This is a genomic window from Pseudoalteromonas sp. Angola-30, assembly GCF_028599215.1.
GTDB classification, from domain to species: Bacteria; Pseudomonadota; Gammaproteobacteria; order Enterobacterales; family Alteromonadaceae; genus Pseudoalteromonas; species Pseudoalteromonas atlantica.
In genome coordinates, this window is record NZ_JAQREI010000014.1 from 1 (window position 1) to 115,040 (window position 115,040).

116 protein-coding genes and 2 pseudogenes are annotated in these 115,040 nt (G+C 42.2%); 41 read left to right on the forward strand and 77 right to left on the reverse strand.

The window, feature by feature from the left end; translation table 11 throughout:
- Positions 1–606 precede the first annotated feature (606 nt).
- The 18 genes from rplQ to PSH54_RS15400 form a co-directional block, all read right to left on the reverse strand.
- Positions 607–1,008, reverse strand: a complete 402-nt coding sequence (gene rplQ / locus PSH54_RS15315; RefSeq protein WP_004589197.1) for a 50S ribosomal protein L17 — start codon at positions 1,006–1,008, stop codon at positions 607–609.
- 39 nt (positions 1,009–1,047) lie between these two features.
- A complete protein-coding gene (locus PSH54_RS15320) occupies positions 1,048–2,034 on the reverse strand; it encodes a DNA-directed RNA polymerase subunit alpha (RefSeq protein WP_004589198.1) in 987 nt (328 codons plus the stop codon).
- 24 nt (positions 2,035–2,058) lie between these two features.
- A complete protein-coding gene (gene rpsD / locus PSH54_RS15325; protein ID WP_004589199.1) occupies positions 2,059–2,679 on the reverse strand; it encodes a 30S ribosomal protein S4 in 621 nt (206 codons plus the stop codon).
- A gap of 21 nt (positions 2,680–2,700) precedes the next feature.
- On the reverse strand, positions 2,701–3,087 hold the full coding sequence (rpsK, locus tag PSH54_RS15330; protein ID WP_002959471.1) for a 30S ribosomal protein S11: 387 nt from the start codon (positions 3,085–3,087) through the stop codon (positions 2,701–2,703).
- 12 nt (positions 3,088–3,099) lie between these two features.
- On the reverse strand, positions 3,100–3,456 hold the full coding sequence (gene rpsM, locus PSH54_RS15335; RefSeq protein WP_004589200.1) for a 30S ribosomal protein S13: 357 nt from the start codon (positions 3,454–3,456) through the stop codon (positions 3,100–3,102).
- A 125-nt stretch (positions 3,457–3,581) separates the two neighbouring features.
- Positions 3,582–3,695, reverse strand: coding sequence for a 50S ribosomal protein L36 (gene rpmJ, locus PSH54_RS15340; RefSeq protein WP_002959476.1), 114 nt, complete (start codon positions 3,693–3,695; stop codon positions 3,582–3,584).
- A gap of 22 nt (positions 3,696–3,717) precedes the next feature.
- A complete protein-coding gene (secY, locus tag PSH54_RS15345; protein ID WP_004589201.1) occupies positions 3,718–5,046 on the reverse strand; it encodes a preprotein translocase subunit SecY in 1,329 nt (442 codons plus the stop codon).
- Between the two features lie 10 nt (positions 5,047–5,056).
- A complete protein-coding gene (gene rplO / locus PSH54_RS15350) occupies positions 5,057–5,491 on the reverse strand; it encodes a 50S ribosomal protein L15 (RefSeq protein ID WP_004589202.1) in 435 nt (144 codons plus the stop codon).
- A gap of 4 nt (positions 5,492–5,495) precedes the next feature.
- Positions 5,496–5,678 (reverse strand): 50S ribosomal protein L30, encoded by a 183-nt coding sequence (rpmD, locus tag PSH54_RS15355; protein WP_004589203.1) that lies wholly within the window; start codon positions 5,676–5,678, stop codon positions 5,496–5,498.
- Positions 5,679–5,680: 2 nt separating this feature from the next.
- Positions 5,681–6,187, reverse strand: coding sequence for a 30S ribosomal protein S5 (gene rpsE, locus PSH54_RS15360; protein ID WP_004589204.1), 507 nt, complete (start codon positions 6,185–6,187; stop codon positions 5,681–5,683).
- 9 nt (positions 6,188–6,196) lie between these two features.
- The gene (gene rplR / locus PSH54_RS15365) at positions 6,197–6,547 is read right to left on the reverse strand and encodes a 50S ribosomal protein L18 (RefSeq protein ID WP_004589205.1); all 351 of its coding nucleotides are present in this window, start codon (positions 6,545–6,547) and stop codon (positions 6,197–6,199) included.
- A gap of 9 nt (positions 6,548–6,556) precedes the next feature.
- A complete protein-coding gene (gene rplF / locus PSH54_RS15370; protein WP_004589206.1) occupies positions 6,557–7,090 on the reverse strand; it encodes a 50S ribosomal protein L6 in 534 nt (177 codons plus the stop codon).
- 13 nt (positions 7,091–7,103) lie between these two features.
- Positions 7,104–7,496 carry a 30S ribosomal protein S8 gene (rpsH, locus tag PSH54_RS15375; protein WP_004589207.1) on the reverse strand — a complete coding sequence of 131 codons (393 nt, stop codon included), beginning with the start codon at positions 7,494–7,496 and terminating at the stop codon, positions 7,104–7,106.
- A 21-nt stretch (positions 7,497–7,517) separates the two neighbouring features.
- The gene (gene rpsN, locus PSH54_RS15380) at positions 7,518–7,823 is read right to left on the reverse strand and encodes a 30S ribosomal protein S14 (protein ID WP_004589208.1); all 306 of its coding nucleotides are present in this window, start codon (positions 7,821–7,823) and stop codon (positions 7,518–7,520) included.
- A gap of 10 nt (positions 7,824–7,833) precedes the next feature.
- Entirely contained in the window at positions 7,834–8,373 is a 540-nt protein-coding gene (rplE, locus tag PSH54_RS15385) for a 50S ribosomal protein L5 (protein ID WP_004589209.1), read from the reverse strand.
- A gap of 16 nt (positions 8,374–8,389) precedes the next feature.
- Entirely contained in the window at positions 8,390–8,704 is a 315-nt protein-coding gene (gene rplX / locus PSH54_RS15390) for a 50S ribosomal protein L24 (RefSeq protein ID WP_004589210.1), read from the reverse strand.
- 10 nt (positions 8,705–8,714) lie between these two features.
- Positions 8,715–9,083 carry a 50S ribosomal protein L14 gene (rplN, locus tag PSH54_RS15395; protein ID WP_004589211.1) on the reverse strand — a complete coding sequence of 123 codons (369 nt, stop codon included), beginning with the start codon at positions 9,081–9,083 and terminating at the stop codon, positions 8,715–8,717.
- 278 nt (positions 9,084–9,361) lie between these two features.
- Positions 9,362–11,332 carry an AsmA family protein gene (locus tag PSH54_RS15400; protein WP_273606530.1) on the reverse strand — a complete coding sequence of 657 codons (1,971 nt, stop codon included), beginning with the start codon at positions 11,330–11,332 and terminating at the stop codon, positions 9,362–9,364.
- 311 nt (positions 11,333–11,643) lie between these two features.
- Here PSH54_RS15400 and PSH54_RS15405 point away from each other — a divergent pair, with 311 nt between their 5' ends.
- Positions 11,644–12,807 (forward strand): hypothetical protein, encoded by a 1,164-nt coding sequence (locus tag PSH54_RS15405; RefSeq protein WP_273606531.1) that lies wholly within the window; start codon positions 11,644–11,646, stop codon positions 12,805–12,807.
- 277 nt (positions 12,808–13,084) lie between these two features.
- On the forward strand, positions 13,085–13,771 hold the full coding sequence (locus tag PSH54_RS15410; protein ID WP_004589216.1) for a TorF family putative porin: 687 nt from the start codon (positions 13,085–13,087) through the stop codon (positions 13,769–13,771).
- 278 nt (positions 13,772–14,049) lie between these two features.
- Here the strand turns inward: PSH54_RS15410 and PSH54_RS15415 are convergent, their stop codons facing one another.
- Together PSH54_RS15415 and PSH54_RS15420 are read right to left on the reverse strand one after the other, a co-directional pair.
- On the reverse strand, positions 14,050–17,628 hold the full coding sequence (locus PSH54_RS15415; protein WP_273606532.1) for an ABC transporter permease/M1 family aminopeptidase: 3,579 nt from the start codon (positions 17,626–17,628) through the stop codon (positions 14,050–14,052).
- Between the two features lie 9 nt (positions 17,629–17,637).
- The gene (locus tag PSH54_RS15420) at positions 17,638–18,519 is read right to left on the reverse strand and encodes an ABC transporter ATP-binding protein (RefSeq protein ID WP_029773142.1); all 882 of its coding nucleotides are present in this window, start codon (positions 18,517–18,519) and stop codon (positions 17,638–17,640) included.
- 185 nt (positions 18,520–18,704) lie between these two features.
- Between PSH54_RS15420 and PSH54_RS15425 the strand changes: the two genes are divergently transcribed.
- Complete coding sequence (locus PSH54_RS15425; RefSeq protein ID WP_029773143.1) at positions 18,705–19,382, forward strand: nitroreductase family protein; 678 nt, start codon at positions 18,705–18,707, stop codon at positions 19,380–19,382.
- Between the two features lie 6 nt (positions 19,383–19,388).
- Here the strand turns inward: PSH54_RS15425 and PSH54_RS15430 are convergent, their stop codons facing one another.
- Positions 19,389–19,697, reverse strand: a complete 309-nt coding sequence (locus PSH54_RS15430) for an ArsR/SmtB family transcription factor (RefSeq protein ID WP_024033876.1) — start codon at positions 19,695–19,697, stop codon at positions 19,389–19,391.
- Between the two features lie 99 nt (positions 19,698–19,796).
- On the opposite strand from PSH54_RS15430, the gene PSH54_RS15435 reads away from it, so the two are divergent.
- From PSH54_RS15435 to PSH54_RS15445, 3 genes are all read left to right on the forward strand, one after another.
- On the forward strand, positions 19,797–19,985 hold the full coding sequence (locus PSH54_RS15435) for a YgaP family membrane protein (RefSeq protein WP_004589221.1): 189 nt from the start codon (positions 19,797–19,799) through the stop codon (positions 19,983–19,985).
- Complete coding sequence (locus PSH54_RS15440; protein WP_004589222.1) at positions 19,985–20,329, forward strand: rhodanese-like domain-containing protein; 345 nt, start codon at positions 19,985–19,987, stop codon at positions 20,327–20,329. The genes PSH54_RS15435 and PSH54_RS15440 overlap by 1 nt, the downstream gene beginning before the upstream one ends.
- 66 nt (positions 20,330–20,395) lie before the next feature.
- A complete protein-coding gene (locus PSH54_RS15445; RefSeq protein ID WP_273606533.1) occupies positions 20,396–22,165 on the forward strand; it encodes an alkaline phosphatase D family protein in 1,770 nt (589 codons plus the stop codon).
- A gap of 5 nt (positions 22,166–22,170) precedes the next feature.
- On the opposite strand, the gene PSH54_RS15450 is transcribed toward PSH54_RS15445, so the two are convergent.
- Positions 22,171–22,710, reverse strand: coding sequence for a PH domain-containing protein (locus PSH54_RS15450; protein ID WP_273606534.1), 540 nt, complete (start codon positions 22,708–22,710; stop codon positions 22,171–22,173).
- 227 nt (positions 22,711–22,937) lie between these two features.
- Here PSH54_RS15450 and PSH54_RS15455 point away from each other — a divergent pair, with 227 nt between their 5' ends.
- Positions 22,938–23,687: a MipA/OmpV family protein gene (locus PSH54_RS15455; RefSeq protein WP_273606535.1), complete on the forward strand. Its 750-nt coding sequence runs from the start codon at positions 22,938–22,940 to the stop codon at positions 23,685–23,687.
- A gap of 86 nt (positions 23,688–23,773) precedes the next feature.
- Here the strand turns inward: PSH54_RS15455 and PSH54_RS15460 are convergent, their stop codons facing one another.
- The 5 genes from PSH54_RS15460 to PSH54_RS15480 all read right to left on the reverse strand — a co-directional run bounded on the left by PSH54_RS15460 (position 23,774) and on the right by PSH54_RS15480 (position 32,520).
- Complete coding sequence (locus PSH54_RS15460) at positions 23,774–28,078, reverse strand: alpha-1,6-glucosidase domain-containing protein (protein WP_273606536.1); 4,305 nt, start codon at positions 28,076–28,078, stop codon at positions 23,774–23,776.
- A 22-nt stretch (positions 28,079–28,100) separates the two neighbouring features.
- Positions 28,101–30,974: a TonB-dependent receptor gene (locus tag PSH54_RS15465; RefSeq protein WP_273606537.1), complete on the reverse strand. Its 2,874-nt coding sequence runs from the start codon at positions 30,972–30,974 to the stop codon at positions 28,101–28,103.
- Between the two features lie 166 nt (positions 30,975–31,140).
- A complete protein-coding gene (locus PSH54_RS15470; protein ID WP_273606538.1) occupies positions 31,141–31,758 on the reverse strand; it encodes a LysE family translocator in 618 nt (205 codons plus the stop codon).
- On the reverse strand, positions 31,759–31,941 hold the full coding sequence (locus PSH54_RS15475; protein ID WP_008168146.1) for a hypothetical protein: 183 nt from the start codon (positions 31,939–31,941) through the stop codon (positions 31,759–31,761). It abuts the gene before it with no gap.
- Between the two features lie 180 nt (positions 31,942–32,121).
- Positions 32,122–32,520: a DUF3224 domain-containing protein gene (locus tag PSH54_RS15480; protein WP_004587550.1), complete on the reverse strand. Its 399-nt coding sequence runs from the start codon at positions 32,518–32,520 to the stop codon at positions 32,122–32,124.
- A 91-nt stretch (positions 32,521–32,611) separates the two neighbouring features.
- On the opposite strand from PSH54_RS15480, the gene PSH54_RS15485 reads away from it, so the two are divergent.
- Positions 32,612–34,390 (forward strand): ABC transporter transmembrane domain-containing protein, encoded by a 1,779-nt coding sequence (locus tag PSH54_RS15485; protein ID WP_273606539.1) that lies wholly within the window; start codon positions 32,612–32,614, stop codon positions 34,388–34,390.
- On the opposite strand, the gene PSH54_RS15490 is transcribed toward PSH54_RS15485, so the two are convergent.
- Positions 34,387–35,019 carry an OmpA family protein gene (locus PSH54_RS15490; RefSeq protein ID WP_004587548.1) on the reverse strand — a complete coding sequence of 211 codons (633 nt, stop codon included), beginning with the start codon at positions 35,017–35,019 and terminating at the stop codon, positions 34,387–34,389. The genes PSH54_RS15485 and PSH54_RS15490 overlap by 4 nt on opposite strands.
- Positions 35,020–35,234: 215 nt before the next feature.
- On the opposite strand from PSH54_RS15490, the gene chrA reads away from it, so the two are divergent.
- A complete protein-coding gene (chrA, locus tag PSH54_RS15495) occupies positions 35,235–36,389 on the forward strand; it encodes a chromate efflux transporter (protein ID WP_096042429.1) in 1,155 nt (384 codons plus the stop codon).
- On the opposite strand, the gene PSH54_RS15500 is transcribed toward chrA, so the two are convergent.
- The 4 genes from PSH54_RS15500 to speA all read right to left on the reverse strand — a co-directional run bounded on the left by PSH54_RS15500 (position 36,349) and on the right by speA (position 41,374).
- The gene (locus PSH54_RS15500) at positions 36,349–37,605 is read right to left on the reverse strand and encodes a mechanosensitive ion channel family protein (protein WP_029773670.1); all 1,257 of its coding nucleotides are present in this window, start codon (positions 37,603–37,605) and stop codon (positions 36,349–36,351) included. The genes chrA and PSH54_RS15500 overlap by 41 nt on opposite strands.
- Positions 37,602–38,522: an acetyltransferase gene (locus tag PSH54_RS15505; protein ID WP_138578639.1), complete on the reverse strand. Its 921-nt coding sequence runs from the start codon at positions 38,520–38,522 to the stop codon at positions 37,602–37,604. Before PSH54_RS15505 ends, PSH54_RS15500 begins: the two co-directional genes overlap by 4 nt.
- A 28-nt stretch (positions 38,523–38,550) precedes the next feature.
- On the reverse strand, positions 38,551–39,429 hold the full coding sequence (locus tag PSH54_RS15510) for an acyltransferase (RefSeq protein ID WP_004587544.1): 879 nt from the start codon (positions 39,427–39,429) through the stop codon (positions 38,551–38,553).
- Positions 39,430–39,493: 64 nt separating this feature from the next.
- Complete coding sequence (speA, locus tag PSH54_RS15515) at positions 39,494–41,374, reverse strand: biosynthetic arginine decarboxylase (protein WP_029773672.1); 1,881 nt, start codon at positions 41,372–41,374, stop codon at positions 39,494–39,496.
- A 197-nt stretch (positions 41,375–41,571) separates the two neighbouring features.
- Here speA and speE point away from each other — a divergent pair, with 197 nt between their 5' ends.
- Complete coding sequence (speE, locus tag PSH54_RS15520) at positions 41,572–42,435, forward strand: polyamine aminopropyltransferase (RefSeq protein WP_054983340.1); 864 nt, start codon at positions 41,572–41,574, stop codon at positions 42,433–42,435.
- 54 nt (positions 42,436–42,489) lie between these two features.
- Here the strand turns inward: speE and PSH54_RS15525 are convergent, their stop codons facing one another.
- Positions 42,490–43,716: a hypothetical protein gene (locus PSH54_RS15525; RefSeq protein WP_273606540.1), complete on the reverse strand. Its 1,227-nt coding sequence runs from the start codon at positions 43,714–43,716 to the stop codon at positions 42,490–42,492.
- Positions 43,706–44,329 carry a methylamine utilization protein gene (locus PSH54_RS15530; RefSeq protein WP_273606541.1) on the reverse strand — a complete coding sequence of 208 codons (624 nt, stop codon included), beginning with the start codon at positions 44,327–44,329 and terminating at the stop codon, positions 43,706–43,708. The genes PSH54_RS15525 and PSH54_RS15530 overlap by 11 nt, the downstream gene beginning before the upstream one ends.
- A 159-nt stretch (positions 44,330–44,488) precedes the next feature.
- On the opposite strand from PSH54_RS15530, the gene PSH54_RS15535 reads away from it, so the two are divergent.
- Complete coding sequence (locus PSH54_RS15535) at positions 44,489–46,531, forward strand: glycoside hydrolase family 97 protein (RefSeq protein ID WP_273606542.1); 2,043 nt, start codon at positions 44,489–44,491, stop codon at positions 46,529–46,531.
- 45 nt (positions 46,532–46,576) lie between these two features.
- Here the strand turns inward: PSH54_RS15535 and envZ are convergent, their stop codons facing one another.
- Positions 46,577–47,893: a two-component system sensor histidine kinase EnvZ gene (envZ, locus tag PSH54_RS15540; protein ID WP_273606543.1), complete on the reverse strand. Its 1,317-nt coding sequence runs from the start codon at positions 47,891–47,893 to the stop codon at positions 46,577–46,579.
- A 5-nt stretch (positions 47,894–47,898) separates the two neighbouring features.
- Entirely contained in the window at positions 47,899–48,618 is a 720-nt protein-coding gene (gene ompR / locus PSH54_RS15545) for an osmolarity response regulator transcription factor OmpR (RefSeq protein WP_004587537.1), read from the reverse strand.
- Positions 48,619–49,068: 450 nt separating this feature from the next.
- Here ompR and greB point away from each other — a divergent pair, with 450 nt between their 5' ends.
- The 4 genes from greB to PSH54_RS15565 all read left to right on the forward strand — a co-directional run bounded on the left by greB (position 49,069) and on the right by PSH54_RS15565 (position 53,151).
- A complete protein-coding gene (gene greB / locus PSH54_RS15550; protein ID WP_004588245.1) occupies positions 49,069–49,542 on the forward strand; it encodes a transcription elongation factor GreB in 474 nt (157 codons plus the stop codon).
- A gap of 132 nt (positions 49,543–49,674) precedes the next feature.
- The gene (locus tag PSH54_RS15555) at positions 49,675–49,986 is read left to right on the forward strand and encodes a hypothetical protein (RefSeq protein ID WP_273606544.1); all 312 of its coding nucleotides are present in this window, start codon (positions 49,675–49,677) and stop codon (positions 49,984–49,986) included.
- Between the two features lie 50 nt (positions 49,987–50,036).
- Positions 50,037–50,618 (forward strand): CBS domain-containing protein, encoded by a 582-nt coding sequence (locus tag PSH54_RS15560; protein WP_004588243.1) that lies wholly within the window; start codon positions 50,037–50,039, stop codon positions 50,616–50,618.
- A 211-nt stretch (positions 50,619–50,829) separates the two neighbouring features.
- Positions 50,830–53,151, forward strand: coding sequence for a Tex family protein (locus tag PSH54_RS15565; RefSeq protein ID WP_273606545.1), 2,322 nt, complete (start codon positions 50,830–50,832; stop codon positions 53,149–53,151).
- An 83-nt stretch (positions 53,152–53,234) separates the two neighbouring features.
- Here PSH54_RS15565 and PSH54_RS15570 read toward each other — a convergent pair whose 3' ends face one another.
- The 3 genes from PSH54_RS15570 to bioH form a co-directional block, all read right to left on the reverse strand.
- Positions 53,235–54,095 carry a putative metalloprotease CJM1_0395 family protein gene (locus tag PSH54_RS15570; RefSeq protein WP_054983334.1) on the reverse strand — a complete coding sequence of 287 codons (861 nt, stop codon included), beginning with the start codon at positions 54,093–54,095 and terminating at the stop codon, positions 53,235–53,237.
- 5 nt (positions 54,096–54,100) lie between these two features.
- Positions 54,101–54,409 (reverse strand): hypothetical protein, encoded by a 309-nt coding sequence (locus PSH54_RS15575; protein ID WP_004588240.1) that lies wholly within the window; start codon positions 54,407–54,409, stop codon positions 54,101–54,103.
- 90 nt (positions 54,410–54,499) lie between these two features.
- Positions 54,500–55,237 carry a pimeloyl-ACP methyl ester esterase BioH gene (gene bioH, locus PSH54_RS15580; RefSeq protein ID WP_273606546.1) on the reverse strand — a complete coding sequence of 246 codons (738 nt, stop codon included), beginning with the start codon at positions 55,235–55,237 and terminating at the stop codon, positions 54,500–54,502.
- Positions 55,238–55,310: 73 nt separating this feature from the next.
- Between bioH and PSH54_RS15585 the strand changes: the two genes are divergently transcribed.
- Positions 55,311–55,988: a ComF family protein gene (locus PSH54_RS15585; RefSeq protein ID WP_273606547.1), complete on the forward strand. Its 678-nt coding sequence runs from the start codon at positions 55,311–55,313 to the stop codon at positions 55,986–55,988.
- Positions 55,989–55,996: 8 nt separating this feature from the next.
- Here PSH54_RS15585 and PSH54_RS15590 read toward each other — a convergent pair whose 3' ends face one another.
- Positions 55,997–58,552 (reverse strand): M14 metallopeptidase family protein, encoded by a 2,556-nt coding sequence (locus PSH54_RS15590; RefSeq protein ID WP_273606548.1) that lies wholly within the window; start codon positions 58,550–58,552, stop codon positions 55,997–55,999.
- Positions 58,553–58,698: 146 nt separating this feature from the next.
- Between PSH54_RS15590 and nfuA the strand changes: the two genes are divergently transcribed.
- Entirely contained in the window at positions 58,699–59,274 is a 576-nt protein-coding gene (gene nfuA, locus PSH54_RS15595; protein WP_096042447.1) for a Fe-S biogenesis protein NfuA, read from the forward strand.
- 6 nt (positions 59,275–59,280) lie between these two features.
- The gene (locus PSH54_RS15600) at positions 59,281–59,550 is read left to right on the forward strand and encodes a hypothetical protein (RefSeq protein ID WP_029774191.1); all 270 of its coding nucleotides are present in this window, start codon (positions 59,281–59,283) and stop codon (positions 59,548–59,550) included.
- Positions 59,551–59,559: 9 nt separating this feature from the next.
- Here PSH54_RS15600 and PSH54_RS15605 read toward each other — a convergent pair whose 3' ends face one another.
- Complete coding sequence (locus tag PSH54_RS15605) at positions 59,560–60,831, reverse strand: MATE family efflux transporter (RefSeq protein ID WP_054983329.1); 1,272 nt, start codon at positions 60,829–60,831, stop codon at positions 59,560–59,562.
- 42 nt (positions 60,832–60,873) lie between these two features.
- On the opposite strand from PSH54_RS15605, the gene PSH54_RS15610 reads away from it, so the two are divergent.
- The gene (locus PSH54_RS15610) at positions 60,874–61,899 is read left to right on the forward strand and encodes a polysaccharide deacetylase family protein (protein ID WP_273606549.1); all 1,026 of its coding nucleotides are present in this window, start codon (positions 60,874–60,876) and stop codon (positions 61,897–61,899) included.
- A gap of 3 nt (positions 61,900–61,902) precedes the next feature.
- On the opposite strand, the gene PSH54_RS15615 is transcribed toward PSH54_RS15610, so the two are convergent.
- From PSH54_RS15615 to PSH54_RS15675, 13 genes are all read right to left on the reverse strand, one after another.
- Positions 61,903–62,934, reverse strand: a complete 1,032-nt coding sequence (locus PSH54_RS15615; protein WP_273606550.1) for a protein-glutamate methylesterase/protein-glutamine glutaminase — start codon at positions 62,932–62,934, stop codon at positions 61,903–61,905.
- Positions 62,935–62,942: 8 nt separating this feature from the next.
- Positions 62,943–63,566 (reverse strand): chemoreceptor glutamine deamidase CheD, encoded by a 624-nt coding sequence (cheD, locus tag PSH54_RS15620; protein WP_029774194.1) that lies wholly within the window; start codon positions 63,564–63,566, stop codon positions 62,943–62,945.
- Positions 63,550–64,380: a CheR family methyltransferase gene (locus PSH54_RS15625; RefSeq protein WP_054983326.1), complete on the reverse strand. Its 831-nt coding sequence runs from the start codon at positions 64,378–64,380 to the stop codon at positions 63,550–63,552. Before PSH54_RS15625 ends, cheD begins: the two co-directional genes overlap by 17 nt.
- Positions 64,381–64,440: 60 nt before the next feature.
- Positions 64,441–67,146, reverse strand: coding sequence for a methyl-accepting chemotaxis protein (locus PSH54_RS15630; protein ID WP_121638242.1), 2,706 nt, complete (start codon positions 67,144–67,146; stop codon positions 64,441–64,443).
- Between the two features lie 48 nt (positions 67,147–67,194).
- Entirely contained in the window at positions 67,195–67,680 is a 486-nt protein-coding gene (locus PSH54_RS15635; RefSeq protein ID WP_004588228.1) for a chemotaxis protein CheW, read from the reverse strand.
- The gene (locus tag PSH54_RS15640; protein ID WP_273606551.1) at positions 67,677–69,773 is read right to left on the reverse strand and encodes a chemotaxis protein CheA; all 2,097 of its coding nucleotides are present in this window, start codon (positions 69,771–69,773) and stop codon (positions 67,677–67,679) included. The genes PSH54_RS15635 and PSH54_RS15640 overlap by 4 nt, the downstream gene beginning before the upstream one ends.
- A gap of 14 nt (positions 69,774–69,787) precedes the next feature.
- The gene (locus PSH54_RS15645; protein WP_029773320.1) at positions 69,788–70,150 is read right to left on the reverse strand and encodes a response regulator; all 363 of its coding nucleotides are present in this window, start codon (positions 70,148–70,150) and stop codon (positions 69,788–69,790) included.
- An 8-nt stretch (positions 70,151–70,158) separates the two neighbouring features.
- Positions 70,159–70,431, reverse strand: coding sequence for an STAS domain-containing protein (locus PSH54_RS15650; protein ID WP_004588224.1), 273 nt, complete (start codon positions 70,429–70,431; stop codon positions 70,159–70,161).
- 163 nt (positions 70,432–70,594) lie between these two features.
- The gene (locus tag PSH54_RS15655) at positions 70,595–71,212 is read right to left on the reverse strand and encodes an SCO family protein (RefSeq protein WP_248443682.1); all 618 of its coding nucleotides are present in this window, start codon (positions 71,210–71,212) and stop codon (positions 70,595–70,597) included.
- Complete coding sequence (cyoE, locus tag PSH54_RS15660; RefSeq protein WP_024033912.1) at positions 71,209–72,138, reverse strand: heme o synthase; 930 nt, start codon at positions 72,136–72,138, stop codon at positions 71,209–71,211. The genes PSH54_RS15655 and cyoE overlap by 4 nt, the downstream gene beginning before the upstream one ends.
- A 12-nt stretch (positions 72,139–72,150) precedes the next feature.
- Positions 72,151–73,140, reverse strand: coding sequence for a COX15/CtaA family protein (locus tag PSH54_RS15665; protein WP_273606552.1), 990 nt, complete (start codon positions 73,138–73,140; stop codon positions 72,151–72,153).
- A gap of 30 nt (positions 73,141–73,170) precedes the next feature.
- The gene (locus tag PSH54_RS15670; RefSeq protein ID WP_273606553.1) at positions 73,171–73,665 is read right to left on the reverse strand and encodes a transmembrane cytochrome oxidase associated protein; all 495 of its coding nucleotides are present in this window, start codon (positions 73,663–73,665) and stop codon (positions 73,171–73,173) included.
- Positions 73,655–74,395 carry an SURF1 family protein gene (locus PSH54_RS15675; RefSeq protein WP_273606554.1) on the reverse strand — a complete coding sequence of 247 codons (741 nt, stop codon included), beginning with the start codon at positions 74,393–74,395 and terminating at the stop codon, positions 73,655–73,657. The genes PSH54_RS15670 and PSH54_RS15675 overlap by 11 nt, the downstream gene beginning before the upstream one ends.
- A 14-nt stretch (positions 74,396–74,409) precedes the next feature.
- Between PSH54_RS15675 and PSH54_RS20780 the strand changes: the two genes are divergently transcribed.
- A complete protein-coding gene (locus tag PSH54_RS20780; RefSeq protein WP_337939369.1) occupies positions 74,410–74,721 on the forward strand; it encodes a DUF2909 domain-containing protein in 312 nt (103 codons plus the stop codon).
- Here PSH54_RS20780 and PSH54_RS15685 read toward each other — a convergent pair.
- The 5 genes from PSH54_RS15685 to lexA form a co-directional block, all read right to left on the reverse strand.
- Entirely contained in the window at positions 74,621–75,496 is an 876-nt protein-coding gene (locus PSH54_RS15685; protein WP_004588217.1) for a cytochrome c oxidase subunit 3, read from the reverse strand. The genes PSH54_RS20780 and PSH54_RS15685 overlap by 101 nt on opposite strands.
- 35 nt (positions 75,497–75,531) lie before the next feature.
- On the reverse strand, positions 75,532–76,062 hold the full coding sequence (locus PSH54_RS15690; RefSeq protein ID WP_273606555.1) for a cytochrome c oxidase assembly protein: 531 nt from the start codon (positions 76,060–76,062) through the stop codon (positions 75,532–75,534).
- Entirely contained in the window at positions 76,062–77,654 is a 1,593-nt protein-coding gene (gene ctaD, locus PSH54_RS15695) for a cytochrome c oxidase subunit I (protein WP_004588215.1), read from the reverse strand. The genes PSH54_RS15690 and ctaD overlap by 1 nt, the downstream gene beginning before the upstream one ends.
- Positions 77,654–78,790: a cytochrome c oxidase subunit II gene (gene coxB / locus PSH54_RS15700; RefSeq protein WP_248451805.1), complete on the reverse strand. Its 1,137-nt coding sequence runs from the start codon at positions 78,788–78,790 to the stop codon at positions 77,654–77,656. Before coxB ends, ctaD begins: the two co-directional genes overlap by 1 nt.
- A gap of 472 nt (positions 78,791–79,262) precedes the next feature.
- Positions 79,263–79,880, reverse strand: coding sequence for a transcriptional repressor LexA (gene lexA / locus PSH54_RS15705; RefSeq protein ID WP_004588213.1), 618 nt, complete (start codon positions 79,878–79,880; stop codon positions 79,263–79,265).
- 177 nt (positions 79,881–80,057) lie between these two features.
- Between lexA and PSH54_RS15710 the strand changes: the two genes are divergently transcribed.
- On the forward strand, positions 80,058–80,498 hold the full coding sequence (locus tag PSH54_RS15710; protein ID WP_273606556.1) for a PaaI family thioesterase: 441 nt from the start codon (positions 80,058–80,060) through the stop codon (positions 80,496–80,498).
- 10 nt (positions 80,499–80,508) lie between these two features.
- Here PSH54_RS15710 and PSH54_RS15715 read toward each other — a convergent pair whose 3' ends face one another.
- Positions 80,509–80,889: a hypothetical protein gene (locus PSH54_RS15715; RefSeq protein WP_004589368.1), complete on the reverse strand. Its 381-nt coding sequence runs from the start codon at positions 80,887–80,889 to the stop codon at positions 80,509–80,511.
- 231 nt (positions 80,890–81,120) lie between these two features.
- Between PSH54_RS15715 and PSH54_RS15720 the strand changes: the two genes are divergently transcribed.
- Positions 81,121–81,372, forward strand: a complete 252-nt coding sequence (locus PSH54_RS15720; RefSeq protein WP_273606557.1) for a DUF7218 family protein — start codon at positions 81,121–81,123, stop codon at positions 81,370–81,372.
- A gap of 143 nt (positions 81,373–81,515) precedes the next feature.
- The gene (locus PSH54_RS15725) at positions 81,516–82,232 is read left to right on the forward strand and encodes a hypothetical protein (RefSeq protein ID WP_273606558.1); all 717 of its coding nucleotides are present in this window, start codon (positions 81,516–81,518) and stop codon (positions 82,230–82,232) included.
- On the opposite strand, the gene PSH54_RS15730 is transcribed toward PSH54_RS15725, so the two are convergent.
- A complete protein-coding gene (locus tag PSH54_RS15730) occupies positions 82,207–82,557 on the reverse strand; it encodes a VOC family protein (RefSeq protein WP_273606559.1) in 351 nt (116 codons plus the stop codon). The genes PSH54_RS15725 and PSH54_RS15730 overlap by 26 nt on opposite strands.
- Positions 82,558–82,683: 126 nt before the next feature.
- Between PSH54_RS15730 and PSH54_RS15735 the strand changes: the two genes are divergently transcribed.
- The 3 genes from PSH54_RS15735 to PSH54_RS15745 all read left to right on the forward strand — a co-directional run bounded on the left by PSH54_RS15735 (position 82,684) and on the right by PSH54_RS15745 (position 85,439).
- The gene (locus PSH54_RS15735) at positions 82,684–83,343 is read left to right on the forward strand and encodes an endonuclease (RefSeq protein WP_096042458.1); all 660 of its coding nucleotides are present in this window, start codon (positions 82,684–82,686) and stop codon (positions 83,341–83,343) included.
- 108 nt (positions 83,344–83,451) lie between these two features.
- Positions 83,452–85,071, forward strand: coding sequence for a S41 family peptidase (locus tag PSH54_RS15740; protein WP_273606560.1), 1,620 nt, complete (start codon positions 83,452–83,454; stop codon positions 85,069–85,071).
- A complete protein-coding gene (locus PSH54_RS15745) occupies positions 85,071–85,439 on the forward strand; it encodes a hypothetical protein (protein ID WP_004589374.1) in 369 nt (122 codons plus the stop codon). The genes PSH54_RS15740 and PSH54_RS15745 overlap by 1 nt, the downstream gene beginning before the upstream one ends.
- A gap of 60 nt (positions 85,440–85,499) precedes the next feature.
- Here the strand turns inward: PSH54_RS15745 and hmpA are convergent.
- The 3 genes and pseudogenes from hmpA to PSH54_RS15760 all read right to left on the reverse strand — a co-directional run.
- Positions 85,500–86,690, reverse strand: a pseudogene (hmpA, locus tag PSH54_RS15750) (NO-inducible flavohemoprotein); the annotation flags it as partial.
- Positions 86,691–86,701: 11 nt separating this feature from the next.
- The gene (locus tag PSH54_RS15755; RefSeq protein WP_273606561.1) at positions 86,702–87,934 is read right to left on the reverse strand and encodes an NnrS family protein; all 1,233 of its coding nucleotides are present in this window, start codon (positions 87,932–87,934) and stop codon (positions 86,702–86,704) included.
- The gene (locus tag PSH54_RS15760) at positions 87,934–88,203 is read right to left on the reverse strand and encodes a hypothetical protein (RefSeq protein WP_096042597.1); all 270 of its coding nucleotides are present in this window, start codon (positions 88,201–88,203) and stop codon (positions 87,934–87,936) included. The genes PSH54_RS15755 and PSH54_RS15760 overlap by 1 nt, the downstream gene beginning before the upstream one ends.
- Positions 88,204–88,363: 160 nt before the next feature.
- On the opposite strand from PSH54_RS15760, the gene norR reads away from it, so the two are divergent.
- Positions 88,364–89,920, forward strand: coding sequence for a nitric oxide reductase transcriptional regulator NorR (gene norR, locus PSH54_RS15765; protein WP_273606562.1), 1,557 nt, complete (start codon positions 88,364–88,366; stop codon positions 89,918–89,920).
- Here norR and PSH54_RS15770 read toward each other — a convergent pair.
- Entirely contained in the window at positions 89,913–90,812 is a 900-nt protein-coding gene (locus tag PSH54_RS15770) for a LysR family transcriptional regulator (protein ID WP_273606563.1), read from the reverse strand. The genes norR and PSH54_RS15770 overlap by 8 nt on opposite strands.
- 117 nt (positions 90,813–90,929) lie before the next feature.
- On the opposite strand from PSH54_RS15770, the gene PSH54_RS15775 reads away from it, so the two are divergent.
- Positions 90,930–91,496 carry an NADPH-dependent FMN reductase gene (locus PSH54_RS15775; protein WP_029773331.1) on the forward strand — a complete coding sequence of 189 codons (567 nt, stop codon included), beginning with the start codon at positions 90,930–90,932 and terminating at the stop codon, positions 91,494–91,496.
- Positions 91,497–91,499: 3 nt separating this feature from the next.
- Here PSH54_RS15775 and PSH54_RS15780 read toward each other — a convergent pair whose 3' ends face one another.
- A complete protein-coding gene (locus tag PSH54_RS15780; protein ID WP_273606564.1) occupies positions 91,500–91,943 on the reverse strand; it encodes a tellurite resistance TerB family protein in 444 nt (147 codons plus the stop codon).
- Between the two features lie 98 nt (positions 91,944–92,041).
- Here PSH54_RS15780 and PSH54_RS15785 point away from each other — a divergent pair, with 98 nt between their 5' ends.
- A complete protein-coding gene (locus tag PSH54_RS15785; protein ID WP_004589382.1) occupies positions 92,042–92,416 on the forward strand; it encodes a hypothetical protein in 375 nt (124 codons plus the stop codon).
- A gap of 1 nt (position 92,417) precedes the next feature.
- On the opposite strand, the gene PSH54_RS15790 is transcribed toward PSH54_RS15785, so the two are convergent.
- Both PSH54_RS15790 and PSH54_RS15795 read right to left on the reverse strand, forming a co-directional pair.
- The gene (locus PSH54_RS15790) at positions 92,418–93,011 is read right to left on the reverse strand and encodes a hypothetical protein (RefSeq protein ID WP_248451796.1); all 594 of its coding nucleotides are present in this window, start codon (positions 93,009–93,011) and stop codon (positions 92,418–92,420) included.
- A 43-nt stretch (positions 93,012–93,054) separates the two neighbouring features.
- Entirely contained in the window at positions 93,055–94,041 is a 987-nt protein-coding gene (locus PSH54_RS15795) for a hypothetical protein (protein ID WP_273606565.1), read from the reverse strand.
- Between the two features lie 341 nt (positions 94,042–94,382).
- Between PSH54_RS15795 and PSH54_RS15800 the strand changes: the two genes are divergently transcribed.
- Positions 94,383–95,894: a DUF3360 family protein gene (locus tag PSH54_RS15800; protein WP_273606566.1), complete on the forward strand. Its 1,512-nt coding sequence runs from the start codon at positions 94,383–94,385 to the stop codon at positions 95,892–95,894.
- Between the two features lie 83 nt (positions 95,895–95,977).
- Here the strand turns inward: PSH54_RS15800 and leuD are convergent, their stop codons facing one another.
- From leuD to fabR, 5 genes are all read right to left on the reverse strand, one after another.
- Positions 95,978–96,577, reverse strand: a complete 600-nt coding sequence (gene leuD, locus PSH54_RS15805; RefSeq protein ID WP_004589386.1) for a 3-isopropylmalate dehydratase small subunit — start codon at positions 96,575–96,577, stop codon at positions 95,978–95,980.
- Entirely contained in the window at positions 96,577–97,977 is a 1,401-nt protein-coding gene (gene leuC / locus PSH54_RS15810) for a 3-isopropylmalate dehydratase large subunit (RefSeq protein WP_138611203.1), read from the reverse strand. Before leuC ends, leuD begins: the two co-directional genes overlap by 1 nt.
- A gap of 54 nt (positions 97,978–98,031) precedes the next feature.
- Entirely contained in the window at positions 98,032–99,108 is a 1,077-nt protein-coding gene (leuB, locus tag PSH54_RS15815; protein ID WP_004589388.1) for a 3-isopropylmalate dehydrogenase, read from the reverse strand.
- Complete coding sequence (leuA, locus tag PSH54_RS15820; protein WP_273606567.1) at positions 99,105–100,658, reverse strand: 2-isopropylmalate synthase; 1,554 nt, start codon at positions 100,656–100,658, stop codon at positions 99,105–99,107. The genes leuB and leuA overlap by 4 nt, the downstream gene beginning before the upstream one ends.
- Positions 100,659–101,063: 405 nt before the next feature.
- Positions 101,064–101,684, reverse strand: coding sequence for an HTH-type transcriptional repressor FabR (gene fabR / locus PSH54_RS15825; protein WP_004589390.1), 621 nt, complete (start codon positions 101,682–101,684; stop codon positions 101,064–101,066).
- A gap of 127 nt (positions 101,685–101,811) precedes the next feature.
- Between fabR and PSH54_RS15830 the strand changes: the two genes are divergently transcribed.
- Both PSH54_RS15830 and sthA read left to right on the forward strand, forming a co-directional pair.
- Positions 101,812–102,945, forward strand: a complete 1,134-nt coding sequence (locus PSH54_RS15830; protein WP_054983308.1) for an acyl-CoA desaturase — start codon at positions 101,812–101,814, stop codon at positions 102,943–102,945.
- 13 nt (positions 102,946–102,958) lie between these two features.
- The gene (gene sthA / locus PSH54_RS15835) at positions 102,959–104,389 is read left to right on the forward strand and encodes a Si-specific NAD(P)(+) transhydrogenase (RefSeq protein ID WP_256846424.1); all 1,431 of its coding nucleotides are present in this window, start codon (positions 102,959–102,961) and stop codon (positions 104,387–104,389) included.
- 68 nt (positions 104,390–104,457) lie between these two features.
- Here sthA and hemE read toward each other — a convergent pair whose 3' ends face one another.
- Positions 104,458–105,522, reverse strand: a complete 1,065-nt coding sequence (gene hemE / locus PSH54_RS15840; RefSeq protein WP_024033935.1) for a uroporphyrinogen decarboxylase — start codon at positions 105,520–105,522, stop codon at positions 104,458–104,460.
- Positions 105,523–106,046: 524 nt separating this feature from the next.
- On the opposite strand from hemE, the gene rsd reads away from it, so the two are divergent.
- Positions 106,047–106,517 (forward strand): sigma D regulator, encoded by a 471-nt coding sequence (gene rsd, locus PSH54_RS15845; RefSeq protein WP_273606568.1) that lies wholly within the window; start codon positions 106,047–106,049, stop codon positions 106,515–106,517.
- A 58-nt stretch (positions 106,518–106,575) separates the two neighbouring features.
- Here rsd and fkpA read toward each other — a convergent pair whose 3' ends face one another.
- Positions 106,576–107,322: an FKBP-type peptidyl-prolyl cis-trans isomerase gene (gene fkpA / locus PSH54_RS15850; protein WP_004589617.1), complete on the reverse strand. Its 747-nt coding sequence runs from the start codon at positions 107,320–107,322 to the stop codon at positions 106,576–106,578.
- 204 nt (positions 107,323–107,526) lie between these two features.
- Here fkpA and PSH54_RS15855 point away from each other — a divergent pair, with 204 nt between their 5' ends.
- Both PSH54_RS15855 and PSH54_RS15860 read left to right on the forward strand, forming a co-directional pair.
- Positions 107,527–108,525, forward strand: coding sequence for a WD40 repeat domain-containing protein (locus PSH54_RS15855; RefSeq protein WP_004589618.1), 999 nt, complete (start codon positions 107,527–107,529; stop codon positions 108,523–108,525).
- Positions 108,512–108,724, forward strand: a complete 213-nt coding sequence (locus PSH54_RS15860; protein WP_138611200.1) for a SlyX family protein — start codon at positions 108,512–108,514, stop codon at positions 108,722–108,724. Before PSH54_RS15855 ends, PSH54_RS15860 begins: the two co-directional genes overlap by 14 nt.
- 22 nt (positions 108,725–108,746) lie before the next feature.
- On the opposite strand, the gene PSH54_RS15865 is transcribed toward PSH54_RS15860, so the two are convergent.
- Entirely contained in the window at positions 108,747–108,950 is a 204-nt protein-coding gene (locus PSH54_RS15865) for a YheV family putative zinc ribbon protein (protein WP_004589620.1), read from the reverse strand.
- A gap of 132 nt (positions 108,951–109,082) precedes the next feature.
- On the opposite strand from PSH54_RS15865, the gene PSH54_RS15870 reads away from it, so the two are divergent.
- The 6 genes from PSH54_RS15870 (at position 109,083) to PSH54_RS15895 (ending at position 114,553) form a co-directional block, all read left to right on the forward strand.
- Positions 109,083–111,005 carry an ATP-binding cassette domain-containing protein gene (locus PSH54_RS15870; RefSeq protein ID WP_273606569.1) on the forward strand — a complete coding sequence of 641 codons (1,923 nt, stop codon included), beginning with the start codon at positions 109,083–109,085 and terminating at the stop codon, positions 111,003–111,005.
- Positions 110,989–111,411, forward strand: a complete 423-nt coding sequence (locus PSH54_RS15875; protein ID WP_273606570.1) for a TIGR02444 family protein — start codon at positions 110,989–110,991, stop codon at positions 111,409–111,411. Before PSH54_RS15870 ends, PSH54_RS15875 begins: the two co-directional genes overlap by 17 nt.
- 379 nt (positions 111,412–111,790) lie before the next feature.
- Positions 111,791–111,937, forward strand: a complete 147-nt coding sequence (locus tag PSH54_RS15880; RefSeq protein ID WP_004589623.1) for a hypothetical protein — start codon at positions 111,791–111,793, stop codon at positions 111,935–111,937.
- A gap of 111 nt (positions 111,938–112,048) precedes the next feature.
- Positions 112,049–113,041, forward strand: coding sequence for a hydrolase (locus PSH54_RS15885; RefSeq protein WP_024033940.1), 993 nt, complete (start codon positions 112,049–112,051; stop codon positions 113,039–113,041).
- Entirely contained in the window at positions 113,038–113,292 is a 255-nt protein-coding gene (locus PSH54_RS15890) for a YheU family protein (protein WP_004589625.1), read from the forward strand. The genes PSH54_RS15885 and PSH54_RS15890 overlap by 4 nt, the downstream gene beginning before the upstream one ends.
- Positions 113,293–113,356: 64 nt before the next feature.
- Positions 113,357–114,553, forward strand: coding sequence for a dipeptidase (locus PSH54_RS15895; RefSeq protein WP_273606571.1), 1,197 nt, complete (start codon positions 113,357–113,359; stop codon positions 114,551–114,553).
- A gap of 362 nt (positions 114,554–114,915) precedes the next feature.
- On the opposite strand, the pseudogene PSH54_RS15900 reads toward PSH54_RS15895, so the two are convergent.
- A pseudogene (locus tag PSH54_RS15900) lies at positions 114,916–115,040 on the reverse strand (elongation factor Tu); the annotation flags it as partial.

Genomic DNA, 115,040 nt, shown 5'->3' on the forward strand with positions numbered 1-115,040 from the left:
GTTAAAGAACGTTGCGATTAAAGCGTTAAACTTTATCTCGCTAGGGCTGCGCATCTTACGCTTTCCTATTTTTTTGTCAACACTTAATTTTGTTAAACTTGAAAGTTTTTAAAACTAAGTTTTACTCGACTCACTAAGTGGTTTGCTTGCCTCGCTAAGCGTTGCCTGCTCTGCCGTCTCAGTGGGGTCGCATTATAGGGAGATCCGAAAACAGATCAACCCTTTTTTGAAGAAAACTTGAAATAAATGACTGCTCGCTGAGTATTTGAGCTAAACGCTCAAAAACCCTACTAAAAGTAGCCTTAAGCCCACTAAATTAACGAGTAAAAATTATATATCTCTGTTTGATTGGCCGATTTGCTTTATCATTATCCAAATTACATTGTACATCTACAGCCTGGGGTATGTTTTACAAACCTTATACACTCGACTTATAGGGTTACCGCTTAATTAAGCTTTTTGAGAGTGCAGGCTTTATAACTACATTGGTTTAACAGAATGAAGGTAATAGGTAATAGGTAATAGGTAATTATTTGGAGGGATGTCAAATTTTAGGCATTAAAAAGCCGAGCATTAAGCTCGGCTTTTTGGTGTCTCTTTAAAGACTTACTCTGCAGACTGCGCGTCTTCTTGAACTTCTTCGTTAGTCGCTGGGCGACCTACTAGTTCAATATAAGCCATTGGTGCATTATCACCAGCACGGAAGCCACACTTAAGAATACGAGTGTAACCACCTGGACGGTCTGTATTACGAGGACCGATTTCGCTGAACAATTTACCAACTACTTCATTATCACGCGTGCGAGCAAACGCTAAACGGCGATTTGCTACACTGTCAGTCTTAGCCAGTGTGATTAAAGGTTCAATTACACGGCGTAACTCTTTCGCTTTAGGCAAAGTAGTTTTGATGATTTCATGTTTCACCAAAGAACCTGCCATATTGCTGAACATCGCTTTACGATGGCTACTGTTACGGTTTAATTGACGACCACTCTTACGATGGCGCATGACCCTATCCTTCTAACTAAACTAATATAGTGATTTAGATTATTCAGCTAGGCTTGCAGGCGGCCAATTTTCTAGGCGCATGCCTAGAGAAAGACCACGTGAAGCTAGCACGTCTTTTATTTCAGTTAGAGACTTCTTGCCTAGGTTAGGCGTTTTAAGAAGCTCAACTTCAGTGCGCTGAACTAAATCACCGATATATTGAATTTGCTCGGCTTTCAAACAGTTTGCTGAACGTACTGTTAGTTCAAGATCATCAACTGGACGAAGTAGAATAGGATCGAATTCTGGCTTCTCTTCTTTCTCTTCTGGCTCAGTTACATCACGTAAATCTACGAATGCATCTAATTGCTCAGCTAAGATAGTAGACGCACGGCGGATCGCTTCTTCAGGATCTAAGGTGCCGTTTGTTTCCATATCAATGATTAACTTGTCTAAGTCTGTACGTTGCTCAACACGGGCTGATTCAACCGAGTACGCAATACGTTCAACTGGGCTGAATGATGCATCAAGCAGCAATCGACCAATTGGACGCTCATCGTCATCAGAGGATAAACGACTAGATGCCGGCACATAACCACGACCACGCTCAACACGAATACGCATGCTGATCTCGCTGCTATCTGTCGTTAAATGACAAATAACGTGATCTGGATTAGCAATTGTTACATCGCCATCGTGCTGAATATCAGCCGCAGTCACAGGGCCTACACCAGATTTAGTCAGGGTCAGAAAAACTTCATCTTTGCCTTCTAACGTTACTGCTAGACCTTTTAGGTTTAGTAGTATTTCAATGATGTCTTCTTGTACGCCTTCTTTCGCGCTGTACTCATGCAATACACCGTCGATTTCAACTTCAGTTACTGCACATCCAGGCATAGATGATAACAGTATACGGCGTAAGGCATTACCCAGAGTATGGCCAAAGCCACGCTCTAGTGGTTCTAAAACTACTTTAGAACGCGTTGGGTTGATAGCGTCGATATCGACTAACCTTGGTTTTAGAAATTCTGTAACAGAACCCTGCATTTTATCCTCTCTTAACTCTTAACTTTACTTAGAGTAAAGTTCGACGATTAGTTGTTCATTAATGTCCGCAGACAGATCTGAACGCTCAGGTAGGCGCTTAAAGCTACCTTCCAATTTCTTACCGTCAACTTCAACCCAAGTCGGCTTTTCACGTTGCTCAGCCAACTCTAGAGCAGCGATGATACGTGCTTGTGTTTTAGACTTCTCACGGATTACTACAGTATCTTCTGGAGCAATTACGTATGAAGGAATGTTCACAACACGACCATTAACTAAAATCGCTTTGTGGCTTACTAACTGACGTGCTTCAGCGCGTGTGCTAGCAAAACCCATGCGATATACAACATTGTCTAAACGTTGCTCTAAAAGCTGTAACAAGTTTTCACCTGTATTACCTTTAAGGCGAGCAGCTTCTTTGTAGTAATTACGGAATTGCTTTTCTAATACACCGTAGATACGACGTACTTTTTGCTTTTCACGTAATTGTAAACCGTAATCAGATAAGCGACCTTTACGAGCGCCGTGCTGACCAGGTGCAGTCTCAAGTTTACACTTAGAGTCGATAGCTCTTACGCCGCTCTTAAGGAACAGGTCAGTACCTTCACGACGACTCAGCTTGAGCTTAGGGCCCAAATATCTTGCCATGTTATTTCTCCTAACCTATTGTTAAACGCGACGTTTCTTCGGTGGACGACAACCATTGTGTGGTATTGGCGTCACGTCAGTAATGTTGGTGATACGGTAACCAGCAGCATTCAAAGCACGTACAGCAGATTCACGACCTGGACCTGGACCTTTAATGAAAACTTCTAGATTTTTTAAACCGTATTCTTGAGCAGCAGTACCTGCACGCTCTGCAGCAACCTGAGCAGCAAATGGTGTAGATTTACGTGAACCACGGAAACCTGAACCACCGGCAGTAGCCCATGATAGTGCATTACCTTGACGGTCGGTAATTGTTACAATAGTGTTGTTGAAAGACGCATGAACATGAGCCATACCATCAGCAACTTGCTTTTTAACCTTTTTACGACGAATTGGTGTCTTAGCCATAATACTATCCCCTTATCGCTTAATAGGCTTACGAGGACCCTTACGGGTACGCGCGTTAGTCTTTGTTCTTTGACCACGTAGTGGTAAAGAGCGACGGTGACGTAGGCCACGGAAACAACCAAGGTCCATAAGGCGCTTGATATTTAGAGTAACTTCACGACGAAGGTCACCTTCTACAGTGTACTTGCCAACTGCATCACGCAGTACGTCAAGAGTTTCGTCTGAAAGTTCACCGATTTTTGTGGTCTCGGCGATACCAGTCGCTTCTAAGATAGCCTTAGAGCGAGTCTTACCTATGCCATAAATAGCTGTTAAACCAATAACTGCATGTTTATGATCAGGGACGTTAATGCCAGCGATACGGGCCACTAACACATCTCCTATATTTGAATTTGGTAATCAAAAGTTTGAAAAGCCCGTAAGGATACTCAAACGAAGACCAAATCACAACTAAAAACACAGGCCGAGAAATCTCAGCCTGCACGACTGTTTACTTAGCCTTGCCTTTGCTTATGCTTAGGCTCACTGCAAATTACGCGTACTACACCAGCACGTTTAATAACTTTACAGTTACGGCATATTTTCTTAACGGAAGCACGTACTTTCATTGCTCAACTCCGTAAACTGACCTTATCGGCCGTAGCCTTTAAGGTTCGCTTTTTTCAGCACAGAATCATACTGATGTGACATCAGGTGAGTCTGTACTTGTGCCATAAAGTCCATGATTACTACAACGATAATCAAAATTGATGTACCGCCGAAATAGAATGGCGTTTGCCATGCCATAGTCATGAATTCGGGCACCAGACAGATAAAGGTTATATACAAAGCACCTGCCAATGTCAGGCGTGTCATCACTTTATCAATGTATTTAGATGTCTGCTCACCTGGACGAATACCTGGGATAAATGCGCCAGATTTCTTCAGGTTGTCTGCTGTCTCACGCGGGTTAAAAACCAACGCTGTGTAGAAAAAGCAGAAGAAGATGATAGCTGCTGCTAGCACCATCGCATACAAAGGCTGACCTGGAGTCAACGTTGTTGCAATAGCTTGTAGCACATCAGCGACCGGACCTTCACCCTGGCCGAACCAGCTTGCAATTGTACCAGGGAACAGAATTATACTGCTAGCGAAGATTGGTGGAATAACACCCGCCATATTTACTTTTAGTGGTAAATGCGTGCTTTGAGCAGCAAATACTTGACGACCTTGTTGGCGTTTAGCGTAGTTAACAACGATACGACGTTGTCCACGTTCGAAAAACACTACAAGATAAGTAACAGCGAATACTATAACCGCAACCATCAACAGTACAAAAACATTCAAATCACCTTGGCGCGCCATTTCGGCTGTCGAACCAATAGCAGACGGCAGGTTAGCTACAATACCAACAAATATTAGAACTGAGATACCGTTACCGATACCGCGTTCTGTTATTTGTTCGCCCAACCACATTAGGAACATAGTACCAGTTACTAAACTCACCACTGCGGTGAAATAGAAACCGAGACCCGGGTTAACAACTAACCCTTCCATCATGCCCGGTAAGCTAGTTGCAATACCGATTGATTGGATAGTAGCAAGCACAAGCGTGCCGTAGCGTGTGTACTGGCTAATTTTTTTACGCCCTTGCTCACCTTCTTTCTTAAGCTCTATAAACGGAGGATACATATGCGTTAATAGTTGCGTAATAATCGAAGCCGAGATATACGGCATAATACCCAGTGCTAACACTGAAGCTCGCTCAAGCGCACCACCGCTAAACATGTTGAACATCTCAACAATGGTGCCCTTTTGTTGCTCGAAGAAATCGGCAAGTACAGCGGCGTCAATCCCAGGGATTGGCACAAATGAACCTAGACGGTAAATAATGATAGCACCTAAAACGAATAGTAATCGACGCTTCAATTCCGAAAGTCCACTTTGTGCACTTTGTGTATCTTGACCTGGTTTAGCCATTAGTACTTCCTTAGTCTTCTACCTTGCCTCCGGCAGCTTCAATAGCTTCGCGAGCACCTTTAGAAGCCTTAAGGCCTTTAACGGTAACAGCGCGTGAAACTTCGCCAGATTTAACAACTTTAACGAACAGAACGTTCTTTTTAACTAGACCAGCTGCTTGTAACGCGTTTAGGTCTACCACATCGCCTTCAACTTTAGCGATTTCAAAAAGGTTTACTTCTGCAGATACTAACGATTTGCGTGAAGTGAAACCAAATTTAGGTAGACGACGTTGCATAGGCATTTGACCGCCTTCAAAACCAACGCGTACTTTACCGCCAGAACGTGATTTTTGACCTTTGTGACCACGGCCACCAGTCTTACCAAGACCAGAACCGATACCACGACCAACACGTTTTGGAGCAGTTTTAGAACCTGCAGCAGGTGAAAGTGTATTCAAATGCATGAAATTAACCCTCTACCTTAACCATGTAAGAAACTCGGTTGATCATACCACGTACACATGCTGTGTCTTCTAACTCAACAGTGTGGTTGATACGACGTAAACCAAGACCGCGTAATGTAGCTTTATGCTTCGGTAAACGACCGATAGAGCTCTTTACTTGTGTTACTTTTACAGTTTTATTTGCCATGGTTACCCCAGAATTTCGTCTACGCGCAGACCACGTTTAGCAGCGATTGACTCAGGAGAGTTCATGTTCTCTAGAGCTTGAATCGTTGCACGTACTACGTTGATCGGGTTGGTAGAACCGTAACATTTAGAAAGTACGTTCTGCACACCAGTAACTTCTAGTACTGCACGCATAGCACCACCTGCGATGATACCAGTACCTTCAGATGCTGGTTTCATGAACACTTGTGAGCCAGCATGACGTCCTTTAACAGGATGCTGTAATGTGTTGCCATTTAGGTCTACATTGATCATGTTGCGACGTGCTTTTTCCATTGCTTTTTGAATAGCAGCTGGAACTTCACGAGCTTTACCATAACCAAAACCTACTTTACCTGCGCCATCACCAACTACAGTTAGTGCAGTGAAGCTAAAGATACGACCACCTTTAACTACTTTAGACACACGGTTTACCGCGATTAGCTTTTCAGCTAAATCAGGCTGTTGTTGCTTTGCTTCTACGTTAGCCATTGTCTACTCCTAGAATTGCAAACCGGCTTCACGCGCAGCATCAGCTAGCGCCTTCACACGGCCGTGATATTTAAAGCCACTGCGATCAAAAGCAATCTTTTCGATGCCTTTGTCAGCCGCACGTTCTGCAACCGCTTTACCAACTGCTTGTGCAGCTGAAACGTTGCCTGTGCCTTTAACTGTTTCGCTAATAGCTTTCTCAACAGTAGAAGCAGCAGCCAGTACAGTACCCTCAGCATTAACTACTTGAGCGTAAATGTGACGTGGCGTGCGGTGGATAACAAGACGCGTTGTGCCTTGTTCAATATAATTTCTACGAGTGCGTTTAGCACGACGTAGACGAGCTGTTTTTTTATCCATCGTCTTACCTTACTTCTTCTTAGCCTCTTTACGGCGTACATTCTCATCTGAATAACGAACACCTTTACCTTTATAAGGCTCAGGTTTACGGTATGCACGAATGTTAGCAGCTGTTTGACCAACTAACTGCTTATCTACGCCCTTAACTAGAACTTCTGTTTGGCTTGGAGTTTCAATCGTAATTCCCTCAGGAACTTCGAAATTAACTGGGTGCGAGAAACCAAGTGTTAAGTCTAAAACTTTACCCTTAGCTGCAGCACGGTAACCAACACCTACTAACTGAAGTTTCTTCTCGTAACCTTCATGCGTACCAACAACCATGTTGTTGATTAGAGCGCGAGCAGTACCTGCTTGAGCCCATGCATTAGCTACGCCTTCACGAGGTAAAGTTGTAATAACGTTGTCGTTAACTTGTACTTCAACAGCGTTGTTGATAGTACGAGTAAGTTCACCGTTTTTGCCTTTAACTGTGATGTCCTGGCCTTTTAATGTAACTTCTACACCGGCAGGAACATTGATTGGTGCCTTTGCTATGCGAGACATAGTTCCCCTCCGATTAAGCTACAAAGCCAATGATTTCACCACCAACACCAGCACTACGTGCTGCGCGGTCTGTCATTAGGCCTTTAGAAGTTGATACGATAGCGATACCAAGACCACCCATTACCTTCGGTAATTCGTCACGTTTCTTATAGATACGTAGACCAGGGCGGCTAACACGCTGGATATTTTCAATTACAGCTTTGCCTTCGAAGTATTTCAACTCGATAGAAAGCTCAGGTTTCGCTTCGCTGTTTACAGCGAAATCTGCGATGTAACCTTCGTCTTTTAATACTTTAGCTACTGCTACTTTCAGCTTTGAAGTTGGCATCGTTACAGATACTTTCTTCGCTGATTGACCGTTACGGATACGTGTAAACAAATCCGCGATAGGATCTTGCAAGCTCATAGTCTTACTCCCGTGATACTATTACCAGCTAGCCTTTTTAAGGCCAGGAATTTCACCGCGCATAGCTGCTTCGCGAACTTTAATACGGCTCATGCCGAATTTGCGAAGGAAACCATGTGGGCGGCCCGTAATGTTACAACGATTACGTTGACGTGCAGGGCTAGAATCACGTGGTAAAGCTTGAAGCTTAAGTACCGCGTCCCAACGATCATCTTCAGATGCGTTAACATCGCTGATGATAGCTTTTAGTGCTGCACGCTTTTCAGCGTACTGAGCAACTAGTTTAGTGCGCTTTGCTTCGCGCGCTTTCATAGAATTCTTTGCCATAACCCTACCCTTATTTCTTGAATGGGAAGTTAAACGCTTCTAACAACGCACGGCCTTCCTCATCAGATTTCGCAGAAGTTGTGATTGTGATATCCATACCGCGTACACGGTCTACTTTATCGTAATCAATTTCTGGGAAGATGATTTGTTCACGTACGCCCATGCTGTAGTTACCACGTCCATCAAAAGACTTAGCACTCACACCACGGAAGTCACGGATACGTGGGATAGCGATTGATACCAAACGCTCAAAAAAGTCCCACATACGCTCGCCGCGTAAGGTTACTTTACAGCCTATTGGGTAGCCTTCACGCACTTTGAAGCCAGCAACAGATTTGCGTGCTTTAGTGATTAAAGGTTTCTGACCAGCGATAGCTTCTAGATCCGCAACAGCGTTATCTAAAATCTTCTTGTCAGCTAGGGCTTCGCCCACGCCCATATTTAATGTGATCTTTTCGATCTGAGGGACTTGCATGACAGAGCTGAAACCAAACTTCTCTTGAAGCTCAGCAACTACTTTGTCTTTATATACTTCATGCAGTTTCGCCATCATTCTACTCCAACTATTAGATAGTTTTACCAGTAGATTTAAAGATACGTAATTTCTTACCATCTTCAATCTTGAAACCTACACGATCTGCTTTACTCGTTTCCGAGTTGTAGATCGCAACGTTTGATACGTCGATAGACGCTTCTTTCTCAACAATGCCGCCAGCTTGGTTCAATTGTGGAACCGGCTTTTGGTGTTTCTTGATTAAGTTAATGCCTTCGACAAATACTCGACCAGACTCGGTAACAACTGAAAGCACTTTGCCGCGCTTACCTTTGTCTTTACCTGCTAGTACGATTACTTCGTCATCACGACGGATTTTTGCTGCCATGATAGACTCCTTACAGTACTTCTGGGGCTAGTGAAACAATTTTCATGAACTTATCATTACGAAGTTCACGAGTCACAGGGCCGAAGATACGAGTACCAATTGGCTGCAAGTTATCATTTAAGATAACAGCCGCATTGCTATCGAAACGGATCAGAGAACCGTCCGGACGACGAACGCCTTTTTTGGTACGCACAACTACCGCGTTTTTAACATCACCTTTCTTCACTTTACCGCGAGGAATAGCTTCTTTCACAGAAACTTTAATGATATCGCCAACTGCCGCATAGCGACGGTGTGAACCACCAAGGACTTTTATACACTGCACTTTGCGAGCGCCGCTGTTATCAGCAACTTCCAGCTGAGTTTGCATTTGGATCATGTTAATGACCTCCGGTGTAGTAATTACAACTTGCCTTAAATTTGTTTAAAATCAAGGCACTTCGATTAAATCCCACTCAAAAAACAACAGAGTTGTCTCTTAAGGGCGGGCAATTGTACCAGCATTGGCTAGTGAGTGGTAGGTTATTTTTTAATTAATTTAAGGGAAGGACAGATTAAAACTGAGTAAAAACCGCTATGTAGCTATTTTACAAGTGGTTATAAAACAATCAAGGCGCAAATAGCGCCTTAATTATTTATTTGTGGGGTTTAATAGTATTAGCCAAATAAGCCTTTTAGTTTATCTTTGACTTTGTCCTTGGCTTTTTCTTTTGCTTTCTCTTTGGCGTCATCGAGTTTTTGTTTTGCTTCATCTTTAAGCGCGTTGCTTACATCTAGCTTAAAGCCAACGTCATGAAATGGGCCTTCTATACGCAGTGGGATTTTAAAGCCTGTACTATCATCTGTAGTGCCTTGCCCTTCAATCGAATCAACAATGCCGGTCACTAAGCGATAATCAACATTGGTTTTAGGCAAATCTACATCGCCCTCACCTGTAATACGAATAAGTGGGCTCATCAGCGATAGGTCGTTATTACGGCCCACGCCATTAGTAAAGTTAAAGCTACCGGAGAGCGCAGAAAAATCTGTTTGCTCTGATTCTTCAAAGCCTGTATCTAACCCTTCACTCACAGCTCCAAGGTTACCAGTAATAAGCTCTTTGCCTTTGCGAACCATCTCAGCCACGTTTGCGCCTTTAACAGCACCATCGGCAAATTCAAAGCCAACCTTGCCATTTAATGCACTAATAAAGGTTTTTTGACTTTGCCCAGTTGTGGTTAAATTCCAATTTAATGACCCTTTACCCATAAGCTTATCAAAGCCAGCCGCATCAGTGAGTAACGGTTGTGCGTCTATGTCGGCTAAATCAAAATTTGTGCTTATTTTATACGGCGTTTGCTGCGCATTTATGTTGATAACCCCTTTACCAGTGCCCTCATATGCTTTAAAGCTATCTAAGCTTAATTTAGCAACGCTGTTGTTTAAATCGACTGTAAATTGATTAGCACCTAGCTCAATATCGTTAGCTTTTAAACCGCTTGAGCGAATAACTACATTAGCATTAAGTGCATTTAATGCGCTTAAATCAATTTTAGTATCGTCCCAAACAATCGGCTGCGCGGCTTTAGGTTCTTCGCTTTGCGGCGCTTGCTGCTTAGCGACTACCTCCGGTAAGTAGGGATTCAAATCAAGCATACCTAGGTCTATATCAGCATTAACCGCTAGTTTATTTCCTAAGTTTACTTCACTTTTTCCTTTAATCTCTAATTCATCTAGGGTAGCAATCAGCTCTTCTAAGTTAAACGTATCATCTATAAGATGCATTTTACCGTTTACACTAAACGCATTAAATGCATTTTCTTTAGCGTTTAAGTCTACCCCTTGCCAAGTTGCTAGCTCTTTAACAGAGTCGCCACTTAGCGCTAACTCGCCTTTTATATCTTTACCTTGGCGAGCAATACTGCCGTTAAAAGTAAGATCGACCAAGCGAGAGTCTACGCTTTGAGTAACCTCAAACGTCGCCCCTTCAATTGCTTTTGCCGGCGTATCAAGTTTTACATCAAGCTCAAAGCGCTCTTGCATATATGTAATGCCGCCTTTGATCTCTAGTGTCTTACGTAGTGAAGGAAGTAAAATAGCCAATTCCAAGTCACTAATTTGCTGTTTAGCGCCTGTTTGCCCATCTAGGTAAGTAAACGTACCACCGTAAATAGCCACTTCACCTAACTCTATATCAAAGTTCTCTGGTAGTTTAACAGCCTTACCTGATTGAGTTTGCTCTTGCGGCTGCTCTGCTACAGCATCAAACAACTGCCAGTTAGCTTTACCGTTTTTATCAGTTTCTAATAAAATATTGGGCTCGTTAATAACAAACTTATCAAGTTTGAATTCGCCGCCAAATAACGATAACCATGGTATATGTACAGCTAATTGCTCCATACTTGCCATGTCGTCGCGCGAGCCTGTCTGCATGTTTGCAAAGTGCACATCGTTAAGTTCTAACTTTAATGCAGGAAATACACTAAGCGTTTTATCACCTTTAATAGTAAGTGTGCGCCCTGTTGTTTTTTCAACCTGCTCAGATACTTTATTAAAAATAGTATCGGTTGGGATTAAAAACGGAGCGGCAATAATTAACGCAATACAAAGTAAGAGTATTACACCAACAATTTTGAGTAAGGTCTTCATGATCATCCTTTCAAACGTGCAAATAATGTTCTTATCATAGCGAGTGTTAGCTTTAAAATCATTGTCGTTGTGACAAAAAACCACTTTATTGTAATTTATTTAATTTGAAATGAATTTATGCTTAAAAGTAAACGTTGCGAAATTGGTGACTAAAAGTAAAGCTCATCAAGTTTAAATCTAATCAAGTATTAAACCCTACAACATTGCATCCCTTGAATTGTTAGGTATGATGCACGGCCCTGTTGCTATTGGCGTATTTGCGCTAAAATAAAGCAGCTAAAAAATGTATCTACTCGGAGACTCTACAAGGCATGAAAAAACTGCTAATTTCACCGTCAAAAATGGCGCTAGGCGAACAAGAAAGTCAAATTTACCAAAACATCTTGAAGCAAGCTTCAGAACTAAGCCTAAACCTAATGGCCGTGAAAGTAGAAAACCACCCAGAGGATTTTTTAGGCTGGTGTTATGAGCTGCTAAGTGCAAGTAAAGACCGTATAAATTACGATTTACTAGAGCCACAGCAACTACCACTTTTAAAAAAGCTGCATGACCAGTTAACTTCTGCAATTAGCTTTTTACAGCTTAAAACACTACGTGTAGCACCTTGGCCTGTTATTAGTATGTTTGTAGAACAACACAAAGAACTTATTGCACTGGACGAACAGCTTCGCCTTACCACGTATTTGCACAGCATCCGTGAGCAAGCACTAAAAGATATGATCCCAGAGGATTTACTGGCATTTAGTGGTAAACACACTGCCACGCTCGACCCAAGCACCTATAACTTTGATGTTGAATGGTTCGCATCAACAAAAAGTGCAAAGGGTTTTCATCAAATGCTAGCCGACTTGCCTGGCGCGTTTGACGATGCACTTGCTAACATCCCGCTTGAAGGTGATGTGAGCGAAGCTGATTACCAACAGTTTGTTGTTGCTTATTTACTTGCCTTTAACGGTAGCGATGAAAAGCCAACCCTTGCCCCTGCTACACGTTTATTAGCAATGCGCCGCCCAGATGTGTTTACGCCAATTAGTAATAGCCGTCTTGATGCATTATGCGCAGCTTTAGGTATTACAAAATTAAACAATCGCGACTTTGAGCGCTACTGGCAAGATATAGTACAAAGCATTAATGCTATGTCGTGGTTTAAAATGGCTAATGGCAGCAATGAACTAGAAGAGCAACTAGTTAGTATAAAAGCATTATTACCATGCTTTTTTTACTATGCAGATGCCAGTACGGCCGACAACTCAAATTATATTAAGCTATTAAATAAACCTAAACGCAGCACAACAAGTGCAGGAAAACCACAGCGTAGAGGTAAAGAGTCAGCCGAAATACTTGTAGACCGTGCACTTGCAGCCGATGACATTCCCGAGCATATTCGTAGCAAACGCGACTCTATTATTAGCGAAGTACAAAAAGGCCGCGGAGTAAACGAAACAATTAGTCTTATGCGCACTATATTTGGCTAAATTTACCTAACCTAACTGTATTTTTCTGGTGCAGTTAGGTTAATTTATGCACCAGCAGTGTGCGTTTTTTAATTAACCTCCTCAATCATTCCCTCTTCTAAAACTTCTCAACATATTGTTTTATAAAAGTAAAAAAACAGTTTTATAGAAATTATTTTAAGCTGGCACATACAGTGCAATTGCATTCCCAGTTAAACAATAAAACACCGCCAGTCAAAGGGTTGCCAATAAGAGAATAAAAACCTAGGCGATAAAAATCATATAACGGGAAATGGACATGCTAAAACTAAAAAAAACCATCGCAATTAGCGCAATAGCTTTATTAGGTGCTACATCTTTAACATCAACAGCCGTACATGCAGAAGTAACAGCAAACGCAGCGGCTACGTCTAACTACTTATGGCGTGGTCAAGAGCAAACTGGGGGCGATGCTGCTATTTCTGGCGGTATTGATTACGCTGACGAGTCAGGCTTTTATGTAGGTACTTGGGCATCAAATGCTTCATGGGCCGATGAAATGACTTACGAGCTTGATGTTTACGCGGGTTTTGGTGGCGATATTAACGACACATTTAGCTACGATGTAGGTTACATTTATTACGCTTACCCAGATGCAGCTTCTGAGGCAGATGCTGATTTCTCTGAAATTTACGGTAGCATCAGCGCAGAAGGTTTCACCTTTGGCGCTGCAATCCTTGCCACTTCAGCGGCAGATGGCGATGGCACCGACTTTGGCGATTCATTATACCTAAATGCCGATTACAGCTTTGCTGTTGGCAGCAATGGTACTGAGGTTGCGCTACACTTAGGTCACTACTCTGGCGACTTTATAGGCGATGATAATATTATTGATTACGGTATCTCTGTATCAAAAGATGGTTTTACTTTTGGCGTATCTGACACCGATATGGATGAGTCAGATGTTAAAGTTTACGTAGGCTACGCTGTAGACTTTACGCTTTAAAACAAAATGTGTTACTTGCTGCAACACTAAGGGCCTTTTGGCCCTTTTCTCGTTTAGGGCACCTAAATACTCACAGCGCCTTTTAATTTTAGCGACTAAAGCACCTTACTATAAAACCCACTTCAGTTAACCGCCGAGCTCCTCGCTGCTATTACCTCTTTTTACCAATATGCTAATTCGCTTTATTAAGCTTTATTGCGCATTGGTATTAGTAATTCGCTAAAACAAAAAAGGCCGCATTAAAGGCGGCCTTTCAGTTAATTACTAATCGTTAATCGTTAAAACTTAGCTAGGTTGTTTTTACTGTCTTTATCTACAAGCTTAATGTACGGGTCTACCCCTGCGTACACTGGTTTTTCTTTTACTTTTAGCTCAATAGTATTAGTACCAGAGACTATTTGATGCTTTTGCGAGTAAATAACAAAGTCTTCAGCAAGTAGGTTTTCAGGATCATCGCTAAATAATGCAATATCAATTAGCTCATCAAGTGGTTGCTCGGTTTCTTCACCTTGTCCATCGGCATGCTGCTTAGTTGCTTCAACGCTCAGTGTTACTGTATAAAAACCTTCGCTATCAACATCATCTGTAACCGAAACTGCTTTCATTTCAAGCTCATAAAGCGTTATATATTTAAACTGATCATCAATAAAACGTTGCTCCGCTTGCGTTGCGTCTTGTTTTAAATAGCTAAGTAAATCAAGCGTAGTTGGGTATGGCGTTGACTGGTATTTAAACTCATTCAAAAACGCTTTAAGTGCTGCATTTAAGCGCTCTTCCCCTAATCGGTCATAAATCGCCATCATCGCAACTGAGCCTTTATTGTAATGAAGATATTGTTGAGACTGCGTTTTATACAGCGGCATTTCTTCAAAGGCTTCGCCTGTGCGGCCCATTAAGTATTTATCTAACTCGTACTTTAAGAATTTACGAAGCTTCTCGGCGCCAAAGCGTTTTTTTAGCACCATAAGCGCACTGTATTGGGAGAGCGATTCAGAAATAACGGCACTGCCCTCTACATTAGCCCCAGATACTTGATGCCCCCACCATTGGTGCGCAACTTCATGTGCGGTTACATAGTAAGGTAGGTCAACTTTACTCTCATCTCTTAAGTCTGTGATAAAGCCAATACTTTCTGAGTAAGGCACCGTATTAGCAAAACTTTGCGCAAACGAGCGATACTTAGGAAACTCAATAATACGTAACTGCTTATGCTGATATGGCCCAAATGCTTGCGTGTAGTAATCTATTGAGTCTTGTACTGACTCAATCATACGGTCAACATTCCATGCATGATCTTTGTGGTAGTACACCTCAATATTTACACCGTTATGTTCAACCTTTTTGCTTTCAAGCTCCGCCGAAAGAACAGAATAAAAGTTTATAATTGGAGCATCCATTTCATAAACAAAAGTACGTCGTCCGTCTTTTACACTCTCACTTTTTAAGTAACCAGGTGTAATAGCAAATTGTGACTCATCGGTGGTTACTGTTGCCTTGTAGTTTATAAAGCCATTAGCAGGCCCAAACTCATTTTGCGTATAATAGCGGCTGTCTTCTAGTTTATGTGCACGTTCAAGCTCGGGTAAATCGTGCTTACGGCGCTCATACTTATCCGCAATTTGAAAATACTTTTGATAACCAAAATTTGGTAATAATTCTCTATTATTTACAAATGTACCGTTATGCACGAGTTGAGTATCAGATCCTCTATCAACAAAACCGTCGTGTTCACGAGAAACTGAAAGCTCACCTTCGCGTACTTCATTAGGCATTAGCGGTTGTTCAAACTCAAACCATACCATGCCAAAATCGGTTAAACGCTCAACTATTTTTCCGCCCGCCATTTTTACATCCCAGCTTTTAGATTGGCTAGGCTCGTTAATTAACACACGGGTTATTGGCTCGTTTGCAGTATTGGTAAACTTAATTTTAGCCACGGCATTTAAAGCACGTTTTTTAGGATAAATATCAATGTGTAAATCAACATCAGTTATTATAGGCAGTGGCAAGTCTTTGTATTGTGAGAACTCTTGCTCATACCTTACTTGTAGCGCTTCGTTATCATCACTTGTTACAAACTCATTGATTACACGGGTGTTGTAATAAATGTTATAACCCGCGCCCACAAATACCAATAAACTTATAACGGCTGCAATCTGGCCTTTTAAAGACATGTTGTAACTCACTAAAGATAAACGCGTACGCAATGTTTGCGATGGACCACGATGCCATAAAGCAAACCCTACAATAGCTAAAAACACACTCAATGCGCCCCAATATAGGGTATACCAATGCGCGCCTAGTAAAAAATGCCCGTAACCGTTTATGTCTGAATACGGTACGCTACTGCTTTGCGAAAAATGATACATATGATGCTCAAATCCGTAAGCACCCATTACCATTTGAGCAATGTAATACAGAATAAACAAACCCATACCTATGTATTTATTAGGGCTAATTATTTGTAAAAAGAACGCCAAAATAGCCATCATAATTAAAGGCAATAATGTAAGGTAACCCAACCTAAATAAGTACTGGCCAAGCTCTAAGTTAAATTGCCCCTTAAATAGTTGCACCGCAATGGTAAACATCATACCTACTAAATAAAGGCCACAAACCGCAGTGATTAGCGCAATAATTTTAGATACCCAAAACACACTGTTATGCACCGGGTAGCTGTCAACAATATCGCCCATACCACTGTGGCGTTCTCGCCAAACCAGCTCTGCGCTGTAATAAGCAATAATAATAAACATAAATATAGCGGAGGCGTTTTGAATAATGCCCACCATGTTTTGTGTGAGCGGCCAATCTGTTGTGCCATATGCGCCTATAGGCGCAAAAAGTGGTGCGAGTAACGTAATAATACTGACACCCGCTAAAATCATAAAAGGAGCACTTAATATAACCTGCTTAAGCTCAAATAAGCTGCGCATTACTAATTGCGATTGCGTATTGACCCCTTTTGACTTGTAATTTTTAGCGCTGCTAATAAGTGCTGCTTGTTTGTTTTTTACAAACGTAGAAACAGCAAATTGCTTTTTTTGCTTTTTAGTGACTACGCGATTACCTAACTTTCCGAGGCCAAAAAACATCGCTAAACTTATTGCTACCCATAAAATACGGTTAATTAAAAAATCGCCCGAAAGCGTTAACACTTCAGTATTTTTATCACTTACAGTCCAGTAACGGGTTAAGTCAATTAATGAACCAGTGCCAAATGGGTCTGCGTAAACAACAATATTTCTAAACGCTAAATCGTCAAAATAGATACTCGCCAATTGGTAACTTATATAGATCACCACGGCCGTTACATATACCGCCATTATGGTTTTAAAATAAACCGCCACACTATTAAAAATAGCACTGAGCACCAATAAGCTTGGCACCGCCAAATATAAAAAAGGCGCAGCGTAATATATAAACTTATTAGGGCCTACTAGTTCACTATCGAGCCAGCCAACCAACAAGCCAAACTGAGATCCCAAAAATACGCCTAGTGGCACGCTTAAAAACACGATAAGTACAACTAAGTAAGAACCAAAAAAACGCCCTGATTGATAAGCAAGCGGGTTAACGGGCTTACTAAACACCAGCTCATCCATTTTGGTCTCGCTGTTGCGAATCGCTGAGCTTGCAACAAAGTTAACCACTAAAAACATAGCAAGCGTACAAAAGGTAACCGTTAAAACCATAATGGTATAAGGCGAGTTCATATGAACATTAGCCCCACCTAGCGGAAACTTACTACTGGAGCTTATAAAAAACGCCATAAAAAAGAAGATTAATGAGGTCACATAAAACGAAGGCTGGCGCACAAAATAGCGCAGCTCAAACGCGAGCATATTAAAAAACATAGCGCCCCCTTATGCCACTTGGCTGTTACGATGATTAAGCAACGTAGAAAAATACACATCTTCTAGGTTTGCACTGCTGAGCTCAAAACCTTCAGGGGCTTCATTAGCTAATACATGTAATATGGTTTGCCCAGCAAATAAGCGTTTTGAAATAACAGGCAGTTGCGGCTCAAGCTCTAGTGCTTCTTCTTGGCTCATGGCTTTGCGCCAAATTTGGCCTTGGAGTTTATCGGTAAGGGCAATGGGGTTACCCTCTAATAATATTTTTCCGCCTGCCAGTACGGCCATGTTTGGGCACAGCTCTGCCACATCTTCAACAATGTGGGTCGATAATATAACGACTTTTTGCTCGCCTAAGCTTACTAGCAAGTTATGAAAACGATTTCGCTCTTCAGGATCTAACCCTGCTGTTGGTTCATCAACAATTAGTAAATCAGGGTCACCTAGTAAGGCTTGTGCAATACCAAAACGCTGGCGCATACCGCCCGAAAAGCCACTTACCGCTTTTGAGCGATGTTGATATAAATTAGTATGTGCAAGCAAGCCTTCTACCGACTCTTTACGCTCGCCTTTGTTATGAATGCCCTTTAAAACAGCCATATGGTCTAGCAAGTCGTAAGCACTAACACGTGGGTATACACCAAAATCTTGCGGTAGGTAACCTAAACGTTGGCGCAGAGCCTGTGGGTCTTTAAAAACATCAATACCATCAAAAGTAATTGAACCCGAATCGGCAGATTGCAACGTAGAAATAGTACGCATTAGTGATGATTTACCGGCCCCATTTGGCCCAAGCAGCCCAAACATTCCTTTTCCTATAGATAAATCAACACCTTGTAGTGCATGTACGCCATTATCGTAGGTTTTAGATAACCCTGTTATTGATAGCATTTTTACTTCCTTGAATTTTAATAGTTTTTTTATTGCGCTTTTTATATCACATTAAAAAAAGGAACATAAGTTACGCAGCGGTTAATTTTGTAACAATAAATAAACACGATAGGTAATAATACTTGCCTCGCATTTATTCAGTCGGTATAAAAACCACACACACACTTTATAAGAAGCGTAAAGCCATGCAAAAACATCAAAGCCAACCACTAAACGACTTTATAGAATACCCTCACGATGAAATGCTAAAACGCGCAACCGAATTTTTACAAACCAGCCAGCGCCGCCATAGTATTCGCAGCTTTAGCGACCGACCTGTGCCTAAAAATATAATTGAAGCCTGTATAAAAGCAGCAGGTACCGCGCCAAGTGGAGCGAATCATCAACCGTGGCATTTTGTAGCTATAAACAGTAGCGATGTAAAAAAACAAATAAGAGAGGCCGCCGAAAAACTAGAGCGCTCTTTTTATGAAGGCAGAGCAGGTGAAGAGTGGCTTGATGCGCTAAAACCATTAGGTACCGACGCCAATAAACCCTATTTAGAGCATGCGCCTTGGCTTATTGCAGTGTTTAGTCAAAAAAAAGGCGGTGTGAATACGGATGATAAAAACACCAATTATTATGTGCACGAATCAGTAGGACTAGCTACTGGGTTTTTAATACAAGCCCTGCACCGCTGTGGCTTAGCTACGCTTACCCATACACCTAAACCAATGAGTTTTTTAACCGACATTTGTAAGCGCGACAAAGACAACGAACGTCCTTACATGTTACTTATTGCGGGCTACCCAAGTGACGATGCAACTGTACCTGCCCATGCACTTGATAAAAAGTCGCTTGATGAGATTGCCACTTTTATTTAAAGCAAATTACTCAGCCGTACTTTGCTTACAAAACCATTCGTAAAGTAACGTAATAATCGACTCAACCTTTGGGTCGATTAACGAATAATAAATTGTGTGTCCCTCACGGCGAGTTGCCACTAGCTGGGCTTTACGTAAACTCGCCAAATGCTGAGACAAAGCAGACTGCGCCAACGGAACATTTTGATTTAACTCACCTACACTTTGTTCACCTTGCAATAAACTACATAAAATCATTAAACGGTTTTTATTTGCCATTAATTTTAAAAATTGCTCTGCCTGCTGAGCGTTTTCTGCAAGTTGTTCAATATTCATTGTGATACTTAATTATTTTGCGTGTTTTAATTATAGACTTTTACATTAGTAAGTTCTAATATAATTAACATTAGAAAAAACTAATATTAAGGTCAATTCATGAAAATAAGTGACGCCATACTCTTAATTGGCGGAAGTGCCGTTACAATTTCTGTGCTTTTAAGCTACTTTGTTGATAGTAACTTTCAATTTTTAACGTTATTTATTGGTATTAACTTAGTGCAATCCGCCTACACTAAATGGTGCCCATTAATGACTTTTTTGCGCAAAAGAGGATTTACAGACTAATGCTTACTTCAATTCCTGATTTACTAAAAATTATCACACCTAACCAACGCCGTATTGATGCAGCGCAAGCTAAGCAAGAGTTAGAACAAAATAAAGGTTTACTTATTGATGTACGCGAACCCGCTGAGCATGCCAATGTAGCTGCGGTAGGGGCAATAAATATTCCACGCGGATTACTCGAAATGAAGCTAATGGAAATAGAAAAAGACGCTGCACGCCCTATTTACTTACATTGTGCCAGCGGTGCCCGCGCCACTTTAGGTGCAGAAGCGCTAACCCGCGTCGGCTACGAAAACGTTACCGTTATTACGTGTAATGCAACGCAAGTAAGTGAAGTTTTTTAATTGCTTCACAAAAAAGTAACCTAAATTGCCTACACTTTGCTTTTTACACTTTACAGGTACAAAGCAATGGCATTTACACGGAGAAGTTTTTTAAAAGCATCGGCAGCAGGATTTGGCGCTGCCGTATTATCACTTGGTTTAACAGGCTGTCGTTTTGACGATGATGACGACACACCCGTTAGCTTTGACCACGGCGTTGCCAGCGGCGACCCGCTAAGCGATAGCTTAATTATTTGGACCCGTGTAACCCCACTCGATGTAACAACTAAATCGTTAAAAGTACAATGGCAAGCCGCCACCGACCAAAGCTTTACAAATATTGTTCACGATGGTGAAACACATATCAGTGATACCACCGACTTTACTCTTAAAGTTGATTTACAAGGGCTTGATGCCAACACCGTTTATTACTATCGCTTTAATGCACATGGAAAAACCTCCCCTATCGGACAAGGAAAAACGCTTCCTGTCGGTGCGGTTGATCAGGTGAAATTAGCCGTTGTATCGTGCGCAAATTATCCTGCGGGGTATTTTCATGTATATAGCGAAATTGCTAAGCAAAGCGATTTAGATGCGGTACTGCACTTAGGTGATTACATATACGAATACAGCAATACGGGTTATGCAACCGAAGACGCCGAACAGTTAGAGCGACTGCTACCATTAGATAACAGCAGCGAAATTATCGCACTGACCGATTATAGAAAACGCTATGCAAATTATCGCCTCGATGCCGACTTACAAGCAGCCCATAGCCACTGTGCATTTATAACAGTGTGGGACGACCACGAAATCACCAACGACACATGGCGCGAAGGCGCAGAAAATCATAACGAAGGTGAAGGCGAATTTAGCCAACGTAAACTCAATGCACTACAAGCCTACTTTGAGTGGATGCCAATTCGTAATGTAGCCGACAAAGAGCGTATTTACCGACGCTTTGAGTTTGGTAATTTAGTCTCTTTATACATGCTAGATACCCGTGTATTAGCGCGTGATGAGCAGCTTAACTATAGTGATTTTGATCTTACCTCCCCTGCAGGGCAAAGCGCATTTGCTGCAGCAATAGGCGCAACAGACCGTGCATTATTAGGCAGCGAACAACTTACATGGCTTAGCGATGCAATCACTACCTCAAGCACACAGTGGCAAGTGTTAGGGCAACAAGTGCTAATGACAAAAATGCACTTACCAGTAGAGGTCATGTTACTACTTGCTAGCTTACAAAGTGCTCAGGCAAACGGAGGCGATCCAAGTGAATTGCTCGCACAGGCCAATGTATTATTTGCAGAGCTGGCGCAAATTAAAGGCCGTGTATTAGCGGGCGACCCAAGTGTAACCGAGGCAGAGCTTGCCCGTGTTCAAACCACCATACCGTATAACCTTGATGCGTGGGATGGCTATGCCTACGAGCGAGAAGTATTATTAGGTACCGCTGTTGCAGCACAAAAAAACTTAGTAGTTTTAGCCGGAGATACTCATAACGGCTGGGCGGGACAGCTTAAAACTGATGCCAGTAACCCTATTGCAGCCTCACAAAATGCTGGGGTGGAATTTGCAACGGCATCGGTTTCATCACCAGGGCTTGAAGAATATTTAGCGCTAAACACACAAGATGCGCAAACCGTAGCGCAAATAGAGCAAGTAATTGCCTTATTAGTTGATGACCTTGCTTATAATAATTTAGTGGAGCGCGGCTATTTAACCGTTACATTTACACCTGCAAAAGCCAGTGCTAAGTGGAATTATATAAGTACAATTAAAGCGCGCGAATATCAGGTTGTTGAAAGCCGTACCAAAGAGCTAAGCATGCTGGCAGGTCAGGCTCAATTATAAAACGCTTAACGCTTCGCTTCTAAAGCTGCCAAACGCGTATCTATGCGCTCTACTACCTCAACTAAGCGAGCAAGTAATGCTTGGTTGAGGTGATTTTCAGCAAGCTCCTGTGTTTTAGGGGCTTGCGCAGCTAAGTTATCTTTTTGCTCAAGTATGGCTTCTCTAAACTCACTGGCATTTTCAACACCAAGTAATGACACCAATGCACCATGACCCGACTGCCCTGCAGTTTCAAAGCTTAAGCGGTATAACCCAAAAAAGCGCATAAGCGGCCCTTGGTTCAGCCCCACATCGGTTATTTTTTCAAGTGGTATAGATTTTTCTTCTTTAAATAAAATGCCGCGTTTAACAACTAGCTTTTGCGTGAGTAATTGCGCCGACATAGCGGCCAAAATTTTACCTGCCACCAGCCATACAACAAATAACACCACAGGTATAAGTGGAATGGTCACTAATGCAACGGCACTAAAAAAGCATGCCATGGTCATCCAGTATTGCTTCACTTTGGGATCAAAGCTGGCACTTTTTAAGATAGGGTTACTCATTGGTTTATCCTCATTCCCATTTTATTAATCTAATCAAACGTATGCCTTTATTCAACTTATGTGATCAACGTCTTCAATGCAATTTAGCCACTTACATTCAGATAAACTTTCATACACTCTCTTACAAACGCCAATCAAAAATATAGCTACACTAAAGCCTAATAGCGTTGCGGCACACTTTACTTATCGCAAACAATTTTCACTTTTTACTTAACACCAAGGCTCCCATGAACACTTATATACAAAACTCACTACGGTTATTAGTTGGCACACTTGCACTTGGCAGTATTACTGCTCAAGCTGAGTCGCAGTTTTCATTAGGGGGCGGTGTCATTTCTACCAGCTCACCTTATGCAGGTACCGACAGTGAAACGCTATTTTTACCTATCATTACTTACGAAGGTGAAAGGCTTAGTTTTAAAGGTTTGTCGGTTGATTATAAATTAGTGGAGCAGCAAGGTTTTAACTGGTCATTAGTTTTAGAGCCAGGTGATAACTTTGATACCTCAGATTCAGACCTTGCAGCCATAAAAACCTTAGACGATAGAAAGCTATCACTCTACGCTGGTACGCAGGTTAGTTACACTGCAAGCTTTGGTAAAATAAGCGCCAGTGCTACTCATGATGTAATAGGCCACGGCGATGGCGCTAAATTTAAAACCAATTACAGTTACCCTATTAAGTTATCTAAACAACTAATGCTCATTCCTTCTGTGGGTCTTGAGGTAAATAGCAGTGATGTATCTAACTATTATTATGGTGTAGCACAGGGCGAATCTACCACCTATGCGCCTTACGAATTTGGTTCTACGGTTAACTACAATGCGGGCTTATTTTTAATGTATTACATTAATAAAAACTGGAACGTAAATGCCATGGTTAACTATAAGCAGCTCGATTCTGATATTGAAGACTCACCCATTATTGATACCGATAACACCACAACTGTTATGATGTCGGTTAACTATCGTTTTTAATATCCCTTTTGTTAGGTATTAATTAGGCATTAAAAAAGCCGAGCATACAGGGCTATGCTCGGCTTAGGTTTGGGAAAATATAACTGCTACTGCTTATTAATAAGTATGCTTACATTTTCTCTATCTGGGCCTATTACATTAAACGTGTAGGTACCTTGTTCGGTAATATTCAGTGCTATATTGGCGCCTACCGCTTCAAGTGGTGTTAGTTCATCAATTACCACTACCGGCGTATCGCCTGCTCCACCGTAATCCACTGTGCTCCAATCTTCAGACGCTACTTTAAATTCGTAGTCGCCTACTTCTAATTCAATAGAAGCAGAGTAAATTGCATCACCCTCGTAAATAAGTGGGTTATCAGTACTCCAGTCATTTAAGCTGCCGCGTATAAACACCGGTGTTTGTGCAAACATTTCTCCGTTGAGCACTTTTAGCGATACGTTATTTAAATCACTGGCGTCAAATATAAACTGGTATTCACCTTGCTCGGCAAGGTCTATGGTCATATTTGCCCCCGCAACCGACAACTGCTCGGCGGTGCCAACCATTACACTGGCATCTCCCTCAGCCGAGCCATAATCAACCGTGCTCCAATCTTCTGACGCTACTTTAAATTCATAGCTTGCAGCGCTCAGTGTTTTAGTAAAGGTGTAAATGCCTTTACCTTTATAACTTAGCTCATCGGTTACTCCCCAATCATTAAGCGTACCGCGCACATAAATGGCAGTGCCTACAAATGGCTCTTCGTTGTATAAAGTAAGCGTTGGATTTTCAGGGTTTGAAGCATCAAGCGAAAATACATAGGTTGCATCAATAGCAGCGCTAAAGGTCATGTTTGCACCTGAGCGCGTTAATGGCTCACTTTGATTTTCAACTACCTCTTTATCAGCGTCAGTAAGCGCACCAAAATCAACTGTAGACCAATCTTCTGAGGCAATTTTAAATTCGTAGTCGCCAGCGCTTAGCGCAATTGCTATACGGTATTCACCCTCGCCAATATATTCAAATGCATCACGTGTGCCCCAGTCATTTAAAGTTCCGCGCACAAACACAGCGGTGCTGCCATAAGGTACTACATCAGGCGCGCCTACGGTCGCATTTGCACTTAAACCAACACCTTGGCTCTCACCTTGGTTTTTAGTAAAAACAGCTAGTGTGTAAGGCGGTACAGTAAATGTGCCTTCGTTATCGCCTTGGGCAAAATTGGCGCTGGCCATGCTTGCATCAACACTGTTTTTTAATACGTCGTGTAATTCAAAACCCGCTGCCGTGGCAATAGTATGGCTAAGGGTTTGCTCGGTTGCGTTAATCACCACTACAAGCGCATCAAATGCTGGGTCTAAGTCTGTTAATCCTTCGCCATCATCAATGTTCATTACAATTAAGCCATGTTGCTGCGCTTTACCTACGTTATGAAAACCCACTCGCTCAATGACATCTTGCTCTGTGGTTAATCTAAATAGTGGGCTGCTGCTACGTATTTGTAAAAACTCGTTAAATACATCGCCTGCATAAGCTATGTCTTGCGGCATTGCCTGTGCATCTGGATTAGCAGATATAGGCATAATTTCAGACCATTTTTCTTGGTTCTTCTCTGCGTTTGGTAAACCAATGTTCCAGTTATTATTCTCTTTGGTTAAATCAACAGCATTAAACCAATCACCGGCATTATAGCTATCACGATCCATTGACTTAGAACGCAGTAAATCAGCGCCTAATTGCATAAAAGGAATGCCTTGGCTCATAAGTGGAATAGATAATGCCATGTTGTGCGCGCGCACACGTTGCTCAATACTCATGCTTGATGCATGTTTGTATTGCAACTGATCCCACAGTGTTTCGTTATCGTGTTTTGATACGTAATGAATGCTATCGGCAGGGTCTAGTGCATACGCCGTTGGCTGAGTATTCCAAGTAAAGCTATTACCTTTAGATGAATTACCTTTAAAGTCTTTTAGAATGTAATTTTGTAAGTTGCCCGCCAGCGATAACCGTAACGTGTCTTGTTCGGCTAGGTTGCCATCTGTCGGGTTATTGCTAAACATTGCACCACCACGCACGGCTTCACGAATACGGTCATTAAATGTACCCACCTCTGAGCCTGCCATATCAGCCTGTTTAGCTTGTGTAAATAAACGATTGTTAGCTACTTCACCAAAATCCCAGCCTTCACCGTAAAAATAGTTATCTGGGTCAACTGCTTGCACGGCTTCACGCGCAGCTAATATTGATGATTTAGGCATATGCCCCATAACATCAAATCTAAAACTGTCGTAGCCAAATTCACGCGCTAAAATAACTAATGAATCAGTAACAAACTTATCCATCATTACATGCTCTGTAGCTGTATTTTCACAACATGTTGAGCGCTCTATTTCACCACTTACTTCGTTATAGCGATGGTAATAACCCGGTACAAGCTTATCAAATACCGACTTGTCCCAAATACCCGATGATGTTGTGTGGTTATAAACCACATCCAGTACAACACGAAGTCCTACTTCTTGCAGTGATTGCACCATAGCGCGGGTTTCTTTAACGCGGGCAATGCCCTCTGGGCTTGAGGCATACGAGCCTTCAGGCGCTATAAAGTAATGCGGATCGTAACCCCAGTTAAAGCCGTCTAAATCACGCATCGCACTGGCTAATGCTTGTGCATCATCTGAGCCAGGGAGGTAACTTTGCATAATATCGACAATGGTGCTGTTTTTATCTTCGATTTTACATGCATCAGCTTCATCGTTAATACGCTCACATAATTTACCTAAGGTGTCTGTAATTTCCACACGCTGTGAGGCATCCTCTTCAATGGTGCCAATATCAGTCACTGGCAGTAAATGAAAGTGTGTTAAGCCTTTATCTGCTAATTGCTTAAGGTGCTGCATTGGCACGCTTTCAAGTTCAGTGAATGCAAGGTATTTACCGCGGTTTGCTTCGCTTACTGACTGATCACGCACACTAAAATCACGTACGTGGCCTTCATAAATAACCGCATCTTCTGGGCTAGTAATAGTAGGCACGATACGCTCATCCCAGCCTTCTGGTTTAGTGTCATCATCGGCTAAATTAATCAGCTGGCTGTATAAACCATTGGTAGATACATTGAGTGAGTAAGGGTCTGTACTCCAAAGCGACTCTATTTGCTGAGTCAGTGGGTGGTAAACATCAAAATTAAAGCGGTAGTAATGGCGGTCGTATTGCATATCTAAACTTGCTTGCCAAATACCTGTCTGTGTATTTAATGTCATTGGTATAGAGTGCACTTGTGTTTTTGCATCATCAAACACGTTTAGCACCATGTTATTAGCAGTGGGTGCCCACACAGTTACATCAATCGCGTTATTGCCATAAGTTACGCCAAGTACAGCTTCGTTAGCGTCGTCTTCGCCTTGTGTGTAAAGGGCATCGAGTGCTTTAGCGGTTTGCACATAGCTTGCTTCTAGCAGCTTACCTTCACTATCGTAACCGGCAATAACAAGCTGCGACTTTATAAGCGCTTTAGCCGTGTTTGTATCCCAACTTCCTTCGTAAGCGTTCCAAGTGGTTAAATGCGGTACTTTTGCCGCTTGCTCATCAGTTAAACTGCTTGATTGCAGCGTAACAGTATCGCCGTTTAAACCAGTATCAATATCCACTTCAAGCTGAGCCGTAGCTGATGAATGCAACTTAATTAGGCTTGTAAGCTCGTTACTTGGTTTATACAAAATAGTATTTAAATCAATCCAATGCGCTGAAGCACCTGTTATAGCAACTGCGCGTTCGCCCAAACTTAAAATAGGGTATTCAAACACCGAAGGCTCACCATGAATGGTAAAGTTCATACGTTGAAAGGTTTCATCGTCTTGCATCAGCGGCATAGTTAAATCCACATCACCAAACGCTTTACCTGACCCTTCTGTACCAATATGAATAATAAAATTGGCACATTCGTTATAACCCTCTTTAAGATTAATTATCCAATACGCACCGTAGTTAGGGTCAATACCATCGTACTCGTGGCCGTTAGCCCAATCGCTGGTATCAAATGGCGGTGCATAAGCATCGCATACCTCGTTATTCCACGAATGTAATCGGTAGCCTTCGTAGTTATCATCGGCTAAGCGGTTGTAAAATAAAACCGCCTCTCCTTCCCCTGCAAATACCACAGGGTCTGGCAGGGTTGGGTCGGCGCCAACCACACAGCTTTCGTTATTTTCATCAGGTACTGTCGGTGCAGGGCATGATATAGGTTCGGGATCGACACATTGTGTCCCCGCTTCATTAGGGACTTGTGGCACATTACAGGTAAGTAATGGTTCACCAGATTCAACATCATCTGTTCCACCACACGCTGCTAATAGCATTAACGCTAACGTTATTAGCAAATATTTAGGCATAGTTATAATTTTCATTTTTAAACGCTCCGTTTGCTAATTAATGACTGTATGTAAAACCAAGGTAGAACTGACGACCAAAGTACTGAGTCGTCCCTGTTCGTTGCTCTGAGCCAAAGTAACTTTGGGTTGGTTCATCGGTTAAGTTATTAACTTGCAAAAGCATTGTTAGCGAGTCGCTAAAGCGATAAGAGGTTTGAAAGTCGACTACGGTTTCGGCATCAAAATTAACTACTTGCTCGTTAATGGCAACCTGCTCCGATACAAATTCATCGCGGTAACGCACATTAAGGCGGGTTTCAAAATCGTCTAAAGCATAAAACACTGTGGCATTAAGCACGTTATTAGACAGCCCAGGTAAAGATTGCGCTAATGTATCGCCCCCTAAACTGGTAATCGATTCAATTTCACTTTCTGTGTATGAGTAACTTGCGTTAGCGCCTAAGCCATTAAATGGCGAAGGTAAAAAGCTAAACACTTGCGTATACGCAAGCTCTAGCCCTCTAATGTAGCCACCTTCACCGTTATTAACTGCCGTGGTGTAAATACCGTTAGTTGTGGCAACTTGCTCGCCACTAACGGGGTCTTCTATAAAATCAGGAACGTTAAAGCCGTTGCCTTTAAAGTCGAAGTTTTCGATTGATAAGGTTTCAACAAACGAGTCTATATTTTTATAAAATAACGCCGCAGCGATAGTGCCGTTACCTTCTTCAAAATAATATTCGTAAGATAAGTCGTATTGGTCGGCATAAAAGGGTTTTAAAAATGGGTTATTAGTACTTGAACCATTAATAATCCCATCATCACTCACATTTGCACTGGCATCGCCCGCTAAGCGGTTAATTGGCGCACGCGACATTACTTTAGCCGCAGCAAAGCGTACAAGTGAATTGTCGTTAAGTTGCAGGTTTAAATTTAATGATGGTAAGTAGTCGGTGTATTTAGTGCCTAATACATTAGGTGCGTATAAATTATTTACAATGCCGTTCTCATCAACAATATTTTGCGCACCTAAGCGCGCATCGCCTGCTACGTTCTCTAGTACCGTTGCAGATTGATCGGTTTCAACGCGGCGCACACCCACATTGCCCGATAAGTCGAGCCCGGCAATTTGCGTGTTAATGTTTATCATAACGTACGCAGCTAACACATCTTCAAACACCGAGCCGCTTTGCAGCACTGACCACGAATAGTTAGTTGTGTAACCTTGCGCGTCGTCTACGCCATCGGCGTTGCCCCATGTTTGAACAGGCTCTGGCGTACCATCTGGAAACCATGCGTTAAGTGCTTTGTCTAAATCAATGGCTAAATACGAAGGGAAGTAACTAAACTCACCCTGCCAGTCAACCACTGACGCCATATCGTCGGTTAAACGCAAAGGGGGTTGCGTTGCTGAAAACGCCCCGTCGTTACCGTACTCAAATACCGAGCGTTTACGGCTGTACTCTCTATCTGAGTAGCGCGCACCAAACTCTACTGAGCTAAATATGTCGCTTTCTAGCTCGTATTTAAAGTCGAGCCTAAATGCAGTTACTTCATCTTCTGTTTGATCTGGGTAAATACCATATTTGCTGACCATTACACGGTCTATATCACTAAAGGCGGCTGCCTGATTAAACCCAACGTCAGGTAAGTTTAAGCCGTTTAATTGATAGTTAATTGCTACGTTGTTATCAAATACTGGCGTTTCTGCATTGGCATCTTCTGCTACTAAGCTCCACAGTAAGCCATTTCTAAAATTACTTTTTGCGCGAGAAAGCGACACATCGGCATTTACGTTTAGTCTATCGGTTACCTGCCAATCGGCATTCACGCCAAAGCTGTCTACTTCGTCAAAGTCTTGGTTGTCGTCGTTCACTATTTCAACGCGGGTATAACTTTGCGAAGTGCGGTTAACCGCTGCGCCTATTACGGCATTACCATCAAGCTGAGCGTTAGCATATGCAGCTGTTGGCCCGCCTAATTTAACCCTCAGACCGCGGGCAAATGACTCTTTATCAAAGCGCGATAAAAACGCATCACCTTTTAATTTAAAGTTATCTACCGGCGCCCACTCTATAGCTGCTAAGTAACCATTACGGGTTTCTTCGCCGCCTAAATGCTGTAGCTCAAAGCCTTCGCTAATGTATTCGTTTTCTGGATTAGCTAAAGGGCCATTGGTGTCGTTAGCTGCGCCATCAACGTCTTTTGTGTCGTTGTACGCAAGGCCAATAAACTGCGTTGCTACACTTGGCTGAAACAAACGCGCATAGCCCAGCGCTACGCCTAATGTGTCGTTTAGGTATTTGCCTTGATACGAAAAACTAATTCGGTCGCCAAATTCTGTGGCATCCGATACCTCTGAGGCGCGGTCGTTATACATACCGCGCACATTAGCTACAAATTTATGCGTTTGATCATTATTAAGTGGGCTGGCGGTTTCAAGCTCTACCGTACCGGCCACGCCACCTTCAATAAGCGATGCCTTTGGCGATTTGTATACCGCCGCAGAGCTAATTAATTCTGACGGATATTGGTCAAACTCAATACTGCGGCTGCCACTTGTAGATACTTGCTCGCGGCCATTAAGTGTTGAAAATACAAACCCGCCCGACAGCCCGCGTATATTAATTTGCGCCGCTTGCCCACCCGTTCGCACCGCTGAAATACCAGGTAATCGTGTAAGTGCATCGGCCATTGAAATATCAGGCAGTGCCCCTAAATCATCGGCAGAAATTTGTTCTGACACCGTATCGCTAAAACGCTTTTGATTTAAAGATTGAATTAAACTGCGGCTAAAGCCTCGCACTTCAATAATTTCTAAATCTTCAGCTTGTGTGCTGGGTGATTGATTTGTTGAGCCTTCGTTTGCAGCCAATGCACTATTAGCGGCAAATAAAGCCAGCATAAGTGCACTTAGTTTAAACTTGTCCATGTGTGTGAACCTTTGAGTTATTGTTGTCAGGTGTTGCTGTGTTGTTTAAAACACAACCAACAAATTGTAACCAAAAGGTAAAATTAATGTGATGAATACGTATGCAGGGCATGAGGGTTAGGCTGCAGGGGCATACAGGCACGCGCCCCTGCATCGGGAACGCGATTTAAAGGCTTAGCACCACTTTTATCGCAAGGGCAATAAATACGACTCCCAGTATTTTATCAAGCCACGGACTTTGCTTGGTAAAGCCAAAGCGATTTTTTGAAACCTCTGTCAGCAACGCCACCAGCAAATACCAGCCGGTATCAATTACAAACACGGTTAAACACATAATTATGCCCACGCTTAAAGTAAGTAACTGAGGGTCAATAAACTGCGAGAACAAGGCTAAAAAGAAAATAGCGAGCTTAGGGTTCAAAAAGGCAATAGCAAAGCCATCTTGTAAAGCTTGGCCAGCACTTACTTCACTTTCTTGTACTTCAAGTTCGTTATTGCTCGATTTTGCTAGCAATATTTTTACACCTAAATACGCCAAATAAGCTGCGCCTAAATACACCAGTATTTGATAAACAGTCGGAAACTGCATCATTAAAGCGCCTAGCCCTAATAACGATGCACCTGCGTATAACCCAACACCGGTACCATGGCTGAGCGCGGCTAGCATTCCGTTTTTCATACTGCCGTTAAGTGAGTGCTTTAAAACCACCGCTAAACTTGGCCCTGGCGACATTGCCCCCATCATACAAATAGCCGCTAGGCTTAACCATACTGTAAATGTCATTTAAAGCTCGTCAATTTCAATAAGTAATGTATAACCGTGCACTTGGCCATAAAAACCTGTCAATGGCACTGCGTTTATTACTTTCCAGCCATCTTGATTTAATTCCTGTATGCGGTCATTCAATGCGGCTATATCTACGCCACCCAAAAAACGGGTCTTTCTAAATTCGATTACTTTTTGCATTTTAATCCTTGTGTATCTTATACCAATTCGCTTATTTAAGTGATCTTTTTTGAGGACGGAAAAACGTGTTGATAGCTAGGCAAAAAATTCGCTATTTAGTTGTTCTAAATTAGAATTTTTTAACGCAGGTAGCGACACGTTTAGGCCCGCAAAATGATTAAGTAATATTGCGGATTGGTATTATAAGGTGTATTCAAAATCGTAGTAGTGAATCCCTTGCTCAATACGTATTTTCATACTGCCCGTTAACCCTTCTAGCTCATGAGTGCCTGAGTCGGGAATTACATTTAAAATCAGACTGTCTTGGCCTTTATCCATAGTACCAAAATGCTGTAATACAAAGCTGCCTTTTTTACCTTCAAGCTCGCCTATTACTTGCTCTATAGCAACATAACCGGCACTGCCTTGTGTAGGAGTCATGGCGCTTAGCATTTCGCCTTGGCTGGTGGCATTTAAGCTGCCTTTAAATGTTTTATCTATCGACATACGCCCTAAATTAACGCCGTTTTGGCCGCTTGCGTAGCCTTCTATTGGGGCCAGATTTACATTAAATTCTCCACTTACGGTTGCAGTAGTCATAACGTTTCCTTATTGATGCTAATGTTTAAAAGTATTGATTTTTATTATCTTAGTGCCATATCTATACCTTAACCTTTAAAAAGAATCCACTATGTCAAAAACAAGCCCTAAGCCCGAAAAAGCCGCTTTTAGTAGTTTATTACCTATTTTTGCGTTTATTAAACCGTATAAATGGATGGTAGTGGCGGCACTTGGCGCCCTTTTAGTCACCGCTGGTGTTAACTTATCATTAGGGCAAGGGGTTAAGTTTGTCATAGATCATGGCTTTATTGCTGGCTCCCAAGCCCAGCTACAACAAGCTGTATTAGTGCTTATTGGTTTAATTAGTTTATTGGCCGTGGGCACCTTTAGCCGCTTTTATTTAATGTCGTGGATTGGCGAACGAGTTAGTAACGATATTCGCAAAGCGGTGTTTAATCGCATTGTTACCTTGCACCCAAGTTACTTTGAAGAAAACCGCAGTGGCGAGCTTATGTCGCGTTTAACAACCGACACCACCTTGCTGCAATCGATTATTGGCTCTTCCTTTTCTATGGCGCTGCGCAGCGCATTAATGTTAGTGGGTGGCTTGGTAATGCTATTAGTGACTAACTTAAAGCTTACGCTCGTAGTGGTTGCGTGTGTGCCGCTAGTATTAGTGCCGATGATGGTATTTGGCAAAAAGGTTCGCAAACTTGCAAGTTCTAGCCAAGATGCAATAGCCGATATAAGCACCTATGCCGGCGAGATCATTCAAAATATTAAAGTAGTACAAAGCTATAGCCACGAACAGCGTGAGCAACACGCCTTTGCACTTGAAACCGAAAAAGCCTTTAACGTTGCCAAAAGCCGTATTAAACAGCGCTCTTTTTTAATTGCTGCGGTAATATTTTTAACCTTTAGTGCGATTAGCGTAATGCTCTGGGTAGGCGGTAGTGACGTACTGGCAGGTACTATAACTGGCGGTGAGCTAGGTGCATTTGTGTTTTACGCCATTATGGTGGCCATGTCGGTGGCTACCGTAGCCGAGGTTTACGGCGAGCTACAACGAGCTGCTGGGGCGGCAGCGCGCCTACTTGAATTACTGGCCGTTAAAAGTGAAATAGAAAACCCTGCCACTCCACAAGACAAAAAGCTATTAATAAAGGCTGACAGCCCCGCTATCGAACTTGAAAATATTAGCTTTAACTACCCATCTCGCCCCGATGTAAGCGCCCTTAACAAAATAAGCTTAACTATAGAGCAAGGTAAAACAGTGGCTATTGTAGGCCCCTCTGGCGCAGGTAAAACGACGTTATTTGAATTACTACAGCGCTTTTACGACCCTGCTCACGGCGCGATTAAGTTTCATGATGTAAATATTAAAGACATATCGCTTACCACCCTGAGGAACAAAATGGGCATGGTGGCACAAAACCCTATTTTATTTAGCTCAGATGTAATGCATAACATTCGTTACGGCAACCCAAACGCCACTGACGAGCAAGTATATGCGGCCGCAAAGCATGCTCATGCCGATGAATTTATTAAGCAATTACCACAAGGTTATAACAGCTTTTTAGGTGAGCAAGGCGTAAGGCTATCGGGTGGACAAAAGCAGCGTATTGTATTGGCACGCGCTATTTTAAAAGACCCAGAAATACTGCTTTTAGATGAGGCAACCAGTGCACTCGATGCGCAAAGTGAGCACCACGTACAAGCCGCGCTTGAGCATTTAATGCAAAATAGAACAACGTTGATTATTGCCCATAGGCTGGCAACGGTTAAACATGCCGATGTGATTGTAGTAATGGAAAATGGGGAAATAAAAGCAACTGGGAGCCACCAGCAATTGCTAGCAAGCTCCCCTTTGTATCAGCGTCTTTGTGAATTGCAGTTCAACAAAAACTAACCTTCTGTGTTTGGCACTATTTGAATTTCTACACGGCGGTTTTGAGCTCGGCCATTAGCGCTATCGTTAGTGGCTATTGGGCGGGTTTCGCCGTAGCCTGTAGTGCTAATACGTGCAGCCATAATTTGCTGGTTCACTAAGTAGTTTTTAACGCTTTGCGCACGCTCGCGCGATAGGTTCATATTGTAGCTGTCTTTACCTGTGCTATCTGTGTGGCCTTCCACACTTAGGTAGGTTTTTTCGTATTTGTTCATTACTTTAGCAATGGCGTTTAGGGTATCGTTAAAACCTGATGAAATATAAGATTGGTCTGTCGCAAAGGTAATATTAGATGGCATAACTAAACGTAAGTTATCGCCCTCACGTACAACTTCAACCCCTGAGCCTGCTAGTTCATCACGAAACGCTTCTTCTTGCTTATCCATGTAATCACCTACAGCAGCACCGGCTAGTGCGCCAATAGCAGCACCAATAAAGATGCGCTTGTCTTTATGATTACCCGTTGCTTTACCTAATACGCCACCTGCGGCTGCGCCAATTGCGGCGCCTTTGCCTGTGTTGTTCATTTCGCAACCACTTAGTAATACAGCTACTACGGTTACGCTTAAAAGTGATTTAGTTAAAGTCATGTGATGTCCTATTCATTAAGAATTATAAAGCGAGTATGCAAATACATGTATGAACAAACTATGAAGAGCATGTTAAAAGCAGTTCGCTTTATACCAATCCTCTTAATTAAGTGGGTTGGTATTATTTGTAGATTACGAATTAATGTATGCATTTAATAAAAGTGTCATACTCCTTTGTGAAAATTTAATGAACTTTAAAAAAGGATATAAGCTCAATGTTAGTCGCTATTTTTAGACAGTTTTTTTTACTTGGCTGCATGAGTTTTGGTGGCCCTGCTGCCCATTTAGGCTATTTTAAACGCCACTTTGTAGACACATTAAACTGGTTAAGCGATACCCGCTACGCGCAGCTTATTAGTTTAAGCCAAGCGCTGCCCGGGCCTGGTTCAAGCCAAGTGGGCTTTGCAATTGGTGTGGAGAGGGCGGGGGTTATTGGTGGCATTACCGCATTTATCGCTTTTACCTTACCGTCTTTTTTAATCATGTTGTTACTAGCGGTAAGCGCGCATCAGTTTGATGCTGTTTACTTTGCTATTATTGCGGGCTTAAAACTGTTTGCGGTTGTTATTGTGGCCGATGCAACACTCACTATGGCAAAAAGCTTTTGTACCAGCGCTGCGCTCAAGCTTATCGCAGTAATGAGTACCTTGGCTTTATTACTATTTCCTTTACTTGGCACGCAAATAGCTATTTTAGTGAGTGCCGCTGCTATAGGCGCAATTTGGCCTCTGTTACAACTCAACACCCATACAGAGCCTAAAGCAGATACTAAAAGCGCGTTTAGGTGGCTCCCTTTAGGCTTATTTGTATTACTACTCGCTATTAGCTTTATACCTTTAGGTGATGACCTTGCTTTGTTTGCTCCTTTTTACCAAGCGGGCGCTATGGTATTTGGGGGCGGGCACGTGGTATTGCCTGTATTGCAAGCTGGCGTACCGGCGCTAAGTAACGATCAATTTTTAAGTGCGTATGCCAGTGCTCAAGCTATCCCTGGCCCCATGTTTACAATAGCCACTTACTTAGGCGCGCAACTCACTTCAGAGCAACCCTTAATAGGGGCCATAGCTGCAACCCTACTTATTTTTACACCGGGTTTTTTATTAATGCTGGCGTTTCAAAAAAGCTGGTTAAACCTGGCAAGTAAACCTCGCTTTGCAAGCTCTATTGCGGCGCTTAACGCTGCCGTAGTTGGCTTTTTAGCGGCGGCTTTGTACTCACCTATTTGGACATCGGCCGTTCACAACCTATGGCAGGTTGCACTGGTTATTGCCGCTTTTGCATGGCTAAGAATGAAAAAGCCACCTATTTGGTGGCTATTAGCTTTATTTATTAGTGTGGGCCTTGTTCAGCACTATTTGCCATTACTTTAAAGGTCGGCTTATCGGTTTGCTGTGCATTAGGCGGGCTTAATTGCCCGCTAACACTTTGATACGCTCTAAGACCAAATACTGGCAACACTGCCAATAAGTGATCCATAATTTCGGCTTGTAAATGCTCGTAAGATATCCAGCGTTTGTCTTCACTAAAGCAATAAAACTCAATCGGTAAGCCGTGGTTCATTGGTTGTAGCTCACGTACCATAAGCGTCAGTGAGGTATTTATTCTGTTATGCTGCTTTAAATAGCCCTCGGCGTAGCGGCGAAACAAGCCTAAGTTAGAGACCGGATCAGGCAGCGAGGCAACACGTATATATTCATGCAGTGGTATAGCTGCATCTATTTGTTTTCTAAATTCGTCACTTACTAAGCATATGCTGTGCATATCAATATTAAGCGAGCGCTTAATACGTCGGCCGCCAGACTCTTGCATTCCTCGCCAGTTTTTGAACGACCCTGCTACCAGCATATAAGTAGGAATAGTCGTAATGGTGTTATCCCAGTTACGCACTTTTACGGTGTTTAGCCCTAAGTCTATTACTTCACCGTCGGCGCCGTAGTTTTCTACTTGAATCCAATCGCCGTAAGTAACTAATCGGTTTGCCGCAATTTGAATACTGGCTACAAAGCCTAAAATAGTGTCTTTAAAAACCAATAAAGTAACAGCGGCTATCGCACCAAAACCCGACAAAATATAGGTAGGCGATTTTTCAAGCACAATGCTGACTATTAAAATTGCACACACAATAAAGGTGATCAGCTTAACAACTTGTAATAAGCCCTGAATTGGCACTTCGCGGGCAAAATCTAGCTGGTTATAAATAGCGCCGGCAATGCTTACAATGCTGCTAAAAATAAAGCCTACATGAATAATTAATATACCTTGGCCAATGGTTTTTAGTATTTCGGCACTAAGCTCATTAACAGGGTAAACGCTGTCGAAGGTTGCTAAAAAAAGCACGCTACATAACATACCGGCTATGCGCTTATTAAGTTTTGTGAGCAACGGAGAAAGTAACCCTATGCGCTCTGGAGATAACTTAGTCACCACTTTTTGAATGCCTGGCAGCATTAATCGGCGTGTAAATAAATACACTACTAACAACGAAAACACACCAATAGAGGCTGCAGTAATTGCACTTAAAAAATCTGCGTCGGGTACTTTTTCAAACCAAGGAGCGATTAGCTCCTGCAGGTGGGTATTGGTCATAGTGTTTCTATTTCCTTACAAATGGGTGGCTCAGGTAAATCGTGTTGGGCATAAATGCTGGCAAGTTGCGCGTCTTTAGCAACCCATAGCTCATTAACGTACTTTTGAAAGTGGCTTCTAAATGCTTTGTCGTGTTGGTAACTACCTAACATTTGCTGGTTTATAGCAACCACGTCAATAGAAACATAAATTGAATCAAGCTCGCCCTTTAAAATATTACGACAAACATGGCTTGTGCTGCCGCTGTACACCACACTGGTATTTAGCATGGCGTCAAATTGCTCGCCAAGTACCTCAAGTGCAAAGGCAATGCCACCCGCTTTGGGCTTGAGTAAATGTTTAAACGGGCTTTGCTGGCTTGCATGCTTTGCGTGCGTGTAGCGGGTGCCTTCAACAAAATTAATTATGGTGGTGGGATTATTCCTAAAATTACGACAGCTTTGCTTGGTACGCTCAACATCTAGCCCTTTAAGCTTGGGGTTTTTAGCAAGCTGCGCTTTAGTTACGCGCTTCATAAAAGGCATGCCCATAGCCCATGCACCAGAGCCAATAAATGGCACATACTTTAATTCGTCTTTTAAAAAAAACTTTGGTGCTGGTAATACATTAATTGAGCTAAGTACCACAATATCTAACCAGCTCATGTGGTTACAAATTAGTAAGTACCAACTTTTTGAATTTACATCGCCGTTTATGTTTACTTTTATGTTGGCACAACCCAGCCACAAGCCAAACCGATTGCCATTACACCAGCCTCGGTACACGCTATGCAGTATGGTGTTAATTATAGAAAAAGGCAGGACAAGCTTTATTAACCCTAGCAGTAATACTAAGGTGCCAAAAATGATTACATTTGAAAAAATCACGCAGCCTACAATTAAGCCGCTGAGCCAATTTGGTAACCACTTTTTTAGCATAATTGTAAGCCCATTTTTTATTAACTTATTATTTATGGTTTTGTTCGAGCTGCAAAAGCGTGTGCTCTTTTTCTTCCCATAAACGGTTTAATTCACTTTGAAAGCCGACTCTAAACTCAGAGTCGCCAGTGTAATCACCAATCAACTCCTCGCTTACTGGGCGAATATCTACATGCACATTAATTTGCTTCACTTTGCCGCCGGCAAAGTCCATGAACGTAGGGATGCCATCGGGGTAATGAATGGTCACATTAACCACTTTAGAGATTTGCTCACCCATGGCTTGCATTACAAATGCGATCCCGCCTGCTTTTGGCTTTAATAAATGCGGAAAAGGGCTATTTTGGCGAGCATGTTTTTGTGTTGTAAAACGTGTACCTTCTACAAAATTAACAATGCTTACTGGCATTTCTTTAAATTTTTCACAGGCTTTGCGGGTTGTTTCTATGTCTTTACCACGTAGCTTTGGGTTCTTTTTTAGCTGCGCTTTGCTGGTGCGGGTCATAAACGGAAAGTCGAGCGCCCACCAGCACAGACCTAAAATTGGCACGTAAATTAGCTCTTTTTTCAAAAAGAAATTTAAAAAAGGTATTTTACGATTAAATACACGTTGCAGTACTAATATATCTACCCAGCTTTGATGATTAGCAATTACTAAGTACCAGTCTTTTAATTTGGTTTCTTCAAGGCCGGTAACGTTTATTTTTGTTGGCGTGAATAAGCGTTGGTTAATGCTATTAACCGACACCCAAATAGTGGCACACTGTTTAGCAACCCAGCTTAAAAGCTTTTGCATAGGCTTGATAGGGATTAATTTTAATAGCCCACAAACAAAAATAGGCACAAACCAAATAAGTGTGTTTATTGTATAAAGCATAATACTTAATACACTGCGGATTACTGACATTTATTTACTTTCCTTTAAACAATGCGCGCCAAACAGCGACGCTTTTAATTCTGAGAGTGTACGGTTAATCTTCGAAGTAAGTATAACCTTCAAGCCCGGCATTAAGCTCGGCTAAATACCCTGCTTTACACTGCTCAGACACTGCTAGCTTGTTGACCAATAATTCAAAGTTTTGTGCCAAAATGGCGCTATCATAGTCAACAAACTTTAATACATCCTTAACGCTATCACCTTTAATGGCATTGGTTAATACATAACCGTCGTCATTAAGCTCTACATGCACTGAGTCGGTGTCGCCAAATAAGTTATGTAAATCACCTAAAATTTCTTGGTAAGCCCCTACCATAAACATGGCTATATGGTATTGCTCGCCATGCTGGTACTCAGGTATAGGTAAACTGGTTTCTATGCCCGCGCCTTCTACGTACTCACGAATTTGCCCATCTGAGTCACAGGTAATATCTTGAATAATAGCGCGCTGGGTAAGCGGTTTATCTAAATTCTCGATTGGCATAACCGGAAACAACTGCTCAATGCCCCATACATCAGGTAACGACTGAAACAGTGAAAAGTTAACAAATAGCTTATCGGCTAGCTTTTCGTGTAAATCGTCAAGTACCTCACGGTGCGCACGCGCGTTATTGCTAAGTGATGCGCGTACTCGGTGCAAAATAGTAAAGTATAATTGCTCTATTTTCGCCCACTCTAGCATGCTTACTAACCCATGCACGTATTGGTCGTGCGCTTCGCTAAATAAGTGCATCGCATCGTGGTAAATCTCTAGCGCCATACGCGGGTTTAAACGCTGTAAACACTGCCACATTTCATCAAGCACTAACGCACTGTTTTTAAGTGGCGGTTCTGGATTTGGATGATTTGGCGCTTTTTCTACGTCTATCACATCGGTAATTAACACCGCGTGGTGCGCTGTTAAAGCACGCCCTGATTCGGTGATAATGGCTGGGTGCGTAAGTTGATGTTGGTCGCACACCTCAGCAAAAGCATTAACCACATTACGTGCGTATTCTTCAACGGTATAGTTCATCGAGCAAGCACTGCGTGAGCCTGAGCCTTCGTAGTCAACCCCTAAGCCACCGCCTACATCAACGGTATTAAGCGGCACTCCTAGCTGGGTAAGTTCAGCAAAGTGGCGCGCGCATTCTCGCAGGGCGCGGTGTATATCGCGTATGTTGGCAATTTGAGAGCCAATATGAAAATGCACCATTTGCATTAAATGTAATTTATTATGCTTTTTAAGCACCTCAACAGCACTAAGCACTTGGCCTGCGGTTAAGCCAAATTTGCCTTTTTCGCCCCCGGTATTTTGCCACTTACCTTTGCCTACTGAGTTTAAGCGAATACGTATACCAATGGCAGGCTCTATGCCTAGGTTATCTATTTCTTCAAGTAAGGTTGTCAGCTCTGAGAGTTTTTCGACGACTATTTTAACGCTGTGTCCCATGGCTTGACCAATACAGGCTAAACGTAAAAATTCACTGTCTTTATAGCCATTGCACACAATAGTAATGGGTTTATCGGCTACCCCTAAAATTGCCATAAGCTCAGGCTTTGAACCGGCCTCTAGGCCAACTAAACCACTTGGGTGCGCCAATAGTTTACTGACCACCGAGCGTTGCTGATTTACTTTTATAGGGTATACACACGTGTACTTGCCTTGGTACTCGCGGCTGCTGCGCGCTAAGGTAAATGCATGAGTGAGTGTATCTACTCTATTTTTTAAAATATCGGTAAAGCGCACCAACACCGGCAATGTTAAACCTTGCTGCTTAAATTGCTCTGTGAGCTGCGTTAAAGAAATCGCATTTTTAGATTGGTCACCATCTGGGTAGGCAACCAGCTCGCCTTGTGCGTTAATATCAAAATAGCCATCGCTCCAATGAGCAACATTATATGTAGCGCGTGCTGTTTCTAAACCCCAAGTCATGGCAACTCTTCTTTAATCAATTAGCTATAAAGGCGCATTTTAATACGTCACTACCCCCTACGCTAACAAAAATTGAACTTTAACTCGATACTGGCTAACTTTATTGGCAAAGCAGTTAAAATTTCATTGAGCAAAACGCGAAGCACTGGCAGAATTGCCCCTTTTTCATACTCAACTTAAAAAGTGTAAAAGCAACTATGGCAAATTTAGATCAAAGTAAGTGGTTTACAGAAATTAGCGACCGCGATGGCAGCGCATTTTCATTACGTATTAACAAAAAGTTGGATGAAAAACAGTCTCCTTTTCAAAAGGTAGAAATGTTCGAAACCACAGACTTTGGTAATTTAATGATCATCGATGGCTGTACTATGGTAACTACCCGCGAAAACTTTTTTTACCATGAGATGATTAGCCACCCTGCACTTTTAGCGCACCCAAATCCTAAAAACGTGGTAATTATTGGCGGCGGCGATTGCGGTACATTACGTGAAGTTTTAAAACACCCAGGTGTAGAAACCGTAACGCAAATAGATATAGACGAAGTAGTCACGCAAATGTCGTTAAAATACTTCCCAGAGCTTTGTGAGTCTAACAACGATGCACGCGCAACTGTTATGTTTGATGATGGTATAAAATACATGCGTGACGCTGCGGGCGAGTCTATTGATGTTGTTATTGTTGATGGTACAGACCCAGTAGGCCCAGGCGAGGGATTATTTAACCACGCGTTTTACACTAGCTGCTTAAATGCATTACGCCCTGGTGGTATTTTAGTGCAGCAAAGCGAATCGCCATTAATGCATATGCCACTGCTAGTAGAAATGCGCGAGGCCATGCTAAGTGTGGGCTTTAACGACTTGCAAACACTGCCATTTCCACAGCCAATTTACCCAAGCGGTTTATGGTCAGTAACGCTTGCTCGTAAATCACAAGCATTTAATGGCTTTAGAGAAGCCGATGCCGAGCAAGTTGCACAACAAAGCGAATACTACAACAGCGGTATTCATCACGGCGCACTTGCTACACCGAACTTTATGAAACGCGCATTTGATAAAAAATAATTCACACTTTTTTTGAAACTAAAAGGGAGCTTTAAAAGCTCCCTTTTTTGTACTTTAAAAGCGCCATTGAGCGTTGAGCATAATTTGCTGCTGCGATATTCGCTGAGCAAACCCACTACCCGGCCTATTTTGTACAAAGCTATGCAGCGCCGAGCCTTCAACACCTATTTGTAGCGTATCGGTTAATTGGTAACGCCACGTAGCTGTTAAGCCTTCGCCGTGGCTGGCGTTAGGGTCAAACGCGGTGGTGTCATCGTCATCTACTTTAAAATAATCATACCTAAGCGATAACCTATGCTTACCCGCTTTATGGCTGAGCATTAAATAATGGCTATAAAAACGGTTATAAATAAGCTTATTAGCCCCCATTTCGGTTTTACCATCGAGTAGCTGGGCAATCAAACGGGTTTTACCTGTAAATTTATATAACCACGCTAAGCTGCTAAAGCGAGTATGCCAAGCATACTGCCCTGTTGTGCGATTAAAAATGCTGGGATCGGCGTTATTATCGTAATAATAAAACCTAAACTGCGAGCGTTTTAAATAATCCCAATGCACACCGGCATAGTAGCCAAAGCGGCCATCTACTTCTTCAAAAGGCAGCACTTGGTTAGCTTGCCAACGTAATTCGTCACTATTTAATGCCGCAATAGGTGCAAATTGTACACTTTCGTTAAATGTTGTTTGCCTGTCGTGCAGCGCAAAGCCGCGCCAAGATAGCAACGTCCCTGTTGGGTCGTTCCCTTTATAAATAGCAGCGCTCACACTAAAGCTATGCTTAGAATTAAAACGTTTACCTGGGCGCTTAATGCTAAGCTCACCACCTATGGTGCGAAGCTCTTCGCCAAGCCAACTGTTTATGGCCGAATTAGTATAATTGTAAGGCGAGGTCCAGCCTATATCGGGGTTTTCTAGCGACATACTAGGGTAAAACCCACCAAGCTTTACATGCCATTTATAACGGCTGTTTACTAACGGCTGATACTGTAAATACGCTTGGCTTAAACCTAATGTGGTTTTCGGCTCTTGATTAGCATTAACAACGGCATGTGCGCTCCACGCACTACTTAAATCGGCCTTAAAGTCTATAATTCCTTGCGATAACAAAATGCTATCACTGCTATCTCCATGGCGATATAAACCAATACCGCCATCTTGAAAGCTTTGTGTGTCGTCGCTTGCAACCGCACGTACCTGAATAAGCCCTTTAACCTGCGAAAAAGCCGGTAGGCTCATAAAAACTAAGCCAAGTAATACTGTATTTTTGCGCTTAATAGTCATCAAATTCATCCGTAGCAAAGTCTATTTGCTCGGCTATGGCCTGCTTTACGGTGTAGTGTAAAGGTGACTCGCTTACATTAACGCTGTGGGTTTCTACGTTGCTTATATCGCTAAAGCCAGAATGCCATACACTCATGCTGTATTGCCCATTAGGGGCAGTTAAATTAACCATACCGTTGTCGTCGGTAATTGCAAAAACGGTGCTATCAACCACCACAATATAGCCCAGCATCCAGTCATGAATATTACAGCCAAGCTCAACCACCCCAGTTTGATCAAACGTTATGGGGGCTTTAGGTTGCTCTTTGTAAAGTTTCAACTCAAAGGTTTTAGCTTTAGAAAACGAATAAACGTGGTGCATGATAGAGTCGGCATTAGGAAACTCTACCTTTGCATTTTGCGGAACAACTAACGTACGCGGCGTAAACTCGCGGTTTTGTTGGCTCATTGCGTAGGTTTTACTTGCTTGATTGCCGGCCTGAATTGATGCCCCGCTTAGCCACACTACCGCATTTGCTAAAGGCTGATTATTGGCATTTTTTATAGTTATTGTTGTTGCTGCTGCGCAAGTACTCATACATAGCAGTAACACACTTAGTAAGGGTTTTATCATGGGGCTAATCGCTATTATCAATTTGTTTACATTATAGACCGATTAAACCGTTAAATTCTTTCTATTTTTTAAAACATTGAATACGTATGTAGACAGTCGTATTAACAACTCACTGCCATTATCCTTAAAGGTCACCACCGACTCATCAAAGGACACACAATGAGAACATCCGCACTTTTACTACTGGCGTTTGCTGGCAATAGCTTTGCACAAACCGCTGTAGTTGAATCACCAAACTCACAAATAAAAGTGACTATTTCAGATGAAAATAGCACACCCAGCTACGCTATTAGCTTTAAAAACAAACCAGCTATAAACGCATCGCGCCTGGGTTTTGAATTTAAAACCCAAGCCGCATTTAGCGATGGTTTTAAAATTACCCATGTTAAGCAGCAAAGCGTAAATACCCAGTGGCAACAGCCTTGGGGCGAGCGACAAACGGTTACTGATAAACACAACGAAGTTGCGGTTACATTTACAAAAAACGAGCCTAATGGTGCAACCTATACAGTGCGCTTTAGAGCTTTTGATAGTGGCGTTGGGTTTAGATACGAAGTACCAAAACAAGCAGGCTTTGAGCAAACACACATTACCAAAGAGCTCACCGAATTTGCCATTAACAATAACAACAATGCCACCGCCTGGTGGATCCCCGCTCGCGGCTGGAACCGATACGAATACGTTTACAACACCACCGCATTAAATGACGTCCCCCTTGCACACACGCCGTTTACCTTAAAAACCAATGACGGTACCCATATAAGCATTCATGAAGCAGCCTTAGTTGATTACGCAGGCATGGTGCTTAATCAACGCCGCCCAGGCACTTTTAATGCCGATTTAACACCGTGGTCAGACGGCATTGCCGTTAAAAAACAAGGTGCATTTAATACCCCTTGGCGCACCATTCAAATTGCCGACAGCGCGGTAGGCTTAGTCAATTCAGACATAATATTAAATTTAAACGAGCCTAATAAACTAGGCGATGTGTCGTGGGTAAAACCTGGCAAATACGTGGGTATTTGGTGGGGCATGCATATAAACACGCAAACCTGGGGCAGCGGCGAAAAACACGGCGCCACTACACAAACCACTAAGTACTACATGGACTTTGCCGCAGAATATGGCTTTGATGGCGTACTAGTAGAAGGCTGGAACATAGGCTGGGATGGTGACTGGTTTTTTAATGGCGATGTATTTAGTTTTACACAACCCTACGACGACTTTGATATAGCGGCCCTTACTCAATACGGCAAACAAAAAGGCGTGCAGTTAATTGGCCACCACGAAACATCGGGTAATGTAAGTAACTATCGCGACCAAATGGAGGATGCCTTTGCCCTTTACGAAAAATCAAACGTAAGCCAAGTTAAAACGGGCTATGTAGCGGATGGCGGTAACATAAAACGCATAGACGAAAACGGCATTGCCCGTCATGAGTGGCACGACGGCCAATTTATGGTTAACGAGTACCTTTACAACGTAAAGCTGGCTGCTAAACATAAAATTAGTATTAACACCCACGAGCCAATAAAAGACACCGGCCTGCGTCGTACCTACCCAAATTGGATTGCCCGCGAAGGGGCACGCGGCCAAGAGTTTAATGCATGGGGCACGCCGCCCAACCCACCAGAGCACATTCCTATGCTGGCGTTTACCCGAATGCTGGCAGGGCCTATGGACTTTACCCCTGGTATTTTTGATATGGGCTTTAATGGCTTAGGCGATGATACAAACCGCCCACAAACAACGCTTGCCAAGCAGCTTGCACTTTATGTTGTGCTGTATAGCCCGATTCAAATGGCCGCCGACTTACCTAAAAACTATTTAGCCAAGCCTGATGCATTTCAATTTATTCAAGACGTACCAACCGATTGGCAGCAAAGTATTGCGCTTGATGGCGAAGTGGGCGACTTTATTGTTTTTGCCCGTAAAGAGCGCAAACGCGATAAATACTCAGGAAACGATTGGTACTTAGGCGCCGTAACCGACGAGAAAGCCCGAACTATTGAGGTAAAACTCGACTTTTTAGAAAAGGGTAAAAAGTTTGAAGCGCACATATACCAAGACGGTAAAAGCGCTGAATGGAAAAACAATCCGTACGATTTAGATATCGAAAAGCGCGTAGTTAGCGCAAACGATAAGCTAACTTTAAAACTAGCAACAAGTGGTGGTACAGCAATCCGCTTTAAAGCACTTTAAGTTTTAATACTATTAACGTTATGGAAATAGCCAACTCTGCACAGCTTACTGTGCAGAGTTTTGTATTTTTATAGGTAAATAAATTTGTGCACTTAGGCCGCCTTCTGGGCGGTTTTTTAGCTTAACTTTACCATCGTGCATATCAATAATACGCTTAATAATGGCAAGGCCTAAACCACTCCCCTCACTACCACGCGCAGTGTCACCTTGTTTAAAAGGCTCAAACACCGATTCTAGTTCGCTTTCTGGTATACCGGGGCCGCTATCGTTTACCGCTATCACAACGTATTTTTTGTTTGAATTAAAGTAGCTTAATACTTCTATATCGCCATCTGAATAACGCAGCGCGTTTTCAATCATGTTAGTAATTACACGCTTAATAGCCACACTACTTAACGGAACAAGCCCCACGCTGGGGTTGCCTTTAAAGGTAATAACGCGTTGCTGTTTAAGCTCACAATTAACCACTTCAGTCACTAGCGCGTTTATATCTTCGCAAGCAAGCTCATCTGTTTTGTGGTGGCGTAAATACTCAATAAATTGATCGATAATGCCATTCATATCTTCAATATCGTAAATAATGCCTTCGCGAAGGTAGTCATCTTCATCGTTCATCATTTCGGTGGCAAGGCGGATACGAGTAAGCGGAGTGCGTAAATCGTGAGAAACACCAGCCATGAGTAAACGGCGATCGTTTTCAAGAGCGGCAATACCCCGCGACATTTGGTTAAATGCACGGGTAACTTCTATAACTTCACTGGAGCCTTCTTCTTCAAGCTTGCTACTAAAATCGCCCTTACCCACTTTCACGGCTGCTTGCTGCAACGCCTTTAATGGGCGGTTTAAGTGCCGAGCAAATAGCCAGCCGCCTAACACACTTAAAAAACCAATACTTGATAAGTAAAACGTTAAAAATTCAAGGTTGTTTTCTTGATACCCGCTAAGCGGTACTTTTACCCAATAACCGGGTGCTTGCGGCGCTTCTACCCAATAAATCAGCGGGTCGGTTTGACTAATACGCACCCGAGCAGAACCATTTAATTGCTCAGACATACTACGCGACAGCATCGAGTATTCTCGGGTTTGACCCAGCCCTTGGCGCATTGCCTCGCGCTGCGTCATCACTTCTATACCTGTAATTTCAAAAAACTTTTCAGACACTTCGTCGTTGATTTCTACGCCGTCTTCCCAGTCTATAAATACCGTTTTAATTTGCTTAGCGAGCATTAAATTTACTTGCTCTATGGTTGGTTTTACAACGTAAAAGCTCACCGTTACATACGACACTATTTGGTTAATTAGCAGTAAAGCGGCCACTAAAAATACAGTTTGGCCAAACGCACTACGCGGAAAAAATCCCATATAAACTACTTATCACCGTCAGGAACAAACACATAACCCAAACCCCATACAGTTTGAATATAGCGCGGGTTGGCGGCATCTACTTCTATCATGCGGCGCAGTCGCGATACTTGCACATCAATACTGCGCTCAAGCGCACTGTAATCTCGCCCACGGGCTAGGTTCATTAGTTTATCGCGGCTCAGTGGCTCGCGCGGGTGCGATACAAGCGCTTTAAGTACGGCAAATTCACCGCTGGTGAGTGAAATGGTTTTATCGCCCTCACTCATTTCGCGCGTGGCTAAATTAAGCGTAAATTGACCAAAGGCTATTAAGTTTTCTTCTGCTGCGGGTGCGCCCGGTACTTCTTTGGCGCGGCGGCGTAAAATAGCTTTTATGCGAGCCAGTAATTCGCGCGGGTTAAACGGTTTCGGGATGTAGTCGTCTGCGCCTAGTTCAAGGCCTATAATACGGTCGACCTCATCGCCTTTTGCTGTCAGCATCACAATAGGGATTTCGTTTTCTTTTTGGCGTAGCCGGCGGCAAATAGATAAACCATCTTCGCCTGGTAGCATTAAATCAAGCACCATTAAGTGAAAGTTTTCTCGCTCAATGAGTCTATCCATTTGCTCTGAGTTTGCGGCGGTTCTAACAATAAAGCCTTGCTCTACTAAATAACGCTCTAGTAAGCTGCGCAGGCGCATATCGTCATCTACAACTAATACTTTTGTGGTTTCGTGTCCCATTGCGTGTTTCTTATTTTTATTTCCAATTAATAGTTAATATAAATGAAAAACTTAATAATCAAAATCTAATTGCGCGCTTAGATTGTTACTGAACATTTCAAAGTTATAATATTAGGGCGTGTTGACCTTTGCGGATTGAAATTTGTTCAATCTAGGGGCGATTAAATTGCGGCGCGAGCTTTGTAACCTAGTGGGCTAAGTAAAAACCGAGTAACAAAGAGTTTATCGCCCCTAGGCAGAACCCGAAGGGCAGCGCATGTTTGGCATTTATGCTGCGTTATCAACTATTTATGGGGAATAACCACACTTCATAGGCTCTGCCTTGCCTAAAAACCAAACATACTGCTGCAAATTCGACCATCAAAGAACAACACGCCCTAAAGTTTACACTCGACAAATTTTAGCAATTTTAATAACGTGCACAGCATTAGAGTTAATGAATAAAAGCCCATGAAAACAAATTTAATAACCCGCGAAGGTTACTTACAATTACAGCAAGAGCACGACCATTTATGGAACGTTAAACGCCCTGAAGTCACTAAAATAGTGAGTTGGGCGGCAAGCCTTGGCGATCGCTCAGAAAATGCAGACTATCAATATAATAAACGCTTACTGCGCCAAATTGATCGTCGTGTTCGGTATTTGCGCAAACGCCTACCCGATTTAAAAGTTATTGATTATTCGCCGCAGCAAGACGGTAAAGTATTTTTTGGCGCATGGGTAGAAATAGAAAACGAACAAGGCGAGGTTAAAAAATTTAGAATTGTAGGGCCTGATGAAATATACGACCGTAAAGACTACATATCAATTGACTCACCTATGGCGCGCGCCCTGATAAAAAAACAAGTAGACGATGATTTTGAGGTACCTACACCGCAAGGTAAAAAAGAATGGTATGTAAATAGTATTGAATATCAAAAATAGTCCCCCATAACATTATTAATAAATAACTACTTTGATTCAGATCAGGTAAATTTTTTATTGTGTAATATATCTCATTAGGATATATATTGATTTAGCAGGTTTATCTTTAACCTGATTTTTAAGGTAGTGGCTATGTCAAACTTAGTACAGCGCATATGTAGTAATGCCGTATTGTTTGCACTTTTAATGAGTGTGAGTTTGACTCTGCATGCCAATACCACCGAAGTAAGTATAGATAACGCCAGTGTATCTAATCATTTTATCGCTTGTGAATTTCCTGACCAAGCAACCCCCGACATTGACTTAGATTCTCATGTTAATGCATTTGCTATTAGGTTGTTTCAACCGCTACCTAATGCTGTTTCATCTTTTTACCAAAGTACAAACCTAAGCCGTCCTTTTAGTACGGCATATCAACGTGGTCCACCTAGCTATTTAATTTAATTCACAATTTTACTTTTTGATTAAATTTTATAACTAATAAGGTGACTACTATGTCTAACTTTAAAGAATTACGTACCCAAAATATTTCTCATGGCGTTATTGCAAGCACGTTTGAAGATCAGCAAGCCACTATTGATTTAACATCTCCGGCTTTAACTGTAATCAATAACTTTACCCAAAAAACGCCAATTCGGGCTCAATACGACACTCCTATTAGCGAGGCGCTTAAACAAGTACTAGCTGAGCACTCTGACTATGTATTAGTGACTGATGATGCGCAAAAATTAATTGGTATTGTTTCAAGTGCTGACCTACAAAGCGCTAAAATTACGGCCATTGCACAGCGTTTAAATACCAGCCGCAATGAAGTGAGCTTACGCTACATTATGACACCTATTAGCCAACTTAATGGCGTAAGTATGCAAAGCCTAAGCTATGCAAGTATTGGCGATGCACTACAAACAATGGAGCATCAAGGCAGCATGTTTTTATTAGCAACAACCACTAATAACGAAATATGCGGGTTAATCTCGGCGCGTCAAATAGCTAAAACGTTACACATTCCAGTGCATATTACCCCTATTGCTCACACGTTTAGTGATGTTTTAGAAAGCGTAGAGCACCCTCACTAAAGCGCGCTTTTACGCTTTGTAAGCTCAGCCAAGCCAGCCATCTTAAAGCAAGCAAAATTGCTTGCTTTAAGAGCTTTTTATTACAACCTGCTGTGATATTATTCAACTAATAAATACCTACCAAACTCATTAAATAGCAACTTTAATAAGCTGGGTATAACAGTACCAGAGGGATTTTCTGGTTTTATTTTTTGTATTAAAAGGTTTATGCATGAGCGATATCTCTGCACGTTTAGCCACTGAGCTAAATGCACAACAGCAACAAGTTGTTGCTGCTACAAAATTACTTGATGAAGGCGCAACGGTTCCTTTTATTGCGCGTTACCGTAAAGAAATTACCGGTGGATTAGACGACACGCAATTACGCCTTTTAGAGCAACGTTTGTCGTACTTGCGCGAGCTTGAAGAGCGCCGCAGCTTTATTTTATCAACCATCGAATCGCAAAATAAATTAACGCCAGCACTGAGTGCCGATATTACCAGCGCACAAAGTAAAACTGAGCTTGAAGATTTATACCTTCCTTATAAAGCTAAGCGTCGTACCAAAGGACAAATAGCCATTGAAGCAGGCCTTGAGCCACTTGCCGATGCGCTATTTAACGACGCAAACTTAGAGCCAGAGCAACAAGCGCAGCAGTTTATAAATGCCGACAAAGGCATTGCTGATACCAAAGCAGCCCTTGATGGCGCTAAATTTATTTTAATGGAACGCTTTGCAGAAGATGCCAAGTTATTGGCTAAATTTAGAAGCCATATTAGCCAACACGGCGCTATACAAAGCACACTTATTGACGGCCAAGAGCAAGCCGGTAGTAAATACCGCGACTACTTTGACCATCAAGAACCTCTTAAAAAGGTCCCTTCTCACCGCGCACTTGCTATGTTGCGCGCGCGTAACGAAGGTATTTTGCAGCTGAGTATTAACCCAGAGCCAAGCAGCGAAAATACAGCCCAGCTATGTGCGCAAATGATTGCTGATCACTACCGCTTAGATGTGAAATATAAAGCAGCTAGCGCATGGCTATTAAGTGTTGTGCAATGGGCATGGAAAATAAAGCTTGGCCTACACCTAGAAAATGAATTTTTAGCAGCCATGCGAGAAAAAGCCGAAACCGGCGCTATAGATGTATTTGCTAAAAACTTAAAAGACTTACTTATGGCCGCCCCTGCTGGGCCGCGTACCACGCTTGGTCTAGATCCTGGTTTGCGAACTGGCTGTAAAATTGCCGTAGTTGATGGCACAGGTAAATTGCTTACAACCCAAACTATTTTCCCCCACGCACCACAAAATCACTGGGAAAAATCGTTACGTACATTAGAGCAACTATGTCGCCAGCATAAAGTAGAACTTATTGCGATTGGTAACGGAACCGCATCACGCGAGTCTGACAAGCTAGTAGGCGAACTTATTAAGGCCAATGCTGAGCTTAAATTAAACAAAATTATGGTAAGCGAAGCCGGCGCGTCTGTTTACTCTGCGTCTGAATTTGCAGCGAATGAATTTCCTAACTTAGATGTGTCTTTACGTGGCGCGGTATCTATTGCGCGTCGCCTGCAGGACCCACTTGCCGAGCTTGTTAAAATTGAGCCAAAATCAATTGGTGTAGGCCAATACCAGCACGATGTATCGCAAAGCCAATTAGGCCAAACACTGACCGCAGTAGTAGAAGACTGTGTAAACTCAGTGGGTGTTGATTTAAATATGGCCTCGGTGCCGCTTCTTACTCGCGTATCGGGGTTAAATAAAACCTTAGCGCAAAATATAGTAAATTACCGCGACACTAACGGCACGTTTACTAAGCGTAGCGAACTTAAAAAAGTTGAGCGTTTAGGACCAAAGGCGTTTGAACAAGCAGCAGGCTTTTTGCGTATTAATCAGGGTAAAGACCCACTTGATAACTCATCAGTTCACCCTGAGGCTTATCCTGTTGTTAAACTTATTTGTGAGCGTAACAACCTTGATGTAAATAGCTTAATAGGCAATAGCGAGTTTTTAAATAAGCTGGTTGCTAATGACTACACCGACGAGAAGTTTGGTTTACCTACCGTTACCGACATCATTAAAGAGCTAGATAAGCCTGGGCGCGATCCTCGTCCTGAGTTTAAAACTGCTGAATTTAAAGCCGGTGTAGAAAAAATCACAGACCTAAAACCCGGTATGATTTTAGAAGGTGTGGTTTCTAACGTTGCTAACTTTGGTGCGTTTGTTGATGTAGGTGTTCACCAAGATGGCCTAGTGCATATTTCGGCAATTACTAATAAGTTTATCTCTGATCCGCGCGAAGTAGTAAAAGCCGGTGACATTGTAAAAGTAAAAGTGGTTGAGGTAGATGCCCCACGTAAACGCATTAGCTTTACTATGCGCTTAGATGATGAAATAGACACAAGCAATAAACCCGCTGCCGCGCCGCAAAAGCAACGCAGTAATCAGGGCCAGCAACCGCGTGCAGCAAAACCAAAGCGCGATAACGGTAACGCCATGATGGGTAATGCCTTTGCCGATGCATTTGCTAATGCAAAGGTAAAAAAATAATACCCTTTTGCTTCATTAAGTGATGACTCCTTAAACTAAAAAGCCGCTCAGTGAGCGGCTTTTTTAATAATGCTTAGCTGGTGTTAACCAAACGCAGAAAAACCACTCTCGTTTTGGGGTGAGCTAGTCATTTGATAAAAATTAGCTATACGGCCAGCTCGTGCGTCTACTTCTGGGTCGCGTGATTGCTCGGTATTAGTATCGCTTTGAGACTCAGCAGTGCTGGTTTCGTTTATTGACAACGCACTTTGTGGCTCTTGTGCTTGCGCTTCATCGTCAGCAGGGGCTGATAATTCAGCTTGCGCTGCGGCCATTTTTTGGGTTGCATCAGCGGCAATGGCTCTATCGGCACTAGAAGGTTCAGCAGGGGCAAGTGCGGCTGCACGTACCGTTTGCATTTTATCTATAGTGGCTTGCGGATCGCCGGGGATTTCAGATACATCAATTTGTACCTCACCGCCAACAGCGTAATTAGTGCCATCTGGTCCACGTTGGTATTCATAACTTGGTGAGCCTGCATACTGCCCACCCACCGATGCATGAGCTTGTTCGTGCACACGCACTTCAGTATCGCGCGCTTTAAGCTCTTCAATTTGCTGTTGTTCTAATTCTAGCTGTTGCTGATCTTGCTCTTCTTCGGGGGTATCTTCGCTTGCTTGTTGGTTTTGTTGCTGTTCGCTATCTGAATCTTCGCTGCCTTGCTGGCGCTGCTCAACAGCTTGCTCATCACTGAGTTTACCGGTTGCATCATAGGTGGCGGCTTCTGCACTGCTTGGCAGTTTTGCTTTATCAGCATCGCTTTGCGCTTTGGTTTCGGTATTACTGGCGCTATTGGGTGCAGGGGCAGGAATAACTTCGCGCAGTTGGTTGTCACGCCGAGCGGTTTCCGTATAAACATTGGCGGTGTTTATATTGATAGACGGAAATGGCGTGACAATATTCATAACGTTTAAACTTTAATATCGATTAGCGTACCAAGCACTTCATCTGCAGTTTGAATAGATTGCGTGTTTGCCTTGGCATTAAACTCTTCAACTTTTAAATTAACAAGCGCTTCGTCAACCCGAGCTGGTTGTGCAACAGGCGCTGTTACAGCCTCTTCAGGTCGCGCAGCTGTTAACTGGCGCTGTTGGGCTAGTTGCGTATCGTCTTGCTCTTCAATGGTGGCACGGTTTATCTCTGCGCTTGCTCGTTCTATACCTTGGCTTGCACGATTAAACCCTTCTACACCACTATTAAATACTGAACCAATAGCCATGCTGTACCTCCAAAAAAATAAATATTGTTTAATTATCGCTCACTTCATGGGCAAAATAAAGCTTTAAACAGTACCTTTCTTTAGGCTATTTTAAAGCATTGATTTAACGGCAGATAAAAACTCTTTTTTATGAGAAATAAACGGTGCATGGGAGGCTTTGTCTAGTACTTCGTATTCAAACTCAGTATTTAGTGCTGCCATTTTATTAATTGCTTTGTAAGGTACCAGCGCATCTAAACGGCCAAATATCGCTTTTATAGGCACTGGGCAATGCGCAAATACGTTGCGTAAATCATCATTTTGTAAAATATTTAAACCCGCACTTAACGCCTCACTTTTAGGGGCGCTGTACTGATTTAGCAAGTGCTTTAGCTGCTTTATATCATCGCGTGCCGACTCACTACCCATGGCCTGAATAGCTAAAAAGCGCTCTATGGTTTTTTCTCGCTGATTAACTAATTGCTCTTTAAATTGCTCAAGCACGCTGGCTTTTATTCCAGGCCAATCATCTGCCTCGGCAAAAAAAGGGCTTGAGGCAACTAAAATTACTTTTGATACTTTATTTGGCCAATGTTTAGCAATATAAAGTGCAAACAATCCTCCTAGCGACCAGCCCATTAATATAGAGCCAGGGCTAAGTTGCTCGCTTACGATTTCAGCTGCATCGTGTAAATTATAAGGACTTGGGGAGCTATTGCTGTTGCCAAAGCCAGGCAGGTCAATGCTGCGCACCGAGCCACTGTATAAAAACGTTAACTCTGGCTGCACTAATTGCCATACGCCTTGGTTCATGCCCCAACCATGTAATAAAACTAACTCGCTTTGCATATTTGCCTAACCTTAACCAAACTTAGCCACATCATAACGCTTACATTGACGAAAGCAACGCAAGGAGCAGCCGATGCAACACTCATTTTTTAATTGGTTATTTCCCTCTTATTGCGTGCAATGTCAGGGAGTTGTTAGTGCTCAAGAGGGGTTGTGCGACTATTGCTTAACGGATTTAAGCGTGTTTGATTTAAATAAACACAGTAATTTATTGCACCGCCCGGATATTGTAGAAATGTTTCCGCATTGCGAATTTGATAAGCTCTTTGCCTGTGCTTTTTATCAGCCCCCATTTGAGCATTGGCTTAAACGACTCAAATTTAATAATCAAATTCACTATAAAAAAGCGCTGCAACAAGTAATTAAACGCCAACTATCGGTGTTTTTTGAAAATTTAACTACCCAGCCCGACATAGCTATTATTTTACCTTTGCACCGAGGACGCTTTTTAACGCGCGGGTTTAATCAGGTAAGCCAAGTGTGGCAACCGTGTTTGGCAAAACATATTTGTATAAGTAATGCGCTAATACGCAATAAAGCGACGCAAGCACAGTCACAATTATCTAGAGCTAAGCGGGTTAAAAATGTTAAAAATGCCTTTATATGTACACAAGATATGAGCGGTAAAACGGTGGTTATTATAGATGATGTAATGACCACAGGCGCCACGCTCAACGCGGCTACCCAGGTATTAAAGCAAGCGGGCGCTAAACAAGTCTGGGCTTTTGCTACGTGTTTAACGCCACTTTAAAGGTGTAGTTAATCACCTCTTACTCTAAATGTGTGGCCAAAAAATAAAGCATTACTGAGTAATCGGCTTGTGCCGTACCAGTATCCTCTAAATACAGGGTTATCTGTCATCGCAATAACACTGCCACGCCCGTATGAGTGGGCCATCATGGCTGCTGCACCGGCAATTTGCTGCTCATTTACGCCATCGGTAAACCCTGCCAACAGTGGTTTTTGCGGGTAAGTGAGTATGTTTACAAACGGGGCGGATGATTTTTCTAATAACCAGGTGCTATTTTTAAATACAGGCAGCGTTTCGCGATTAAGCGAAAACGTTAGTGGATGCGTGGTGTCTACATCGGTATTAAAAATAGCGCCGGCTATACGTTGTCGCCCTGCTAAATGATCTTTATCTGCGTAATTTAGCCCTTGAGTATTAAAAGCGCTGGCTACATCTTGCCTAGATAAATAATTAGCCTTGAGTAATTGCTGATCAGCTAAAAATTTAGCGCCGCCTTTGTGACCCCAAATTACGCCGCCTTTTCTTACCCAGCTTTTAATAGCAACTTTATCACTATCGGGTAAGCCCGAATAATTACCATTAGCTAGTACAATGTGGCTGTAATTATTTAAATCTAGGCTACCTAAACGTTCCATTTCTACTATGGTCGGAGAAATACCAACAAAGCGGTCAAGGTAATACCATACTTCACCCGCTTCGTATTGGCTTACGCCTTTACCGCCCACAAGCAGTACTTTTGGCTCGTTTAATACCGCCATAGTGCGCGAGCCTAAATCGGCGCCTTTCCCTGTAAGACCAGTGGTAATAGGCTTTATCGCAATACCAAACTGGGTTTGAGCATCGTTTAAAATAGCCACCCAATCAGGGTTCGTCTGCAGCCCTGCGGGGACAATAATGCTGCCAGGTGCAAAGTCTATTTCGGTGGTGCTGCTTTTAGCTGTTAAGGCGCTTAACGCGACACGCGCTTTAATGCCTTGCTTTAGCAAGCTATTTAGCATTTTAGGCGCTAAGTAATCGTCCCAGGCAAAGCCAAATGCATAACTTTGCTTTAACGCAGCAAATGATGGTTTAACTGCTTTTTGCCACGCAGTGCTGGCTACTTCTAAGCCCCAACTACTTTTTACTTGTGCAAACTCTAAATTAAAAGCATGGGCGAGTGTCCAGCCCGACACATCATAAAATGTGTTATCGGCAAAACTTTTTTGCTCACTAAAAATAGCTTTTACTAAACGAAACTGTGGCTGAGCTAACGGCACAAAATAGCTCTGGGTGCTAAAGTTTTTGCCATTGGCTTTTAGCGCTTTTGTAAGTGGATAGGCGTTAATTTGATGCTGCTTTAACAGGTTTAAAAATAGTTTAATCCGGGTGTTATCTTTAGCGCCCTCAACCACATAGCCTTCAAAACTTTCATCATGTGCTAAATCAACTGCTTGGTTATAAAATTTTGCCTGATAGGTTAATAGCGCCTCACGGTTATCTACCGCTGCTTTAAAGGTTGATAGGCTTGTTAATAACTGATTTTTAATAGTAAAAGGAAACGTAAGCGTACCATTTATGGTTTCTTGTACATGCCCACGTGAGCTGGCTTGCTCAAATAAAATACCTATACCGCCGTTTACATCGGGGTAGGTTGAACCCTTGCCGTAATAAAAGTCGTCAAAGCTTTCTTCGGTAAAATAAAGGGCATTATTTTTATCTAAAGTTTTAGCATGGTAATTGGCTATGGCTTTAGTAAGCGTTACGTTTTCATCTGGGGTAATTGGGTGCTTGCGACTGGCAATGCCAGGTTGAAAAAAGTAGCTGCTGTTTGGGCCCATTTCATGAAAGTCGGTAAGAATATTTGGCTTCCAATGATGAAATTTAGCAATGCGTGCACGCGACTCTGGGTGTTGTAGTAATAACCAATCGCGGTTTAAATCAAACCAATAGTGATTTGTACGGCTACTTGGCCAGCTTTCTACGTGTTCACGCGTTTTAGGGTCGCTTGATAAGTTCATCCCCCGATTACTATTAGCCCAATTGGCAAAGCGAGCCAAGCCATCAGGGTTAAGTGATGGGTCGAGCAAAATAACGGTATTATTTAATAGTTTTTCTATTTCTGGGCCTTGCGCTGCAGCAAGGTAATACGCAACCAATAAAGCGGCATTGCTGCCTGATGACTCATTGCCATGCACACTGTATCCCATCCAAACTACAGCAGGCTCATTTTGTGTGTTTTTAGCTTGCTCACTGTTTGTTAAACGGGCTAAGTGCGCTTGGCGAATTTGCTCTAAGTTAGCTAGTTTTTCAGCGCTGCTAATACTTAGCATCACAAGCGGACGTTGCTCGTGTGTGCGCCCTATTACTTCAAAATTTATACGATTACTTTTTTGCGCTAGAATTTCCATGTAACGCACCAGTTGGTCGTGCCTTACATGCCACTCACCTACTTCGTAACCAAGTACGTCTTGTGGGGTGGGTATTGTTTTATCAAACTCTACATCTTGTTCAAAATAATACGAAAGTGGTTTTGCCATACTTGAAAAGCTAAGTATTGCCACCATTATAGTTACTATCCAGCGCATATAAATCACTCTAAAAATGTTTGTTATTTGCACGCTAGCATTGCTTAAAATAGATGCCAACTTTTTACGCTCAACACTAGCCGCAACACGATGAGCGGAGTATGATATGCAGTATCCGAGTAATTTAGTCAAGTATAGACGGTTTTATGATTTCTATTTCCGAAACAGCACAAGCGCATTTTGCTAAACTTTTAGCAGATCAAGCACAACAAACTAATATTCGTGTGTTTGTTGTAAACCCTGGTACATCACAAGCGGAATGTGGTGTTTCTTATTGCCCAGAAGACGCCGTAGAAGACAGCGATATTCGTCTTAACTTTAATGGTTTTGATGCCGTAGTAGATACAGAAAGCGCTCCTTTTTTAGAAGAAGCTGAAATTGATTTTGTTACCGACAAAATGGGCACTCAGTTAACTTTAAAAGCGCCTAATGCAAAGGCACGTAAACTAGGCGATAACGCATCGCTAAATGAGCGTGTTCAACACATGCTAGAAACCGAAGTAAACCCGCAGCTAGCTAACCACGGTGGCCAAGTAAGCCTAGTTGAAGTAACCGCTGAAGGTATTGCAGTACTTCAATTTGGTGGTGGTTGTAATGGCTGTTCTATGATCGATGTAACGCTTAAAGAAGGCATCGAGAAAGAAATGATTGCAAAGTTTGATGAAATCACCGGTGTTGCCGACATTACCGAGCACCAAGCGGGCGATCACTCTTATTACTAAGCAATAATGTTAAAGCCGCTTATTTATCGCTTAGGGAGTAACCCTAAGTTGAGTTTAACGCGCTTTTTTCGCGGCTTAGCACTGTTTGTGCTAGCCGTGATATTTATTGCCCTTGGCTACTACACCCACTTTAGTTTACAAATTATAGGTGTGGTTATTTTAATCCCGGCATTATTTTTTGCTGCATGGGGTTATAGCGGTATTTTTGCCAATCGTTTCTCGCAAGTTTTAAAAGATATGGGGCCAAAAGATCACGACCCCGACCTATGGAAATGACACGTTCGCTTAATCTAGCAGCTGATTAGTTGCTTTTAACTGCAAATACTTAATAATTAACGTAACGCCGCGCATAAGCATAAAGCAACTCATAGCCAGCCATAACGCATTATTTTGCCACTCTATAAACACCCAAAACACCCCAAAAAAGCCAACAGCAGCAGAAAGAATCATACTGTTACGCATATTTTTTGCCCGTGTAAGCCCTACAAATACGCCATCAAACAAAAAACAGCTCATTGCTAACATAGGCAATACTATTACCCACGGTAAGTAATTTGTCGCAGCTTCTATCACCTCGGGTACATTGGTTAAAAGCTTAATAATAGCGCTGCCAAACACAGCAAAAAATACGCTGTAAAGCACGCCAAAAAGCATCCCCCAAAACACACTTATTTTTACCCATAATCTAATGTTATTAACGCTTCGCTGGCCTTTAGCTTGACCAACTTTGGCTTCGCTTGCATAGGCTATTCCATCAAGTGCAAAGCTTACTAACATTAAAAAGTTAAGTAACACGGCATTCGCTGCAAGCGTTGTTTCGCCGATGCGGGCGCCATAAAAGGTCATAAAGCTAAAGCATAATTGCAAAATTAAAGAGCGAATAAATATATCTCTATTTAAACTAAGTAGCTCTGCCATTTTGCTAACACTGAGCCAGTTGGGCACGCTTAGCTCCACGCCTTGCTTTTTAGCGAGCTTAATCACTAGTAGCAACGCAAAAGCCAACGCGCTGTAATCTGCAATTAACGACGCCCACGCTGCTCCCGCTACTGCCCAGTCTAAATACACCACAAAATATATATCGAGCACTATGTTGGTAATATTGGTCACTAGCAGCAAGTAAAATGGCCCTCGCCCATAATGTACGCCAAGCATCCAGCCAAGCAGCACTAAATTACAAAGTGCGGCAGGGGCACTAAATATACGAATACTAAAATACTGATATGCTTGAGCAAGAACCTCACTATTTGCGCCTGATAAAAATGCAATGGCTTGTTTTATCAAAGGCGATAAAGCTATAAGCGCTAACGCCACACACACGGCAAGCAATAAGCTGCGTTTTAAAAGCGCTGCCAACTGTGTTAAGTTATTTTGCCCGTATGCTTGGGCCACTAACCCTGTGGTGCTCATACGTAAAAAACCGGCGAGCCAAAATAAAATAGAAATAACAGCTGAGCCAAGTGCGATGCCCGCTAAGTAATGTGCGCTACCTAAGTGGCCAATAACAGCGGTATCAACAATTCCTAACAGTGGGACAGTAATATTTGATAATATCATTGGACCCGCTAGCAACAGCAAGCTTTTATGGTGTGCCTTATTATGTTTAAGAAATTGTTTCATTTAGTTTTAATTACTCTCATTTGTTTATCAGTACGTGCTCATGCGGCGGTTATTTTACAGTATCACCATGTAAGCGAAACCCTTCCGGCTGTGACCAGTGTAAGCGCAAATACGTTTACCAAGCATTTGAGCTACTTAAAAGAGCATAATTTTAATGTTATTGCACTAAATGAGCTAATAAGCGCTATACAACAAGGCAAAACCTTACCTGAGAAAACAGTCGCTATCACCTTTGACGATGGTTACAACAATAACTACGAACAGGCAGCGCCTATTTTAGAAAAATTTGGTTACCCCTATACTATTTTTGTAAACCCGACCCTTATTGATGAAGGTAAAGGCTACGTAATGGGGTGGGATAAATTAAAAGAGCTCGCAAGCAAAGGGGCGTTAATTGCCAATCACACTGCCCAGCATGACTACCTGCATATTAAGCTAAAAGGTGAGAGCGATGCACAATGGCAAGCACGTATAAAACAAGATATTTTGCGTTCTCAACAGCGTATTAAAGAAGAAATAGGCCACGACTATAAATACCTAGCGTACCCGTATGGTGAGTTTAATAACAAACTACAAGCGCTTGTAGAAGAGCTTGGCTTTATTGGCATTGGTCAGCACTCAGGCGCTGTAAATAAAAACGCTAACTTTACCCGCTTACCGCGTTTTCCAGCCTCCGGCTTTTACAGTAAATTAGATACGCTAATTACAAAATTAAACTCTCGGGCGTTTAGTATTAAAACCCTAGATTACCAAGACAGTGTAACCTCACAAAACCCACCAACGCTCAGCATTGAGTTTGTAATGGGTGATTTTCATAAAAGTCAGTTTGCGTGTTATGTCTCAAGTGTGGGGCAGGCTAAGTTAACTTGGATAAACGACACAACTGTAAAAATTGACTCACCAAAGGCGCTAAATAAAGGCCGTTCACGCTTTAATTGTACCGCCCCTTCTATTGAGCACCCTGGTAGTTACTATTGGTTTTCGCAGCCGTGGGTTATTCAGTAGCAATTACACTTTTATAGTCTGATGCAATAAGCGCTGGGTTACTTTATCAAGCGCAACAATTTCGTGAGCGGCACCTAAATCAACCGCCGCTTTGGGCATTCCCCACACCACAGAAGAAAACTCATCCTGTGCAATGGTGTAACCACCCGCTTGTTTAATACTAAGCAAACCCTTTGCTCCATCGCTCCCCATACCGGTTAGTAACGCTGCCACAATGTTTTTTGCGCCGCACTCAAGTAACGAGTTAAATAATACATCTACTGCCGGTTTATGGCGGTTAACTGGCTCAGAATCATCAAGCTCGCAATATAAACTTGCTCCTCTTTTTTTTATGCTTAAGTGCAAACCACCTGGGGCTATATAAGCCCATCCCGCAGTGAGCTTGTCGCCGTGCTGCGCTTCTTTTACGTTAATTGCACAGGTGCGGTCCATACGCTGGGCAAACGAGGTACTAAATACCGGAGGAATATGCTGGGTAATCACAATCGCAGGGCAATTGGTCGGCATTTTTATAAGCACTTCTTTTATTGCTTCTGTGCCCCCTGTTGAAGCCCCTATCGCTATTACCTTGTTTAATAAAAATTGTGCATTGCCAGGTAAAGGCTCACTTACGGTGCTTACCTTTTTAAAACTTCTTACCCTTGCACCTGCCGCCACGCGCACTTTTTGCTGCACAACATATGCATATTGACTCATTTGCTGCTTAACATTCACGGTTGGCTTGGCAATAAAATCCACCGCACCAAGCTCAAGTGCTTCTAAAGTGATAGGCGAGCCTTGCTGGGTTAATGTAGAAATCATTACAACGGGCATAGGCCTTAAGCGCATTAGGTTTTTTAAAAAGCTAATGCCGTCCATTTTTGGCATTTCTACATCGAGGGTAAGCACATCTGGATTGAGCAATTTAATCATTTCTCGTGCTTGATAAGGGTCTTCAGCACAGCCAACAACCTCGATATCGCTAGCCTGAGATAATATTTCGCTCAGCAAACGCCTTATCAGTGGTGAATCATCTATTATCAGAACTTTAACCATTACGGCTCCTAAAACAGCTCTATGTTAGTCTCGGTGGCTTTATCTTGTTGCTTAAGGTTTTGCAGGTAGCGCACTTCGCGTTTTTCAATTGTATTGTTGTGCAAATTCTTCAGCTTTTTTACGTGGACTTTGCCCGTATGCGGATGAAAAAAAATTTTTCGAGGCCACGGCCCCCCCATATCTTGTGCAACAAGATTGAGCGACTCTTCCTGAATATACGCATTGGCAAAGCTAATATTACCTATCCCTATGTCGGTCATTGCGCTAATTATTTTGCCGCCACCAAAGAGTTTTATTTTTAAATTTTTTCGCGCAGCACCACCTTTGAGTACTTCGTTGATCAGGTATTCCATTGCCCAATTTCCGTAGCGGCAGCTCAAACTATGGGCACTGTTTAATTCTAGGCCTTTTTTTACCGGCAACATAAAATGATTTACGCCACCTATACCGGCTTTTTCATCGTAAACACACGCGGCTATGCACGACCCAAGCACTGTAGAAATAAGCTCATCATTTTTTGAGACATAAAATTCGCCAGGTAATATTTTTGCCACCACGCTTGTGCGCCCTGCATCCCAGTAACGTTTTATATGTTCAAACCCTGGGAGCACCGGCCTAAACTGTGCGTGCATTGTGTTGCTTTTGATACATGGTTTTCCCTAAATTTTTAAACTCAGAATGCTCTTTTCCCATACTCTCTGAGTGCCCTAAAAACAAATAACCGTCACGATTAAGTGCATTTGCATAACGTTTAAATAAGGTGTCTTTTGTTTCTTTATCAAAATAAATAACCACGTTACGACATAAAATTAAGTCAAACTGCCCTTTCATGGGCCATTCTTGTAAAAGGTTAAGGCGTTTAAAAAAAATGTGTTTATTTAACTGTGGTTTTACTTTATATGTTTGCCCATCTTTGCTTTTTAAAAACCACTTTTTAAGTACATTGTTTTCTAAGCCATTTACATTAGCCGCGGTATAAATACCCGCTTGTGCTTTGGCTAATACATTAGAATCTAAATCGGTTGCTAAAATTTTTACATCCCAAGAACTTGGGAATAAATCGGCAAGGGTTATTGCTAAGCTGTAAGGCTCTTCGCCTGTAGAGCAACCCGCTGACCATACGCGTACTCTTTTTGTTACTTTGTTACTGCTAAGTAACTGCGGCACTATGGTGTTTTTTAAAAACTCAAAGTGGTGGGGCTCTCTAAAAAAGGAGGTTAAGTTAGTGGTAATAGCATTAATAAATGCGTCAAACTCAGCCTCTTTATTATTGTGTAAGTACTCTAAGTATTGAGAAAAGTTTTTAAGTTTATGCTCTCTTACTCTTCTTGCTAAGCGGGAATACACCATTTCGCGTTTATGATCGCCAAGCACAATTCCGCACGCGTTATAAACTAAAGTGGCAATGTCTTTAAAATCTTTATCGGTACATAAAAATTCTTTCATTGTCATACCATCCCTTGTAAAGCAGGCTTGCTAGGGTATTAACTAGCAAGCCAGTAATGACTAAAACTCTTCCCATTCATCTGCTGAGTCTATAAAGTTTTCGCCTTTGGGTTGGGTATTTTTTAAATAGCCACTAGGTTGGCGCGCAGGGGGCGCTGAGCGTTCAAAGTGCGTATTTGGCAATGTGTTCATGCCTTGCTGCCCGAGTGAAAAAAAGTGCAATAACTGACGCATCTCGTTTGCTTGCTCAGCCATTGACTCGCCCGCCGCAGACGCTTCTTCTACAAGCGCCGCATTTTGCTGGGTCATTTCATCCATTTGGGCAACCGCTTTATTAACTTGCTCAATGCCTGCGCTTTGCTCTTCAGAGGCCTCGGTTATATCCGAAATCATTTGCGTAACACGTTGTACGCTTGAAACAATTTCTCTGAGTGTTTCGCCCGACTCATTTACAAGCACAGAGCCATCGGTAACTTTTGCAACGCTGTCTCTAATAAGCTCTTTAATTTCTTTGGCTGCTCCAGCTGAGCGCTGCGCTAAGTTACGCACCTCACCAGCAACAACGGCAAAGCCACGGCCTTGCTCACCCGCTCTAGCTGCTTCAACGGCGGCGTTAAGTGCCAGTAAATTAGTTTGAAAGGCAATTTCATCAATCACGCCAATAATGTCTGCAATTTTTTTACTCGACTCGTTAATGGCCGACATACTCGTTACAGCTCTATTAACTACTTCACCACCTTGAATTGCTTTCTCGCAGGTTTCTTCGGCTAAATCGTTAGCGACTTTTGCGTTATCTGCATTTTGCCTTACAGTACTGGTCATTTCTTCCATACTTGAGGCGGTTTCTTCAAGTGATGAAGCTTGTTCTTCGGTACGCTGGCTTAAATCGGCGTTGCCTTGCGAAATTTCCTCTGCACCACTGGCTACTAACGTGGCCGATGAGTTAATTCGGTTAATTACATCGGTCAATTTATCTGCTGTGGTATTAGCATCTTGCTTGAGCTTATCGAACGAGCCTTGATACTCTTTTTCTATGCGTTTTGATAGGTCGCCATTGGCCATTGCATCAAGCATTTGCGCGGTATCACTAACGGCATCATCCACAATTTCAACTAAGCTGTTTAAGCCCTGCGCTAAGCGTAAGAAAAAGCCTTCTTTTCCTTTTTCATCTACTCGGGTTTCTAAATCGCCATTACCTGCATCGCTGACTAATTGTGCAATTTCTTTTTCTATTGCAACTTCGCCCGTTCTATCTTCCCACTCAACTACGGTGCCTATGCGTTCTTGTTCTGGTGTAAAAATAGGGTTTGCAACTAAACCAAAGGTACGCCCGCCTACTTTTATTTCGGCTCGGTAAGTTGTTGTAAGCTTAGCTAGTAGGTTTTGTTGATGAGCCGGATTTTTATGGAATATATCAATGTTTTGCTGCATTAAATTGGTGCTATCAAAGTTTGGCAGCTCCTTTTTCAAATCATCTTCAGCGATACTCATCATCGATTTAACCGCGTTGTTCATGTATACAATTACATTTGAAGCATCAGCTATCATGGTGTTTGTTGCTACGGTATCAAGCGCTTGTTTTACTCGTAAGTTTTCTTGTGCTTCAGCACGTTCTTGCTCTGCTTTTGCTACGCTATCGGTAATATCTTCCCACTCAACAATGGTGCCTAAATGCTTACCTTCATGGTTTATCCACGGTGTAGCAATTAAACTAAAAATAAGCCCCGCTAAACGTAACTCAGTTTTATAAGGTTGTTTTAAGTTTTTTAATAGTTCGCGTTGATGAGCTGGGTGCTTATGAAAATCATCAACACACGTGCCTATTAAATTATCAACAGAAAAACTAGGTAGCACACCTTGCAACTCAGTTTCTCGCGCTTTGAGCATTAACTTAACCTGATCGTTTACAAATACAATATTTAGGTCTTTATCGGCAATCATTACATTGGCTTGGCAAACAGTTAACGCACTTGCTAAATCGGCAGCCTTTTTAGACTCGCGCTCTAGCTGTTTTTGCGCGGTGATATCACTGGCGTATTTAATAACTTTATAAGGCTTGCCATTTAAATCGAAAATAGGGTTATAAGAGGCTTGAATCCATATTTCTTGCCCTTGTTTGCCTATTCGCATGTACTCGCCCGAGTCGTACTCGCCTCGTCCTAACTTATCCCAAAATTGTTTATACTCGTTTGTTTTAGCGTATTCTGGGTCGACAAATAATTTATGATGCTGGCCTTTTATTTCGCTAAGTTGATAGCCTAAACCATTTAAAAAATTATCATTGGCAGTAATAATTGTGCCATCAAGATTAAACTCAATCACCGCCTGAGATTTACTAATTGCCTCAAGTTGGCCTTGCGCTTCAGCGGCCTGTTTCTTTTGTTCGGTAATGTCGGTAGCAAATTTAATTACTTTTAGCACTTGCCCTTGGCTATCAATAATTGGGTTATAGGTAGCTTGGATCCATACCTCTCGCCCTCCATTAGCAAGACGCTTAAACTCATTAGAAATAAACTCACCACCGCGCAAGCGTTGCCAAAAATTTTTATACTCGCTGCTTTGTGCTTCATCTGGTTCAACAAACATAGAGTGGTGCTGCCCTTGCACTTCCTCTAAGCGGTATCCCATTGCATTTAAAAAGTTTGAATTAGCCGTAATTATTCTGCCACTGGGTTCAAACTCAATAACCGCTAATGATTTATTTAATGCATTAACGATTAAGTCATTACTTGATTCTGACTGCTTCGGATTACTAAACCATCCCATGCCCATCACCACCTTTATGTTTGTTTTTGTTGCTACATAGCGCTGTGGCTATATATCCATTGTTCTTTGTAAATCAATTAACGAGACCATTTTTTCGCCCACGTTCACCAACCCTGCGACATATTCACAATTACTCGAATCAGACAGGCTAGGGACGGGCTTGGCGTCTTGCTCTGCAATGCTGTAAACATCTGACACCGCATCTACTGCGATGCCCATTATTTTTGAATCGTTTTCAAAAATAACTTTTACAACAATAACAACCGTTAATGGCCCATATTCAGTGCTTGGCAAGCCAAAACGTAAGCGTAAATCTATTATTGGCACTATGGTGCCGCGAAGGTTTATCACTCCTTTAACAAAATCCGGCGCGTTGGGCAGTACGGTAATTTCTTCCCAGCTCCTGATCTCTTGCACGGTTAATATATCTACGCCGTATTCTTCGCCAGCCATAATAAAGGTTAAAAACTGCTTAACGCCTTGCTGTTGCCCTAAATCAATTTTGTTGTTTAGCTCGCTTTGCTCACTAATCATGAAGCCTCCAGAGGTGTTTTAGATTCTATGATTAGCTCTTGGCTACCTGGTTTTTTAAGCCCTGATAATTTTATTAAGCCGCTAATATCAACAATTAACGATACACGCCCGTCGCCTAAAATAGTTGCTCCAGACACCCCATCTACTTTTTGGTAATTGGCCTCTAAACTTTTTATGACTACCTGCTGCTGCGAAAGTAAGTCATCAACCAGCAAACCCACTTTTTGGTTATCGGTTTCAACAACCACCAGCAAGGTTTTGTCTAATGACTCTATGGCGTTTTGATGATTAAAAATTTGATATAAGCGTAAAATAGGAATGTATTCGTCACGCAGCCTTAGTACATCTAAGTCTTTACCCACTCGGCTTACTTTAGTGATATCAATCTGTAGCGATTCAACAATAGAAATAAGCGGAATAATATAAGTATGCTGGGCAACTTTAACTAATTGACCATCTAAAATGGCAAGCGTAAGGGGCAGCCTAATTGTAAAGGTAGAGCCAACGCCAGGTGCTGAAGAAACCTCAACAGAGCCATTTAAAGATTGAATATTGCGCTTAACAACATCCATTCCTACACCACGCCCAGATAAGTCGCTAACCGCATCGGCGGTAGAAAAGCCAGGCATAAAAATAAGCTCGTTAATTTCATCATCTGTTAAATTACAATCAGCGGTGATCAGCTCATTAGCAATGGCTTTTTCTTTAATTTTTTGCGTATTTAAGCCTTGCCCATCGTCCATTATTTCTATCACGATATTGCCACCTTGATGAAAGGCATTTAAGGTCACAGTGCCCACTGGGTCTTTACCTGCGGCAACCCGCTGTTCAATTGTTTCAAGGCCATGGTCGAGCGAATTTCTGACAAGATGCACCATAGGGTCAGATATTTTTTCCATTACCGTTTTATCTAGCTCGGTTTGCTCGCCTAATAATTTTAACTCCACCTGTTTATTTAGTTTTTGCGCTATATCGCGCACTAAACGCGGAAACCGGCTAAATACAAAGTTAATCGGTAACATACGAATACGCATAACATTTTCTTGCAGGTCTCGGGTATTGTGCGCCAGTTGTGCCAAACCTTCTTGTAATGACGTAATGGTTGATTCGCTAATTTCTTGCTCGCTCAACTGATTTAACATGGCTTGTGTTATCACCAGCTCACCGACCATATTTATTAACGAGTCTACTTTGTCTATTCCTACTCTTATGGAGGTAGACTCTGGTGCTGATGTTGGCTTTTTATCGGCTGTGGGTTTGCTTTTAGGTTTGTCGGGTGCTTTTTGAGCATCGCTAATAGGCGGTGTTTGAGCTGTGCTATCGCTGCTCTTTTCATCAGCGTTTGCGGTGTGAGAAGTGTCTTCATCAAATAACCCGCCACAGAGCTCTATTTTTATATCGGCATCATCTTCTACCCATTCAAATACCTCTTTAATGGCGGCTTCTTTTTCGCTGGTATTTAAAAAAAAGCGCCAGTGTAAGTAGCACTCGTCACTGCTTAAGTCTTTAATATCTGGGATGTCGTCTAAAAATGCCTGTGTTTCAAGCTCGCCGAGTTCAGCTAATTCGCTGATCATAAATAAAGGCTCGTTGCCTGTTTTAAAAAGGTGATGATGCGGTTTAAAATCAATTTGAAAGGTATTTACCTCAGCAGCAACCGTGACTTCGCTTGCCTCGCTTGCCTCGCTTGGGGCTGAATCGGCTTGCATTTCCAGTACAATTTCAAACTGTTTTTTTAAGGTTGTAGCGTGTGATAAATCAGGCTCTTGCTCTGCTTGCAGCTCACCGAGTAACCCACGCAAGCAATCAACAGCTTTAAGCAATAAATTAACGTGCTCGGTGGTGAGTTCGCGCTCACCTTGGCGTATTTGATCCAGTAGGGTTTCTAGCACATGGGTAAACTCAGCCACAGAGTTAAAGCCAAAGGTGCCACTGCCCCCTTTAATTGAGTGCGCAGCTCTAAAAATAGTATTTATTGTTTCTAAGTCTTCTTCGCCGGGCTCTAAATTTAATAGCTCGGCCTCCATTGTATCTAGGCCTTCAAAACTTTCTTCAAAGAACACTTCAAAAAATTGACTTAAATCTATACTCACGCCGCACTCCTCAGTTAACGAATTACTTTTTTAAGTACCGCTAGTAACTGATCCGGGTTGAAAGGCTTTACAATCCAGCCTGTTGCGCCAGCTGCTTTACCTTCTACTTTTTTATCTAATCCTGACTCTGTGGTTAGCATAAGTAGCGGCGTAAATTTGTAATCAGGAAGGCCTCTGAGCTCTCTGATAAGCGTAATGCCATCCATAATGGGCATATTTACATCTGAAATTACCGCATCAAAACTTTGCTGCTTGGCAATCGCGAGGGCTTCGCTGCCATCTTTTGCTTCGGTAACATCAAAACCTGCGGTTTTAAGCGTAAAGCTCACCATTTGACGCATTGACGCAGAATCATCAACCGCTAAAATTTTCTTCATATAAACCTCTAACCTTTACTTTCAAGTGTTAAATATTGACTTAAGCCAAGTTGATTAATGGCGTTTTGAAGTGCATCACTGCTGCCTACCCATACAATTTTATGGTGTATGGTAAGTAGGTGTTTTTGTAAGGCACACAAAAGTTGAATTGACGCGGTATCGGCTGAAACAACCTCACTGACATCTAAACAAATATCGTTGTTGCTATTGAGTTCTTGTAATAAATCTTGGTGAAGAGTCTCTACTTGCATAATCGCAAGTTCGCTTGGAAGTTTTAGCATTTTTTCAGGACTTTCCCTGTCAATTCAATTCATAACAAAAGCTTAGCCTTAGTTATTAAAATTGCCATAAAAGGGTCAAAAAAATTAATAAAACTTTTAAAAGTGGCGCTAAAAAGCAAAAAAGGAGCCTAAGCTCCTTTTAAAATGCGTGAAAAGTTTAAAACTAGTTTTTATAGTAATCCGCTATTTGTTTAAATTCGCTAATAAGTTGAGTGGTATTAATAAGGGGCACATTTCCTTGTTGGAATTCAGGCTTAAATATGGCTCTTACCGCTCCATTTGCATCAACTAAAGCCACCGAAGCACTATGATCGACCGCATATTCTGATTCTTGCGAGTCACTAATGGCATAAATTAGACCAAGCTCTCTAACCACCGGGAATAGGTTTTTGTGCTCACCCGAAACAGCTAAAAAGTCAGGGTTAAAATAATCAATATACGCTTTGCGTTTTTCCGGCGTATCGCGTTGAGGGTCTACCGACATAAACCAAATTTGCAGTGGGTATTCGTTATGTAACTTTTTATACACGCTGTTTAGTTTAGCAAGCGTTAATGGGCAAATATCTGGACAACTGGTATAGCCTAAAAACACTAAGTTCCACTGCCCCAAAAATTGCGCTTTGGTGACTAACTCACCGTTTTGGTCGTTAAGTGTAAAATCAGAAAGAGGCTTTGCTTGCTCATACACTAAGGCTTGCACATCGGGTGCACTATTTTGCTCTGAGCAAGCGACTAATAAAAACGAAAAAATTACAACTAAGCTAATCCGTAACTGCTTCATAAAGGGAGCCATTTATCTATAAATAAGATCACGAAGAGTACCATTAAATGCACAATTGAAAAGCGAAATAAGTCCATTGCGGTGTCATCGCTCGGGGCTAATTTAAGCTTAACTGCTTTATACAAAAAGAGTGCATTGAGCACACATGCGCCGACTAAATAGATACCGCCCGACATACCAATTAAATAAGGTAATACGCATACAAGTGCCAGTAATATAGTGTAAGCCACAACACACGTTTTACAAAAGTCGATACCGTGAGTCACTGGCAACATAGGAATTTTAGCGCGTTCGTAATCGCTTTTGCGTGCTATTGCCAGTGCCCAAAAATGCGGTGGGGTCCACGTAAATATAATCATTACGAGTAACCATGGCGCGGCTGCCATTTGATTGGTTTCAGAAACCCAACCCAATAAAGGAGGCATTGCCCCAGCTAAGCCACCAATCACAATGTTTTGCGGTGTGGCACGCTTTAAAAAAGAGGTATAAATAAAAGCATACCCAACTAATGCAAACAAAGTAAGTACGGCTGTTAGAGTGTTTGCCCAAAGCATTAGCATTATAAAACCAGCAACCCCTATCACGCCTGCAAAGCTTAGCGCATGGGTTTTACTAAGCCGGCCTTTGGCTACAGGGCGGTGGCGTGTACGCGCCATTTTTGTATCTATTTCGCTATCAACAACATGATTTATTACCGCCGCAGCGCCAGAGAGCAAACCAATGCCTAATAAACTAATAAATTGTACTGCAATGCCTCGCCCTACATCAGGCGCCAGTGCCAAGCCAACCCAGGCAGTAAGTACCAACATAGCCACTACTTTAAACTTGCTAATAGCTAAGTAATCTTGCAGTAAATTATAAGCACGTTGAATAAAAGGGTGTGCGCTAATAACCTGTAGTTCTTTTTTGTCGAGTGTGAGTGCCATAATTATTCCCCTTTAAGTGCGTGCTTTTAAGTAGTAACACAACCTAACCATAGTCAATAACAAGATAGCTGCCATTAAATTGTGCGCCAGCGCCACTCCAAGCGGAAAGTGCCAATGCACCACCGCAAGCCCCAAACTAATTTGGCAAAGTAGCGCAACAAGCACGCTGACAGTACAGTGTTTTATTTTTGCAGATTGCGCCTGACTGTATATACGCCACATAATTAGCGCCAACACAACACATGTAACTAGCGCCCAAATTCTGTGTAGTAGATGAATAGACATACGCGCCTGTTGCGATAGCACTCCGTACTCATAATTACTGTGCTCAAGCGGCAGCTGAAACACACTACTGAGTGAAAATGGCTGCGCATAACTACACAGCGGTAGGCCATTACAGTGTGGCGCCGCATAATTTGCTGCAAGCCACCCACCTAATGCAATTTGAATAACCAACACAGCCAATGCAACTAAGCTCATTGAAAAATAGCCTTTAGCGCTACTATCTCCGCCCTCTATGGTTTTACTGGTTAAACGTAAGTATAAAAGAGTGATTAGCGATAAAATACTAAATCCCCCCAGCAAATGCCCCATTACAATGAGCGGTTGTAAGTTCATAGTAACGGTCCACATACCCAGCGCAGCCTGAAATATAACTAACAACAATAAGGCTAGCGGTAATTTAACCGGCGTGTTTGAGTAATGGCGCTTAACAAATGCCAACACAAATAGCGCTAAAATAAGCAACCCCAGCGCGCCTGCAAAGTAACGGTGGATCATTTCTTTCCACGCTTTGGCGGTTTCAAACATCATATCTGGATAACTTTGGGTAGCTAGTGCGATATCGGCTTCATGCTTTGGTACAGTTAAAAAGCCATAGCACCCGGGCCAATCAGGACAACCAAGCCCTGCGTCACTTAAACGTGTATAAGCACCTAGCCCTACCACCAACAGCGCAAGTAACCCCGTTGCAAGTACCCAGTTTTTATAATTTTTATACATAGGAATCTCCCATTAACAATGCGCTATTAATTAGCTTGAACGAGAATAATTAAGCAGTTTTTTTAAATCTTTTAATAAACCTTTTTGCACTAAACGGTTTTCTTGTGGCTGCTCTTTAAACGGATACTCAAGCACCACTAACCCCATATGATCGATTAAATATAGGCTAGCGGGCTGCAAATTTTGCTGAGCGTTAAAGGTTTTCCAAGGAATGTTTTTAACTTTAGGCGCCCCCATTACAGCCATATCAACCTTGCCCTGATTTTTTCCTAAGGCGATATATAAGTTATCAAGCGCATTGAGCTGCTCATTGCACGAAGTATTACATTTATTGGAGTAATTAAGCGCAATTGTCCATTGCTTAGGGTTATGCTGCTGCCAGTTTTCAAGCTTTACTTCGTGCTGTAAAAACTCGCCATTATTGGTAATGGCGCTCGGCAACCAGTCTAGTTTTAGCGCACCGTATGCAAGTACTAGCGGTACAGCGCAACATACAACAAACAAAACTAAGGGGTTATTTTTCATTGTTAGTCCTCTTTTTACTGGCAAAAATGGCCACCACTACACAGGCTAAGGCTATTAAAAACCATTGCACTGCATACGCTTGGTGCTTTTGCGGACTCATCACCACCGCTTTATAATGCGGTATAGCTAGCGCATCTCCTGCACCTTGACGATAAGCCATAAAATTAAATAACGATTGATTACTCTGCTCACTTAGCTTTTGTAAATCTATTGATTGAATTCGTTTTTGAAGGTCTTGTTTTGTCGCATTGGTTTGTAAGTTAAAGCTCGTTAAATTTCGCTCTTTTATCTGCGCTTTAAACGTAATATTACGTTTAGGAAGTTGGATGTTAGGTAATTCACTGCGTGAAATAGGCGCTTTTACCCACCCTAAATTAACGAGTAAAGCGTCACTTGCTTGGCTTGGCTTAAATAACACCAATAAATCGTAACCGACTTGCCCTTGGTAAACTTGGTTATCTAAAAGCCAGTATTGCTGATTTATTATTTTTCCGGCAAGCTCAACCACTACACCTGTTTTATTCCACTTTGAAGGCATTGCCTGTAATTGCTGCCAGCTCATTACGCCTTGGGTTTGCATGTTAGCTATAGCTGTTAACTGTTGCTGCTTTTGCTCAGCCCTTGCTAATTGCCAATAACCTAAACGTACACATACCAGCACCACAGCTACCACAACGCAAAGTGCGATAAATGAGCTAAGCTTTTGTTTACGCCTTAAAATTAACTGCATAAAGGGTCAACCCAGTGATTATTAAAATTATTATTGTGCTGCTGTTACTATTTATACTTTTCAACTTGTTTAGAGCGCTATTTATTATGGTGACCGATAAATCTGGCGGTCGGCCTATGTCGCATTTTTTAGGCCGTCGCGTGCTGTTTTCTGTGGTGGTTTTGGTGATGGTGATAGCCGCTGTAAAACTTGGTTTTATAAAGGCTAATCACTCACCATTAACCGTTACAACACATACACAAAAACAAATAAACACAGCCACACCACATCAACAAAATGCCAGTACCAAGCCGCTGCTTGAAACGCAAAATGTTTATCTTTCGTAAAGTGGCCTTTTAAAATACGCACAAATACAACAAACAAAATGATGGCGCCAAGGGTCACATGCATGCCATGAAAACCTGTCAGCAGAAAGAATGTATTCCCGTAAATGCCTGCATCTAGTGTTAAGTTTAAGTCGTTGTAGGCATAAATATATTCTTCCACCTGCAATGCTAAAAAGCACACACCCAATAAAATGGTTGCCCCCAGCATCACTTTTAGCGGTTTACGTTTATTGTTTTCAATGGCTACGTGAGCAAAATGCAAAGTAACCGAAGACGCTAATAAAATAAGCGTATTAATAAGGGGTAAGCCTTGCCACCCCATAGCTTGTGTGGTTTCACCTGCGGGTGTGGTTAGTAGTGGCCATACGGCCTCAAAGGTAGGCCAAAGCACCTCGTTGGTCATCGCATTATTCCCAGCGCCGCCAAGCCAAGGCACCGACAGTATGCGGGCGTAAAATAATGCGCCAAAAAAGGCCATAAAAAACATAACTTCAGAGAATATAAACCAGCTCATTCCTTGTCGAAATGAGCGGTCCATTTGCGCTGAATATAAGCCCTGATCAGACTCGCTAATTACATTTTTAAACCAGCTAAAAATCATATACAGCAGCACTGCAATGCCTGCATATAGCAAGTACACACCGCTGCCCCCTTCACTTTCTAAGTTCATGACTGTTAAAGCCGCACCCACTGCAATAAAAAATAACGCCACCGCGCCCACTATGGGCCAAGGACTTTGCTCGGGTACGTAGTAGTTTTCATAATCTTGATTCATGTTACTTGCTCCTAGTTTTACACTAGACATGCAGGCTAGTTATTACTTGCTACTAGCTGCTCACTAATATCAAATACGGTGTACGATAAAGTTAGCTCTTCTACATCGCTCGGCAGTGCGGTATCAACATAAAAAAGCAGCTTAAACTCAAGCTCTTCACCCGCTTTTAGCGGTTGTTGATCAAAGCAAAAGCACGCTATTTTATGTAAGTACTTGGCTGCCTTTCCGGGCGATACAGAAGGCACCGCTTGCATTACTTTATCAATATCACTGGTGTTTTTTGCGCTAAACATTACCTCACGCATGGCACCTGGTTTCACATCAACACTGTATTCTTTAGATTTAACAATAAACGGCGCACCACTTTGCGCATGGGTTGTAAAGCTCACACCTATTTCTCGATTTTGTGTAACCTGTGTACTTTGCTTAGCTTGCTCAAGTGATGGCTTGCCATTCAGCCCAGTTATGTCGCAAAACACGTCATATAAGGGCACTAAGGCAAATGCAAAAGCAAACATACCTATACAAATAAGAATTAGGCGCTTTAATAGCGGTGCATGTGTCATTATTTAATTTCCGGCGGCGTAGAAAAAGTATGATACGGCGCAGGAGAGTCCACTTCCCACTCTAAACCTTCAGCACCATCCCACACTTTTGCAGGGACTTTATCGCCCCCTCGGGCACATTTAATTACCACCGCCACAAAGAGTAACTGCGATAAACCAAAGGCAAACCCACCTATGCTTATGATTGCGTTAAAATCAGCAAACTGCAGGGCGTAATCGGGAATACGGCGCGGCATGCCTGCCAGCCCTACAAAATGCATAGGGAAAAACAATACATTTACGCTTACCAGCGACAACCAAAAGTGCCACTTAGCCAAGGCAATGTTGTACATGTTGCCCGTCCACTTAGGCAGCCAATAATAAGCCCCCGCCATAATCGAAAATATTGCCCCCGTAACTAACACGTAATGAAAGTGCGCCACCACAAAGTAAGTATCGTGATACTGAAAATCAGCAGGGGTTATAGCCAACATCAGCCCCGAAAAACCCCCTAAAGTAAACAGCACAATAAAGGCAATACTAAATAGCATGGGCACTTCAAAACTTATTGACCCTCGCCACATAGTGGCTACCCAGTTAAATACTTTTACCCCTGTAGGCACCGATATCAGCATGGTCGCGTACATAAAAAATAGCTCGCCAGCAACGGGCATACCGGTCGTAAACATATGATGTGCCCACACTATAAAGCTCAGTAATGCAATAGAGGAGGTTGCGTAAACCATTGAGGCATAACCAAATAGTTTTTTACGTGAGAATGTAGGCACTATGGTCGAAATAATACCAAAGGCGGGTAAAATCATGATGTACACTTCGGGATGGCCAAAAAACCAAAATATGTGCTGAAACATCACCGGATCGCCGCCGCCTGCCGCATCAAAAAAGCTGGTTCCAAAGTATTTATCGGTGAGCACCATAGTGACCGCTCCGGCCAATACGGGCATAACAGCAATTAATAAAAATGCGGTTATTAGCCATGTCCAAACAAATAATGGTAGTTTCATCCATGTCATGCCTGGGGCACGTAAATTAACAATGGTCACAATAACGTTTATTGCGCCCATAATTGAGCTAATCCCCATAATGTGCACTGCAAACACAAACATTGCGGTGTTGTCGTTACTGTACGTTGTTGAAAGCGGCGCATAGAACGTCCAGCCAAATGCGGGGCCGCCTCCAGGCATTAATAACGAGGCCAATAAAATTAAAAAAGCGAAGGGTAAAATCCAAAAGCTCCAGTTGTTCATTCTGGGCAGTGCCATATCTGGCGCGCCAATCATAAGCGGTACCATCCAGTTAGCAAGCCCTGTAAAGGCTGGCATTACAGCACCAAACACCATAATTAAACCGTGTACTGTGGTCATTTGGTTAAAAAAGTGTGGGTCTACCAATTGTAATCCTGGCTGAAATAACTCAGCCCGAATAACCATGGCCATTGCACCGCCAATTAAAAACATAGTCAGCGAAAAAATTAAGTACATGCTGCCAATATCTTTATGGTTTGTTGTGTATAACCAACGTTTAAAACCTTTGGCTGGGTGATGGCCGTGGTGAGCGTCATTGGCGTTAGGTTGTTCTACTATGCTACTCATTAGTTCGCCTCCGCATCAAGTGCTGCCTGAATTTCACTAGGTTGGATGACATCACCCGTTTCATTACCCCACGCATTACGTTTATAGGTAATTACCGCTGCAAGTTGTTTAATTGAGAGCTGCTTTGCAAATGCTTGCATTGCAGTTCCTGGGCGGCCATGAATCACTACATCAATGTGATCTTTTATATCACCCAAAACAATGGGGCTGCCTTTTAACGCAGGAAATACGCCCGGTAGCCCCATACCTGTAGGTTGATGACACGCAGCGCAACTTGCCATATACACTTGCTCACCTAGTGTCATTAGCTCTTCTTTAGGAATTGTTGTCTCAAGCAATGCTGCATCAGCAAGTGCGGCTTTTTGCTTAGCTTGCTTAGCATCTGCAAGCCATGCGTTAAAGTCCTCTTGCGATTTAGCTTCAACCACCACGGGCATAAAACCATGATCTTTACCGCACAGCTCTGCACACTGTCCTCGGTAAATACCTTCTTCGTTAATGTTGGTCCACGTTTCGTTGATAAACCCCGGATTGGCATCTTTTTTAACGGCAAAATCGGGTACCCACCAAGAGTGGATAACATCATCAGAGGTCATTAAAAAACGCACCTTTCGATTAATTGGCAGTACTAAAGGTTTATCAACCTCAAGTAAATAATTAGGGTTTTTATTAGCAAGGTTGGCTATTTCGTCTTGAGGGGTAGATAAAATAGAGTAAAACTCTACGTCTTCGCCCATATATTCATAATGCCACTTCCACTGTGACCCTGTAATTTTAATGGTTAAGTCAGCCTTACTGGCATCTTCCATCGCAATGAGGGTTTTAGTGGCAGGGATTGCCATGGCAATTAAAATAACAAACGGAATGGCAGTCCAAAGAATTTCTACTTTGGTACTTTCATGAAATTGGGCAGGAACTGCCCCTTTAGATTTACGGTGATGAATCAGTGCCCAAAACATTATTGCGAACACTATCACCCCAATCACACAACATATTAAAAATATGGTCATGTGTAGCTGATATACATTATTACTTATATCGGTTACGCCCTTGCGCATATTGTATTGGCTATTAGCCAGCACTTGCTGCGGGAACATAATCAACACAAGCCACAAGGTAGAGGTCAGTTTACCCATGTGACGGCTCCTTTGATGCTATTGCGAATGCAAAGCGAAGAGGCATACGGCTTAAACGCCAATTCGTTATTTTTATTTTTTAACCAATCTTATTTTTAATTGGTATCGCTAGGACAACAAAAGGTTTGTGTATATTGTGTGTTCTCATAACTAAAAAGCTGTGAGTTATTGTTAGTCCAGCACATTAATGATTAGCTAAAAAACGTACAACAAGCAAGTTTTAGTATAAAAAACAATCAAGTGATATTTTAAAATTGACTAAATGACGGCGTATTAAATTGTTATTTAACAGCCAAGATACGAGCAAAATTAAGGGATGTAACACGCCTAGGAAGATAAAAGTATGAGTGAAAAAAAGTTTACAGCCTAAATAATTTTAGGGCGCTTTGAGATGGTGGAAGGTTTGTTTTTAAAACAAAAATGCACACTAAAAAGTGCGCATTTATAGATATTGCTTAAAAATAGTTAAAAATTACATCCAGTCGGCATTTCTTATTACGCCAACGGCTAACCCTTCAATATTAAAAGATTCGTTTTCAAGGTCTACTTCAATTGGCGTAAACTCTTCGTTTTCGGCGTGTAATAATACTTTTCGGCCTGCTTTTTCTAGGCGTTTTACGGTTACGTCTTCATCTACTCGTGCAACCACAACTTGGCCGTTTTCTGCTGTTTGAGTACGGTGTACGGCAAGCAAGTCACCATCCATAATACCTATATCTTTCATACTCATGCCGTTAACACGCAATAAAAAGTCGGCGGCTGGTTTAAACATAAGTGGGTCTATTTTACAGTGACTCTCAACATGTTCTTGCGCCAAAATAGGCGAACCCGCTGCAACTCTACCTATTAATGGTAGACCTAGTTGCTCAGGCTCTTCTTCTTCAACCAATTGAATACCACGGCTTGCGCCTGGTTTCATTTTAATAACACCTTTTTTGGCAAGCGCTTTTAAGTGTTCTTCTGCGGCATTGGCACTTTTAAAACCGAGTGTTTGCGCAATTTCGGCACGTGTAGGAGGCATACCAGTGTCTTTAATAAAAACTTTTATTAGTTCGAGTATTTGAGCTTGGCGTTTAGTTAATGGTCGCATACAACTGGTTTTCCATACAGTACATTTAACTGTGAGTATATACAGTTAAATAAAAATCGCAAATTTAAATTGTGCTTTAAAATAGCTAAATACACCGCACCTGGATAAATTTTAGGTAATTACAGACGTTCAGTATTTAAAATGCTATAAATTTGCTTTCAATATAAAGGAGTAATTATGAGTATTTGGCATCAACCCATTACATTAGAGCTTTGCAAACAGTTAGATGAGGGAATAAACGGCCAAGGCACGCTAATGAAAACCATGGGCATAGAAATAACCGAAATAGGAGATGATTACCTAGTGGCTACCATGCCTGCTATTCCTGAGCATCATAACCCTATTGGTATGGTACATGGTGGCGCAAATGTGGTACTTGCCGAAACCATAGCAAGCTACGCCGCTAACTTTGTAGTGGACTTTACAAAATTTTATTGTGTTGGACAGGAAATTAGCGCCAGCCACTTAAAGGCCTCTCGAAATGGCACTTTAACCGCCGTTACTCGTGCATTTCATATTGGTAAGCGCAGCTCTGTATGGGAAATAAAAATAACCAATAGCCGCGGCGAGCTTTGCTGCGTATCAAAAATGACCGCAGCGGTTGTCGAGCGCAAATAGTTAACTATGGCTACTTTTCGATAGGGTAAATCGTTATTTCCATACCAGCGCCAATGGCAGATATACGTAGTAGTGTATCTGCATGTAGAGCTTGGTTAAAACACTTAGGTGACGTGCCCGACTCAAAGCCTATATCAAACGTTCTGCGCGAACAGCTTAGCCACTGCTTAAGCGCATTACGTGAACACGACTCTATTAATTCACATAAGTGGTTGATTGCTTTGTCTGGCGTGGTTATGTCACCTGAGGCTTCAATACGCGCCAATTGACGATATTCGTCTTTGTCATAATGCAAAACCATCGCGTTTTTCTTTAAGTCTGCCACTAGGGCGCTAATATCTTGTTTAGACTCAAGCTCTAGATCTACATTTAAAAATTGAATTTCCGACATTGTCTGCTTTTTACCCTCTTATAGTTTCATCGCAAACTTTAACGCAGTTTTACTTTTATACCAAATCAACTAAGCGCTAAACATGGCTTTATTCATAGAAAATACCTGTTTAAAAGCCATTGGCACCTAATTTGCCTTATAAAACGGGTTAGGCTAATTACGCTTAATTTTACCGTTTATGTATGAAAGTTATACACACTCTGTGTAATTAAACGCTTCAGGAGGACAATTATGGTAGATCATGGCCCGCAAATTAAAAACGACGATCAGTACGATGCGCTTCGAGATGAAGGCATGAGCAAACAAAAAGCCGCGCGCATTGCTAATAGCAATACTCATAAAACCGCTGTCAAAGGCGGCAAAGCCTTAAAGTATGAGCAGCGCACTAAAAAGCAGCTGTACTATAAAGCTAAAGAGCTCGGCATTAGTGGCCGCTCAAAAATGAGCAAGCAAGGGCTAATAAATGCCTTACGTGAGCATTAAACACAGCCTCACTGATTTTTTACCGCTCCTTTTTATTATTTTTATAAAGTTAGAGTAAGCTTATGAATAACTGCGACAAAATGCCGCAGTAAAAGCATGGGCTGCTGTAATACACTAACGCTAAAAATAATAAGAAGCACAAAATGAGAAAACAACTATTTAAGCGCGCTCGAAAACTACATAAGTGGCTAGGCTATTTACTTGCCTTACAAATTTTAGCTTGGCTTTTAGGCGGCTTAGTAATGAGCGCGATACCACTTGAATACGTACACGGTAAGCACCTTGCTAAGCGCACACTTACAAACCCATTTACTCAAGCAGACTACCCCACATCACTCGATAATATTACTGCCCAAGTGCCTAACCCCACGCAAATAGTGTTTGAGCACTTTTTAACGACCCCGCTTATTACTGTTATTAATAGTGGCGAGCAGCAAAGCTTTAATGGTTTAACGGGGCGCCCTTTTCAGCCACCCACTAAAATACAAATTACCGCTAATGCACAAGCGCATTTACTCATCGACGCTAAGCCAATTAGCACAACGCTTTTAAAACAAGGCACTCGAGAGGTGGGATACAAAACAAATGTGTGGCAAGTACAATTTAACGACACCTTTAATACCACGCTGTATTTAAATGCAATTAACGGCAAAGTTATCACCGTTCGCAGCACACTATGGCGCATATTCGACTTTTTTTGGATGCTACACATAATGGATTACGACGAGCGTGAAGATTTTAACAACCCGCTTCTCATCAGCTTTGCAGCCACCAGCGTACTATTTTGTTTATGCGGTATTATTTTATTAATACAAAACGTTAGGCTAAAAAAACTTACACGTATTGGTCAATCAAAATAGGGTTGCCGTCTGGGTCGGTAATAATAAAACTTTTATCACCCACAGGTTCAACCTGGATATGAGCGTTTTGAAAATATTCGCTAAGCGCATCAACATCCTTAAACTCTGTAACGGTTTGTGCGTTTTGATCCCAGCCAGGATTGAAGGTCAGCATGTTTTTATCAAACATACCCGAGAACAAGCCAATTAAATGCTCACCGTTTTTCATCACTAGCCAGTTTTGCTCTATCTCACCTGCAAACTCGCTAAAGCCCAACTTTTCGTAAAACGCTTTTGAGGCTCTAATATCTTTAACCGTTAAACTTATTGAAAAAGCACCTAGCATAGTCATCTCCTCGCTATTTTTTATATCAGTATAGAGTGTACTAAGCATTGCGGATTAAAATTTGTTCAGGCTTTATCTTTTAGCAGCAAAACTTTAGACTAGCGCCTCCTGTAGTTCACGTATGTGATGGATATGCTTAAATTTATTTTGGCCTTTGTGGCTTGTTGTATTTGTTTTTCTGCATCGAGTGAAGAATTTACCCGCTTTTCAACGGCTAAAAGGCACTTAATTAAAACCCTACCCGAAAACGCCAAAAGCCTTTACTGCGGCTGCGACATTAAAAAACAAGGTAAAAAGCTAATCCCCGACCCTAGTAACTGTGGTTATATTCCACGTAATACGTTAACTTCCTCTGGCAAGGTTAATGTACGTGCACTGCGTATAGAGTGGGAGCATATAGTGCCGGCGTGGGAATTTGGTCACCAGCTACAATGCTGGCAAAACGGTGGTCGTAAAAACTGTCGCAAGGTCAGTGCTAAATTTAGAAAAATGGAAGCCGATATAAACAATTTAGCCCCTGCTATTGGCGAAATTAACGCAGATCGCTCTAACTATCGCTTTGGTATGCTTAGCGAAAACGCCACCCAATATGGCCGCTGCCAAGTAAAGGTTAACTTTAAACAACGCGTTGTAGAGCCTCCTTTTTATGCCCGTAAGCGCATTGCCGACACCTACGCCTATATGCAAAAAACATACGGCTTAAAAATATCAGACAAACAACAAAAGCTATTTGATGCCTGGCAAAAACAAGCATTTGCAGATAAAAGCAGCGCAAGTAAGCTGTAGCACACCTAAGTGTATACACTCATTTACATAATTTAGGGGCGAATACGTTGAATAAATGAGCGGGTGTTGTAGTATTTTAAACAACTTATTTACAAAAAGTAGTTTTGTATGTTTAAAAATAATAAAGCAACACTCGCTATTATTGCTGCACTTTCAAGCCTAACGCTTGTGGGCTGTGGCGGTGGTAGCAGCATGAATGAAACGCCCGACCCAGTCGTCACACCTCCTGCAAACACAGCCCCAACATGGACGGCAGGTGTATTTGAGCCATCGGAGGAGTTAAAAAACTTTTGCGAAAACCCACGCACAGGTAACGATCCGTTTAATAATAATGAGCCCTACCCAGACCAAGCCGGTTCGGCCCTTTACGAAAAGCTTTGGCTTCGCTCGTGGAGCGACGAAACCTACCTTTGGTATGATGAAATAGCCGATAACGACCCTGAAAACTTTGCTACAGTGGCCGATTATTTTGCCCAACTAAAAACCGAAGAACTAACCGATTCTGGTGATAAAAAAGATAATTTTCATTTTTCAGAGCCTTCTGAGGACTACTTTCAAGAAGCGCAATCAGGTGTAACCTCAGGCTATGGTATAAATTGGGCATTTATTGGCGACCCAGCTGATAGAATTTTACGTGTTGCCTACCTAGAAGACGACTCACCAGCAAGCCAAATTGGTTTTCAACGTGGCGATACTGTACTTGAAGTTGATGGCGTAAGCATTAATACCAGCACACAAGCAGGCGTAGATACCTTAAACGAAGGCTTATTTAGCCCCACTAATGGCGACTCGCACACCATCGTTGTGCGCAGTAACGATGGCGCTGAAAAAACCTTTAACGTAACTGCCGGCAACATAGAGCAAACACCTGTACAAAACGTAAAAACCATTACCACTGCAAATGGCACTAGCGTAGGGTACATGCAGTTTAATAGCCATATAGGTATTGCCCAAGAAGGCTTAATTGCTGCCGTTAATAAATTTAAAACCGATAACGTGGAAGAGCTTGTTATCGACTTTAGATATAACGGAGGCGGTTTATTAGCGCTTTCTTCGCAGCTGGCTTACATGGTGGCGGGCAGCGCCAACATTCAAAACCGTATTTATTACCAAACTCAGCAAAACGATAAACAACCGGTAGAGTCGCCTTTTCCGTTTATAGATGAAGAAATTGATTACTCAACTTTTTTCAGCACTGGCGAAAGCCTCCCCGATTTAAACCTATCTAAGGTGTATGTGCTTAGTACATCGGGTACGTGTTCAGCATCAGAAGCCTTTATTAATGGCTTAAAAGGCATTGACGCCGAGGTAGTGCTCATTGGCGACACAACCTGCGGTAAACCATACGGTTTTACCCCAACACATAACTGTGGCACCACCTATTACACCATTCAATTTAGCGGTATTAACAGTAAAGGGTTTGGTGAATATGCAGCAGGCTTTACGCCAACGCCTACACCGCAGTTTGATGCTGATGTAAAAGGCTGTGTAGTCAGTGACGACTTTGATAATCAATTAGGCGATCCAAGCGAAGGGATACTCTCTACTGCGCTTTATCATATTGATAATAACGGCACGTGCCCTGTTAGCACCGCCTCTGCGAGTATTAAAACGCAAGTACAAAGCGCTGCTGGCGATAGCAAGCAGCTATTACCTTTAAACGCACCTAATAACGTTAACCGTGGCAATATGGATTTAACCTGGCCTATGTTAAATAAGGATAAGTAATGGCTAAACTACTGGCAATATTAACCTTATTATTTATTGGAGGCTGTAACAGTATGAGTAATGCCACTGCTAAGCCTGCACTACTTACCGAGGTAAACCCAGGCGTTATAGCCACGCTCCAGCAAGCGATTATAAAAGCAAAGGGCGGCACACTAGTTACACTGGCCGACACCGTTTTTACTAAACGCAGCGAGCTATTATTAAGCCATGGAAATAGTAAAGACTCAAATGGTATGCCCATAATGGGCGCGCATAATATCAAGCCAGAAAAGTTTGTTTTACAAATAATCGGCAAGCAGTGCGTGCTTTATTATCCTAAAAAAGATATGTCTATTGAGCTTAAAAACGTAAGTTGTAAAGCACAATAAAATACTATTAAAAAGGCACACAGCATTTATGCTGTGTGCCTTTATCGTTTTTCTCTTGGTTTATAAGTCTTGATGCGGACCAAACACTTCGTAATGAATATGCTCGTTTTGAACGCCTAGTGCCAGTAACTGGCTTTTCACAAACGCCATAAACCCAGCGGGGCCACATAAGTAAAAATCGCCATTTGTAAGAGGTAACTGTGTTTTTATGGCAGTTAAGTCCATTAACCCTGTAAAATCAACCCCTTCACTACTTTGATTAAACCACGTAATAGTTTGCAAGCTGTTATAAGCCGTACTTAATTCATTTAAATAGTGTGCAAACGAGTGCTGCTGCGTATTTTCGCACGCATGTAAATACATAATATTTTGCTTAGGGTTATCGCTTAATAGCGTTTCGAGCATCGCAAGCATTGGGGTTTGCCCTACACCTGCTGAAATAAGTACCGCTGGGTTTTTACTATTTCGTAAAAAGAAATCACCTGCAGGCGGGTATAGTTCAACTATGTCACCTTGAGCTAGTGAGTGTAAATAATTAGACACCATGCCAGGCTTTGGCTGTAGCTCTTTTTTAACACTAATACGGTAGTTTTTACCATTGGCTTTTTGTGAAATAGAATACTGGCGAATTTCTTCATATTCAGCGCCCTCTGGTTTAACTTTAATCCCTAAATACTGGCCTGGTTTATGGGTAATCACCGCTTTGCCATCGATAGGCGTTAGTGTAAAACTTGTTACGAGTGCTGATTCAACCTGTTTGTTGGTTATTTCAAATTGGCGCGTGCCCGCCCAACCACCGTGTTTATTTTTACTGTGCTCATATAAAGCCGCTTCTTCGGTAATACACATATCAGCAAGCAGTGCGTAAGCTTCACGCCAAGCGTATTCTACATCCGGCGTAAACTGCTCTGGTATTAGCTCTTTTAAGGTGTCAATTAAGTTAGCACCAACAATCGGGTAGTGCTCTGGTAAAATATTTAAACTGGTGTGTTTATGGTTAATGCGCGCTAATGCCTCTTTTAACACCGCTAAGTTATCAATGTTTTGAGCATATGCCGCTAATGCGTTAAACAAAGCAAATTGCTGGCGCCCGGTGTTTTGGTTAGTCATATTAAAAATATTTTTAAGCTCTGGGTTATGGCTAAATAGTCGCTTATAAAAATGATCGGTCACAACCGTGCCGGCTTGCGCTAATAACGGAACAGTGCTTTTAACAATCTCAATGGTTTTATCAGATAACATAATGTAGTCCTGTAGGTAAACTAACCACGGCGCCCATCAACACGACGGCGTATTAATATAGGTGTGCAGTAAATTAAAAATAATAAAAAAGCCACTAACCACAGCAAGGCACTGATCTGCCAAGCAAAGTGTGGCGCAATAATTAAAGGGAGTATGGAGCGAGTAATAGCTGCCACCAGCACAAGCGCAAAAGCAACAGATATATATTTAGGTGTATTAAGCGTACGCCCTGTATGCCCTAGCGATACACGGCTCATCATGGCTAAAATCATCATCCCTATTGTGCCAATAGTGATAAGGTGGAGCGCATCTTTAAAATGTACTTCGCTTGTGTGAAAGCTAAATGCAATCATCATTAAGCCAACACCTAAAGCAGAATAAGAAAAATGCAAAGACCATAATAAAGGCACTTTTAGCACGTTTGCATGCCACCAAAGTTTTGCTCGAATTAAGTGAAGCACAGCCACTATTGCAACAATGAATGCAGGGCTAATTGAGCTTAAAAATAATTTACTGATAAAAAATAAAGTAATTGCCAAAATTGATAAATACAGCAGTGCTTTATCAATTTTAGGAGTGCGTACTTGCTCGCTAAGCGCTAGGCCTTTAGCAGTAAAAAAGGGAATAACCCGCCCTGCTACAATGCCGACCAGTAAACTGACAACCAGTACCGCAGTGTCAACCACAGCTAATGCAAGCTGCATGTTGTTATTTAAAACAAGGAGTAAATAAAGAGTATTAAGGGCGCACAACACGCTTAAAATAACTAAAAACGGGTAATTATTTTTACTGCGTGCTGTTAATAGCATATTAGCCAGTGCCGTAATTGCCCCAAGCCACCATGCTAGCTGTAGCAAAGTAACAGCCAGTAAATTAATATTGGCAAAATCAGGCAGCTTTATAAAAAATGCTAAACGAGCACTTATCCATATAAAAGTAAGTAGCATAAGTGCTTTGCCACTTATACTTTCAACGCCTGTCCAAGTTTGTGCCGCCGTAAGTAAAAAGCCGACTGCTACCACTCCTGCAAAGCCAAATAGCATTTCATGCGCGTGCCAAAGTGTGGCTGGCATGGTTAAGTGCCAACTAGCATAGCCCGTTAAAATAAGTAGCCAATACCCTATCGATAAAAATGCCAGCAAACCGCCTGCTAAAAAGTAGGGTCTAAATGCAAGCATCCATAACGGCCATTTTGTTACGTGATGAATAGCTATGTGCGCTGGCATTGGCTCTGTTAAATTTAGTGGGCGCATTAGCGTACTTCCTGCCCTAAACCATGTTGCGCAACACAACGCAGCACATAACTAACTTTTAAAATAGCTGCCACTACAATCGTACTAATATGCGCTGATATTTGTACCTGCATCGAAAAGTGCTCTGCGTACGGGTAACTAATTAAAATGCTCACAACCATACAAATAGCGCTAAGCCCTAATACTGTATTAGCAGTAAATAATAGCGTTCTAAAAAATGCGCCTAACTCAACCTGGTTGTTTACATTATTTAGTGTAAGTGTGTTCATAACTACCTCAGTAACCATTAACGTTACTTAGCTATTACACATAGTGTGCCAATAAAATAAAACACTAATATTCAGTAAGTTAAATATAAATACTTTACAAATTGAGTCTTTATGACACACTCTAATTTAAATCATAAAAACACGAATAGGTCATTTTGACATGAACCAGCAATTCAACCTTACCCAAGTGGCTTTAGAGCTTGCCCAAAGCACGCTGCACGAGCACAGCTTTGATCAATTATTGGCAACGGTTGAACGTGTAATACCTAGTGATGCCAGTGCATTACTTGTGGTGCAGGGCGAGCAACTCAAGCCCTTAGCCATCAAAGGTCTGATGCCGGACAGCCTTGGTAGGCGCTTTAAAATAGCAGAGCACCCACGATTAGCGGCCATTTGTAGTGCAAGCCACGCATTACAGTTTGCACACGACTGCCCCCTGCCCGACCCATACGACGGCCTACTGCTGGCCAAAACGGGCGATATTCCTGTGCATGCTTGCTTAGGTTTACCCCTTTACGATAAAAGCACTTTGCTAGGCGTGCTTACATTCGATAGCTTAAACGCAAATGCCTTTGGCAGTATTAGCGCAGATACACTCAGTACCTTACAAACACTGTGCAGTGCGCATTTTAAAACAGCCCTAGAGCTTGCCCATTACAAACACCATGCACAGCATTCGAGTGCACTTGTGCAAGAGTTAACGCGTGATGCACTTACTCGCGATGGCGGCGAAATTATTGGCCAAAGCCCAGTAATGCAAACGCTTAAAAATGAAATAAAACTCGTTGCGGCCTCTAATTTTAGTGTATTGGTGTTAGGAGAAACGGGCGTAGGAAAAGAGCTAGTAGCGCGTAATATTCACTTAAATTCTGCCCGAAAAGATCAACCGCTGATTCACTTAAATTGTGCCTCACTCCCCGAAAATCTTGCAGAGAGTGAGTTTTTTGGCCACGCCAAAGGCTCATTTACTGGCGCACAAAATGCCCGCCAAGGTAAGTTTCAGCTAGCTGATGGTGGCACGTTATTTTTAGACGAAGTTGGCGAGCTACCATTGGCTATGCAAAGCAAATTATTGCGTGTGTTGCAAAGTGGTGAAATACAAACAGTAGGAGAAGACACGCCAAAATATGTGGATGTAAGGGTAATAGCAGCCACTAATCGTGATTTAAAACATGAGGTAGCACAAGGCCGCTTTAGAGCCGATTTATATCACCGGCTAAGTGTTTACCCTATTACCGTGCCGCCACTTAATAAACGCGAGCACGACATAACTTTACTGACTGGTTATTTTATTGAACAAACTGCCCGTAAATTAGGTATTAAACAATTAAAGCTAAGCACTGAAGCGCAAGTATTGCTCAACCAATACAGTTGGCCTGGTAATGTACGCGAGCTTGAACATGTTATTAGCCGCAGCGCATTAAAGGCTAAGCAAAGCCAGTGGCAAAACCCAATAATAACAATTACAAGCGAGCACTGCGATTTAGCCCAACAACCAAACAACAACGCGCACGTTAGCACGCCAATTACCGCCCACACTGCCCATCATCAGCCTTTAAAACAGGCCGTTGAATCTTTGCAATTTACGGTTATTACCGAGCAATTAAAACAGCATAATTATAATTGGGCAGCTACTGCACGAACCCTTGAACTCGACAGAGCCAACCTAGTTAGGCTTGCCAAACGCTTAGACATTAAAGTTAAAAAAACTATTTAACGTGTGGCATGTTACTAAAGTAGGTTTTTAATAACGCAGCAAAGGCTTGCACTTTGGCCGTGCGGTGTACTAAATGGTGAGTAACCAACCAAGAGTCAAACTCCCAATGTAATTTGTCGTGCAATATAGGCACTACGTCGGGGTTATTTTCTATCGAGCTTTGGTGCAACCCCCCTATGCCTAAGCCTTTAATAACCGCGCGCGCCGCTTCTGAGGTTTCTGATACTCTTAATTTAATTTGCGACTGAGGAATAAACTCATCAACCCAGCTAAAGTAAGGTACACGCGCATTAAATCCCGCAATACCCGATATAAAATTATGCTGCTTTAAGTCATCTAAGGTTTTTGGCATGCCGTGTTTAGCAATATAACGTTTGTGGGCATATAGGCCGGCTGATAGCTTAGCTAAGTGCTGCGCTATATAGTCGCCTTCATCAGGTTTGGGGCCTACTCGTATTGCTATATGAGCTTGTCCGTGGTCAAGCCTTAGGCGCTTTTGCTCTAAAATCACTTCTAGCTGCACTTGCGGATGCAATGTTTGAAACTGCTCACACACGTTGCTTAGCATATCCATAAAACCACTCACGGTAGTCAGTAACAAGCTCCCTCTGAGCTCACTATCGGCTGCGGCAATGGCGTTATGTAAACCTTCGAGTGAGTTATCTATAGCTTGTGCGGTTTCAAATAATTTTGCCCCGCTTTCGGTTACTTTATATCCGCGCGCATGGCGATGAAATAACCGTACATTTAAGTTTTTCTCTAAGTTATTTATGCGCCTCAACACTGTGCTATGGTGCACACTTAATGCCTCTGCTGCGGCGGTCAAAGTACCTAGCCTTGCCACTTCAAAGGCAACTTTTACGTCTTGCCAGTCGTCAAATTTTATTGCCACGCTACCCGCCTTCTACTTATGTGCATATACGCACATAAGTGTTGCGTTTATTCGGGTTTTCTACAAGCAAAAATTTGCTACATTAGTGTCATACCCAACCAATAAAAGGTCTAAATTATGTCAGCACCAAAAATTATCGCGCTCGCGGGTAGCCTGCGTAAAGACAGCTTTAACCAAAAACTTATTAACGAAGCAGCTCGTTTTGCTCTGCAAACCGGTGCTGAAGTGGAAGTAATTACACTCGCCGAGTTAAATTTGCCATTATTTAGCGAAGACATTGAAGCGCAAGGCACACCTACCGATGCCCAACTATTAAAAGATAAACTGCGTAATGCTGATGGTATTTTACTAGCAAGCCCAGAGTACAACGGCTCAATTACTGCTGCACTTAAAAATGCAATTGATTGGGCATCGCGAACTGAGCAAGGCGCAGTCCCCGCATTTCGCAACAAGGTAGTGGCGTTATTTGCTACATCACCGGGTGGTTTGGGTGGTTTGCGCGGCTTAAACCATGTACGCGATATTTTAAGTGGGATTGGCTCGTTAGTACTTGCCGATCAGCTCGCTATCCCATCAGCATTTACTGTATTTGACGAAGATGGAAAAATTAGCGACCCAACCACAGCAGAAAAAGTTAGCGTATTAACGCAGCAGCTCGTTTCTGTTGCTAGTAAATTAAGCTAATTTTTACGATTGTGTCGCTGCTAATTTAGCAGCGATAAAATCGGTGTGCGCTACATATAAAAGCCCAGCCACTTTGCGTATTACATACTCTTCTTGAGGATCTATCTCTCCATCGGCATACGCCAATCGCCATAATAGCTCAATTATTTCAATGCGCTGCGCCGCGCTGCAGTGATCGTTAATCTGCTTAGAAAATTGAAAGTAATCAATAGCCCCATCTAAGCTACCTGCGGCATTGGTGGTGAGCTCATCAACTTCCGATTCTGTTAAATTAAAGTATTTTTTTAAGGTTACAGTCAGGGTGTGTTGTTCATTATGGTCGAGCTTAGAATCAGCACGCATTACTTCAATAAGCAGCGCAGCAACCGCTGTTTTTAGATCATGCTGCTCTATGCTTGGCTGTTGCTCGTCAAAAGCGGCAAGCAGTTGTTTTATTTGTTTGAACATCACATATTCTCTTTTTGGGTGTTAGACTTAACTTAAATACATCGCACTTAATGCTTTATTAATGGGTATTAAGTTCGCAAATTAAAGGATACATTTTTATGAAAGGCTTATACACACCGCATTTAGTTGTTGGCGCTGCATTGCTAGCCTTTTCTGGTATAGGGAGCGCCTTTGCAGAAGTGGGCGAAAAAGAAAAGTCATACGACTTTGATAACAAAGTACATTATTACCAAACCAAAATTGGTGAAGACAACTATAAAATAGAAATACAATCAGACGACTACAAACACTTTGCTAATCAAAGTATGTTTTTACTGCGCCACGCAGACAGATTATGCCGCGGCAGAACCTTTATGTTAAAAGTGCTTGAAGGCGTGCAAGAGTACGAACGTTTTCCTACTAAACCACGCGCTTATCAACCACCATTAAACGTTTTACTACAATGTGACGCACCCGAGAAAAAAGAAAAATAGTTTATTTTTCGTAGCCCCACGGCGCTGCTGGTGGAGTAATTGGTTTAGTTAAATCAAAGTCCACCTTAAACTCGCGCCCTTGGCGAATTAACCGATACGTAAAAACCTCAGGATAAATATACATTTGCCATGTATTACCTGCCGACTGCGCTATCCCTTGTGCTACAAATAACTCTTTAGAATATTGGTCGGCCGGGAAAGACTGCATTTGTGCAAAACCCGCATCAAGGGTATGACCGCCATACATAGTTGAAACATCGTCGCTGCCATCTTCATGGCGATGATCGTGCTTTAAGCTCAAACCACTGCCCGTTTTAGTAATGATCCATGTACGCGATGCATCATCTCCTACATGAAATGGTACTTGTAGCTCGCTATCTGTGCATTTACGAACATGCATAATTAGTTTTTTATTCTCGAATGAGCTTGGGCCTTTTGCGTTATCTACGCTTACTTTGCCCTCAAACGCTTTACCACAATGCGCAGCTATATTATTAAAAAACGCATCGTGTGTTGGTATAGATACCAAAGGCGCAGGGCGCGCGATAGCCGCTGATGAGGCAAGTAATAACGTTGCTGCCGTTAATAATTTCATAAAGTACTCTTATAATAGTTTTTTCATACCATAGCGGTTTAAGTTAATAATGGGAAATAGCTGCGACAAGTGGCTTTTCTGCTCTGTTTTTCATTAATGTTAAAAGTGAATAATGGAAGTCTTGAAAAATCACCTCACCCCATATTCGCGAATAAACACCAAAATTTGTATTATCTTGCACAGTCGTTTTTAAAGTTAAAATAGTATTGCCGCTTTTATCTTCACTTAACGCATACCCACCATAAAGAGGTGAAAAGTATTCGCCGCCTAGTTTTACGTGTTTATCGAGTGCATCATCGGGAATGGCATCAGGGTCTATCTCAAATCTATAAAGCATCTGTTTATTTGGCTGCCAATCCGTAATCACTTCTTTAAATGCAACTCCTTTTTGCCATTTACTCGTTCTAACAGCCCCAACCCCCGTAGCATTCATATTTGCCTCTAAAGGTTTAGGTACACCTATTAATTGGGTAAGCGAAAATGGCAATTCTTGTGGCTCTATGGTGCTTACATTAGCAAGCTGCTGCCATACACGATTTATAGGCGCTTCAATAACTATAGAGTTGGTGACTTCGTACGTTTTTGATAAGTGTAAATAATTTACCTCAATAGGTGAGAGCAATACAGGAAGCAAAGCTATTGAAAGTAAAGGCCTGTTAGCGTTTTTTGTTTGGCGGTTTTTAATAAAGCCTGCCAGTAAACCACCCATACTTGCAAAGAGCATAAAGGCAGGCAAAGCCATTGCCACACAAATACTGCCTTCAAGCAGTGTAATAACGCTTACAAGTAAAAAAACAAAAATTGGCTGCCAAGCAATTGTCACCATTTGCCTTTTAGTTAATGTATTTGAGCTTTTAAATTCAAAATGAATACGAATATAGCCAATTGCAACGGGCACTAAAAACATAAATGAAATAGATACAAGGCTACTTAAATTATAAGCATCAAGCAGCTCCACAAACAGCCGCATAAATATGCCGTAAAGCGTACCAAGTAAAATACCAATTGATTTAGGAGATTGAATTTGCATTGAATTTCTTATTATTTGAGTAACCATTGAACCTAGCAGATGCGCTATTTCAGTTCAATTAAAATACATAAACCACTACTTAGACTAAAGGATAACAGCCTTGTTTTTACAATATTTCACCAAATTAGAACACATAAAAAAACAAATCAACACACTGATTTTAAACAAAATACACTTTACATTTAAGAATGCCAACACAATGATTTAGCATAAAATAAAGCCATACACGACCTTTTGCCTATACATTCCTGAGTAAAAGCTGATCTACTCTGCTTGTTCACTATTCATTTGCTTTAACAAAAGCCGTATTAATAAATAAGCAACGAGTAACAGGAGGGACTATGTCAGTAACCCCAAAGGGTAACGAGCCAGAAAAAACAAGCGCATCCCACGTAGATGATGCCAACAGCTATCAAAATAAGCATAAAGCTAGTTCAGAGTTTAATACCCGCGACGAATACCTAGAACACGAGCTGCAAATTATGCAGCCTAAACGCTGGCGGCCTAATTTACCATTTAGAGACTACCGTTTTGAATTTGAAGACACGATTCCTGCCATGGCGGGCACCATTGGTAAAGTCGTTATGGTGGGTGCTATTGCAGCTACATTTGCAGCGCCACTGGGTTTAAGTGATGCGTTTGTGTTAGAAAACGTACGCTATGAATTACTGATTGTTTCTATTTTTATTATTTTGTTTTCGGGCTTTATTTTACCTACCGCTAACTTAGCAGGTACTCATGGGCCACTTATTCCTCTTATTCCTATTGTGGTTGCCGCTGGTGGCCACCCTATGGCGTTTGGCTTACTGATTGGAGCCTTTGGCTTTATTTTAGCCATAACCAAAGGAGGGAGCTTGCTGGCACGCTTAACGAGTAAAGGCGTGTGCGGGGGCTTACTTATATATTTAGGCTTTATTGGCACAATTTCGCAGGTTAAAAAGCTGTTTGCATGGGCTGAGGCCATTGATATGGCGCACATTGCATTTATTGTTATTTTGGCGACCATTTTATTGTATGCGTTACTTGAGCACTTTAAAAAGCGCTGGTTAGCTGTGCCGCTTAGCTGCCTTATTGGCGGTGGTGTTGCGTTTGCACTCGGTGCGCCGTTTGAATTTAATACCGCGCCGGGCTTACCAAATATGAACCCAGCTTATTGGTGGGGCGAAAACACAGGCTGGATGCTTGGCTTACCTACGCTTGAAAGCTTTGTGGTTGTGCTGCCGTTTGCGGTATTAGCTGTCGCTATGTGGTCACCGGATTTTTTAGGGCATCAAGTATTTCAAAAAATTAGTTACCCGCAACGCACTGAAAAAGTTCAAATGAACATAGACGACACCATGCTAAGCGTATCGGTTAGACAAACCTTTGGCTCGCTGGCCGGTGGTGCTAACTTTACCTCATCGTGGGGGACTTACATTGTCCCTGCCGCTATTGCTAAACGCCCTATCCCGGCGGGCGCCATTTTAACAGCCGTATTTTGTATTATTGCGGGTTTATGGGGCTACCCAATGGATTTAGCCATTTGGCAACCTGTGCTGTGTGTTGCACTTATTGTAGGTGTGTTTATTCCGCTACTTGAGGCGGGTATGGAAATGACACGCGAAGGTAAAACAACGCAATCGGCCGCTATTGTTGTGTTTGCGTCAAGCTTGGTTAACCCTGCTTTTGGTTGGTCACTGACTATGCTGCTTGATAACTTAGGCTTAATTGGCTGTAAAGAGCGCAGTGCTAATTTAACTAAAATGAGCCGTTGGGTTATTCCGCTCATTATGTTTGTTATTTTAACTACCGTTATGGCTATTGTTGGTATGCTGCCAGGCATACCTGCGCTAATGACAGATTTTAGACATTAATAATTTGAAGAGTTAAACATAAAAAAAGCGCGGCTTATATACTCAGCCGCGCTTTGTTTTCATATGTAATTAATTGCTTTTCGTTACTGCCAAGGGCGCTCAGCAGCAAGTTGTTTTTCAAACGCATCAATTTGTGGATTTAGCGTTTCGGTCACACCAATAAAATCTAAGCCACTTAATAAACGCTCTTTTACGTCTTTACGAATATCAAAACTAATTGGCGCAAACTTATCGCTTGTTAGTGTTTGGTTTTCAAGATCGATTTGAATGTTTATATCGTCGTGTTGCTCGCTAAGTACAAACAATTGCTCAAGCGTATCAGCGGGTAGCGCAATGGCTAGCATTTGGTTGTTGCCACAGTTATTAAAGAAAATATCAGCAAAGCTTTCCGCTAAAATTACTTCAAAACCATATTGCTTAAGCGCCCATGGTGCATGCTCGCGTGATGAGCCACAACCAAAGTTGTCGCGCGTTAATAATATTTGCGCGCCTTGGTAGCATGGGCGGTTTAAAATAAAATCAGGATTTGGTTCGCCGTTTTCTAGGTAACGCCAATCGTAAAACAGTGCTGCATCAAAGCCATCACGGCTGGTTGATGTTAAAAACTGCTTAGGAATAATTTGGTCTGTATCTACATTGTTTTTATCAAGTGGGGCCATTAAGCCACTAAAAAATACGCTCATTAGGCTTCTCCTCTTATATCAACAAAGTGACCATGTATTGCAGCAGCCGCTGCCATTGCAGGGCTTACTAAGTGCGTACGCCCGCCACGGCCTTGGCGGCCTTCAAAGTTACGGTTAGACGTAGATGCACAGCGTTTGCCCGCTTCTAAGCGGTCGTCGTTCATTGCTAAACACATTGAACAGCCCGGCTCGCGCCACTCAAAACCTGCCGCTTTAAAAATATCGGCTAAGCCTTCGTCTTCGGCTTGCTTTTTAACAAGGCCAGAGCCTGGTACGATAAGTGCTTCAATGCCAGCTACAACCTGCTTACCTTCAACAATTTTTGCCGCTGCACGTAAATCTTCAATACGGCTATTAGTACATGAGCCAATAAAGACTGTATCTACTTTCGCGCTTGATAATTTATCGCCGGCTTTTAAGTCCATGTATCTAAGTGCGCTGCGTATAGCATCGGCTTTAATTAAATCTGGTTCTTGGTCTGGATCTGGTATGCATTCATCAACGCCAATTACTTGCTCTGGGCTTGTACCCCACGTAATTTGCGGCTGAATGTCGTCAGCTTCAAGCTCAACACTCAAGTCAAACTCTGCGCCTTCATCTGATTTTAAGGTTTCCCAGTATTCAACTGCAGCGTCAAAGTCAGCGCCTTTAGGTGCAAATGGGCGACCTTTTAAGTAATCATACGTAATTTGATCTGGTGCTATTAAACCTGCTTTTGCACCCATTTCAATACTCATGTTACATAGCGTCATACGGGCTTCCATTGAAAGTGCTTCAATGCCTTCACCACAAAATTCAGCAACATAACCTGTACCGCCAGCTGTACCTAACTTACCAATAACCGCCATAATTAAATCTTTAGAGGTTACAGTTGGGCGTAGCACACCGTTAATTTGAATTTTTAACGATTTTGCCTTCTTTTGCTGTAGCGTTTGCGTTGCTAATACATGCTCAACCTCAGAAGTACCAATACCGTGCGCTAATGCTCCAAACGCGCCATGCGTAGAAGTATGGCTATCACCACATACAATGGTAGTGCCGGGCAGGGTAATACCTTGTTCTGGCCCCATTACATGCACTATGCCTTGGTTAATTGAGTTTAAATCGTAAAGTACAATGCCAAATTCTTTACAGTTAGCATCAAGTGCCATTAACTGGTTTTTAGATACTTCGCTTGCGGCATCAAGTGATCGGCTTTTAGTCGATACGTTATGATCCATTGTTGCAAAGGTTTTTTCTGGGCAACGTACCGTACGTTTTTTTTCACGTAGGCCTGCAAAAGCCTGTGGTGATGTCACCTCGTGTACTAAATGACGGTCAATATAAAGTAAATCAGTTTGCTCGTTTATGCTGGCAACGGTATGTGCTTGCCAAATTTTGTCGTATAACGTTTGGGCCACTTGCTAATTCCCTACTTTGTTAAGTCGCAGCATAACGGTGCTGCGATTTATATATTAAATACGTGAAACGATGGCAGCTGCCACATCGCTTGTGCTGTATCCACCTTGTGGGTAGATATCTGGCGTGCCAACGCCTGCTTCTACAGCTTCGGCTACGGCTTTTTCAATGGTGCGCGCAGCTTCGTCTTGGCCTAATGAGTAACGTAGCATAAGTGCAGCACTTAAAATTTGCGCAATCGGGTTTGCAACCCCTTTACCGGCAATATCTGGCGCTGACCCGCCAGCAGGCTCATACAAACCAAAGCCCGATTGATTCAAGCTTGCCGATGGTAATAAGCCCATTGAGCCTGTAATCATTGCACACTCATCTGACAAAATATCACCAAATAAGTTATCGCAAAGTAGCACGTCAAACTGGCTAGGCTGTTTAACTAATTGCATAGCTGCGTTATCTACGTATATGTAATCTAGGCTTACTTCTGGGTAGTCTTTGCTTACTTCTGTAACTACTTCACGCCATAATACGCTTGATGCAAGCACGTTTGCTTTATCAACCGACGTTACATGGTTACTACGTAATTTTGCTGCCTCAAAGGCAAAGCGGGCAATGCGTTCAATTTCTTTACGCGAGTAAGTTTGTGTATCAAATGCAGCTTCTTCAGCGCCTTCGCCGCTTCGGCCTTTTTCACCAAAGTAAATGCCGCCAGTAAGTTCGCGTACACATAAAATATCAAAGCCTTTTTCGCTAATATCTGCACGTAATGGCGATGCTGCGCTAAGCGCCGGTAAAAGCTGTGCTGGGCGTAAGTTACAAAACAAACCAAAGTGCTTACGAAGCGGTAAAAGCGATGCACGCTCAGGTTGCTCGTTAGGTGGTAGGTTTTCCCATTTTGGGCCACCTACTGAGCCAAATAAAATGGCATCGGCGTTTTCACACGCACTTAGCGTTTTTGGTGGTAATGCTTCACCAAATTCGTCAATGGCTGCGCCACCAATAGCATGATGCTGACGGTTCAGGGTAAAACCAAACTTATTGCTTACAGCATCAAGTACTTGCTCTGCTGCTGCCATTACTTCTGGGCCAATACCGTCGCCTGCTAATACGGCAACGCTGTAGTTTGTTTTACTCATCCTACTTTCCTTTGTTGTTTTAAATCAGACACTTTTTGTGCACGATAAATTAAGTTGTAAACACGGATCATGGCGCGTACCGACGCCTCTACCACATCCGCAGCAATACCCGCACCGTGATAAGGGCGGCCATCGTATTTAGCAATAATGTTTACTTGACCAAGCGAGCTTGCGCCTTGGCCAGTGGCTTCTAAATTGTATTCAATCATTTCAACGCTCATACCAGTTAAGCGCTCAATAGCCGCAAATGAGGCTTCAACAGGGCCATTACCTGTAGCAGCTTCTTGTTTTGCTTCGCCATCAATTAACATCCCAATGGTAGAGCTGGCTACCGACTGTGAGTTAGACGCTGAGTTTACAAACTCTAATTGGTATTTTTCGTCTTTGTCGTTAATTTGATTAAAGTAAATCATGGCTTCAAGGTCGTAATCGTATACGGTGCCTTTTTGATCAGCTAACGCTAAAAAGCTCTCGTATAAGCTGTCCATATCGTAGTCAGCTTTTTGATAACCTAACTCTTCTAAGCGGTGCTCAATAACATGGCGACCCGAACGCGAGGTCATATTTAATTGGTTATTTGGCACACCGACGCTTTCTGGCGACATAATCTCATAAGTATTTTGCGCTTTTAATACGCCATCTTGGTGAATGCCCGAGCTATGCGCAAAGGCGTTTTCGCCCACAATCGCTTTATTTGGCTGTACCGGCATATTGCATATTTTTGCCACTTGGCGAGATGCGCGATAAATTTCTTCGCTTTTAATATCGGTGTGTACGTTTAAGTGGTCTTTGCGCATTTTCATGATCATCGCCACTTCTTCAAGCGAGCAGTTACCCGCACGCTCACCAATACCATTTATTGTACATTCAATTTGGCGAGCACCGGCTTGTACCGCGGCTACCGAGTTAGCCACAGCTAAACCTAAATCGTTATGACAATGTACACTTAAACGCGCTTTATCTATATTCGGCACGTTATTCATTAAATGGCGGATCATTGCGGCGTATTCGTCTGGCGTTACAAAGCCAACGGTATCAGGTAAATTAATAGTAGAGGCACCGGCGTTAATTGCCTGCTCGACAATTTTACATAAATCCCAGTGTGGCGTACGCCCGGCATCTTCACACGAAAACTCAACATCATCAGTGTAGTTACGCGCTAATTTAATTGATTTAACCGCCATGGCCGTTGCATCGTCTAGGCTCATACGTAATTTGTGTTCAAGGTGCAAAGGGCTTGTGGCAATAAAAGTATGAATACGGCTTTGCTGTGCTGTGCGAAGCGCCTCACCACAGGCTTCAATGTCTTTTGCTACTGAACGTGCTAAACCACAAATAATTGGGCCTTTGACTTCGGTTGCAATACGTTGTACCGAGCGAAAATCAGCGGGGCTCGAAACCGGAAAACCCACTTCCATCACATCCACGTTCAAGCGGCTAATAGTATGCGCTAGCTGAATTTTATCGTCTTCTGTAAGGCTTGCTTTAAGTGCCTGCTCGCCATCACGTAAGGTGGTATCAAAAATCCATACTTTATCTTTGTCTTGCATAACTGCCCCTCATTCCTCTGTTACCCAAATTTCAATTTATCCCAGCCGCGAGATAATAAAAAACCCCGCAATTGCGGGGTTTTTAGTGTTTAACTCGATGCAAACACACTAATCCCCGCTCACTGACCATAGCAGTAAGAGGTTAAGTTTTAGTGTAATTAAACGAATATTTTGCATCTTGTTTCTTGTGTGTGTGTTCAGTGAGGCCTATTTTTAACATTACAAAGCAGTTGGTGCAAGCATAAATATTCCAAACAAAGGAATAAAAACCCCACATTGAAGAAATTTATATACCTAAAAACAGTGTATTTAGGTTTTATAAATCACACAGCTACAATTTTTAGCTTAAATTAATGTGTTGAGTAAACTTGCGTGCTTAGATTAACTTATTGCTAATTTTTTAAGCTAAACCTGATTATTTGTTTCACGAATATAATGACCTGCACCGCGGGTAATATAACGCAGCTGCCAAATAACCCGCTCAATGAGTTCTTCGCGTTGTTGACCTTCTATATCAAGTGCTTCAGCGCCAGCATTAAATACTAGTGTTACCATGGCTTCGGCCTGAATATAAGCGTGAATTGAATCACACTTGGTTTCGCTTTCTAAATAATGCGCAAGTTCTAGAATAAAGTGTTTTACTTCGCGTGCAACAGCGGCCCTAAAAGCTTTTGAGGTGCCAGAGCGTTCGCGCAGCAGTAATCTAAATTGGTTGCTTGAGTTATCAATAAACTCCATAAAGGTAACAACCGAAGTATTTATTACGCTGCCGCCACTGGCTATACGTCTGCGGGCTTGGCGCATAAGTTGGCGAAGGGTCAAGCCTGCTTCGTCGACCATGGTTAAACCTAGTTCGTTCATATCTTTAAAGTGGCGATAAAAAGAGGTGGGGGCAATACCTGCTTCGCGGGCAACTTCGCGTAAGCTTAAATTAGAAAAACTATGATCAGCACTAAGCTGATTAAATGCCGCCTCTATTAAGGCTTGTCGTGTTTTTTGTTTCTGTTGTGCTCTAACACCCGACATCCACAGCTCCCTGAGTAATTTTATATGAAGTTTTAATGATAATTAGCCGAATTGTCTAGTCTAATACTTGACGCCAAGAGATTGAAACACTATTTTAGCTTACAGTTGTACGCTGAGAGTAAAAACGATGAATAAACCACCGATTATTTGGACAAACGTCCTATTTTTTAGCCTAACCTTTTTGGCGGCTGTCACACTTGTACCTTGGTACGGCATTAGTTACGGATTTACCAGCGCGCATTGGATTGCATTTGTAGGCTGTATGTTTTACGCAGGCCTATCTATCACTGCCGGATACCACCGATTATGGGCGCATAAAGCCTATAACGTACACCCTGCAATAGAATTTATTTTTGCCCTTGGTGGCGCATTTGCTTTGCAAAACAGTGCGTTGCACTGGAGTAGCGATCACCGTATACACCACGGCCAAGTAGATGACCCAGTAAAAGACCCTTACGCCGCAACTAACGGCTTTTGGTACAGCCATATTGGCTGGATGCTCCGTGATTACCAAGGCGACAGTTATAACGATTACAGTAATTGTCGCGATTTACAGCGCAATAAAATTGTTATGTGGCAGCATAAACACTACTTAAAGCTTGTTATAGCCATGAATGTCGGTTTACCGCTTGTGCTTGGTTTATTAGTAGGCGATGTGTGGGGTATGCTACTACTTGCAGGTTTATTACGCTTAGTATTGAGCCAGCACTTTACCTTTTTCATTAATTCATTGGCTCATATTTGGGGCTCACGCCCATACACTGAGAAAAACACTGCGCGCGATAATGGCTTTTTAGCGTTATTTACTTATGGCGAGGGTTACCATAACTTCCACCATATTTTTGCAAGCGATTACCGTAACGGTATTAAGTGGTTTCATTACGACCCAACTAAATGGATGATCCGCTCTTTAGCAGCGCTCGGTTTAGCCAGTAAATTAAAGCGCACCCCGGTTGAGCGCATAGAAAAAGCCAAAGCCGAAACGCTAATGAGTAAAACGCAAACGCGCCTTTCAAAATTGCCTTTAGCGCAAGATAAGCTTACATTATTACAACAAGAGTACGATTTACTGCTGAAAAAGCTGCAAAATTACTGTTCACTACAAAAACAAGTGTTAGAAGCTAAAAAAAATAACATGGCAAAGCAGTGTGAACAGTCAGCATTAATGACACAATACCATGAGCTGGAAGCCGCCTGGGAAAATCAAAAACAGGCATGGCTAGCACTTAATGCGAGGTTATTAAAAGCCTCTTTTAATTAATTTAGGAGTGGCTGTGGCCAAACAACCAGAACAAAAAAAAGCACCCGTAGTTTACCAATATGACGCAATAATTATTGGTACGGGCCCTGGCGGTGAAGGCACCGCCATGAACCTATCGAAAAACGATAAAAAAGTAGCGGTTATTGAGCGCCAACAAGCTGTTGGCGGTGGCTGTGTACATTGGGGAACAATTCCTTCAAAAGCATTACGCCACTCGGTTAGCCGCTATATTGAATACAAAGCAAACCCACTTTTTAATGTTGGCGAGCGCCCTAGCCGCTTAACGTTTCCTGATATTTTAAGCCATGCAAGTTCTGTTATTTCTAAGCAGTCAAACTTACGTAGCAGCTTTTACGATCGTAACCGCATTCATATGTACCAAGGCGATGCGAGCTTTGTAGATAAACACACGGTTGAAATTAAGCGCCTTGATGGCTCAGCAGAGCGTATTACCGCTAAAACCATTGTAATTGCTACCGGCTCACGCCCATACCGCCCACCTGAGGTCGACTTTAGCCATTCACGTATTTACGACAGCGATACTATTTTAGGCCTAGAGCACGACCCACAACGTGTACTTATATACGGTGCGGGTGTTATTGGCTGTGAATACGCTTCAATCTTTAAAGGCTTAGGCGCTAAGGTAGATTTAGTAAACACACGCGACCGCTTATTAGCCTTTATGGATGCAGAAATTTCTGACGCGCTTAGCTACCACTTTTGGAACAGCGGTATTGTTATTCGTCATAACGAAGAGTTTGACCGTATAGAAACGCGCTCAGATTGCGTTGTAATGCATTTAAAATCGGGCAAGCGTGTAAAAGCCGACTGTATTTTATTTGCTAACGGGCGCACAGGTAATACCGATACGCTAAACCTTGAAGCTATTGGTTTAAAAGCCGATGGTCGAGGCCAGCTTAAAGTCAACGAAATGTACCAAACTGAGGTAGACAACATTTACGCAGTAGGTGATGTAATTGGCTACCCAAGCTTAGCGAGTGCTGCATTTGATCAAGGCCGTATAGCTGCCGATGCTATTGCCTGCGGTAATTGCGAAGATAAGCTAATTATAGATATACCGGCCGGTATTTATACCATTCCTGAAATGAGTTCGGTAGGTAAAACAGAGCAACAGCTAACCGCTGCAAAAGTACCGTATGAAGTTGGCCGTGCTCAGTTTAAGCACTTAGCTCGTGCGCAAATTGCGGGTACAGAAGTTGGTAGTTTAAAAATATTGTTTCACAGTGAAACAAAAGAAGTACTTGGCGTGCATTGCTTTGGTGAGCGTGCCTCAGAAATTGTTCACATTGGCCAAGCCATTATGGAACAAAAAGGGGCAGGCAACACTGTTGACTACTTTGTAAATACCACATTTAACTACCCAACGATGGCAGAAGCCTACCGTGTTGCGGCGTTAAATGGATTAAATAGGTTATTTACTTAACCCGATTACTACACAGCAAAAAGCCCGCTAATTAGCGGGCTTTTTAATAGCTATTAATACTACGGTTGTTATTTGTGGTATTGCGCGCTTAGCTCATGTACTGCATTAATAAATACACCGGCGTTTTCTGGGTCTACATCTGGTGTAATACCGTGGCCTAGGTTAAATACGTGGCCATCACCTGTGCCAAAGTCTTCTAAAATAGTGCCTACTTCTTGGCGGATACGATCAGGCGTACCGTGCAGCATTGACGGGTCCATATTCCCTTGCAATGCAACTTTATCGCCTACACGGCGTTTAGCGTCGCCAATATTAATAGTCCAATCAAGACCTACTGCATCACAGCCTGTTGCTGCAATTGCTTCAATCCACTGACCACCATTTTTGGTAAATAGCGTTACCGGCACTTTACGGCCGTCGTATTCGCGAATTAAACCATCAACAATTTTATGCATGTATTGCAGTGAGAATTCGTTGTAATCGCGCGGGCTTAATACGCCGCCCCACGAGTCAAATACCATTAACGATTGCGCACCGGCTTTTACTTGCGCGTTTAAGTAATCAATGACTGAATCAGCTAATTTATCTAGTAATAAATGTAGTGTTTGCGGCTCTGCAAAGGCCATTTTTTTAATTTTACCAAATACTTTACTGCTTCCACCTTCAACCATGTAAGTTGCTAGTGTCCACGGTGAACCCGAAAAGCCAATTAGTGGCACTTCGCCTTTAAGTTCACGGCGAATAGTACTTACTGCGTTCATTACATAGCCAAGCTCGTCAGTTGGGTCTAGCTTAGGAATCTTTTTAACATCAGCAAGTGACGAAATAGGGTTTTCAAATTTAGGGCCTTCACCGGTTTCAAAGTACAAACCTAAACCCATAGCATCGGGAATAGTTAAAATGTCACTAAATAAAATAGCAGCATCTAACGGGTAACGGCGAAGTGGTTGTAGTGTTACTTCACATGCAAGCTCAGCATTACGGCACAGGCTCATAAAATCGCCCGCTTGTGCACGTGTAGCACGGTACTCTGGTAAATAGCGTCCTGCTTGGCGCATCATCCATACCGGTGTTACATCAACGGGTTGTTTTGCAAGTGCACGTAAATAACGGTCGTTTTTTAATTCGCTCATAGCGTAAATAATCCTGAGGCTTATAGAAATTGTTCAAGATTGTACCACCATATTCTCCGGCTCTCTATCGCTAAGCTCTTAAAACATGTGTTACAGCTAACAGAACCTAGTTTGTTGCTTATTTAGTCACATTTGAGTGTTAAATAACCAAAAAGAACTAACAATAAAAACTTTTTGTTAATATGTTTGCAACATAACAAAAACCTTGGTATTGTTTGTCCCGCGTTAACAAGAACAATAATAAAAATCTTAAACAACAATAACAAAAATATTTATAATAAAAATAACAAAAATCTTCTATAACAATAAGAAAGCTTGTATTAACAGGCCAAAACAAGAAATTAAGCCACCTTAACCGGTGGTTTTTTCTTGCCTGCAATAAAATAATAATTTACCTACAATAAATACACACATGCACCAGCTCATACCTTTTACTTGTTGATATACACTTAAATAAAATATATCTTGATGTATAAGAAAATTTAAATTTAACCATAAAAGTGACCCAGCTTAGGAGAACAGTAATGCTGACGCGCGTAGAGAAAGCTCAACAAAAATGGGGTGGTAGCCATACTGTCATTGATAAATGGTTAAACGAGCGCCAAGAGTTAATTGTACTTTATTGTAAAATGGCTGGGTTTTCGCCATACGACAAAAAAGATCACGCCTTACCAGAGCCAGAACAAATTCAATCATTTTGCCAAATTTTAATGGATTACTTATCTGCCGGCCATTTTGAAGTGTACGATGACATTGCAAAAGCCTGCCAAAGCAAAGGCCTTGAAAGCCAAGAGCTGGCAAATACAATTTACCCGCGCATTTCTAGCACAACAGATATTGCTTTAGACTTTAACGATAAATACGCAGAAGTAGATAAAGAGGACTTACTAGCAGAGTTTGATAACGATTTGTCGGTACTTGGCGAAACGTTAGAAGCGCGTTTTGAACTAGAAGATGAGCTAATAGATAATTTGTTTTCTAACCACACAGATTAATAAAATAGCTTACAAAAAAGGGACCGTTATGGTCCCTTTTTGCGTTATAAGCTACCGCTTATTGCGCAGGTGCTTCGTCATCTTGAATTTCAAGTAGTTCTACTTCAAAAACAAGCGTTGAGTTAGCTGGAATTTTACCTAGGTCACGATCGCCGTAAGCAAGTTCAGAAGGAATAGTGAACTTGTACTTAGACCCTACTGACATAAGCTGTAAACCTTCAGTCCAACCCGCAATTACACGGTTAAGAGGGAAAGTAGTTGGCTCGTTACGCGCATAAGAGCTATCAAACTCAGTGCCGTCTAATAAAGTACCTTTGTAATGTACTTTAACTACGTCTGTTGCTGCTGGCTTTTCGCCTTCGCCTTCGCTAAGTACTTCGTACTGTAGACCTGACTCAGTTACTGTTACGCCTTCTTTTTTAGCATTTTCTTCTAGGTATTTTTTACCTGCTTCTTTGCTTTTTTCAGACTCAACTTTAGCTTTAGCTTCTTGCTTTGCACGCACTGATGTATCTAGCTCAGTTAGCACTTCACGGATTTTTTCTTCATCGATTTTTGCATTACCAGCAAGCGCGTCTTCAAAACCACGAATTAATAGTGCTTGGTCTAGTTCAATACCAATCTCTGATTTATCAGCTAGGTCTTTATTTAAAAAGTTACCTACTGATGCACCAATACCGTATGCTTGTTGCTGCTCTACAGTGTCTAATTTAACTTCAGCTTGTTCTTGTTTTGCTTCTTGATTACAAGCTGTAAGCGCTAAAACCGACGCTGCAATCAATGACAATCTAATCGTCTTTTTCATTTTAAATCTCCGACACACTTTGCAGTTGTCATTTATTGTATTATTACTAGTTAAAGATTAACGGCCTACATGATAGGCTGCTTGTTTAATAACTAACTAAATTAAAACCTAACCTATTATAGTGATTAGACAAACACCCTAGGCCTTCAACGTGACCTAGTCTAACCTCTCAGTCACTAAGAGTTAAGAGGAAATACCTGTAATATGTCGATATTTCGTACTTTTTTAATCGCTTTTAGCTGTTTATTAGCCCTAGCTTGTAGCGATCAAAAACAGCAAGCTGCACAACGCTTTGAACACGCAGCACAGGGTGCGTTTTCCTCGGCAGTATCTAACGATGGTAAATACAGCCTAGTCTCCTCCATTCACCATGGGGTCGCCCTGTGGGATAATCAACAGCAGGTACTAAAATATCAGTGGTTTCAACAGCAATCACAAGAAAGCCTAGTGTATGCTGTGGCTATTGCCTTTGATAATAGCGTGGCCGTTACCGCCGAAAAAACCACCTTTGCCGTGTGGGATATTAGCAGCGGCGAAAACCGCGGCTATTATAAAATTCAACAAGCCACTATTCGCGATATTGCGATAAGTAACCAAGGCCGCAGTGTTTTATACGGCAGAAGCGACGGCGTAGTGGTATTTTTAAACCTAGAAACCGGACGCCGCATTGAGTTTTTAGGCCACCAAGACAAAGTAAACACCGTTGATTTGTCGCCTAATGGACGCTATGCCTTAAGCGGCTCAAACGATTACGTTGCTTATTTTTGGGATACACGTACAGGGCAAGTAATTCATCGCTTTAATCACCCGACACGTGTTACCCAAGTAACCCTAGACCCACAAGGTCGCTACGCATTTACCGCAGATAGTATGAAGCAAGCACATGTATGGAAGCTGACTACAGGTGATCTTGTGAGTAAACTGGCGTATATTGCGCGTCAGAAAATTTTTACTGCGGTACGCTTTAACGAACAAGGCACATTGCTGGCCACAGGCTCCCCCAATAAGCGCGTTGACTTATGGCAGTTACCCAGCGGAGAAAAAATTCAAACTTGGCAAGTCACACCACGTGAAGGCAGTAAGCCTAAATCGGCTGTGGTGCTAGATATAACGTTTATAGATAACGGCAAGTCGTTGTTAACCGAGAGCTCGAGCGGAATTGCAGAGCACTTTACAATACGAGAAGCAAATGAACACAATTGAAAATCGTTTAACGGAGCTTGAGGCAAAAGTTGCTTTTCAAGACGAAACAATAGAAATATTAAATGACGAGCTAAAAGCACACCAACAGCAGCTAGCAAAAATGAAGCGCCAAACTGAGTTACTAGCAGAAAAACTTAAAGAAGCGCAGCAGCCGTCGCTAATGTCGCAAATGCAAGAGCCGCCTCCGCCACATTACTAAGGGGGTAAAAAATAAAACCGGGTTAATCGCCCGGTTTAAATACACCAATTACTTGTTCAAATTGGCGAGTAGATGCCTGAACAGCGTTATCGGGTTGCGCCATTTTGTGGCCACACTCTACACACTCTACTTTTTCAACATCATGTTCTCTGTACAGCATCATGGTATCCATGGCTTTACACTCAGGGCACGATGCACCAGCAATAAATCGCTTCTTTTGTCTCACAACATTTTTCCTGTGGTTTGAACTGCACATATTTTATCGTATAACTTCCTATGTTGATACGCTTGATAAGAGCAATACGTTCTATGGTATGATAGCGCCAACTTAACCAGGGCACAGTAAAGTAACGCATTCATGATCCAAATCTCAGAAATAGAACTACTTCGTGGCGGAAAAGCCTTATTAAAAAATGCCTCGGCTACTTTATTTCCTCAGCACAAAGTGGGCTTAGTTGGCGCTAATGGCTGTGGTAAATCTACCTTATTTAGTTTATTAAAATCTGAGCTGCAACTCGATGCGGGTGATTGCAATATACCGAAAGATTGGTCTATTGCCTCTGTAAAACAAGAAACCCCAGCCCTTGAAATAAGCGCCATTGATTACGTACTACAAGGCCACCCTGAGTACTATGCATTGCGCATTGCCCTGCGTGAAGCCGAGCAAACAAACGATGGTGACACCCAAGCCAAAGTACATATTCAGCTTGAAAATATTAAAGGCTACAGCATAGAGTCAAAAGCGGGCGAATTACTGCACGGCTTAGGCTTTGCTAATCACCAAATAGAAAACCCTGTAAGCGCGTTTTCTGGTGGTTGGCGTATGCGTTTAAACCTTGCACAAGCACTTATTCGCGATGCCGACTTACTATTACTCGATGAACCTACCAACCACCTTGATTTAGATGCCGTTTACTGGCTTGAGCGCTTTTTACGCGCCTACACAGGCACCTTGGTACTTATATCTCATGACCGCGAGTTTTTAGACGCCGTGGTTGATCAAATTTGGCATGTCGATAAACAGCTTATTAATGTGTACAAAGGTAACTACTCACAGTTTGAACGCCAAAAAGCAGAGCGCTTGTTACAACAACAAGCAATGTTTGAAAAACAACAAGAGCAAATTGCCCATCTTGAGCAGTTTATAACTCGCTTTAAAGCCAAAGCCAGTAAGGCCAAACAGGCACAAAGCCGTGTTAAAGCACTCGAACGTATGGAAAAGCTGGCACCTGCACATGCCGACTCACCATTTGACTTTGAATTTGCCGAGCCAACAGCCCTGCCTAACCCGCTAATGACCCTAGATAAAGCAAAAGCAGGTTATGGCGATGTTACTATTTTAAATAATATCGCGCTAAACCTAGTTCCTGGCAGTCGTATTGCGTTACTCGGTCGTAACGGCGCGGGTAAATCAACGCTTATTAAGCTATTAGCGGGCGAGCTTGAGCCGCAAGCAGGTAAAGTGGTTCAACACCATGGCTTAAATATTGGTTACTTTGCGCAGCACCAACTTGAATCGCTTGATTTAAAAGCCAGCGCAGTGACCCATATTCAACGTTTAAACCCACAGGCCACAGAGCAATCATTGCGTGACTTTTTAGGTGGTTTTGCATTTATTGGCGATAAAGCACTTGAACCCGTGGCGCCGTTTTCGGGCGGTGAAAAAGCCCGCTTAGTGCTAGCCATGTTAGTGTATCAAAAACCCAATTTACTACTACTTGATGAGCCAACTAACCACCTTGATTTAGAAATGCGCCACGCGCTAGTAATGGCACTGCAAGGCTTTGAAGGCGCCATGGTTACCGTATCGCACGATCGCCACATGCTTAAAAACACCGCCGATGAATTTTATTTAGTCGATGATGGCAAAGTCACTCAGTTTGGTTACGACTTAGATGCGTATTACCAATGGTTACTCAATGCCAATAAAGAAGCCGCTAAAAGCCAGCAACCTGACGAGCCAAAAGCAAATCCAAGCGTTAATCGTAAAGAGCAAAAGCGCCTAGAAGCTGAGTTTAGAAAAGCCATTCAACCGCTTAAAAAGCAAATTGAAAAGCTTGAAAAGCAGCTCGATAAATTTACTGCAGAGCTTAGCAAAGTTGAAGTAGCCCTTGGCGACAACACACTCTACAACGACGATAACAAAGCCCAGTTAAAAGAGCTAATTGCTAAGCAAGCAACGCTTACCCCTAAAGTAAACGACACTGAAGAAGAGCTACTGATGGCGCTTGAAGAAATGGAAGAAAAAGAGCAGGCCTTTGCCGATGAACTTGCTCAATAAAAACGACTTTTGGCAATTTGCCTGCGCTTTGTACGCAAAGCCTGGGCAACAACAAACCTTGCTGGCACTGCAAAACCAGCAAGGTAAAAACGTTAATCTGTGCTTATTTTTGCTTTATTTAGACTCACTTAAGCTAAGCATTAACACCGATCAGCTCAGTGTTTTAATAGACTCAGTTAATGAGTTTGATACGCAAGTACTTAAGCCACTGCGCGCCGCTCGTCGTTATTTAAAAGCTAATCAAGAAAGCATCAGCGACTATGCAAAAATACGCCAAGAGCTATTAAGCGCCGAGTTAAAGCTTGAAAAGCAACAACAGCAAATACTGATTGATACAGCGAATAAACTTAGCTTTTTAGAAGCTGTAAAGCCAAACAATATTGAGCTGTATGTGAAAGCCACTTAGGCTGGCAGTTTTTACACCCTCCTCTAAATGTTCATTTTAAAGCCAATTAATCACAAAGAGGGTTAGAGACGCAGCGCTTTTAGAGGAAAATAAAAACCAAGCTAATATCACTAGAAATATAAGCCTAGCCGCTGTTGGCTCGTGGCTATCTTTCTCATTTGCTTCTCATTTTTTTGTCTTTGTGCAAAAAATCTTTAAGCCGATTGATTCTTCAAAGCCTATAGGCGCTGTAGTAGGAACGAAATAGCCCCTAAAACATGATCTACATCAACTTTACTTGGTTACTTTTTCCACGCAGGGAAATAGTTTGATCTCGATCACATTATGCTTTGCAAAGTCACTTTATGATGTCTCCATCAACTGAACGAGGAGATTAATCATGAACGTATTCTTTAGAGACTTTTTTAGCGACCCTGTTTTATTTATGTCTTTTGGGATTTTAGGCGTCGTGATTTCTCTTTGCCTATTTTACGCTTTTTACTTTATTAAAAAAATTAGCGAGGCTGAAGTTCCCGAGCATCATTAAGCACGACGCACAAAGCGCCTACTCAGGTTACTGATTAGGCGCTTTTTATTTTATAAAGCGAAAAATTTGGTACACTAACGTTTCGTTTTTTTCATAGTGCGTAGTACAAACATGATCAATAAGTTTAAACCAGCATGGTGGATGACCAATCGTCACGTTCAAACCATAATGCCGCGTTTTTTCCGTCCATTTCACAATACGTCCTACGAACTTGAGCAACTTGATACGCCCGACGGCGATTTTATTGAACTTGCATGGTCGCTGCCTCATAACGAAAACGCTCCCCTTGCTGTGGTTTTACATGGCCTTGAAGGCAACATAAATAGCTTTTATGCCAAAGGCATGATGAAAGCCTTAAAAAAGCAAGGTTATGCCGTAGTACTTATGCACTTTAGAAACTGCTCAAGCGAAGTTAACCGCTTACCGCGTGCTTATCATAGTGGCGATACCGCCGACTTAGCTTTTTTTATAAATCATTTAAGGGAGCAATTCCCCAGCCGCCCTATTATGGCTGTTGGTTTTTCGTTAGGGGGCAATGTACTGGCTAAATACCTAGGCGAAGAGCGCGAAAACTGCCCCTTAAGTGCTGCAGCCGTGGTTTCGGCTCCTTATGATTTATCATCATCAAGCGATGTTATTCGCAAAAGCTTAGGCAAGATTTATCAAAAGTACTTGCTCGATAGAATGAAAAAATCAATGCAGCGTAAATTGCCACAAATCAAGCAGCAAATACCTATTACCTCTGAGCAGTTAATGAAAATTGACGATTTGCTAGAGTTTGATAATCAACTAACCGCTCCACTGCATGGCTTTGAAAACGCACACGATTACTATCGTCAAGCCAGCGCAATGCCCTACTTAAAACATATTGCGATTCCTACGTTAATAATTCATGCCAAAGACGACCCAATGTTGTCGATTAAGGCTGTACCAAGTAGGCAAGATGTGAGTGAGCATGTTACCCTGAGCGTCTCTGAAAAAGGCGGCCACGTAGGGTTTATTAGCGGTAATAATCCGTTTAGGCCGGTATTTTGGCTTGAACAAGCCGTCCCTCATTATTTTGGCCAGCACGTCCCCACTAAAGCGAGCAGTAAGCAGTTATGATTATCCCTTTTGAACAACTTGATAAAGACACCCTCTATAACCTAATTGAAAGCTACGTGCTTCGTGAAGGCACCGATTACGGTGAGCAAGAAGTGAGTATTCAAAGTAAAGTAGCGCAGGTTAATCAGCAGCTTAGAAATGGTGAAGCCATGGTGTTTTTTTCTGAGCTACATGAGTCGGTCACTATTATTTCAAAAAATGAATTTAAAGCACTGCAAAGCGAAGAGCATGAAGCACAGTCGTTTGATTAACGCCTAACACTTGTAACTTTTGAGCTGAACGTACACAATGGCTTTTTACCCAAAGAGCCAAAACATGATAAAACTCAGCACTCTAGTGGTAGCCATATCACTAGCTTTAACACCACAAGCCTTTGCAGAGCAAGTAAAAAGCCCGTCAGACAAAGCAGTAAAACTAGCAAAAGACACTATTTTAATCGACACCCATATTGATGTACCTTATCGTATCCACGAAAAGTGGGTTGATGTAACTAAAGCCACCGACGGCGGCGACTTTGACTACCCTCGCGCACTACAAGGGGGTTTAAACGCCCCTTTTATGTCGATTTATATTCCTGCTCACTTAGAATTTGAAGGCAAAGGTAAAAGCTACCAGCTAGCCAATCAAATGATTGATAGCATGGAAGCCATTGCACAGCGCGCCCCTGAAAAATTTGCTATTGCTAGCTCAACAGCGGATATAGAAGCGCAATTTGAGCAAGGTAAACTGTCAATTGCGATGGGCATGGAAAATGGCTCGCCAATTGAAGGAAAAATGGAAAACCTTCAGCACTTTTTTGACCGCGGTGTACGCTACATCACGCTTGCGCACTCGCAAAGCAACCATATTTCTGACTCGTCATATGATATTCGCCGTAAATGGAAAGGTTTAAGCCCATTTGGTAAAAAGCTAATTACTGAAATGAACAACGTCGGTATGCTAATAGACGTATCACATATATCAGATGATGCGTTTTATCAGGTAATGGAACTATCTAAAACGCCGGTTATTGCTTCACACTCATCACTGCGCAAATACACGCCAGGCTTTGAGCGTAATATGAATGATGACATGTTATTAGCGCTTAAAAAGAATGGCGGGGTTATTCAAATTAACTTTGGCTCAAGCTTTGTAACCTCTAAAGCCGGTGCGTGGTACAAAGACCTTAAAAGCACTAAAGAGACCGTTAAAAAAGAAGGCACTAAGCCAAGTAAAGACTTTGATGCAGCGTACCGCGCTAAAAACCCATTCCCGTTTGCAAGCCTTGAGCAAGTACTTGATCATATTGATCACGTTGTAGAGCTTATTGGCATTGATTACGTGGGCATTGGCTCTGACTACGATGGGGTTGGCGATTCGTTACCGATTGGCTTAAAGGATGTATCTAGCTACCCTAACCTAGTACAAGGCTTAATGGACAGAGGCTACAGCGATTCAGACATTAAAAAGATTTTAAGCGAAAATACGCTAAGGGTTTGGAAGCAAGCCGAAGCATATGCGAAAAAGCACTAGCGTGTAAGCTGTCAGTTGTCAGTTGTCAGTTGTCAGTTGTAAGCTGTAAGCTGTAAGTTGTAAGCTGTAAGCTGTAAGTTGTAAGCTGTAAGCTGTAAGTTGTAAGCTGTAAGCTGTAAGTTGTAAGCTGTAAGCTGTAAGTTGTAAGCTGTAAGCTGTAAGCTGTAAGCTGTAAGCTGTCAAAAAGTTTAATTAATAGCACGGCCTAAAGTCGTGCTTTTTTATGTGTTAAGTATAATTTAACACCAAGCTACTAAAAGCTGATAACTGATAACTGAAAACTAAACACTTTTCTTCAGGCATTAAAAAACCCGAGGCTAAGCTCGGGCTTTTTTAGTATTAATTAACTAAAACGTTAACTATTACTCTACGATAGTTGCTACAACACCAGCACCTACAGTACGGCCACCTTCACGGATAGCGAAACGAAGACCTTCGTCCATCGCGATTGGCGCGATTAGAGTTACTGTCATCTTAACGTTATCAC

Bases quoted from the DNA above. Each gene is read 5' to 3' on its own strand.
- secY (WP_004589201.1), bottom strand. From the start codon at position 5,046: ATGGCTAAACCAGGTCAAGATACACAAAGTGCACAAAGTGGACTTTCG.
- PSH54_RS15590 (WP_273606548.1), bottom strand. From the start codon at position 58,552: ATGCGCTGGATAGTAACTATAATGGTGGCAATACTTAGCTTTTCAAGT.
- PSH54_RS15775 (WP_029773331.1), top strand. From the start codon at position 90,930: ATGTCAGCACCAAAAATTATCGCGCTCGCGGGTAGCCTGCGTAAAGAC.
- PSH54_RS15745 (WP_004589374.1), top strand. From the start codon at position 85,071: ATGGCTAAACTACTGGCAATATTAACCTTATTATTTATTGGAGGCTGT.
- greB (WP_004588245.1), top strand. From the start codon at position 49,069: ATGAAAACAAATTTAATAACCCGCGAAGGTTACTTACAATTACAGCAA.
- PSH54_RS15675 (WP_273606554.1), bottom strand. From the start codon at position 74,395: ATGCAGTTAATTTTAAGGCGTAAACAAAAGCTTAGCTCATTTATCGCA.
- cyoE (WP_024033912.1), bottom strand. From the start codon at position 72,138: ATGGCACTCACACTCGACAAAAAAGAACTACAGGTTATTAGCGCACAC.
- PSH54_RS15785 (WP_004589382.1), top strand. From the start codon at position 92,042: ATGAAAGGCTTATACACACCGCATTTAGTTGTTGGCGCTGCATTGCTA.
- PSH54_RS15720 (WP_273606557.1), top strand. From the start codon at position 81,121: ATGGTAGATCATGGCCCGCAAATTAAAAACGACGATCAGTACGATGCG.
- rplF (WP_004589206.1), bottom strand. From the start codon at position 7,090: ATGTCTCGCATAGCAAAGGCACCAATCAATGTTCCTGCCGGTGTAGAA.
- rplN (WP_004589211.1), bottom strand. From the start codon at position 9,083: ATGATCCAAATGCAAACTCAGCTGGAAGTTGCTGATAACAGCGGCGCT.
- hemE (WP_024033935.1), bottom strand. From the start codon at position 105,522: ATGAGCGAATTAAAAAACGACCGTTATTTACGTGCACTTGCAAAACAA.
- rpsK (WP_002959471.1), bottom strand. From the start codon at position 3,087: ATGGCTAAGACACCAATTCGTCGTAAAAAGGTTAAAAAGCAAGTTGCT.
- PSH54_RS15565 (WP_273606545.1), top strand. From the start codon at position 50,830: ATGAGCGATATCTCTGCACGTTTAGCCACTGAGCTAAATGCACAACAG.
- PSH54_RS15890 (WP_004589625.1), top strand. From the start codon at position 113,038: ATGATTATCCCTTTTGAACAACTTGATAAAGACACCCTCTATAACCTA.
- PSH54_RS15435 (WP_004589221.1), top strand. From the start codon at position 19,797: ATGAAAATAAGTGACGCCATACTCTTAATTGGCGGAAGTGCCGTTACA.
- rplQ (WP_004589197.1), bottom strand. From the start codon at position 1,008: ATGCGCCATCGTAAGAGTGGTCGTCAATTAAACCGTAACAGTAGCCAT.
- PSH54_RS15730 (WP_273606559.1), bottom strand. From the start codon at position 82,557: ATGCTAGGTGCTTTTTCAATAAGTTTAACGGTTAAAGATATTAGAGCC.
- PSH54_RS15555 (WP_273606544.1), top strand. From the start codon at position 49,675: ATGTCAAACTTAGTACAGCGCATATGTAGTAATGCCGTATTGTTTGCA.
- rplX (WP_004589210.1), bottom strand. From the start codon at position 8,704: ATGGCAGCAAAAATCCGTCGTGATGACGAAGTAATCGTACTAGCAGGT.
- PSH54_RS15715 (WP_004589368.1), bottom strand. From the start codon at position 80,889: ATGTCGGAAATTCAATTTTTAAATGTAGATCTAGAGCTTGAGTCTAAA.
- cheD (WP_029774194.1), bottom strand. From the start codon at position 63,566: ATGCACGCACAGTTTAGGCCGGTGCTCCCAGGGTTTGAACATATAAAA.
- PSH54_RS15530 (WP_273606541.1), bottom strand. From the start codon at position 44,329: ATGATAAAACCCTTACTAAGTGTGTTACTGCTATGTATGAGTACTTGC.
- PSH54_RS15725 (WP_273606558.1), top strand. From the start codon at position 81,516: ATGAGAAAACAACTATTTAAGCGCGCTCGAAAACTACATAAGTGGCTA.
- speE (WP_054983340.1), top strand. From the start codon at position 41,572: ATGGCAAATTTAGATCAAAGTAAGTGGTTTACAGAAATTAGCGACCGC.
- nfuA (WP_096042447.1), top strand. From the start codon at position 58,699: ATGATTTCTATTTCCGAAACAGCACAAGCGCATTTTGCTAAACTTTTA.
- PSH54_RS15475 (WP_008168146.1), bottom strand. From the start codon at position 31,941: ATGCAAAAAGTAATCGAATTTAGAAAGACCCGTTTTTTGGGTGGCGTA.
- PSH54_RS15460 (WP_273606536.1), bottom strand. From the start codon at position 28,078: ATGAAAATTATAACTATGCCTAAATATTTGCTAATAACGTTAGCGTTA.
- PSH54_RS15455 (WP_273606535.1), top strand. From the start codon at position 22,938: ATGAACACTTATATACAAAACTCACTACGGTTATTAGTTGGCACACTT.
- PSH54_RS15875 (WP_273606570.1), top strand. From the start codon at position 110,989: ATGAACTTGCTCAATAAAAACGACTTTTGGCAATTTGCCTGCGCTTTG.
- envZ (WP_273606543.1), bottom strand. From the start codon at position 47,893: ATGGGATTTTTTCCGCGTAGTGCGTTTGGCCAAACTGTATTTTTAGTG.
- PSH54_RS15735 (WP_096042458.1), top strand. From the start codon at position 82,684: ATGGATATGCTTAAATTTATTTTGGCCTTTGTGGCTTGTTGTATTTGT.
- rpsH (WP_004589207.1), bottom strand. From the start codon at position 7,496: ATGAGCTTGCAAGATCCTATCGCGGATTTGTTTACACGTATCCGTAAC.
- PSH54_RS15830 (WP_054983308.1), top strand. From the start codon at position 101,812: ATGAATAAACCACCGATTATTTGGACAAACGTCCTATTTTTTAGCCTA.
- rpsN (WP_004589208.1), bottom strand. From the start codon at position 7,823: ATGGCAAAGAATTCTATGAAAGCGCGCGAAGCAAAGCGCACTAAACTA.
- PSH54_RS15400 (WP_273606530.1), bottom strand. From the start codon at position 11,332: ATGAAGACCTTACTCAAAATTGTTGGTGTAATACTCTTACTTTGTATT.
- PSH54_RS15510 (WP_004587544.1), bottom strand. From the start codon at position 39,429: ATGTCAGTAATCCGCAGTGTATTAAGTATTATGCTTTATACAATAAAC.
- fabR (WP_004589390.1), bottom strand. From the start codon at position 101,684: ATGTCGGGTGTTAGAGCACAACAGAAACAAAAAACACGACAAGCCTTA.
- PSH54_RS15610 (WP_273606549.1), top strand. From the start codon at position 60,874: ATGTTTAAGAAATTGTTTCATTTAGTTTTAATTACTCTCATTTGTTTA.
- PSH54_RS15585 (WP_273606547.1), top strand. From the start codon at position 55,311: ATGCAACACTCATTTTTTAATTGGTTATTTCCCTCTTATTGCGTGCAA.
- rplR (WP_004589205.1), bottom strand. From the start codon at position 6,547: ATGGATAAAAAAACAGCTCGTCTACGTCGTGCTAAACGCACTCGTAGA.
- PSH54_RS15425 (WP_029773143.1), top strand. From the start codon at position 18,705: ATGCAAAAACATCAAAGCCAACCACTAAACGACTTTATAGAATACCCT.
- PSH54_RS15645 (WP_029773320.1), bottom strand. From the start codon at position 70,150: ATGAAGAAAATTTTAGCGGTTGATGATTCTGCGTCAATGCGTCAAATG.
- fkpA (WP_004589617.1), bottom strand. From the start codon at position 107,322: ATGAAAAAGACGATTAGATTGTCATTGATTGCAGCGTCGGTTTTAGCG.
- PSH54_RS15690 (WP_273606555.1), bottom strand. From the start codon at position 76,062: ATGACACATGCACCGCTATTAAAGCGCCTAATTCTTATTTGTATAGGT.
- PSH54_RS15615 (WP_273606550.1), bottom strand. From the start codon at position 62,934: ATGGTTAAAGTTCTGATAATAGATGATTCACCACTGATAAGGCGTTTG.
- bioH (WP_273606546.1), bottom strand. From the start codon at position 55,237: ATGCAAAGCGAGTTAGTTTTATTACATGGTTGGGGCATGAACCAAGGC.
- PSH54_RS15535 (WP_273606542.1), top strand. From the start codon at position 44,489: ATGAGAACATCCGCACTTTTACTACTGGCGTTTGCTGGCAATAGCTTT.
- coxB (WP_248451805.1), bottom strand. From the start codon at position 78,790: ATGGGTAAACTGACCTCTACCTTGTGGCTTGTGTTGATTATGTTCCCG.
- PSH54_RS15405 (WP_273606531.1), top strand. From the start codon at position 11,644: ATGAAAAAACTGCTAATTTCACCGTCAAAAATGGCGCTAGGCGAACAA.
- PSH54_RS15780 (WP_273606564.1), bottom strand. From the start codon at position 91,943: ATGTTCAAACAAATAAAACAACTGCTTGCCGCTTTTGACGAGCAACAG.
- PSH54_RS15525 (WP_273606540.1), bottom strand. From the start codon at position 43,716: ATGACTATTAAGCGCAAAAATACAGTATTACTTGGCTTAGTTTTTATG.
- rpmD (WP_004589203.1), bottom strand. From the start codon at position 5,678: ATGGCAAATAAAACTGTAAAAGTAACACAAGTAAAGAGCTCTATCGGT.
- PSH54_RS15790 (WP_248451796.1), bottom strand. From the start codon at position 93,011: ATGAAATTATTAACGGCAGCAACGTTATTACTTGCCTCATCAGCGGCT.
- rpsD (WP_004589199.1), bottom strand. From the start codon at position 2,679: ATGGCAAGATATTTGGGCCCTAAGCTCAAGCTGAGTCGTCGTGAAGGT.
- PSH54_RS15575 (WP_004588240.1), bottom strand. From the start codon at position 54,409: ATGGCTATTGGTTCAGTATTTAATAGTGGTGTAGAAGGGTTTAATCGT.
- PSH54_RS15420 (WP_029773142.1), bottom strand. From the start codon at position 18,519: ATGCTATCAATAACAGGGTTATCTAAAACCTACGATAATGGCGTACAT.
- PSH54_RS15860 (WP_138611200.1), top strand. From the start codon at position 108,512: ATGAACACAATTGAAAATCGTTTAACGGAGCTTGAGGCAAAAGTTGCT.
- PSH54_RS15415 (WP_273606532.1), bottom strand. From the start codon at position 17,628: ATGTTTTTTAATATGCTCGCGTTTGAGCTGCGCTATTTTGTGCGCCAG.
- PSH54_RS15470 (WP_273606538.1), bottom strand. From the start codon at position 31,758: ATGACATTTACAGTATGGTTAAGCCTAGCGGCTATTTGTATGATGGGG.
- PSH54_RS15630 (WP_121638242.1), bottom strand. From the start codon at position 67,146: ATGGGATGGTTTAGTAATCCGAAGCAGTCAGAATCAAGTAATGACTTA.
- PSH54_RS15635 (WP_004588228.1), bottom strand. From the start codon at position 67,680: ATGATTAGTGAGCAAAGCGAGCTAAACAACAAAATTGATTTAGGGCAA.
- PSH54_RS15885 (WP_024033940.1), top strand. From the start codon at position 112,049: ATGATCAATAAGTTTAAACCAGCATGGTGGATGACCAATCGTCACGTT.
- PSH54_RS15605 (WP_054983329.1), bottom strand. From the start codon at position 60,831: ATGATATTATCAAATATTACTGTCCCACTGTTAGGAATTGTTGATACC.
- rpsE (WP_004589204.1), bottom strand. From the start codon at position 6,187: ATGGCTAACGTAGAAGCAAAGCAACAACAGCCTGATTTAGCTGAAAAG.
- PSH54_RS15440 (WP_004589222.1), top strand. From the start codon at position 19,985: ATGCTTACTTCAATTCCTGATTTACTAAAAATTATCACACCTAACCAA.
- ompR (WP_004587537.1), bottom strand. From the start codon at position 48,618: ATGGGACACGAAACCACAAAAGTATTAGTTGTAGATGACGATATGCGC.
- PSH54_RS15760 (WP_096042597.1), bottom strand. From the start codon at position 88,203: ATGAACACACTTACACTAAATAATGTAAACAACCAGGTTGAGTTAGGC.
- PSH54_RS15795 (WP_273606565.1), bottom strand. From the start codon at position 94,041: ATGCAAATTCAATCTCCTAAATCAATTGGTATTTTACTTGGTACGCTT.
- PSH54_RS15870 (WP_273606569.1), top strand. From the start codon at position 109,083: ATGATCCAAATCTCAGAAATAGAACTACTTCGTGGCGGAAAAGCCTTA.
- PSH54_RS15755 (WP_273606561.1), bottom strand. From the start codon at position 87,934: ATGCGCCCACTAAATTTAACAGAGCCAATGCCAGCGCACATAGCTATT.
- PSH54_RS15500 (WP_029773670.1), bottom strand. From the start codon at position 37,605: ATGACCAATACCCACCTGCAGGAGCTAATCGCTCCTTGGTTTGAAAAA.
- PSH54_RS15560 (WP_004588243.1), top strand. From the start codon at position 50,037: ATGTCTAACTTTAAAGAATTACGTACCCAAAATATTTCTCATGGCGTT.
- rplO (WP_004589202.1), bottom strand. From the start codon at position 5,491: ATGCATTTGAATACACTTTCACCTGCTGCAGGTTCTAAAACTGCTCCA.
- PSH54_RS15450 (WP_273606534.1), bottom strand. From the start codon at position 22,710: ATGAGTAACCCTATCTTAAAAAGTGCCAGCTTTGATCCCAAAGTGAAG.
- PSH54_RS15430 (WP_024033876.1), bottom strand. From the start codon at position 19,697: ATGAATATTGAACAACTTGCAGAAAACGCTCAGCAGGCAGAGCAATTT.
- PSH54_RS15710 (WP_273606556.1), top strand. From the start codon at position 80,058: ATGAGTATTTGGCATCAACCCATTACATTAGAGCTTTGCAAACAGTTA.
- PSH54_RS15505 (WP_138578639.1), bottom strand. From the start codon at position 38,522: ATGCTAAAAAAGTGGTTACCAAATTGGCTCAGCGGCTTAATTGTAGGC.
- rsd (WP_273606568.1), top strand. From the start codon at position 106,047: ATGCTGACGCGCGTAGAGAAAGCTCAACAAAAATGGGGTGGTAGCCAT.
- leuD (WP_004589386.1), bottom strand. From the start codon at position 96,577: ATGAGCGTATTTTTTAGTGGCTTAATGGCCCCACTTGATAAAAACAAT.
- rplE (WP_004589209.1), bottom strand. From the start codon at position 8,373: ATGGCGAAACTGCATGAAGTATATAAAGACAAAGTAGTTGCTGAGCTT.
- speA (WP_029773672.1), bottom strand. From the start codon at position 41,374: ATGACTTGGGGTTTAGAAACAGCACGCGCTACATATAATGTTGCTCAT.
- chrA (WP_096042429.1), top strand. From the start codon at position 35,235: ATGTTAGTCGCTATTTTTAGACAGTTTTTTTTACTTGGCTGCATGAGT.
- ctaD (WP_004588215.1), bottom strand. From the start codon at position 77,654: ATGAGTAGCATAGTAGAACAACCTAACGCCAATGACGCTCACCACGGC.
- PSH54_RS15665 (WP_273606552.1), bottom strand. From the start codon at position 73,140: ATGTATAAAAATTATAAAAACTGGGTACTTGCAACGGGGTTACTTGCG.
- PSH54_RS15655 (WP_248443682.1), bottom strand. From the start codon at position 71,212: ATGAAGCAGTTACGGATTAGCTTAGTTGTAATTTTTTCGTTTTTATTA.
- PSH54_RS15650 (WP_004588224.1), bottom strand. From the start codon at position 70,431: ATGCTAAAACTTCCAAGCGAACTTGCGATTATGCAAGTAGAGACTCTT.
- rpmJ (WP_002959476.1), bottom strand. From the start codon at position 3,695: ATGAAAGTACGTGCTTCCGTTAAGAAAATATGCCGTAACTGTAAAGTT.
- PSH54_RS15320 (WP_004589198.1), bottom strand. From the start codon at position 2,034: ATGCAGGGTTCTGTTACAGAATTTCTAAAACCAAGGTTAGTCGATATC.
- PSH54_RS15800 (WP_273606566.1), top strand. From the start codon at position 94,383: ATGTCAGTAACCCCAAAGGGTAACGAGCCAGAAAAAACAAGCGCATCC.
- PSH54_RS15625 (WP_054983326.1), bottom strand. From the start codon at position 64,380: ATGAAAGAATTTTTATGTACCGATAAAGATTTTAAAGACATTGCCACT.
- leuB (WP_004589388.1), bottom strand. From the start codon at position 99,108: ATGAGTAAAACAAACTACAGCGTTGCCGTATTAGCAGGCGACGGTATT.
- leuA (WP_273606567.1), bottom strand. From the start codon at position 100,658: ATGCAAGACAAAGATAAAGTATGGATTTTTGATACCACCTTACGTGAT.
- PSH54_RS15480 (WP_004587550.1), bottom strand. From the start codon at position 32,520: ATGACTACTGCAACCGTAAGTGGAGAATTTAATGTAAATCTGGCCCCA.
- PSH54_RS15670 (WP_273606553.1), bottom strand. From the start codon at position 73,665: ATGAAAAATAACCCCTTAGTTTTGTTTGTTGTATGTTGCGCTGTACCG.
- PSH54_RS15570 (WP_054983334.1), bottom strand. From the start codon at position 54,095: ATGAATATTGTCACGCCATTTCCGTCTATCAATATAAACACCGCCAAT.
- PSH54_RS15445 (WP_273606533.1), top strand. From the start codon at position 20,396: ATGGCATTTACACGGAGAAGTTTTTTAAAAGCATCGGCAGCAGGATTT.
- PSH54_RS15740 (WP_273606560.1), top strand. From the start codon at position 83,452: ATGTTTAAAAATAATAAAGCAACACTCGCTATTATTGCTGCACTTTCA.
- PSH54_RS15895 (WP_273606571.1), top strand. From the start codon at position 113,357: ATGATAAAACTCAGCACTCTAGTGGTAGCCATATCACTAGCTTTAACA.
- PSH54_RS15685 (WP_004588217.1), bottom strand. From the start codon at position 75,496: ATGAATCAAGATTATGAAAACTACTACGTACCCGAGCAAAGTCCTTGG.
- PSH54_RS15465 (WP_273606537.1), bottom strand. From the start codon at position 30,974: ATGGACAAGTTTAAACTAAGTGCACTTATGCTGGCTTTATTTGCCGCT.
- PSH54_RS15410 (WP_004589216.1), top strand. From the start codon at position 13,085: ATGCTAAAACTAAAAAAAACCATCGCAATTAGCGCAATAGCTTTATTA.
- lexA (WP_004588213.1), bottom strand. From the start codon at position 79,880: ATGCGACCATTAACTAAACGCCAAGCTCAAATACTCGAACTAATAAAA.
- PSH54_RS15600 (WP_029774191.1), top strand. From the start codon at position 59,281: ATGTTAAAGCCGCTTATTTATCGCTTAGGGAGTAACCCTAAGTTGAGT.
- PSH54_RS15485 (WP_273606539.1), top strand. From the start codon at position 32,612: ATGTCAAAAACAAGCCCTAAGCCCGAAAAAGCCGCTTTTAGTAGTTTA.
- norR (WP_273606562.1), top strand. From the start codon at position 88,364: ATGAACCAGCAATTCAACCTTACCCAAGTGGCTTTAGAGCTTGCCCAA.
- PSH54_RS15880 (WP_004589623.1), top strand. From the start codon at position 111,791: ATGAACGTATTCTTTAGAGACTTTTTTAGCGACCCTGTTTTATTTATG.
- PSH54_RS15490 (WP_004587548.1), bottom strand. From the start codon at position 35,019: ATGACTTTAACTAAATCACTTTTAAGCGTAACCGTAGTAGCTGTATTA.
- PSH54_RS15855 (WP_004589618.1), top strand. From the start codon at position 107,527: ATGTCGATATTTCGTACTTTTTTAATCGCTTTTAGCTGTTTATTAGCC.